This is a genomic window from Chryseobacterium piscicola, assembly GCF_900156685.1.
Classification (GTDB): Bacteria; Bacteroidota; Bacteroidia; order Flavobacteriales; family Weeksellaceae; genus Chryseobacterium; species Chryseobacterium piscicola.
This window is the reverse complement of the sequence record NZ_FTOJ01000001.1, coordinates 691,131-806,473: the sequence shown is the minus strand read 5'-3', so window position 1 is coordinate 806,473 and position 115,343 is coordinate 691,131. Positions and strand designations below refer to the sequence as shown.

The window sequence follows — 115,343 nt, the reverse complement described above, 5'->3', positions numbered from 1 at the left end:
TAATGCAACCACATAATTCATATCCAATCTTGTATGGCGCTTATGATTTATTGGCTTATCTATGATGATTTGAGTTTGATCTGAAAAATGCCCGACAGAGCAACCGGCAAATAATCCGTAAGGAGTGCATCTAGAAGACATTCTGGAAAGATATTTTAAAACACTATGTTTTAATTTTAGTTTTTTCTCATCATTTGTAATTTCATTATTCATCCATTTGTCTATTTGAGAAGAAAAAGATGGAGAAGCTAAAAATATCGCTTCACGAATAATTTCATTTTTGCAATAATCTATTAATTTCTGATCAGATATAAATTCAGTTGATGTTAAATCTTTATATGATTCTAAGGATAAAATCGGAGTTCTTAACACGAATTTTTCAAAAGGACTATAATATGTTTTCTTCATAACTTTCATTTAATCTATCAAAAAGATAGATTCCCATTTTATTGATACGTTTTCATTTAATAAACTATCAATCAAAAAAACACCTATTCCTGCGATACCATCTAAAAGTCCCAAAGTATTTTGATATTCTCCTGTTGCTGTTTTTTTCATATAACCAGCCAATCCATATCTTTTATTTGCAATTAACAATGTATCCTTAGTAAATTTTTTGTATAATTTTAAAAACTCAACATTGCTCGTTATTGAATACCACTTTTTATGATAATAAGCTACGCTTATCGTTCCGTGACAAAATCCTGCATCGCAGTTTTCTTCATTCAATAATGCTAACTGTAGAGATTCTCTTTTTAGTGTAGATAAAGCGATTTCTTCAGATAAAGCAATTAAGTTAATATCATTTAGAATTTTTCCTGCCTTATACAAACCGTAAGAAACTGATTGGTCTCCATAACACCATCCCAAATGAATATTATAATTCGCAGTATGTTTATTTACAGCGATACTTGGAAATTGGCAAAAACTATTTTCATCATCATTTCTAAACAACAAAACTGTTTTTACACTTGTTTTGATTCCTTCTCTGACAACCTGATTGTCAGGAACTAGCAATAAAAACTTTGAAAATAATAAAATGAATGAGATATGCCCGTGCGCCAATCCAATATTTGTTTTATGTGAATTTTGGTTAATTTCTGTATTATTTATAGATTCTAATGCTTTTTCATAATCCCATTTTACAATTTCAGAAAGCTTCTCAAATAATATAATAATTTTTCCAGAAAAAATTTCTTTTTTATTTCGTTCGAGAAAATAATGAGCTATCCCCGAAACTCCGTGCAGGAAATCTATATGCTCCATTTTGTCTTTACTGTCTATGTGGTCGATATAGGAAAGAAAATAATCTATAGTATCTAAAAGTATCTCATCAATGACTTCAAGTGCTTCTTTAAAATCAATGTTTTTCAGTTCGTCAGATTCTTCTAAAAAATTTAGCATATAACCGATCCCAGCAAGTCCAAGGCAATAAGTTTTTGGGATGTTTTCATCACTTTCATTTAATCTTTCAAAAATAAAATTAAGAATTATCTCAATTTTATCAAGATATTTTGATTCGTTAGTATATTGATAAAGCATATAATAAAAAATTGGCACTCCGCTGACTCCTGTAAACAATGAAAGGTCTGACACATATGGTTCTTTATTCCAAGTTTCTTTTATATAGCTCTCAATTTCATGTATTTTTTTTAGGGTATTCATATTGATATGTGATACAAGCCCTAATTAATTAGGGCTTGTTATTAAAATTATTGAGATAAACTTTTAAATTAACCCATATCTTTGGTTACACAATTATTTGTTTTTGATGGACCATCTCCTCCATTTGAACACCAACAGCAAGTGAAATCATTCCAAGAACTGCTTGCAGAAGCTTTCCCACCATTAATAGACGCAGATTGATCTCTTGTTAGTTTTACGATTTTTTCTTTGTTCAATGATAATTTTTTTGGTTTCATAATGATAAATATTTAATTGGTTTTAATTTTCTACTTGGTCACATCTGAAACATTCAGATTTGGCACACGTATTCCAAGAATCTTTCGTGCCATCACCACCAGTACACAAACCGCAGGTGAAATTATGACGAGTGCTCACTGCCAATCCGCCTTTAATTTGTGAAGATTGCAAATCAGTCAATTTGCTAATTTTTTCTTTGTTTAGACTTAGTTTTCGTTTCATAATATAAATTTTAAAATTGGTTTTTAATTTGAATAATTAATTATTCTGTCTTTTTCAATTGGGTTATTATACCTTTTAATAGACTTGCGTAAACTCTCGTTTATTTCTCTCCTATTTTTTGAATTCACGATAGTTCCATCATTTAAAAAAAAATCTTCATTTTTTGAATCTCCAAGTCCGTTTTTGATGAAATTTATAGGAGATTCATAAAATTTAATTTTGGTATTTTTATACTTTTCCCACGTTACTGGAACAGACATTTGTCTGGACATTTCAATGAATTGATTTTCGGACATTTTTGTTATATTTTCAGATTTTACTAATTCAAACCTGTAATTATTATTTTCATCATAGATTTCTACAATTAACCCAGGTAATCCGTGAAATTTATATGGTCCTTCCTGAAAGGGAATTTCAGATGTAAACCAAGCTATCCAGTTTCTTCCGCCCCAAGTTGCTACAGCCTTTTGTAGGGTTAAATTTTTTATTTGTTTTTTTTCATTTGTTAATTTCCAGTTTTGGAAATCTTTTGTTTGTAGTTTTAGAATCGTATTTTCCAATAAATCATATTCATCATAATTATCACTACTTGCTTTATGAGATACAATTGTAGATGTGTTCAGTTTCATATTTTTTGGAAAAGGAATATTGTTATTAATTAAAGAATCAGCAACAAAAAAATCTCTGGTATAATATAGAACTTCACTTTTCCGTATGTCGAGCAAATAATTTTCTTTTGTGGTAAGATTTGAAGTTGAATCTTTTTTATATTCTACGTCATAAATAAATCGGTGTATTTGAGACTTAGCAAGAAAACTAAATAAGAACACAAATAAAAAACTAATCTTTTTCATACGATTTTTCATCTATAAATTTTTGTTCTTCTTCGGATAGTAAAACGCTGTTGTTTTGGGTTTTCTCTTTAGAAATGTTTTCCCAAATTCTTTTTGTAAGATCAATTTTATTGGGAAGTTCAGAAATATTAGTTTCGCTGAATTTCTGAAAAATAATTTCCCTGCTAAAACTATTTTTTTGTTTTAATTCGTCATAAGTACAATAACTATATCCTTTCGTTCCAGAAAGAGAAGGAAGATATTTATCACCTTTTTTATAGAAATCATAGTAAGTGACTCCATTTCCCACTTTAAACTCATATTCCAATCCGTTTTTGTTTTTTACTTTATAGGAAGGATATTTGCTTTGATCATAGTTCAGTTCATAATGGATAATTGTTTTGTCAATTTTCTGATAAGTAATTGTGCCAGAAACATCTATTTCAGAAGTATTTATTTTAAAGACAATTGTTTGCTCATTATTTGAATCATTAACAATCTTGCCTGAATATTTTGCATCTTTTGTTTTGAAATAATAATTAACTCGTGCTAATTCATAGTTGAAAAATAGGTTTCCTATAAAATCCTTTGATCGATTCAAAGATTGGCCCTTACAAAAATCATTTTCAGAAATAGTAGATTTGAAATATTTTACAGAATCAACCTCCATTTGAATAAAATTATCGAATCTTTTATTAAAAGCATCTTTATAATTGTAGGTATTGGATTCTGTCCAAAGTTTACCATCAGCTATCAAAAGAAAACTTAAGATATCATCATCACTGTTTTTTTGTTTGTAAAGAATGTTATAAATAGACGGTTTGCTGTAATATCTCTTTTCGTAATTTTTCAAAACATCTGAAAAAAGCTTTTTTATATCAATATTGATAATTTTTACTTCATCAATTTCCTTATACAAGGGTTTTAGTTTTACGATTTTGTTGAAATGTGAAAATTTTTCTGTCTGGAAACCCAAGGCAGAAACTTCTATGTTTTTAGTAGTTTTGGGCAACAAAATAAAACCATCATCATTGCTATACATTATCATAGTTGCATCAATTATTCGCGCATTTGGAATTGGATCACCGTTTTCTGAATCAATAATTCTTAGTTTCAAATTTTGTGATTTGAAAATACCAATAATTGAAATAAAAAGTATTACAAAAATTCTTAACTGTATCATTTTTAAATATCTTTTACAAACTTATCGAGTTGTTGTATTTAATCAAAATATTTACTTTATAGATTTATAAATTCATAATTCAATATAATTATCAACTAACACATAACCAGAGTGTTATTTGAATAGTTGAAAATATCAATTGTCTTATAGATGAGATTATATTATGGATTGATCTGTTATGAATTAATATAACATTAGGGTTGAAAGGTTGATTTTTCTAGGTGTTCATTCAAGGAAAAGACACTAATTAAGCCCATCAGAATTTGTAATTTATAGATGAATAAATAATATTAAAATTCTCAATTTTAATATGTGAAAAAAATATCTTTTTATGAGACATTATTAATCCTCTGGCAACAAAATTGTCAAAAAAAGTATAAGGGAAACGTTGCATTGGCTAATCTTTTGGTTGGTAATCAGGATGTCCAAGTTGCCAAAAAGCGAATGCAAAAAGATCTCCGATATTGGCATATCTCTGTACTGCGGAATTACTAGTAGCATGGCCACCCTCATAATCAATTTTTAATAACACAGGATTAACTGAGGTATTATTTGCTAATAACTTTGCAGCAAATTTTGTAGAAATCCAAGGAGTAACGATAGGGTCGTTAATACCTACAGTAATTAAAGTCGCTGGATATTTTCCACCTTTTTCTATATGATGATAGGCATCCATTTCTTTTAAAGCCATAAATCCTTCCAAATCATTTACCGAACCATATTCTTGAACTGTGGTATTTCCAGTTCCTCCTGAAAATTCTTTTCTTAATGTATTTAGACTTCCAGATTCTATCATTATTGCAGCAAATAAATCAGGTCTTTCTGTCATTGCTCTGCCCATTAAAATTCCTCCGGCACTTCCTCCTAAAAGTGCTATTTTTTTTGGTGAAGTATAATGCTGAGCAATTAAAAATTCCGTACAAGCAATTAAATCTTTCCAAGAATTGGATTTTTTCAATTTTTGTCCGTCAATATGCCATTGTTCTCCTTTTTCTCCGCCACCTCTTACGTGCGGAACTACAACCATACCTCCTTGGTTAACCCATAATAAATAACTCAAAGAAAAATAGGGATAATAGGATTCTGCAAAAGCACCATAACCATTAATAAGTACAGGAGTATTACCATCTTTTTTAATGTTTTTATTATGAATTAAAGATAATGGGACTTCTACGCCATCATAAGATTTTATAGTAATTTCCTCAACAACAACATCTTTAAATTCTGGGTATTCAATAATTGGAGTAAGATTTTCAGAAATAAACGAATTGGTTTGTAAGTCATATTTGAATCGTTGTTCTTCATTTGCCCAACCTGAACAGCTAATCCAAATGTCTGAAAAATTTTTCCCTTTTGCTTCCAAATAAATATTTCCTGCTACAAAAGGGGTTTCTATATTAGTTTCTTTTCCATCTTTGTATAAATACAGTTTGGCTTCTACACCATTTTTTGTTCTTGTAAAGTAAACCCCATCTTTGGTTATTTTATAGCTTGTTATAACTTCATCTTGCTTTTCGGGAACCAATACTTCTGGATTTGTGAAATTAGGATTGTTCGTATTGGTTTTACACAATTTATAATTCAAAGAATTATATCCGGATAAAAAATAAATTTCATCATTTGCTAAGCTTATGTTTTGTACCTTATCTTCTTTTGTATATAATGGTTTCCAGTTTTTTTTGCCTTCTAAAAGATTTTTCTTGCTAATTATAAATGTGTTTCTAAAATCTTCAGAATCCACTAAAATCCCGATATAGTATTTGTCATCAAAATTAAATGCCAAAACAGCAGGAAACGCCGTTTTTTCTATTCCAAGATTGGGATTGTGCGGATTAGAGAATACTACATTTAATTTTTGAGGATTTTGCCCTATTTTGTATAAAACGGACTGTGTATTTTTTCCATATTCTTTAGAACTGCTGTCAATGGTGGGATATGAAATATAGAAAAAGCCAGAATTGTCTTCCAGCCATCTGATTCCTCCAATATTCGAAGGATCTGTATTTGTGATAATTTCAGGATGAATATATTTTTTTCCTACGTCCATTACAATGACTTCGGAAAATTCTTTACCATTTTCTGTTAAAGAAATTGCTAATTTGCTTCCATCCCAACTCGGACTCAATAGGTTGATTGTAAACTGATGTTTTAATTTTTCCGTTGTACTTTTAATTGAAGAACTAAAATCTGCTGGATCATAAAGTATTTCTTCTTTTCCATTAAATCCATTTCTGTAATATACTTTTGCCGACTTCTCACCGGCATTTCTTTTAAGATAAAAATATTTATCATTGCTTGTAATGTTTAAATCCGAAACGGCAAAACCTTGCCTTTTATCAAATTCCAATCTTTTGTTCAGATAAAATTTTTTATTTGGGATTTTATTGATAACTGAAATAGCATAATCTGTCTGAGATTTCATCCATTTAATGGTGGATAAATCTTTCAAGTTTTCTAAATTTCTGTATTCATCAACAATTTTATTACCAAAATATTCGTCTATAACTGGTAAAGATGGAGCGGGATTGCCTTTTTGAGCAACCATAAATTTAGCAAAAAGAAAAGCAATGATAAATATTATTTGTTTCATAAGAAACTACAATCTAATTGTATCGTCTGTTTTTTTACTTGCATTTTCAGGAAACATACAACCTGTTTTTTCCAAATCATCATCACCACCTTTTATAATCTGTAAATTAGTGATTTTCGAAATTTTCAATTTGTTTAATGAAAGTTTTTTTGCAGTCGCTTGCTTTTTCATATACTATATTATTTTATAAATTAGTTGTGCAAATAAAACCATATTTTTCAAAACTTCAATGAGTTGTATTTATAGATTTATAAATATATAACAATAAAAAAGTCTTTATTAAGCTTGTTTACAGGATATTACGCCGAATAGCTAAGATTGTTGATTCTTCTGAATATAGCTTATACATTCTGTGTAATTTTCCTATAATAAAATGGTATTTTTACAAATTATTACATTATGAAAAATATGAGATATTTTTTCCTTTTATTCATTGGATATTGCAATCTACTATATTCACAAAATAGTTTATTTGAAAACTTGAATAAATATTCCTACGAAGAATTAGAAGATAAATTTTATAGTTATAAGGATAATAATGAAAACGAAGAATCTCGAATAGTTGCAGAGTTTTATATTAAAAAAGCAAAAAAAGAAAATAAAGATAAAAAGTATATAGCCGAAGGATACGTACTGAATCATTACAATAAAGACTTACCGGTCGCATTAAAATATATAGATAGTTTAGAGATTGTTAGTAAAGATTTGCAGGACGATAGGTATCCTGGTCGCATTTATTTACTAAAAGGAGCGTTATATTATGCTATAGATAATTTAAAACTTGCATTAGACAATTATATTATTGCCCTAAAATATGCTACAAAAAAAGATAACAAAAGGCAAATTGCAATTGCAGAACTACAGATTGCATTTTTGAATGGTTATATAGGAAAGCATAAAGAAGCTGTAAGTGTTTTGGAATATTACAACCACCATACAGAATTTTTAACCCAAAATGATATAGAGTATATTCAAGTTAATTTAGCTGATTCTTATCTGGATGTTGGCGAATTAGAAAAAGCAAAAGAATTAATAAATGATGGTCTTAGTTATACTCTGAAAAATCGCGAATATGCAAGACATAACAGATATTTATCTTTATTGGGAGAATATTATTTATTAACCAAACAGTATCCTAAATCAATTGAAATATTAGAAAAGAGCAAAGCTTATTTTTTAAAAAATAATATTGAGTTGGATGCTAATTATGCAATGTTGTATTTAGGACAATCTTATGCTGAATCAAAAAACAAAGACAAAGCTGTAGAAAATTATATCAAAATTGACTCTATTGTTCAAAAAACAAATAATACTTTTCCGGAACTTCGGGATGTTTATAGTTATTTAATTGATTATTATAAAGAGAAAAAGGACAAAGAAAAACAACTTTATTATATTGATAGATTTCTCAAAATCAATTCTATTTTAGACACTCAGTTCAGATATATTTCTCGTGAACTTCCGAAAAAATATGATACACCAAAACTTTTATCTGAAAAGGAAGAGATTATAAAAGAATTAAAAAACAAAAAATATCTATCTAATACAACAATAGGAATATTATGCTTTCTACTGATATTCATTATGATTTTGTTCGTCAAGGCAAAAAGAAAAGAAAATGAATATAAAAAAATTGCGCAAGATCTCATAAAATCTGTTAGCGAGAAAAGTCATTCTCCTGAAAATAAAATTGAAAATGAAGTCATTGCGAATCAAGAAGTTTTTGATTCTGAGAAAAATAAATTACCCGATGAAATAGTAGAACATATTTTAAAGGAATTAAAAATTTTTGAAGAAAAAGAACAATACTTAAAAAAGGGTATCACAGTCGAGAATCTGGCAAAAAAATTTAACACCAATTCTACCTACCTATCCAAGGTAGTAAACATATACAAAGAAAAAAGTTTCCCCAGCTATTTAAATGATTTGCGCATTGATTATGCTTTAATCAGATTATTAAATGATAAAAAGTTTCGATCTTATAATTTTTCAGTTATTGCCAGTGAATTAGGTTATAATAATGAACAAGCATTTGCAAAAGCTTTCAAAAAAAGAACTGGAACAACTCTTACTACCTATCTGAAAGAGATTGACAAACCATCCTAACAATTTTTTAATTGATTACGCTATATATATAATTGATTTTCAATTTTTTATAAGGATTTTCATTTATAAATTTACAGTATAGATTATAAATGTAAAATTTCTTTATTTTTTCTATACTTACTATCCACATCACTTCTCATTACAACATTAATTAGGTAACCAAAGTGGTTATACCTATTCTATTACTTCTCCCTTATAGCTTCTGTAAAAATGCACCAATCAAAAATTACAAAAAAACATATCCTCAAATTTCAATTATTTGTTATGCTAAAAAGAACCCATCTTACTTCTCAAACCTATATAAATCAATCCTTACCCAAATCCGAAACCTCCGTAAAATAATCCCACCTTATTTCAAACACAGCGTAAAATAACTCCACCCTGCTCACAGAGCCTGCGTAAAAAAGACCCACCTGCAAAAATTCAATTTTGTTGCTTTTTTTCTTCAAAAGCAATGGCTCTAAAAAAACACTGATTATCAATGATATCCGAAATTTTCCAGATCTCTGAAAAATCAAAACTTTCATTTAGCAAGATGTGTCTTTGTACCCACAAATTTTCTGCAAAATTTTGGCTACAAAGACGCTCTTGCCTTTTTTGCAAAAAGGGGAAAAAACTACGGAACTTGTTTTTTTATTTTCGATGAAATTGAGTTTAGTATTCCAAACTCGCCCATTTTATTCTTTTTTAATCTTTTCAAAATCCAGAATCATCCAAACTCATCTTATTTAGCCCAACATCGATAAACACTATTGTTTTAATGGTTTTTCTGTTTCAATTTTGCAACAGAAATTTTAATTAAAAACAATAATAATTACTCGATGAAAAGAATAATTTACCTTTTACCGCTGGTTGTTAATATCCAGCTTCAAGCTCAGGTCGGAATCAACACCACATTTCCAAAAGCAACATTGGATGTAATGGTTAATACTAATGACACTTCAAAGGCAGATGGAATCATTGCTCCCAGAGTAAAAGGCTCAGATTTAAAACTTAAAGATGCGTTATATAATGCCGAGCAAAAAGGAACAATTGTTTTTGTAACAGAACCTTTGTTTATCTCCGAAACGTCATTTAAAACAACCAATATTACTGAAAGTGGATATTATTATTTTGATGGCTTAATCTGGAAATCTTTTGAAGATGACACTCTTGAAAATGTCGTGAAAAGAGGAAATTATTCCCCAAAATATATTTCTTTTATTGGAAGTACTGCAATTCCATTACGTGATGGCGCTTTAGGAATGAATGAACAAACCTATTCGATGTACTTTGGAAATATGAATCCCGACCAGACTGGAAATTATAATATTGGTTTCGGATATAATGCACTTGAGAAAATCACCACTTCCACTTATTCCACAGCAGTTGGCTCTTTCGCCGGTCGGAAAACAACCACTGGAAACGCAAACAGTTTCTTCGGTGATGAAGCCGGAGCCAATAATATCACGGGTCACAAAAACTCGATATTCGGAATGGCTGCAGCATATCACAACAGCACCGGCAGTTTTAATTCAATATTCGGATATAAAGCAGGGCAATTTAGAAGTTTAGGTAACTACAATATTCTTATTGGAAACAATGCAGGATCTTCCAATGGCAACGCTCCCGTAACAACTCTTGGAAGCAATAATGTTTTGATTGGTAGCGGAGCCGGGTTTTCTGATAGCAATATCAGCAACAAACTCATCATTCATTCAAACAATACACTTTCTATGGTTGATTATAATTCGATGACAAATGAAGGTGTTTTTAGTGACCCAAATAGGAGTTCACTGGCAAACGCATTGGTAACGGGCGACTTTGTTGAAAGATGGTTCAAATTAAATGGAAAATTGATTGTTAATCCTTCCTATTTAGGAAATGGGAACGAGTTCACAAAAATAATAGTTGCGAAAACTGATGGCACTTTCGGGTGGGAAGATAAGACCACGACACCATCAATCCCAATACCTCCCACAAATGGAAATTATATTTTAAAGTCGATAAACGGTACGATACAATGGATTACCAAATAAAAAAAGGTATTTGTAAAGGAAAAGAATCATATCGTGCTGAAAAGAATGACTGAAAAATCAGATATGATAAAATTTAGGATTGAGAAGAATAAAAAAGAAAACTGGAAAAAAATATGTTCCCAAAAAAAAATCTCTTTAACAAGTTTAATCATCGATTCTGTTGAAAACAGAATTTTGGATGACGAGAGGAGAAAAGTATTAGCGTTTATTGAAAAACAAGACAACATTTTTATAAAAATCGAGACCAACATCAATCAGTTGGCGAAAATCGTAAACAGTCAGAAATTCATTACCAAAAATGAAGCTGACGAGTTCCAAGACCAACTGAAAACGATCATCAAATTGAAAGAAAAGCAAAACGAAATGTTTGTAAAAATCTATTCTTTAATCGCCAATGATTGTTAAGATTTTAGGTTCGGCAAGTTCCAATTTTCACGGAGTACAATATAACGACAAGAAAGTGGAGAAAGGAACTGGAGAATTGATGCTGATGAAAAATTTTCCTTCTTTCATTAATGAAAACAGCAGTCAAGAACAGGTAAGAGATTATTTTAAATCTGTTTCAAAAAATGAAAAAGTAAAGAAACCACAATTTCACGCTGTGATTTCGACCAAATTTCGGGAACATTCCAAAGAAGAGTTGGCAAAAATTGCGGAAGATTTTATGCAGGAAATGAATTACGGAAACCAGCCATTCATCGTGGTTTTTCATAATGATACCGAAAATAATCACGTTCACATTGTTTCGACAAGAGTAGATAAAACGACCGGGAAAAAAATTAATGACAGCCATGAAAAGCTAAAAGCCCAAAAAGCATTAAGCCATGTTTTAGAAAAAAAACTCGGTGAAAATGTCGGAAAACGCATTGACGAACTTTTGGATTATAAAATTGGTTCGATAAATCAACTAGAACTTCTGATGCAAAGACAAGGTTTCCGAATCGTAAAAAACACAAATGATGAAAATTCTTTGGACATCCTTAAAAACGGAGTTCGGGAAAAAACGATCAACGGAAACCAAATTGTCTTTGAAAATCGAAAAAATGACAGCAGGTCAAAACAGCTCAAAGCGATTTTGAGCAAATACAAAAATCTGTGTTCTAACAAGGTTTTCAAAGTTGAAGACCGAAGACATTTAGAAAAAATGCTTCCCGAAGAAAAACAAAAAGAAGACTGGAAACCGAAGATTGAATTTGAAAGTGAACTTCAGAAAAAGCTGAGAGATATTTTCGGAATTGATGTGGTTTTTCACCATAAAGATGGGCGAAAACCTTTCGGTTATACGATGATTGACCACAACACAAGAACTGTTTTCAAAGGCAGCGAAATCATGAAAATGAATGATTTGTTCGAGTTCACTTCCGAAACAATGAACAAAAGACTTTTTGAACAATTGAAAGATTTTAATATTTCAGATGAAGCCTCAAAACAAGTATTAATACTGCATTTAAAGCGGAAAAACCATGAAAATGTCCCGAAAGATTTTATGCTTTTTGAAACCACAAAAAGAAAGGATAAACAAACTTTCATTTCCGTAAAAATTGAGGTGAAAGAATATCTCAAAACACAAAATAAAAATGATGTAAAGCTTATAAAATCTGAAGACGGAAAATATTATGCAATCCATTCAAAACTGCATTATGTAGGAGAATTGGAGAAATTAATAGGAGAAAAAGAATATCAAAAGTTTTTGAATCCAACACCAACGGAAACATCACAAGAAAATAAAAACCTTTCAAAAGAGCTCAATAGAAGCATTAACGATTTGATTTTCGAGTTCAGTAAATCTTCAGGTTCGGGAAAAGACCCTACTGAAGATGAACTCAGAAAGAAAAGAAAAAAGAAAAGCCGGTAGCACCGACACGCAATTATTAATAATATAAAACTAACAAAAAACCATCAACTAAAGACCATCAACCAACAACCAAACCCATGATTATCACATTTGCCACCCAAAAAGGCGGAACAGGAAAAACCACTCTTGCCATCGCATTTGCCAATTATTTGTCTGGAATTTCCTCAAGGAAAATCAAGGGATATGATTTTGATTATCAGAAGTCATTCTTCAATAAATGGCAAGAAGACGAAGAGTCGGAATTATCCAAGTTATACGATGTAGAAGTCGTTGGCGACGAAGAAGAACAACCTTTTGCCGATTTGGAAAAATTGATAGAATTGAAAGAAAACGAAGAAATTTGTCTGTTCGATTTAGCAGGAACGCTCGACCAAAAATATAGTGATCTGTTGATTTACAGTGATTTTATCATCATTCCTTTTGAATATTCAGATGTTTCGGTGAAATCTACTTTGGTGTTCAAGAATCTGCTTGGTTTGCTCGAAAGTGAAGCAGAAAGAATTTTTATCCGCTCGAAATATGACAAAGGATATAAATATCTCAATCAGCAGGAAATGGATAAAGAACTCGCAAAATATGGTGTATTGATTGAAAGTCCCGTATTCAAAAGAAACTGCTTACAGTCCATTGACACCAGAAAGTTGACTTACGAACAAAAAAATGCCGTGAAAAAAGCTTTCAATGAAATTATAGAATACATCAACAAAGAATTAAAAATTGTGATTTGAAGAGAAAAGAATAAAGAGCCAAGATTCAAGAACCAAGAGCCAAGAGCCAAGATTCAAGATTCAAGAGTCAAGAGTCAAGATTCAAATCCCTAATCCCTAATCCCTAAAGCCTAAGACCTAAAAACCTAACAAATGATAAAATACACATTAATCCTTTTAGTCGCTTATTTTCTGTATTACGCTGGAAATATCGTTTACGACCTTTTTCTGAAAAAAGGGAAACTTATAGAGATTGATATGACAGAAGAATTTTCACTCGGAGAATTTGCCCAAACGGACAATCAGCCAACCCATCAAGTTAGAATTGAAGATGTGGAAAATATTAAAATGCCACAATCATTTCTGATGAAAGAACTTCATCCCTCTCAAACACAAAAATCCCTTGAAGAAAATCCCAGTTTGGAAGAGTTAAGGAAAAGATTTGAAGCTGAGCATGATATCGACGAAATGATTCCAGTTGCGGAGCAAAATAAATCTGAAAACGAAAACGAAAAAGAAACCAAAAAAGAAGTTGAAAATCCGTCTGAAAAAGAAAATATTCCAAATCAAAATATAAACGAACCTGATGAAAATTCTAAAACAAAAGAATCCGACAACAAAAAAAACTATTGGAAAGAACTTTTGAATTTATCGGAAACCACTGTGAAAATGGTCGCCAATTATGAAGGTCAAAAAGTTTATCATTCAACAATCTAAACAATTTATCACTATTTATTTAACCTCAATTATTTTTTACAATGAATCTAAAAACACAAATGATGACAAAGAGAAATCTCTTAACAATGGCAATTTTGCTACTTGCTGCAACTCCCGCATTTGCACAAGGCGGAGCAACCGCAATCTCAAATGCAGCCCAAGACATTAAAGATTATTGGGATCCAATCAAACTCATTCTTAAAGCAGTCGGCGGATTGGTCGGTTTCATCGGAGGTCTGAGAGTTTACAACAAATGGACAAACGGTGACCAAGATGTCAACAAAGAAATCCTCGGTTACGGCGGAGCAATGATTTTCCTCATCGTAGTTCCGGAATTTGTAACAGCATTTTTTGCCTAAAATGGGATTTTATCTTTACAAGGGGCTTAAAAAACCCCTTGTTTTCTTCGGATTGAAAGGCAAATACATCATTTACGCCGTCATCGTTATCGCAGGTGGAGTCATTGCAGCCTTAATTTTATCCAAATTCGGATTATTAGGTTCTTTATTAGGACTTGCCGTAACAGCAGGATGCGTTTATCTCCTTTTCAAAAGGCAGGATAAATATGGATTGTATGACAAAACCAAAAACTTCAATCAGATTTTAATTTTCCCAAAAAGATTAAACCATAAAAAACTACTAAAAAATGGCAACCATAAAAAAACAAGCATTTGATATTCCCTACATCGGTTACGATTTTGGAAAAGATTTCAATTGGGATTTTGATGTTCTTTTTGGGCAGTACGGAAATACAATTCTCGGAATTAGAATAAAAAACAATGTCGAGCAATATTCGGCAGATCCTGATCAATATCTCAATTTTCATACGGTTTTAAATCAAGTCGTTTCCATTATAGGAGAAGGAAGAATTGTTCAAAAACTTGATCTATTTTCAAAAAAGAAATATTCCGCAGAACCATCTAATCAATTCCTTCAGCAGAAATATTCCGAACATTTTGATGGAAGATTGTTTAAAACCATTGAAACCATTTTGCTTTTTACAGATATTATTGATGATAAACTGAAAAAGAAAAATAAACCGTACAATTTCTCTGAAAAAAGCTACAAAGAACTTCGGGACAAATGTCAAAAAGTCTTTATGCTATTAAAACAAAACGATTGTGAACCTGAATTTTTATTTGAAAAAGATTTTGAATATTACATTTCCGGAGTTTTGTCGATGCAGTTTTCAAATGTACCCACTTTTGATAATATCAAAAGCACCAACGAGTATTTACAAATAGGAAACCGATTCGTTAAAAACATCTCTTATGTCGATGTCGAAAACATTGATTTACCCTCTGAAATAGAACCTTTTTCTGTCTTAGGCGGAAACGGAGCAGCTTCAGAAACAGCCGTTGATAATTTCACCTTCATCAATGAGCTAGAAGATTACGAAACCATTATTTACAATCAGGTGATTACCATTCCGCTGCAAGCACAGCAACAAAGAGAACTCGATAAGAAAAAGAAAAAGCATGAAGGAGCGGCAAACAATTCGCCATCCAATGCCATTATTGCAGAGGAAATTCAAACGCTTCTTCACAATATTGCGATTGATGGACAATTGGTTGTCAATGCTCATTTTTCAATTCTATTTTCCGCAGAAACCCTGGAAAAAATGGAAAATATTCAGTCGATGATAGAAAATAAATTGTTCACAAAAGGAATCATCGTTTCCAAAAATGCCTACAACCAGTTGGAACTCTTTCGGGCAGCACTTCCGGGCAATGCCACAGAACTTAGAGAATACGATTTATTTATGACGACAAGCGAAGCGGCCTTGTGTTTTTTTTTTAAAGAAAGTTACCCCGTAAACGAAGAATCCAACTTTTATCTAAGATTTACGGATAGACAGGGTGTTCCACTGAGAGTTGATCCAGCAGATTTACCCATGAAAACAGGAAGAATCAATAACAGAAATAAGTTTGTTCTTGGCCCTTCGGGTAGTGGAAAATCTTTCCTGATGAATAATATTATTGAGCAATATCTGACTTACAATTATGATGTAGTTATCGTTGATACAGGAGATTCCTATTCCGGAACCTGCAAATACAAAGGCGGAAGATACATTCAATACACCGAAGAAAAACCCATTACGATGAATCCTTTTTTAATGAATAAAAAGGAATTTAATATCGAGAAAATTGAATTTTTAACCAATCTGATTTTTTTGATTTGGCAAGGAGCAGATGGTGTAATGTCGGCAACTCAAAAATCCATTTTGGATAATGTGTTGATGTCGTATTATCATCAATATTTTAATAAAGGAACAGAATGGTATGAACACAAAAGTTCGGAAGATTTGATTCTTTATTTGGGTAAATATAACATTCACGAAGAAGATATATTTTCAGAATATGAAAATGAAATGAAGGAACAAAATACCTATTACGATATTTTGGGAATCGCTTTCGATGCCAAATCTGAAGAAATCAAAGAAGCAGGAAGAAAGCTTTTGAAATTTTATCATCCCGATAAAAATTTGAATAACCCCGATTATTACAGCGAAAAATTTTATAAGGTTTATGAAGCGTATGACACGTTGAATGATGAAGAACGGAGAAAAATCTACAACGAAACCCAATTGATTCTCATTAAATCCAATGAAATCATCAAAAAACCAGAATCAGTCAAAGATTGGAACGAATCGTTCAGAAAAGCCATTATCAAAAAAATTAAGCAACTCGAAGAAAAGTTAGAAGCCAAAGAACTTTCGTTTAATGGATTTTATGAGTATTGCGAAAGTTTTTTGCCGCTTTATTTGAATAATAAAAAGCATGCAATTAATGAAAGAGAGTTTAATTTCCGAACCTTTTTGTTTGTTCTGAAAGATTTTTACAAAGGCGGAAGATATGGAACAACATTGAACGAATCAGCCGATAATACGCTGTTTGACGAACCTTTTATCGTATTTGAAATTGACAATGTGAAAGATAATCCGAAATTATTCCCCATTGTAACGCTCATTATTATGGACACTTTTATCCAAAAAATGAGATTGAGAAAAGACCGCAGAAAAGCACTCATCATCGAGGAAGCGTGGAAAGCCATTGCGAGTAAACTGATGGGAGGATACATTTTATATCTCTACAAAACCGTAAGAAAATTTTGGGGAGAAGCGGTAGTGGTAACGCAAGAACTCGACGATATTATCGGAAATGCGGTGGTAAAAGATTCCATCATCAATAATTCCGATACGTTCATTTTGCTTGACCAAACCAAATTCAAAGATAATTTCGACCGAATTGCGGCATTACTTTCACTCAATAAAGTTGAGCAGAACAAGATTTTCACGATTAACAATCTCAACAATAAATTTGGGAGAAGTCGTTTCAAAGAATTTTATCTAAAACGAGGTTCCAAAGGCGAAGTTTATGGAAATGAAGTTTCTCTTGAGCAATACTTGACCTATACAACAGAAAAACCAGAAAAATCTGCTGTTGAATACTATGTTCAGAAATACGGCAATTACGACGAAGCACTGATAAAAATTGTATTCGATTTAAAAATTTTCGGAGACAGTCTGGAAAATTTAGTGACACTCGTCAATCTATATCAAAATCCATTAGATAAAAAAATAAATTCCTATTACAAGATGATGAAAAGAAAGTACAAAGGACAAAATGTTTTCAAGATCATTTCTCAGGAATTAGAAGACCGCAACATTAGTTTTTCAGAATTAATCAATCAACAGGAATATGAAAACGTATAAGACTCTTTTTATCCTTCTTTTTTCCCTTTGGGGAATAGTTGGCTTTGCCCAAAATACTTACATCGACCCCGTTGTAACGGCTGCAATGATTCTCTATTCGGAAAATCTGAAAGCCAAGCAAAATGATGTCATTGATGAAACTTCCAAATTGAAAGATGCTCAAACCTGGGTTGGAACACAGATGGTCGCTGCCAATGATATTCAAAATAAAATTTTAAAAGGGTTGAAAGAGGTTTCGGGTACACTACAAAATGGAATTCAGGTAAAAGAAATTTATTCTGAACTCAATAAATGTTACAATTATTCCTCTGATGTCGTTCAATTGGCATCTCAACATCCACAATATGCCATTTTCGGAGTAAAAGCATCACAAAAAACCTACGAACAAAGTTTAAAAATCGTAACCGATATTTCTGATATTCTCGCTTCTGGCGAACTGAATCTTGCCACTGCAGGAGACCGATATAAGATTTTACATAACATTTCAGGGAATGTAAAAAACCTGAAGTTGTGGCTTTTGGCCATTAAACTTCGGCTGGAAAAAGCCAACCGTTTAGGATTCTGGAATTCTATCAATCCATTTGCAGGATATATTAATACAGATAAAGCCATTGTGGAAACCATAATGAACCGATATAAACGAACTTTTTAATTCATACAAAATGAAGACTCAACAATTTCATGGAGGCAAAAAAGTTGTATTGACTTTGATTTTTTCTGCGCTATATCTTGTGATGACTTCTTCCGGCGGTGGTTCTACACCAGCTTGGCAACAGGAAAATGTTTCTTTTCCGATGATGGATATAGAAATTAATGCAGCGATGAAAGAACACGATCGGCAAAAAGAAATGAGACAAAAACAAACCCTCAATGCCACCGTAGAAACAGCTAACCAAACTCAATGGAAAAACTTTAATGAGAAGGTGACAAAAATTCAGGACAGATTGAGAATCGTTTCGTTTGCCATTCAAGCAGTACCGACGGGAATTGCAATGAGCAGGGAGATTAATAAAATCACGACCAATCAGACCGCTATTATCGAAGAAATTAGTTCTGCTCCTTATTCTATTATTACAGTTTTGCCTTCTCAAGTTCAGTTTGTAGATGATTTGCAGATGGTAACACGCTTAATTGCCGGAATTATTCTCTCTTACGGTGCTATTAATCAAATGGAAAAAGCGGAAAGAAAAGTTTTGCTCGATTATGCTTTAGGTGAAGTCAAAATATTAAGCAGGAATTCCACGCATATGCTTTTGAAAATTAGAGATATAAAGGCAAAGGTTTTACGAAATAAAAGAGCATTTCAATATTATGTAAACAGAGACCGACAGGTAGTTGCAGACATAATGAATAATATTAAATCCTTTTAAATATGAAGAAAATTTTGAGCTTCGTAGCACTTACAATTTTTGGGATTACGGTGAAAAGTCAGCAGGTTGTAATCAATGACAAACTATTGGTTCAGCTTACAAAAGACCACGCCGTTCGATTGGCTAGTGAGCAGGCTTTTCTCAATTCTTACGAAAAACAGAAAGAATTGTACGATGATATTAAGCAAAAAACCGCTCAAGTGATTGCCATTAAGGAATACATCTATCAGCAGTTGAAAAATGTGAATTCTGCTTTAACTCAAAGTAAAAAACTGATTTATCTCTATCAATATTTAGGAAAAATCGTAACCAATTCTAATAAAATGCTGGATTTATCGGCGCAACACCCAGAATACGCTGTATTGGTTTCAAAATATTACGCAGAAATCGGAAAACAAACAATGAAGCTAAAACAAGAAGTCACGCAGGATATTTTGAATGAAAACAAAGACTTTCTAATGGATGCATCGGACAGGGAAATGCTTATAGAAAAGGTTTTTACACGAGTAAGAAATATCAACGGAAATATTCTTTACATCAATTTGCGATTAGAAAACGCTAAGAATATTCCTTACCTGTATCAAGTTCCGGTGCTAAGAAATTACCTCAATATCGACAGAGCCATTGTTGGCGATATTATTATAAAATACAAATACATTTTTAATTGAAAAAGAAAATTACCTACAAATGAAAAATCTAAAAAAAATAAGCCTATTGCAGTTTTTGTTGATTGCAGTCACCCTATTTGGACAAGTCAGCGTAAAGAGATTAAATGACCCTTCCATCGTTGCCCAACATAAACGAATGACCTTTGAAAGTTGGGGCGATTGGCGACCTTATCCCAAATATTTTTTAGGTATTCAGACCAATTTTGCTTATGCTACGGTTTGGGGAATGTGGGCTCCGCAAATTAATCGGGATTATAAAAACGGCAACGACATCAGACCATTAAAACCAACAGGAGAACAAAATTTAAGACTTGCTGAAGTGAAATTTCAGGAAGAAGAAGCCAAAAAAATCAAAGCCACTTCCGATACCATTTACAAAAGAAGCGTTCAGGATTTTGCGTATTGGACTTCCGCAACTATCGATGCGGATCCTCTATGGATGCTCTATTACAAAAGAATGCTCAAACCCATTACCGAATTTCCTGACACGCCTCAAAATTTTATCGAATGGAAATTAAAAGATCAACAAACTTACGAAACCCTCAACACGATTGGAACATTAAAAAGATGGCAAGAAGAATTAAATCTCATCAAAGAAAAATATTCGATGTCCCGAAGTATGGATATGCCGAGAGGAAAACGATTTTTAATGTACCACGAAACCCTTATAAAATGGCGAAAATTTGCTCAGGAATTGAGGAAATACAATGATAAAACAACTCTTCTTTTGGATTACAAAAATATTCTGAAAAACCATTTATCTACGGCACTTCCACAAGGATTTATACCGGAAACAGATAAGCAAATAGTACAGAATATTATGCAACAATATCATCACAAATATTAAAAAATGAATAAAAATCTTACCCTATTTTGTTGCCTGTTGGCAATACTATTACCGACTTTGAGTTTTGCCCAAACCGATGGAGATTACAGCAATTTACTCCAATTTTTAAAAGGCGACGGTGCTTTTGAAAAATGGTTTATGGAAGTCTTTACCAAATTGGACACCAGCGTTCAGGACAGTGCAGCCGGTTCTGCGTTGGTTGGAAGAGCCATTGGCGGTTTGGGAGCGTTGATGTATCTCGGATATATGGGTTGGCAAATGATTGCTGGAGACCGTGAATGGGAAATCACACCCATGCTCAAACCGATTATCATAGGATTTACCCTTGTTTATTGGACAGGATTTGTCAATCTCATTCAAGCGCCTTTTGAAGCCATTGCCGAACCGGGAATGTCGATTTTTAGCGAGGTAGAATCCGAGGTTAATGATTTACGGGTTCAAAGGTTTAAAAAGCAGCAACAATTATTGGATGCAGTCATTAAACTTAATGCTGATGAAAAAGCCAAGCAAGAAGTGATTGATAACACCTCCAAAGATGCCGATGATTCTTGGTTTGACATCAGCGAAGGATTAGACAAATTGATTCAACCCATCAAAGAATGGCAAATCAGAATGGAATTTCAGCTGCAAAAATTAGTCGCCGAAGTTATTGAATTTGTTTGCCTTTCCATACTTAGAATTTGTGTGTATCTCATTTTCTTTATCCAAAAAATTTGGGCATATATTCTCATTATTTTGGGGCCGATTGCCGTTGGAATGGCTCTCATTCCTGGGTTTGAAAATTCGTTGTACAGTTGGGTTTCCAAATTTGTCAATATCAATTTGTACACTTTTGTCGCTTACACCATTATCAATATCGGTCAGCAACTGATTGCTTCGGGATATACGATGGAGATTGAAAGATACGATACGCTTTTAAACAACGGAACCATTACCAACTTAGATGCTTTGATGGTTTATGTGAGCAATTCGGGAATGATTTATAACCAACTTTTCACTTGTGTTGCCTATATCGTCACCGGAATCGGAGTATTAATGACTCCTACTATTGCTGACACGATTGTTACCGCAGGCGGAGCCGGAGCAATGACTAAAATGAAAAGTGCCGCAGCAAAAATGTCTGGAAGTGCAAAAACAACAATCTTGGCGGCTAAAACAGGAGGAACTTCCGCAGTTGCCAGTGCAGCAAAAACTGCAGCAGCAGGTTCTGCATCAGGTAGAGTAAGTAGTGCAATGAAAAACGGAAAATAAATGTATTACGAACTAATCAGAATTAAGAACCAAGAATAAAGAGCCAAACACCAAACTCAAAAAACCAACAACCAACAACTAAAAATATGCTTATTAAAAATATAGAACAGAAAATGAAGATCAACAAAGTGGTTTCATTAGGAGCAATTGCTTTTGCCGTAGTTATTGTCGTCGCTGGATTCTTTTTCGCTTATAAAATGATTCAGGATTCCCGAAAATCCATTTACATTTTGGATAATGGCGTTCCAGTTTTAGCGAAACAAACCGATGAACTCTTGAACAGACCTGTAGAATACAAAGCCCAGATTGAACTTTTTCACCGATTGTTTTTCACCCTCGCACCAGATGATAAATACATCAAAGAAAATATTCAAAAATCATTGTACATCATTGATGAAAGCGGAAAAAAAGAATACACCAACCTTAAAGAAAAAGGATTTTACAACCAAATTGTCGCTTCCAGTTCAATGGTCAGCATTCATTCAGATTCGATTAAACTCAATATGGATCAAAAAAAATTTCAGTTTTTCGGAAAACAAATGATTACAAGAAAATCATCGGTTATTACTCGAAAACTCATTACCGAAGGCTTCTTTGAAGACATCATCCGAAGTCCCAATAATCCGCACGGTGTCCTTCTTAAAAATTGGCGGATTCTTGATAATGAAGAACTCTCCAATCAAACTAAAAATTCTTATTAAATGAACATATTTTTAAACAAACTAATAGAACAAAAATGGATGAGTTGGGTAGTGAAAAACCCGAAAAAGTTCTACATCTATTCGATGGTATTTCTGTCAATATCTTTTGTAGGCTCTCTGATACAAGGAATTTTCTTTCCTTCCGATGCCACATTTAAAGTAAAGCCACCAACTCTTTATTCCAAAAGTTTAACGACTGAGAATAATTTTAAAAACAATGAAAAGGAAATGGCAAACATTGTAAATGAACTCAAAACCTTAAAAGTAAAAAGAGACCGAAATGCCCTTCAGAAAGAAGACAGTTTGAGAATAGAATACCTATATAACCAATACCAAAAACTAAAAAATGGACATTAAAAAAATCAATTTTAAAGAGAAAAAATATGTGCTTCCACTTTTGGCTTTGCCTTTTTTGTTTCTTTTCGTGTATGTAGGAGCGCAGTTCTCGAAAGAGGAAACTCCGAAAGAAACTCCGAAAGAACTTTCGCTTTCCTTAGGAGAAACACAGGATTCTATTTTGACTAAAAATGATGCCTACGATGCCTTGTTTCAAAAAGATGACAATCGAACAATGCTTGGTGGATTAGACAAAGAGCACGATAGTTTATTGAACTACGAAGACCAATTGTCATTGGCTCAAAAAAGAAAAATTGATTCTTTGAAAGATGCACAAGGAAGACAAAATAATTATCAAGCAAAAGGAAATCCATCTTCATATTATAATAAATCCAATAATCAAAATAGCGACAAAGACTACAAACGATCAGAAGATATTATCCGAATGTTGAACGACAAATCTTATGGAAAAACTGAAAACAATGATGCTTCAGTAAATCAAAAATCAACATCTCAAAATCAACAATCTGATCCGATGAAATTTCTGAAAGAACAAATGTTGGTTATGGATTCCTTAGAAAAAGCAAAAGACCCAGAATATCAAAGCAAACTCGCGACAGAAAAGAAACTCAAAACCAACAAAGAAAAAATGGATGCCTTTCTCAATTCAACTTTCAATGTTAGCAAATCAGGGATCAATAGTGCTTTCAATGCATTTTATAAAGAAAAAGAAAACAGTTTTATAAAAGCTGTGATTGATGAAAATAACAAAGGTTTTCTGGGAAGCAGAATCCGTTTTCGATTGTTGGAAGATATTTTCGTGGGTAATAAAAAAATTGACAAAGGTTCAATTCTTTACGGGCAAATCTCAGGTTTTTCGATGCAAAGAGTGGATTTGAAGATTGTATCAGTATTTACAAAAGGTGAAATTTTTCCTGTCAATCTATCCATTTATGACATTGATGGAATGAAAGGATTATATATTCCACAAAGTGTTTTCCGTGAAATGATGCGAGAAATGGGAAGTAATTCGGTTCAGGGAACGCAAATGGATATGGGGGGAGAAGGGTTTTTTACCAGTTTGGGTTCTAAACTATTTACATCTACTTCAAAATCCATCGCCAATCTGATTAAAGCCAACAAAGCAAAACTGAAATACAATTCCTACGTCTTTTTAATCGACGAAAAACAATTGAAAGAAGCAAAAAACAAATAAAAAATTTCAAAAAAATGAAGACAATATTTTATACATTTTTAGTATTGACCGCCCAATTTTTAACGGCTCAAACGGCAACAAAAGAACAAATCGTTTCCGATTTACCTGAATTGGAAATTACGGAAGGAATTAACCTGCATATTATTTCTCCCGAAACGATTCAGTATGTGGATTTGTCCACTCAAAAACTGACTGGAGATTTGCCGACAACCAACATTGCAAGAATAAAAATTACCGATGCTGAAGCTGACCAAAATGGAAAAACAAAAATCCCAGCACATTATTTTCCTGGAGAAAATATCGGAATTATTACCGTTGTCGGGCAATCGTTTATCGCCCAATACAAAGCTGTTTACAGAAATTCTGAAAACTTGAATACGATTACCAATATTAATATTCAAGCCGAAGATATGCAACCGATTGAGTTTAATAAAATGATTTTTTCCAACCTTGAACTTAGAAAATTTGCAATGGATATTATCCAAAAAAAGACGGATAAAAACCCAATTAGGGAGGAAAAAGATTTTAAACTTAATGTTCAACTCAATAATGTTTACGTGATGAGCGACTACATTTTTTTGGATATGACTTTTAAAAATAATTCCAATTTGAGCTATGATATTGAAGATTTAAAATTTTCCATTGAAGACAAAAAAATCTACAAAGCAACGAACAATCAAAGCATCGAAATGACTCCGATTTTCCAGTTGAATCCTCAAAAACACTTTAGAAAAAATTTCAGAAATATTTATGTCTTCAAAAAATTCACGTATCCAAATTCCAAAGTGATGATGATTCGATTAATTGAAGAACAACTCTCAGGAAGAACTATAGAAATGAAAGTCAACTATTCGGAGATTTTAAAAGCTGATACATTTTAATAAGAGCCAAGAACCAAGATTTTATAACCGAGACATAATATTGACTACGATCAACTGTCAACAAACAACCATCAACTAATATGCAAGAACAGCAACATCAAATAAAAATTTACGGATTTCTGCAAAAAGCGGTTTATGCAGTCGTAGCATTGGATTGTGCTTCACTTTTTTATCTAAATGCGGATATTCCAGTGCTTTCCAATTTGCTGAAAAATTTCACAAAGTTGAGTTTCATTTATCCACCCATCAATGCCAAATTTGCAACAATTATTCTGATTGGACTAGTTGCTATAGGAACAAAAGCGAAGAAAAAAAGAGAACTCAATATCGCTACCGAAATTGTGCTCCCAATGGCTTTTGGATTACTAATGATTTTTTCTTCGTTGGTTTGGCAGAAAGAAGCAAGTAATCTAACGCTACCAAAAATAGTTCCTAGTCTTAATTTATATCAAATTATTTATGCAGTCTTTTCCTTTTTGGGAGCGGTTATACTTCAAATGGGAGCCGATTCCATTTCAAAACTGATGCAACAAAAAATGGGCAAAGACCGATGGAATATTGAAGAAGAAAGTTTTGATCAAAACAAAGAATTGGTTAATACTGATACATCGATCAATATACCTTATTTGTTCCGATATAATGGAAAAAACAATAAAGGATGGATGAACATTAATCCATTTCGTGGAACAATGGTCATCGGAACTCCAGGATCGGGTAAATCATTTGGGGTGATTAACCCTGCAATTCGTCAAATGATTGCAAAAGGTTTCTGTTTGTGCATTTATGATTTTAAATTTCCCGATTTGGCACAAATTGCCTACTACCATTATTTGGTGAAAAAAAGCAAGGATTCCGATTATAACTATAATTTTCACGTCATCAATTTGAATGAAGTTGAAAAATCAAAAAGAGTAAATCCCTTCAAAAAAGAATATGTAAAAACCTTAGCCGAAGCACAGGAAATGGCAGAATCGATGGTTTCATCTTTACAAAAAGGCGGTTCTTCTGGAGGTGGTGGTTCTGATGCTTTTTTCACCCAATCGGCGATTAATTTTCTTTCATCCTGCATTTATTTTTTTGCAACCTACGAAAATGGGAAATATTCAGATTTGCCCCATATTCTTTCATTTATGAACAGAAGTTATAAAGAAATTTTCGATACGCTTTTTACCAATGAAGAAATTTTTTCTTTGCTTTCTCCTTTCAAATCTGCTTATGAGAATAAAGCGTTTGATCAGTTGGAAGGACAAGTTGGAACTTTGAAAATCTTCCTTTCCCGATTGGCAACGAAAGAAAGTTTCTGGGTGTTTTCGGGTGATGAAGTGGAATTGAAAATCACCGATAGAAAAAATCCGACCATCTTAATTCTGGCATCAGATCCCGGAACACAGGATATAAATTCGGCTCTTTATTCATCAGTTTTGAATAGGACTTTAAGACTAATTAATTCCAAACACAATTTACCCGGAGGAATTATCGCCGATGAGTTTCCTACGATTTACATTCACAAAATTGATAACATCGTTGCTACTGCAAGAAGCAATCGGGTTGCCGTTTTACTGGGGCTTCAGGAACTTCCTCAACTTCGGCAGTTTTACAAAAAAGAAGTGGCAGACACTATTTCTGCTATTGTTGGAAATATTCTTTCAGGTTCAGCAAGAGATAAAAACACCTTGGATTGGTTGGAGAAACTTTTTGGAAAAATCAAGCAAAAAACCTATTCGCAATCTATTTCGCAGCAAGGAACAACGACCAGTATCAACGAAAAAATGGACAATATGATTCCTGCCGGAAAAATTGCAGCTCTTAAAACAGGAGAAATGGTGGGAATGATTGCTCAAGGTGAAGAAGTTACTGAAGAATACAAAACTTCTGCGGTCAATGGAAAAATCAATTTGGATATGAAATCTATAAAAAAAGAAGAAAATAATTACCCAAAAATGCCTTCCTATTATTCATTTATAGACAAAGCCGGAAATGACCGAAAAGGAGAAGTTTTGATGACCAATTTCAGAAAAATAAACAAAGAAGTTGAATTGATTATTGGTGAACTCGTAAAATCATAAACCTATGAAAAAGCACTATAAAAAACTCATGATTTTAGGATTTTTTCTTTCTGCAATTTTTGCGTTTGGACAGTTTAACACACTAATGCCAACAGTACCAAAGAAAGCGATAAATCAGACAATTCAAGAAATTTTTAAAGAAGAAAAACCAAAAAAGGAGAAAAAATCTTGGAAAGTAATTTTCAAGATCACAACCAAATCGGATTTGAAAAATGAAACCGAAGGTTCGACGAAGCGGTTAAAGAGTCAAATTGATTCTTTAAAAATATTGATGAAAGAATATGCTTCTTCCAATAACCAAAAATGGGAGGTGCAACACTCAAAAGATTCTTTGTTTTTAAAAACTCAAGCAAAAGCATTCGAAAATAAAATTAATGCTTTTTTAAAATATGATTTTGTATCAGAACTTGACGATAATTTTTCAAAAATCGTCATGCCATTACATAATGAAATTCAGATTACATCGGGATTTGGAATCAGAACTCATCCCATTTTTGGAACTCAAAAAGTCCACAACGGAATTGATTTAAAAGCCAATTATGAGAATGTCTATGCGGTTTTAGACGGAATTGTTACTGCCTCGGGATGGGATCCAAAAGGCGGTGGAAATTACATCAAAGTCAATCATTTTAACCGTTTTGAAACTTCTTATCTCCATCTTTCCGAAATCTATTATCGGGTTGGAGAACAAGTAAATGCAGGATTTATCATTGCTAAAAGTGGAAATACAGGAAACTCAACCGGTCCGCATTTACATTTTTCAGTCAAAGAATTTGGACAAAATATTAATCCAGTTCATTTTTTAAACGACTTAATAAAAACAAACAATTTAATCGCAACATATTATGCAAAATGAAAATTTACCCACCGAAGATTTGAAAAAATTCGGAATTATTAATGAAGACTTATCATTTTCAAAAAAACTCAATGAAGATGATATTCAGAAATTTCTGAAAGGGTACACCATCGTTGCCGACAACGACAAAAACAGAGCGACTTTCCAACTTGTGGAAAATAATACCAAATTGAAAGTCATCTTTTTGGAAAGGGATAAAAATCTTTCCGAAATCCTTGAAAACAGCAAAAAGGAAATTCAGTATTCTGAAGCTTTTTCAAAATATGATGTGAACGATGAAAAAAAATCGGCACAACTCAACTGGTCAAAAACCGCTTTTATCGACGATAAAGAAAGAGGAAAAGTGATCGAATTTGATTTCATCAAAGATCGAACGGAACTCACGGCAATTATCGCAGATAAAAGAGATACCGTTGAAATGAATCGCTACAAAAATGAATTGTATAAGCTAAAAAATTTCCTGCAAGATAAAATCGACCAATATCCCGAAATCGCCAAAGAAATTACCAAAGATTTGAATATTGTTTCAAAAGAAATCAATACCGTAAACAGTATTTCTTCTGATGAAAGGCAAATTTCCAAAGGAAAAAATTCTGAAGTTTATTTGAATGTGAACGAGAAAGATTTGTATGAAGATGCAAACAGAATGCGTGATGAACAGAAAGAACAAGACGTAGAAATTCAAAAATCAAGAGGTTTCAAAAGATAATCCGACAACAATCAACCAAAAATATTATTAACAATCAAAATCCAAAAAAATGATGGAATCACAAAAAGAATTCGACCAAATAAAGTATCTGAAAGACCAATTAAAATACCTTGGTTTCGGAGAAAATGAAAAACTTCACAAAGATTTGGAAATAGGCATCAAGTCCAAAAACCAGCAATTTGAAATTAAAACCACTTCCGACAAAACTTTGCCGGGAAACAAAGCAGATTTCACTTTGAAATTCAACAAAACGGAAAACGGTGGAGTTTTTCTCAATTCGTACAATGCAAAACTCACGAATGAAAAAGCCGAAGAAATTTCTCACAATTTCTCGGTCAATCGCGAAAACACATTTACCGCAAAAGAAGCCGTAAACCTGATGGAGGGACGTAGCGTGAAAATTGAATTTCACAACCCGAAAAGCGACCAGCAGGAAACCGCTTTTGTTCAATTCAACTTTGAAGAGCCCAAAACAGAAAAAGGTAACTTTATGTTCCAAAATTTCTATGAAAATTATGGTGTGGATACCGACAAAATTGTGGAAAAATCCAACCTTATTTTCGATAAACCCGAATATCGTGAAAACACGATTAAATCTCTTGAAAAAGGAAATATCGTAAAAGTAAAATTTGATTTGAACGATAAAATAACGGAAGGAAAAGCCGTTTTGAATCCTCAATACAGAAATCTTAGTTTGTACGATAACGATATGAACCGAATCAATACCAATAAGCCTTTAGAAGGTCTTGAGCAAGACAATAAACACGAGAAATCTAATGTGAAAGAACAAAGCATTAAACGATAAAATTTCACTTGACCCATAATCCGAAAGCAGTAAGTCAGATGATGATTTGCCGCTTTTTTAAAATCTAACACAATGAAGAAAATCTTACTATTGCCTTTTTTGCTTTTGCTTCTCGTGAGCAACTCCTGTCATAAAGAAATCAAGTCTGAGAAAGGTGGAATTGACATTATTTCCAATGTTTATATCAATGCATCCAAAGATTTGAACCAGCTCCAAAGTTTTCATCTGTCTAAAATTAATTATTCGAGAGATACCATTATAGAACTAGTTCCTGATTTTACTTTCCCCGAAATCAATAAACAGGTGTATTTCATCAAAGATTCGTTGTGTTTTCCACTCGAAACAGAAAATAATACACTTATTTTTTCGGAAATTTCCAAAAAGCAAAAACCAAATTTAATTTGGAACAAAAAAGACGGAGCTATTTTTTCAAAAGATGAAATCCCGAATTACAGAAACCGAAGAAACCTTTCTGACACCGTTTTGTTTAAGAAAAAATTAAAACGATTTGAAATTAATTCACCTTGGAATTATACGAGATTTTACCTTTATCCGACCGATACCATTTTGCCGTATTCACTCTACAAACACGCTGAAAAAGACTATCACGGAAGATTAGAACGTATTGATTCTTACAATAAAAAGAATGATGTTTTTGTAACACTTCAATTATTACCGAGAAAAAATTGGGACGATTCGGCAAAAGAAATCTTTGATTTCAACCATTTTGTAAAAAACAGAAAAAGTGAGTAATCAAGCCGTTTTAGATTATTTTTCTGATGATATCTCAATTATAGAAGGGAATAAAGATGAACTCCTAGTTTTTATGAATAATGAGGACAAATTGTCATTTTTGGAACTTCTGAAATTGAACGATCAAACCAACAACAGAACGCTTATTAGTTTGAATTCTACCGAAAACATTAATAAATTTCTGACCCAATTTCAGAATGTTGATGGTAAAATTTTCCTATGCCTAAGTGGAAATCAAACCGGAAATTTAGCAACCCAAAAGATACTGTCGGAATTTCAAAATAAAAACATCAAAGACATCCGTTTGTTGTATGGTATTTCCGAAAATGGCACCCAAAATTTAAGTGAATATTTAAAAAATAAACTCAATCTTCAAGAGAAAAATACTAATTTCGTTGAAGCAAAAAATTCAGAAAATGGAAAGAATTTTATTAAATCAAACAGAGTTCCCAACACTCAGCACGTGGGATCCGAATTTTCTGAACGAAATTCTGGAAACACTTTCCAAAGAAGCCAATCCGAGCAAAACGGAAATCACCAAAGCGGACAAGCTTTGGGCAGCAACGATGCTGGAAATGGACTTGCAGACACAATCTGGAAGCATTTGGTCGGAGACAGAAAACCAGGAAGACCTATTGACGGATCACAACCGCAAAACGATGAGAAAAATGCGGGAAAAGAACATTCCGTGGGCGGAATCTTATCCGGGAGAACTCTATCCGATAGAACAGAACGAAAATTAGATTTATCTGCTCAAAACAATGAGGATGTAGAAGCTCTTATTTTAAAATATAAAGGTCAGAAAATGACCAACGAACAAGTTGCAGAAGTGGTTTCTGCAACTTGTTTTGTTTCCGATGACAAGCAAATTATTCTCAAAGAAAATCTTATCATTACCAATGACTTAAAAGATATTTGCAACCAATTCAAAAGCGGCGGAACTGCAAAAGAAGGTCGTGGAATCCTCGATGAATACTACACCGATTCAACAATTGTAAACGCCGTTCGCAATCTTATCAAAGACCAATTTAAAGGTAAAAAAGAAATTTCGGTTTTAGAACCCAGCGTTGGAACGGGAAATTTTCTTGATGCAGCGAAAGACTCGGGAATAAAAACAAAAATCACCGCTTTTGAAATCAACGAAACCACAGCAAAAATTGCAAAAATTCTTCATCCCGAAACCGAAATTAATCTTCGTTCTTTTGAAACTGAATTTATTAGTGAAAACGGGATAAAAACCAATCCCGAAGATTATAAAAACCAATACGATTTGGTTATCGGAAATCCACCTTATGGTGATCATCGTGGTTTTTATAAAGGTTTGGGAGAGGAACCAAAAATTTCCAAATATGAAGATTATTTCGTAAAACGAAGTTTAGATGTTCTAAAAGAGGGTGGAACTTTGGCAATGGTGCTTCCTTCGGGTTGGCTGAATCGACAGAACAACTTGAAAAATGCCGAAATTTCAGAAGCTTTTCGCCTGCCAAACGGCGCTTTTTCAGGAACGCAAATCGGAACAGATATTATCATTTTAAGAAAAAATCAGCAAAACATTTCCAAGGACATTTCCAAATATTTTGAAACTGATCCAAACAAAATTCTGGGTGAAATCAGAGAAAAAACAAATCGTTTCGGGCGTTTGGAAAATTATGTTCACGGAAATCTAGAAGAAGCTTTATTCAAAATAGAACAGCTTAAAAATAAAAAGGAAACCGAAAGGATTGGAAATCTTTTTGAGGATTTGTTTTTAGAAAATGAAGAATCAAAAACCGAAAAAACTTCACCTAAACTAGGAAATAATTCATTAGAAAATGTACGTGAAAATGAATCGGATAATGAATCAGAAAATTCTATTAATCAAGAAAAAATTGAGATAAATCTTACTGAAACGCAAGAGAAAATTGGAAAAGTTCTTTCGGCACTTGATGCTGTAAAATTCAAATCACCTGCTGTTATTAAAGAGATTGATAAATACACCAAACTTCAATCTCAAATATTGAATGAATTCCAACATTTTTCTCAAAACCAAATTGATGAAATTCATCAAAAAGCAGATAAAATCATTCAATCTCAAAGTGAAAAATATGTAGAATATAGGATTCAGACAAAACCCGAAATCAAAAAAGGAATTTTAAAATATCAATTTTCCAAAACGGATGAAATTGTCAATTCTTCACTTCAAAATAGTTCTGATATTTCTCTGGAAAAATTAGAAGCATTCCGAGATACCGCTTATGATGGAATGCTCAACAACTATGGAAAACATTACGAATTTGCCAATTTTATTGACGGAAAATGGATTCACGATTTTTATTATGCAGAAGGAAATATTTATGCAAAGCTTGAACAACTTGAAAAAGATTTCGTGGATAAAAATGCGGTTGGAGGAACGGGAAATCAGTATGAAAAACAAAAAGCATTATTGGAAAATGTTTTGCCAAAACCAAAAATATTAGATGAAATTTTCATTAGTCCAAATCATGAATTTGTACATCAATTTGATTTAGAAACCGTTGTGAAACCGTATTGGAATTCAGAAACAAGAGCAACTGAAGAAAAAGAATTTCAATATAATCTTGCGGAAAAGTTCAAAGATTTCGCAGGAACATTATCAAGTGAAGCTTTTGCGGGATCTTCAGCTTGGGAAGTGAGAAGTTTTGTAGATAACGAAACGGTAACAGGAAGTGATAAAGAGCGAAATGCATTAGTTCGGGAAAGGAGAAAAGCGGCGGCCAATGATTTGTTTTACAAATTTTTGAGAGAAGAATTACCTGATGATTTACGGAATCGATTTGTAAAAGTATTCAACAGAAATTACAACAATATCCACGTTCCTGATTATTCAAAATTTCCACTATTTTCAAAAATTCATCTGAATTTAAAAGGAATCCCATTGAATTTAACCGAAGTCCAAAAAGCAGGAATCGGAAGACAGATTACAAAAGGAGTTGGATTATTGGCTCATGAAGTAGGTTTTGGGAAAACATTGTCAGGAATCCTTTCAATGCACGAAGCAATGGAACGTGGAAATGCGAAAAGACCGTTGATTGCAGTTCCGAATGAAAGTATCCTCAAACAATGGGTTGATACGGTTTTTGAAACCATTCCGAATGCGAAAGTCAATGTTTTAGGGAATTTGGGTAAAGATTATGACCTTTCAAAATTCGATAATAAAGACGGTGAAATTACGCTGGTAACGTATGAGGGTTTTAATAATATAGGTTTTTCGGAAAAGATTACCCAAGACTTGGCTTCTAAATTTTCTTATATTTCAGAAAGTGAATTGAGAAGTGTAAATGCCATCAGCGAAAGAGATTTTCAGAAAGAATTAGAAAAAGAAAAGGAAATCGAGGGCAAAATGAAACGTGGAAAAATCTATAATTGGGAAGATTTTGGGTTCGATCATCTGACTTTTGATGAAGTCCACAACGCCAATCATATTGTAGGAAAAGTTCGTGTTGAAGACCGAAGATTTGCTTCTGATTTTAGAAGTCAAAACCAGCAAACCTCAAAATTGGGGATTAATACTTGGATGGCAGCGCAATATATCCAGGATAAAAATGATGGCAGAAATGTTACGCTTCTTTCAGCGACGCCTTTCACCAACAAACCTTTGGAATATTATTCGATTTTATCGCTGATTGCCAATAAACGTTTGGAAGAATCGGGATATTTCAATGTCAATACTTTCTTTGAAACCTTTATGGAGGCGGATAATGATATGGAAATTGATGCGAAAGGTGATGTGAAATTCAAAGCAAATGTCAGAAGATTTAAGAATAATTCTTTGTTTCAGCAGCTTTTATCGGAGTTTATTGATATTAAAGGCGAAGAAGATAATTTGGAACTGATTCGCCCCAATAAAGTCAACAAAGAATATAAAATTGAGCAAAACGACCTGACAAAAGAACAATATGATTTGTTGAATGAAAATTTCAGCGAAACTGAAAAAGGAGCGATTTTAACACATATTCTTAATGGGCGAAAGATCGCCATTTCTCCCTATTTATCTCCGTATTATGATGGTGAAAATCCGACAACAAAAGAGTTTGTGGAAAATTCACCGAAATTAAAGCAGATGATGGATTTAATTCGTCAGAACAAAAAAGATATTCCAGAATCGGGACAAATTATTTATTCTGAATTAGCGGTTGCAGAATTTCCGAAACTGAAAGAATGTTTGATTCATGAAGTTGGCTATAAACCCGAAGAAGTCGGAATTATTACTGGAGCGACGAGCAAGCCAAACCGTTTGAAAATTCAAGATGATTTTAATTCCGGGAAAATTAAAGTGGTGATTGGAAGTGAGGCGATTCAGGAAGGAATGAACCTTCAGGAAAATACGACGGATATTTACATGCTTTCTCTTCCTTATAATTTTACTTCGCTAAGACAGGTCGAAGGACGAGCGTGGCGACAAGGAAATAAAAACGAAAATGTACGGATCAATTTTATGCTCACCAAAGATAGTATTGATGTTTTTATGCTTCAAAAACTGCAATCCAAACAAGCGAGATATTTGGAAGCAATGAAAAAAGGAGCCGATGTTTTGGATATTTCGGATATTTCAACGCAAGAACTGAAAACCGCCATCATCACCAATCCCGAAACAAGAGCCAATATTGAAATTGAATTATTGAAAAAAAGATTGGAAAGTGAGAAAAATAAGCATCTCGCTGATAGTGCTTTTGTGTTGAGAAAACATGAAGATTTTCTGAAAGTTAAAGAAGAAGCTACCAAAGCTGAACATTCTTATAACAGAATTTTAGGGTACTCAAAAGAAGAAAGCGAAAACGGAGAATATTGGAGAAACCAACTTCCTTTCCATCAAAAATCCATTGATTTAGCCAAAGAAATGGTTGAAGAAAAGATTAAAGAACTTTCTGCAAAAGGAGTAAATGTAGCGGAAATTGAAAAACAAAGTAAAATGACCGAAGATAAAATTGCGGAACTAGATGGACAACTGGAAGGTCTGCAGGTCGTTAGAGAAAATTTGGTTAATCAATACAAAATTGAAAAAAAGGAGCAACTAAAAATGAATAAGGACAAAGATGTGTTGAAGGAAAGAGTCGAAGAAAATGTTTTTCTTTTTAAAGCATCTTCAATTATTGATCCTAAACAAAATTTAGAAATTGCTCATTTTGAGAAAAATATTTTTAATCTAAATTTGGAAGAAAGAGAATCTGTGGGAAGGAAAAGATAATAAAATGGTGCATTATAAAAATTTATTAGATTCTAATAATTAATTACAATTTTTCAAATCCTATTAACCATGTCTGTAATTCTTTTGCGACTAAGTTTTTGTTTGAGATGTATTAGCTGGAAAAAACACATCTATGAAATGATCTTAATACATTAAGGTAGTTGTAACATATATTGAAAATTTTTAAAGCTCTCAGTTTGAGGACTTTTTTAGTTGTGAATATTAGAAATAAACTTAAATTTGTTAGACTCACTGTTGTTACAAATAAAATATGGCTGATACTTCTACTAACTTTTCTGCAAAAGAACCATCATTAGGTTACATATATCAGATTAAATATGCTTTGCTATTGCTTTTGACAAATAGTCGAAATCTTGATAATCCTGTTTTAAGAATTGAATGTCTCGATGATATTGATATAACTGATGTTAATTCAACCAATCTTTATCAAACAAAACTTCACATTAAAAGCAAAGCAAATTTAACTGATTCTAGTGTTGACTTTTGGAAAACTATTAGAATTTGGTCGGAGTACATATTGAATGGAACCATAGACATTGATCAAACGGTTTTAAATTTAATAACAACCGAAAATATTCCAACAACAAGTATACTATACAAGTTAAGAGATAATATATTTAGTGATGCTGAATTACAGGATATAATAGATAAATTGGACTCTATTGCTATTTCTTCAACAAATGATACAACAAAAAAAGGAAGGGAAGAATATCAAAAATTAAGTATTGTAAATAAGAAAAAATTAATTCAGAGTATTAGAATTTTAGATAATTCTGTTGATATATCAGAAGTTGATGCAAAAATAAAAAAACAGCTTATCCTTTCCTCTTATCCCAATCATTTAGATGCATTTCTTGAACTTCTTGATGGTTGGTGGTTGGGAAAAACAATTGATAATTTAACTGGAAAATCGGATTCAATTAAGTTTGAGGAACTACAACTTAAAATATCCAACATAAGAGACTCCTTTCAAGCTGACAATTTACCAAATCACTTTCCAGAGCAAATGGAAATATCCGATGAAGAGGTAGAGAATTTAAAAGAAAAAAACTTTTTAAAACAGTTAGAGCTTATTTCAATTGGGATTAATTCAAGAACTGTTAAACGTGCAATTAGTGATTTTAGAAGAGCGTTCGAGCAAAGATCTAAATGGCTGAGATTACATCTTTTAAATCCTGAAGAGGAAGAAGAGTATGATAAAAAGCTCAGAGATTACTGGCAAAATATTTTTGAGATAATGAGTGATGAAGCAGATGGAAAAACGGATGATGACTTAAAAAAACTCGGAAAAGATTTCTACATAAATCAATTTGCCACTAGTTGTCCACAAATAAAAATAAGAGAAAAATTTAATGAAGATTATTTAACTAGAGGAAGCTATCAAATTTTATCAGACGAAAAAAAAATTGGCTGGCATCCAAACTTTGACAAGGAAATATGAGAACAAATTGGACAGATAGAAATACGATTGTAGCAAACTTATTTAATCCTGCATTTTGTGGTGAGATAATTAGGGTTGCGGCAATGGAATATAACAAACATGCTAATACTAAATTTCCATTTGCTTTTTCTTTTATTGTATTACCCATTTTACTACATAAGGAAACTAGAGAAAGATTACCTCGAAGTACAAGAACTTATTTTTTTGTTTGGGTGGAAAATAATGACAATCTATTTTTTGATTTTTCTAAAAGAGCTAAGAATTTGGTTAAATATACTAAAGAAGCACTTAGCTTTTCTATAGCCTACAATAAAATACAAATAAACGAAAAAGGCGAAATTGAAACTGATAAGACTAAAGTAAAAAAATTTAATGGAGATGAATATGATGAATATAACGACATTTTGAAGAAAGCCCAATCATTAGGGAAATGGCTTTCTTTTACTAGTGACGTAAAATCTATCTATTCCTTTCTTAGAATAACTCCTTAATTATGCAAATAAATAAAGTAATCCTATATAGTCTAAAAGGTGAAAAAAGAATATTGCCTTTCAACTTGGGTAAAGTAAATATTATAACAGGTGAATCTAAATCAGGAAAATCAGCATTAATTGAAATCGTTAATTACTGTTTAGCTTCATCAGGATGTGATATTCCGGAAGGTATTATTAGAGATACAGTTTCTTATTTTTCTGTAATTGTAACTTTTGAAGATAATGAATCTGTTTTCATCGCAAGAGAAAATCCAAATATTAAAGGAATAATTGCATCTACTACAGTTCAACTAACTCGTAATATTGGTGACGCAATTCCAGAGTTTGATGATATAAACTCAAATCTAAATATTGATACTCTCAAAGAATTTCTAACTAGAAAAATTGGCATTTCAGAAAATCTTCATATTCCAGATTCTTTAACAAGAGAACCATTGAAAGCAAATTTCAAACATTCTCGTTTTTACAGTTATCAACCTCAATATTTAGTAGCTGATCCACATCAGCTATTTTATAATCAAAATAAAGAATTTGTCCCTCAATCTATCAAGGATACACTACCTTATTTCCTAGGTGCGGTGAATGAAGATTCTCTTTTAATTGAAAGTGAGATTACACAATTAAAAAAACAATTAAATAGATTAAACAGGGAGCAAAGAGAAGCCGAAAAAATTAAATCAGAAGGGATAAGCCAAGCATATTCTCTAATTGAAGAGGCAAAAGAAATAGGGATTTTAGAAAAAACTGTTTCGCCAAAAAGTCAACCGGAAGCATATCAATATTTAGAACAGGTTTCAAAATGGGAATATCAACCTTTGCAAGTTAAAGGTGAAAATTCAGCATTAAAAGAACTAGTAGATAGACGAAGTGAACTAAAAATTGAATTAGGAAAAATATCCGATAATAGAAAAGCAGCCACTGATTATTTGAAAAATTCATTTGGGTATTCTACAGAAGCTAAACAACAAGAAATTAGACTAGAGTCTATAAAGTTATATTCAGAAAATTCAGAATTTAATCCAAACGCTTGCCCACTATGTGATAGTATTTTAGATGTTGCAATTCCTACAATTGTAAATATAAACCAATCATTAGATAATATAAAAAATGACTTGAAATTTACAAAGGCTGAAAGCCCTAGAATTCAAGCATATATTGAATCTGTAGAAGGAAGTTATCACGAAATTGAAAGTGAATTAAAGAAAATCGAAAAAAGCATTACTGCATTATACATTGAAGATGAGAAAGCAAGAACGTTAAGAGATTTAAATATCAGAAGAGGAAAAGTAATTGGGCGGGTTAGCTTATTTCTTGAGAGCATAGATACAGATATCGAAACTGAAAATATCGTTTCAAAAATAGACAACTTAAAATTTAGAATAAAAGAACTAGAGAATAAAGTTGATAGTGATAATGAAAAAGAGAAACTATTATCAATTTTAAACAAGATAAATCTCCAAATGAGCAAATGGGTTGAAAATCTTGATGTTGAATATCAAGATTCTCCAATAAGGTTTGATTTGGGTAAATTAACGATGTTTATTGATACTGAGACAAAACCAATTGCACTTCCGCAAATTGGTAGTGGAGCAAACTGGGTTGCCTACCACCTTCTGATAACATTAGCACTTCATCAACATTTCATCCAAAATAATAGACCAATACCTCGTTTTATAATTTTTGACCAACCGACTCAAGTTTATTATCCACCAGAAAAAACCGATGATTTGGTTGAAGTTAGTGCCGATGAATTAGCTGTAAATAAAATGTTTGATTTCATTTTTGATATAGTGGAATCACTGACACCTAATCTTCAAGTGATTATTACAGACCACGCATATTTAAATAATGATAGATTTAAGGATGCAGTAACTGAAATTTGGAGAGACGGATTGAAACTCATTCCTAATAATTGGGAAAAAATGTAAAAAATATGACTCATGATCAACCGTAAGTTAATCATCATACAACAATTAACTTTTTATTTAACTTATGTAAAACTTTAATCCGTACCTAATATTGAAGGTTTTAAAAGCCGTATAATAATAATAATAATAATAATAATAATAATAATAATAATAATAATAATAATAATAATAATAATAATAATAATAATAATAAATACAACAGTAAGGAAATATAAAAGGGAACAGTAATATAACACACTTATTCAAACCTAAAATTCAAATATATTTCAACTGGAATAGGTGTAGAAATGAGCAATTAAAAACATACAAATCAGAATGAAAATAATACAGAAGAACAATTGGTTTCTTTTATAAAGAAAAGTAGTTTTAATAAAAACAAAAGGGTTTCAACAGTTAAATTCTCAACGAAAAACATTTTGTATCTTTGCTAAAGTGCAAAGAAAAGGGAATCTTCACTTTTCAACGCTTTTTTAATTTGTTGCACTTATGTTGTACCAATGAAAGAAAAAAAGCCAAAGAATATAGTATTCAAAGGCTTTTTGAGTAGTTAACTTTAACTTTGTCAAGGTTATATTGATGGACTAAAAATAACGTTAAATATTGATTTCACCCCTTTGGGGCTCTTTAAATGACTACTTTAATCGTAATAGGGCTTCACCCTACGCTAATGATGTCGCCACTTCGTGGCTTTTTGAATCCTTCGTTGCACTTTCCATAGGGCTTTACCCTATGCTAATGATGTCGCCACTTCGTGGATTTTTGAATCCTTCGTTGCACTTTCCATAGGGCTTTACGCTATGCTAATGATGTCGCCACTTCGTGGATTTTTGAATTCTTCGCTGCACTTTCCATAGGGCTTCACCCTATGCTAATGATGTCGCCACTTTGTGGATTTTTGAATCCTTCGTTGTCCTTTCCATAGGGCTTCACACTATGCTAATGATGTCGCCACTTCGTGGCTTTTTGAATCCTTCGCTGCACTTACCATAGGGCTTCACTCTGTGCTAATGATGTCGCCACTTCGTGGATTTTTGAATCCTTCGCTGCTCTTTCCATAGGGCTTCACCCTGTGCTAATGATGTCGCCACTTTGTGGATTTTTGAATCCTTCGCTGCACTTTCCATAGGGCTTTACCCTATGCTAATGATGTCGTCACTTCGTGGATTTTTGTATCCTTCGATGCACTTTCCATAGGGCTTTACCCTATGCTGATGATGTCGCCACTTCGTGGCTTTTTGAATTCTTCGTTGCCCTTTACATAGGGCTTTACCCTATGATAATGATGTGTCTACTTCGTGGCTTTCCAATCGATAAATCTGTTTTTTCGAATCCCTCGCAGCCCGACCTGAGTGGAGCTCTTTTTGTGAGGAGGTACGACGAACAAAAAAGCGGGAACGGAGGGCGGATTAGCTGCCCATAAAATTGAATTTTAAAAACTGACAGCTAAAATCCGAGAATCAAAAATACTATCTTGGGAATGCATTGGCCATTCCGCCATCTACATTGATGATGTTTCCGGTTGTTTTATCTAAAATAGCTACACATGCGAATACTCCATTGGCGATGTCTTCGGGAAGGATAATTTCGTTTAATAAGTTTCTTTTTGCGTAAAATGCTGGCAATTCTTCTACAGAAATTCCGTTTGCTTTTGCGCGACCTTCTGCCCAAGAACCTTCCCAGATTTTGCTTCCAACGATCACGCCGTCCGGATTTACCACATTCACACGGATTTTATCAGCTGCCAATTCTGCTGCCAATAATCTTGTCATGTGCTGCTGTGCTGCTTTTGCAGTTCCGTAAGCTACGTTATTCGGTCCGGCAACCAAACCATTTTTACTTGCAATATTAACGATGTCTCCACCTAAATTTTGCTTTTTCAAAACCTCAGCACCGCTTTTCGCCATTAAGAATTGGCCTTTTACCAGAACATTTTCCAGTAAATCCCAGTCTTTTGTGGTGGTATCTTCCAAAGATTTAGAAATCGCCAAACCTGCAGAATGCACGATGATATCTACTCCACCGAACGCTAAAACAGCTTCTTTAAAAGCGTTGGCGATTGCCTCTTCGCTTGTCACATCACAATCAACAGCAATCGCTTGATCTTTGCTGTATTTTGCAGTTACAGATTTTACAGCTTCTTGATTAAGGTCAGTAAAAACGACTACAGCTCCTTCCTGAAGCATTTTATCCGCGATAGCCTGTCCTATTCCTCCACCTGCTCCGGTTACTATCGCAATTTTTCTAGACAATGGTTTTTCTTTGGGCATTCTTTGTAATTTAGCCTCTTCCAACAACCAGTATTCTATGTCGAAAGCTTCTTGTCTTGGTAAAGAAGTGTATTCGGAAATAGCTTCTGCACCACGCATTACATTGATTGCATTCACATAAAATTCGCTGGCTACACGAGTTGTTTGCTTATCTTTTGAAAAACTGAACATTCCCACTCCCGGATAAATGATGATTACCGGATTGGGATCACGCATTGCAGGGCTGTTCGGATGTTTACAGGTTTCGTAATAATCTTTGTATTCTTGTCTGTATTGTTCGAAAAGAGGATTTAGTTTGTCTAAAACCGCTTTGGAATTGCTTACATCTTCATTTTTATCTAAAGTCAACACCAAAGGTTGAATTTTTGTTCTCAGGAAGTGATCTGGGCAAGAAGTTCCAAGAGGAGCCAAACGCTCCAAATCATTACTGTTGATATATTGTAACACCACATCGTTGTCTGTAAAATGACCTATCATTCTGTTTTCTGAAGAAGCGAGACCTCTTAGTACAGGCATGATTTGTGCTGCTTTGTTTTTACGTTCATCAGCAGGAAGAGATTCTACTTTTTGTCCGCCAAAAACCTGTCCGTTTTCTGCAATTTTTTTAGCGATGTATTCAGAAGCCATTTCGATAACTTCTAAGCTGTTCATATACGATTCGTAAGAAGTATCTCCCCAGGTAAACAATCCGTGGCTACCTAAAACGATTCCTCTGATTCCTGGGTTATCCGCTAAACATTTTTCTAATTGTAAACCTAAATCAAAACCTGGACGCTGCCATGGCACCCATCCCATTGTATCACCCCAGATTTCTTTGGTAATTGCTTCGCTGTCTTTCGCTGCGGCAACTGCAATTAATGCATCTGGGTGAAGGTGATCTATATGTTTAAATGGAAGTAAACCATGAAGTGGCGTATCAATAGAAGGTGCTTTGCTTTCCAAATCGAAAATACAGTGATTGAATAAACCTACCATTCTGTCTTCGTCTGAAAGACCTTGGTAAACATTTTTAAGGTTTCTGAGTCTTTCAGTATATAATCCTGCGATACCTTTTCTTGTTAAAGTTCCGATGTCACCACCTGAACCTTTTACCCACATTACCTCAACTTCCTCATTAGTTAATGGGTCTTTTTCGATGGTTTTGCAACTTGTGTTACCTCCACCATAATTTGTAATTCTAAGATCAGCTCCTAATATGTTTGAACGGTATAAAAATAAAGCCACCTGGTCGTCGCCAAAAGATTCTGCTTTGTTTTCATCCCATAAATAATCTACGTATTTGAATGTTTTTACGTTTTCCATTTGTTTTCTTTTTGTTTCTGAATTTTACTCAAATTTAGATTGTAATCCTATTTACAGCATCCCGTACTATACTGCTGAATGCTTCTTTTTAAAATAATTAACATTTAATTTAAAATCAGATTAAATATTGATTACAATCTCATCGAGCTAGTGATTATTAGTATTTTGTGATTGATTGCGTATAAAGATTTAAACATTAAAAAAGCGTAGCCAAATAGAAGAAAACCAATTTGTTTTTACTTTTCTAATGTTTAAATAAAGTTTAAGTTTTATTTTGATTAATAACCTGGCAACTGCGTTAAGTTCGGATTATCAATTAAAGGGTGACCTGCAGAAGCTGCTGCAAATGGTAATAATTCAGTTTTATTCGGTACAAAACCGTAGAAAAGACCATCACCACCACCTTCAATCCAGTTCGGATAGGTTCCGCCATTTTCTGCTGAACCCGTAGGTTTAGTGTAGATGATAGCACCTACCTGAAGCGTATTAAATCCTGCTGTAAAACCAACTGCTTTTCTGGCATTTCCATTAAATGTACTGGTGTAAGCCTCAAACATTCTTGTAGGATACCATTTATCATCCGTAGTTGATGTCTGTCCGTTTGCCGATGCAATCGCTTTCAATGTATTTTGAAAAGCCGCATATCCAGAAGAAGCTGTAGGTAGTGCAGAAGCAGCTGCAATCTGCGCAGGATCAGTTAATTCTATATAGGTAACTGCCAAAAATGGATCTCCATATACCTGAGTGTTTTTATGAAATTTATACAAACGTAAGGTAGGAGTATTGGCGTAGGCACCTGTTTTGTTTGAAAGATTTTTCATTGCCTGTTTTGTGGCATTAATTTCTGCCTCAAGTTTATTCATCCTGATCAAATCTGTACGAAGCATAAATTCGTCTGAAAATTCCCACTTTCGTTCTTGCACAAGAGCAGATTCAAATGCCTGCTGAGCTGTTGGAATTGACATTGAACCAATACCAGCGCGGTTTCTTACCTGCTGTAAAGCTGCGATAGCTGCTGGAGTTGGTCCATTGTTTAAGTAATTTTGAGTTTCAGCATACATCAACAATACATCCGCATATCTGATGATAGGGATATTTAAATTTCTTGCGTCTGCCGCCTGTGGCTCTACACACCATGAAATTCTGAATTTCCCGGGCATAATACAAGAATAAGTAGTACCTACATCTACCCAAGTATCTGTTGCAGCGCCTCCATTTAAGAAATAGATACTATATGAAGTAGTTGCAACATCTCTGCGTTTATCTGCCGCATTGAAAGAAAGGTAATAACTTGGAAGTATAAATTGTAACGCTTTACGGGAACCATAAGTGCCCCCTCTTGAACCTGGGTGTGCGTATACACCAAAGGCGGAATTGGTATTCGGACCGTATTCTGCGATGTGCCAAAGCATTTCTTGATTAACGGCTGAGAAATTTCTTCTACAGAAATTGAACCATAAATTTTCAAAGCCGCTTTTTCCTCCACTAGACTGAACCAAACTATTAGTTCCCCCATTAACTACCGAAGCTGCTGCAGCATCTGCAATCTGATACAATTGCTGAATTCTGGCATTATCCGGACGACGGGACATGGTACCCGCCGCCCCTGTGTTTAGATCCCAACGTAAAGAATATCCTGCAGCATATAATGCTATCCTTGCCAAAAGAGCATTGGCTGATTGTCTGTTTAATCTTTCCGGAGAAGTATTAGACAGAGGCATATTGCTGATAGACTCTTGAATATCAGCAATCACCTTATCGTAGATTACATCACGTGAAGTTCTTTTTGGATACAATGTAGCTGGGTCATTAGGATCTGCTTCTTCAAGCGGTATCCAAATTGCTGGTACATCACCATACACCCTTATCAGATTATAATAACAGAAAGCACGGATTGCTTTTGCTTCCGCCAAAAGTGCATCACGCTTTGCTGTAGCAGGCATATCTGGCAGTCTGTCTATTGCAATATTGGTTCTTTCAATCACCGCATACATTGCAGCGTAGATTCCTGTAATAGTATTGGGCGTTTTTGAATCATACTGATAATTACAGATATTGTATTTTGAATTATTGGTAGACCCGTCTTCTGCTGAATGGGTTACTGTATCACCTGCACCCAGCTGGTAATACATTTCTGTTGGAACAAGACCTCTATACAGACCCTGAACAAATGCATCAGCAGTTTCTATATTTTTGAAAACCGATTCTGTATCTGAAGAATTATAGGCAGGCTGATCTAAAAAATCATCACTACACGAGTTGATACCCAACCCTGCAACTAAAATTGTAGGAACGATGATGAGTTTTTTTAATAAATTATGTTTAGTAAAAATATTTTTCATGATGTAGACATTTGAATATTAAAAAGTAAGATTAATTCCCAAAACGTAGCTTCTTGATCTTGGGAAAGAAGAATTATCATATCCTGGTGTAACTGTAACACCACTAGCAGCTGAAACCTCAGGGTCAAAACCTGAATATCCGGTAATGGTCGCCAGGTTATTAATTGTTGCGTAAATACGCGCATTAGTCAGTTTAACTGTACTTAGAAATTCTTTAGGAAAAGAATATCCTAAAGTTACCATAGAAATCCTCAAATAAGAACCATCCTCTACATAATATGATGAAGGATAGGTAATGTAGCTGGAATTAGTTGTTCCCAAACTCCACAGTCTGTCTGCTTCATTAGGGTTTAATTCTTTTAATCTTGCTAAAGTGGTTGCTGCCTGCCCTGTATTGGGATCTACTACTCTGTAATAATTATCTCCGAATTCTGAAGGCACATTCTGATACAAAGCGTAAGGACTTAAACTGTGTTTTGTGGCATTGTAAATATCACCTCCTACACTGAATTTCATAAAGACTGCAAGATCAAAACCTTTATAAGAAAAGTTATTACTGAGGCCTCCTATAAAATCTGGTGTCCCATTTCCTATTTTTACTAATTTTCTGGTAAACTGATCTCCTTTCTCATTATCTGCTGCAAATTTTATATCACCAGGCTTTGGCGTTCCTGAAGCGGGTTTCACAACTCCTGGGTTCAAAGTGAGCACTCCATTAGGTGCCTGGGTAAAATCATCAGTGGTGTAAATTCCCTGATAAACATAGCCATACATGTCTCCCAATTCTTCACCTACTGTTGCATAATATGTTACCATACCTGCTCTATTACTTCCTACACTGAAGTTTCTGAAACTACGTCCTTCATCAAGAGATAAAACTTTAGATTTATTAAAACCAATATTGGCATCAGTAGACCATCTGAAATTTTCAGATTTTAAGTTAATTGAGTTCATAGTAAATTCCATACCCGTATTCTTCATTGAACCAATGTTTTTAAATGTTGTAGAATATCCCGTGGATGCTGGAAGTACTGTTTGCAGCAACATACTGTAAACATTGTTATTATACCATTCGGAAGTTAATTTTACTCTATTGTTGAATAATGCCAAATCTACTCCGATGTTCGTTGATCTCATTTCTTCCCACTGCACCATTCGGTTACCCAAAACACTGCTTGTTACCAGTGCAAGGTTCCCAATTGTATTATTCAAGGGATAATCTGTTCCTACAACATTGGTTCTGAATACGTTGTTTGGTATGCTGTTATTCCCTACAATTCCATATTCTAATCTAAATTTTAAATCATTAACGTAATCTTCAATTTTAGAATCTTTCCAAAAGTTTTCTTGGGAAGTTCTCCATGCTAAAGCAGCAGACGGAAATAGCCCATATTGATTTTCAGGACCAAATTTTGAAGATCCGTCATACCGCAGCGTACCTGTGAATAAATAACGGTTGTCATAGCTGTAATTCACCCGCCCAAAATACGAAAGTAAACTAAACGAAGATTTGTCTGCATCTTTATCAGCCACTGTAGCATTTGTAATATCATCCAGACCGTAATTTAAGATCGTAGGGAATCTGATCAGTCGCATGCTGTTACTCTCACTTTCCTGATAGATAATTTCGTTACCTAACAGAGCAGTCAGTCTGTGATTTTCACCAAATGTTTTATTGTAGGTTAAAGTATTTGTAATTTGATATCTGTAAGATTCTGAATTGCCAATACTTCCGTTAATCCCGGTATTTACAGGATCTGTAAGAAAAGCACGGGAATTTCTATCAGAAAAAGAGGTCGACTTACTGTTAGTCCAGTTATAAGATCCTGCAGTTCTGAAAGTTATATTTTTCAATAAGTCAAATTCTAAACCAACATTGGCCAAGAATGTTCTCGCGCGTCTGTTAGAAGTTGATGCAGCGGTTTCTATGTATGGATTTTCCGTATCAAAACCTGAATCTAAAGCAGAATAATCTGGAAATGTTTGGGTATTAAACAGTTGGTCTTGTGTAAATAATGTACCCCCTGTAATTGGCTGGAGTAGAATTTTTTTCATACCTGAATATGCTCCTCCCCCATTTACAGAGTTTGAAGTAAACATTGAGCTGAAATCTAATCTTACGCCTTTAAAAAGTTCAGAATTTACATTGGCACGTAATGAATTTCTTGTATCGCTGGCGTTTTGAAGAAGCCCCTGTTGTTTGTTATAATTGTAGCTCACAAAAACCTGAGTTTTCTCTGTACCCGCAGATACATTAACGTTGTGGTTTTGAGTGAGGCCCGTACCGCCAAGCATTTTTTCTTGCCAGTCTAATGCGGGAGCTGATGCATAACGATTGCTGATCCTATTGAAAACCCCAGTGTAAAATCCGGGAGAGTCTATACCTAAGCTATTATCAAAAACATTACTCCACTGCGTAGTTTTACCCTGCAATTGTGCCATCTCGTACTGATATTTCACAAACTGCTCGGAGTTTGAAATCATATCTATCTTTTTGGATAACACGTCAAACGCCATAAATGAATTATACTGAATGGTAGTACGTCCTTTTTTGCCGGTTTTCGTTTTAATTACAATAATACCGTTGGAACCACGCGCACCATAGATGGCAATTGCCGACGCACCTTTCAATACATCAATACTTTCGATATCATTAGGATTAATAATATTTAACGCATTATCAAACTGAAAACCATCAACAATATAAAGAGGCTCTGTACCTTGTGTAATTGATGCACCACCACGAATCGTAACATTGGCACCCGCCCCCGGAGCACCTCCCGCCGTAACGATATTTAACCCCGCTGCTCTACCCTGCAAAGCTTGCAGTGCATTCATAGATGGGGTTGCTGCAAGGTCTTTGGCAGAAACCGAAGACACCGACCCTGTAAGATCAGATTTTTTCACCTTGCCATATCCAATAACCACAACTTCTTCGATGTCTTTAGTATTGTCTTTTTGCAGAGTATCATTTACTGCCTGCTGACCGAACATTAAACCAGATGCCAGCAAAAATAGCGGCGCCATGAGTGGTTTAAAATTCTTGTGTTTAACTTTGATAGACATATATTAATTTTTATTTATCTTAAATTATTTTGTGAAAAGTACATTGTTACAAATGTTTTAGCATCCTGCCATATCCTGCATTGTGAAATTCATAATTTATCTTAATAATTTATATTTTTTAATAGTAAAAATTGAATATATTATCATTTATACTATAAAATAAGACAAATTAAATGAATTATTTAAGTGATAGAATGAAGTTACATTTTTCCTATTTTGGTGTAGGAGATTTTCCTATTTTGGCTCGAAACCTCAAAAAAAAGACGACTGAAAATAAATCAGTCGCCCTCAGTAGCTAAATTGAACTCTAATAATATGTTAACTGAATATGAAATTTCTTTATCTTAATTTGAAATTATTTTAAATGAAAAACTTCATGTAAAGAAATGCTTATTGGTGAATTATCTTCATTGGTCTGCATAAGATCTTTCATATAATCCCACCATTTTTGCATGATGGGTTGAAGCGGAATATTTTGATATTTAACTTCATCATAACAATCTAAAACACCGAATAAAACACTTGTTTCTTCATCTAAAAATATAGAATAATTGGCAACCCCCGAATTCTTCAAAAGGTCTTTAATTTCAGGCCAAGCTTTCTCATGACGTTTTTTATATTCTGCTTCATACCCTTTGTGGAGAAACATTTTAAAAGCTATTCTTTCCATGATTATCTTAATGAATTTCCGTACCCAACAATTAAAATTGAGATTAATAAAACAAACATTCCTGCTGAAATAGTGGCGATTGTTTTTTTGGAAACACCTTTCCATTCTTTGATAATTACACCCCAAAGGTTGGCTATTAAAATAATAAAAGCCATATGCAAAATCCACGAGCTGGCACCGTTACCCATTTTGCTTTCGCCCATTCCGTAGAAGAAAAACTGCAGATACCACATTGTTCCTGCCATTGCACAAAAGATAATGTTTTTGATAACAGGTACGTTTCTTTTGCTATAATCGGTATATGATTTATTTTTAAAAGCTAAATACAGACAGCCGATCAGGTTGGCTGCCATCCCGCCCCAAAGAACCACAATATACGTCACGTTATTTTGAAATAGAAATTCTCCTTGATTAGGATTTGCTAGCTTCCAAGCTTCGTTTGCTATGTTTGCCATTGGTTTCCCTGCTTCTAAGCCAAAATTGAAACAGGCGCTCAAAACTCCTGATACAATTGCTACCGTTAAGCCTAATCCGAATTTATACTCAGTTTTCACACTTACTCCGTGTGGATCTGTGGATTCGCTTTGCAATTCTCTTTCCTTCATCACTCCTGCTTTTCCGCTGATAATGATCCCGATAATGCAAACAAAAAGTCCCAGTAGAACAGCCTTTCCCCAAGAACTAGACATCATAAGCCCGATATTGTCTTTTCCTAATTGAGGAGAAAATTCATAATAAATAGAGGGTACTAATGACCCAAAAACCATACAAAGTCCTAAAATAATACTGCTTCCCAAGGCAACACCCAAATAACGAACACCTAAACCATACGTAAAACCACCGATTCCCCATAAAGCCCCGAAAAAAAATGTCAAACTTAGTATAGAAGAGCTTTCATTCTGAATGATTTCCCAGAAATTTGGGATCGTAAGAAATGCAGCCAATGGTGGAACAATGATCCAAGAGAAAACGCCTCCTATTAACCAAAACGTTTCCCAAGACCAGCCTTTCACTTTTTTATAAGGTAAATAAAAACTTCCCGAAGAAAAACCGCCTAAGAAATGAAATAAAACTCCTAATAATGCATTCATAATGATTGTATTGCTTGAATTTGAAAATTAACAAGATGTAATCGATTGCGCATCTTGTAGTGTCATGCTTTAAGTTGTGAAAAATAAGATTTTTTTTATTGTTTTACCTCTATTTTTTAACTTATTAATAATCTTACAGTTATATACATCCTATATCAACAGCGGTTTTACATAATATCCCGATAAAACAAAGCTGAATATCTATTCGCTTCAATTTTCTATAAAAAAAGACTAGATACAATATTGGATACAACAAAAAAGACTTGACAATATTCATGATCAAGTCTTTACTTTGTTATTAAAAAACTGAAAATTTATTTCAATTTATAAACCTCACTTCCCGCCAGCAACAGACAACCTAGACCATAGTCTTCAAAGTCTGGTTCTTTGCTTGCAGAAAGTGGTTGACCGTCTTTAGGCTCTTTTCCTGTTCCTTGTACCCAGCCTAAAAATCCGTTTGGCTGAACAGAATCTTTTACAATCGCGTTCCAAGCTTTAACTAAAACAGGTAAATAAGTTTTCTTATCAATTAATTCATTATTAATACCATACGCCATTCCGTAAACGAAAAGAGCGGTTCCTGTCATTTCTTTCCCTCCAAAATTCGTGGGGTCATGTAAACTAACATTCCAAAACCCATCTTCTCTTTGAACAGGAAGTAATGCCGCCAACAAATCTTGGTAATCTTGAAGATATTCTTGATAATGAGGATCTGATTTTGGTGTATCTTCCAAGGTTTTCGCCAAAGCAGCCACTACCCAACCGTTTCCTCTGCTCCAGTAGCAATCTTCACCATTCGGTTCTTTGTATGGTGGCACAAAACTTTTATCTCTCCACCAGATTTTGTCTGTCTGATTGTACAAGCCATTTCCGCCGTGTTTGTATTTTGTGTAGGCATACATTTCGTAATTTTTATCAAAGTACTTTTGCTCACCTGTGATTCTTCCGAGCTTTGTAAAAATTGGCATACTCATTTGAAGCGCATCAATCCACCACCAGTCATCTACTTTATTGGTTACAATCATACTGTCCATTGCTGCTTTCACGTTTTTGATTCTCTCAGGGTGTTTTCTTCCGTCGATTTCGTAGAGGTCTAGGTAAGTTTGTCCGCAAGCTTGGTGATCTGCATTTCGGGTGTATGTTCCACGCTGTAAATCCCAGTTGTGATTGTTTGCCCACGACATTGCATAATCGTAATATTCTTTCTTTGGGTCAACTTTGTAAAGCGCCATCAATCCTTCATAGTAAACAGCTCTGGTCCAGAGATTACTTGGCCAAACTTTTTTGCCCACAATATCCTTTTTGGTATCCGGCCACTTGTTCATAAAGTATTGATTGGCTCTTCTGGAAACTTCCAGCACTTCTTTCTTGTTTGGAAGTGCTACTGTCTTTGCAGAACCAGGACTCTGTACCGAGCAAGATATCGTTCCTCCTATGATCAGTGCAAAAAAACTTGCTGTTAGTAGTTTTTTCATAATATTTATTTTATATAATTTCTAAGTTGACAATCCTTTAAATTTTTAATTCCTTTTATCACCAATTCTGCATTAAGATTTGCACCTGCTTCATTGGTATGGGTATGGTCTTTCGGAAAAAAAGCTTTCACCTTTTCAGAACCCATATTTTGATATTCTTTGATGACTAATTGGTTTAAATTAATAAAGTAGGCGCTGGTTTGTTGGGCCACTTCTTCTGACCAAATGCCGTATTGGTCTTTTTCTATTTTTCCTTTATCATCAAATTTATTTCTGGGAACTGGCGAAACAATAATGGGAATTGCGCCTTTAGATTTAGCATCATTCGCATATTTTCTCATATAATAACCGTAAGTATAAACTGTTTCATTTACTTTACGGATTGGGTTGTAGATATCTTTTGATTCTTCTCCTATTCCTTTAATTGTGCCCCTTGCTCTTAAAGTATCAGCAAGTTCACCGCCATCATTATGACCGAATTGTATCAAAATATAATCGCCTTTTTTAATGGTTTTCATAATAGAATCCCAACGGCCATCCGTAAGAAAAGTTCTGCTGCTTCTGCCACCTTTTGCGTGATTTTGAATATCAATTTCTGTTTTATTAAAAAAAACATTGATAAAACTTCCCCAACCCCAAAGAGAGTCTGAACCATTTCCAGAACCATTTTGCACGGTAGAATCTCCTATAATATAAAGTACAGGCCTATCTTGAAGTTTTTGAAATGATACACCAACAAGGATGACCAAAGCAACAATTGGAATGATGAATTTGATTTTCATTACTGTTTTATTTTTTTAGATTTTTGGTAATAATATTCGGTTTTGGCATTTCTTTCAACGATTCGTCCAGATAATAATCTGTATGGGGCGGCTGATTGTAACCTACATTTTGCCAAACGATGCTTAATCTATATTGCGGGTTGTGCATAAAAGTGTACAATCTATTGTTTGTAGGAATTGTTGATGAGAAAACCCTCAATTCCTTGTTATCAGCCGTTCTGTAGATTACTTCTTCACGCCAGTCTCCGAACAAATCAACCACTAAAGCCGGATTTTTCTTGGTGCCGTTATTCGATTCACACTGAAAATTTTTAGCATCAAAAATTAAATTTGATTTTTCCTTCATCCAATCCCATTTTGAAACGTTGGTACCATCCAAAATTTCACTCAGAAAATCGCCGTCCCAATAAATTCCCATATTGGCAGATGGATTTTTCTCACTGATTTTCTTTCCTTTTGTATTGTAAGTTCCTTTCAAGCCTGCACCAGCTGCCCAAGACTCTGAACCTTCATAGCGAGGATCAATATTTAAAGACAATCCTCTCCCCGGACCCTGAAATTTGTTTGCTTCACTATAAACCAAAGACGGTAATTTCCATACAACCTTTCCTGTTTTTCCGTCTCTGAAATGCGCTCCTGCATCATCAAATCTTTCCTGAATATCAAAAATTTCCAATCCCGGATTGGAAGGGTCTAAATCTCCAACGTGCAAAGCATCTCCGTGACCATAGCCTGTACTGTTCAACACTACTCCGTTGTCATCAACCGTCATAGCTCCGAAAACGATTTCATCTTTTCCGTCGTTATCTACATCTGCAATACTTACATTATGATTTCCCTGTCCGCGGTATTGCTTATTTTCTTCCGAACTTTCTGTATCAAACAGCCATCGTAAACTGAGTTTTTTATTTTTAAAATCCCATGCTGCAATCGCCGTTCTGGTGTAATATCCTCTGGACATAATGACGCTCGGTGTTTTGCCATCCAGATAGGCGACTGCTCCTAAAAACCTATCCAGTCGGTTTCCTTTGGCGTCGCCCCAAGTTTCGGTCATTTCTTCATTGGTTGGATTTAAACTGTCTGCAAATCTTGGAACTTGGTAATTCACAGTATGAATTTCAGCGCCGGTTTGTCCGTCAAAAACGGTCAGATATTCCGGTCCGGAAAGAATCATTCCGTTTTCGTTGATGTAATTTTTTGTTGAGTCACCAATGAATTTCCCCTTCCCGTCTTTGCTTCCGTCGGCAGTTTTCATTACAATTTCAGCTTTTCCGTCTTGGTCTAAATCGTAAACTAAAAACTGTGTGTAATGTGCTCCTTCTCTGATATTTTTGCCTAAATTGATTTCCCATAAAAGTTTGCCATCCAATTGATAAGCCTGAATAATTGGCGGATCTGTCTCTCCTTTTTGGCTGTTGTCTTTTGATCTTCCCGTTTGATGGAGAATGATTTCATACTCACCATCTCCATCCAAATCTGCTACAGAAGCATCATTGGGAGTGTATTCTGCGGGTGTTTTTAAGGGAATTAAAAAATAAGGTTTTTGATTGGCGACATATTTTGCAGAATCAATGTCAACCGATTGATCATGCGTATTTGATTTGACGTAATACGTGTAATTCTTTGCTTTGTCTGCCGTTTTATCTAAAAAATTCGTTTCTTTTGAAAGTGGTTGTTCATTCAGTTTTTTGGTTACATTATTTCCGGTTCTGTACAAATCAAAATGCGTATCCTGAGGTTCTGTACCGAGCAAACGCCAACTCACAAAAACGCCAGAGTCTGAAGATATGGCAACGATTCCTCGTTTCAGATATTCCATTTGCCTTTGCGCAGGCACGAGTTCTGAAAAAAGCAATGCGACTAAAATAAATTTGAATTTCACATTCATACTTCTGATTTTGTAAGTTTTAACTAAAGCCTATTTCCTAACCTATTTTAAGATGTTTATTAATTGATGTCGCCCTTTCAGGGCTGGTTCACATTTATCGTTTTTGTCATTGGGCTGCACCCGATGCTATTGCCATAGCGCTTTCAGGGTTTTTTGAAATTTTAAACACATTCTAAAGCGTTGAATCTATGTATTCTTAAAAAGGATTTTACCGTTGAATCTCTTACTTTCTATTTTCAGTTTGAATCGATGAATCTTGTTCCTCTACTTTTCGCAGCCCGACTTGAGCGGAAATCCTTTTTTGCTAAGACTTCAAGCTTTATTTAAACTGAAATTGTTTGCAAAAAAGATTGGGAGCGGAAGGCGGATTAAGCTGCCCAAATAAATCTTTTAAAAAATTTCAACCGATTGCACTTTTGTTATTGTTTTTTTAGAAGTTTGGTTCAATAGCCACTTCACCCATTCTTCGGTTGCCTGAAAATTGGTAAAATCTGCGGGTAACTTTTTCCCGTCGATATACTCGTTGTAGCACCACGGGTCGCCCAATGCGAAAACCGTCCCTTTGCCGAATTTTGCAATCGCTCCGATGTTTTTCCCTTCTGCCATCAAAATGGGTTTGGCAGGAGATATCACGTTGATGGAACTTACTTCTTTCATATATAATTTTTGTTCAGAAAACACTTCATTTCCTGCAGGAATCATCACTCTACCTTGCTCAAATTCTCTTTTTTGTACGCGGTTGTAACTGTCTTCATTGAAATGAATTCCAAACTCTTGTGCCAGTTTATTGAAATTTTCAAACTCAGAATTGCCTTTATCGTTGCTCATCAAAACCAAAACACCGCCTTTTTTCACCCATTCTGTAAGGTTTTTGATGCTTGTCGGGTCAATCAGATTAGCCTTTCCGCCGTACGCTTCTTTGTCAATATCTGGATCTACGATGATGTAAATATTGGTGTTACTTAATTTTTTTTTGGTAGGAGCGGTAGTAAGTGTTGTGATTTGTGCGCCTTGTTTTGTGAAGATTTCGCCCAATAAAGAAAAGCCGCCATTGCTGGTGTCGTTCCACGTATAATGCCAAGGTTCAAGAACTTTTGTCTCTTTGTTTTCCTTTTTTTCGTTGTTGAAAAAATTGTCTAACACGACTTTAGGTTTCTGCTGAGCATTGGAAAAACTGAATATGAGCAAAGTTCCTAATGCGAATATTTTTATGCTATTTTTTGTCATATTAAATTTTTATTTTGCAAAATGTATTGGAATTAATTGAATCTCGCCATCCAAACCAGAAGGTTGTATTTTCCAGTGGGATGCGTCAAAAGGCTTGTAGTTTATATTCACAAAATTGATTTCTTGGTAATTTCGCCACTGGATTTTTTTTTGATCCATCTCTCGGATTCTGTTCGCCATTAGGTTACAAACTTCTATTTGAATGGTATTTTTACCTTTCTTAAGATATTTCCCGATGTTGATTTCGTACGGAATACTCCAAACAATTCCGGCATTCTGACCATTTACAATTACTTTTGCACTTTCATAGAGTTTATCGAATTTCAAGAGATAATCGTCTGCATTTTTCTTTTTCAATTTTAAAGTGGTTGTGTAAACTCCGGTTCCAGAAAAACTCTGCGTTGAAGCATCTTGTGTGAAGTTGGTCCAAGGTTCCAGTTTCTTCAAAGTTTTTGTTTTCGGAAGTTCGGGACCACCTTCTTTGAAAGAGAGTTGCCAAGGTTGGTCTAAAGTGATCGGCATATCGGTTTTTTCAGCGTAATACCAATTGGGAATCGAGGTGTAAATATCTTCGGTATTTTTTATGATTAAGGATTCTCCTGATTTTAACTGAACTCTCACTGAATTATTCTGAGTCTCGGCTAGTCCGTAATCTCCATTTTCTGGATTCATCAAAGTGACTTGCTTTCCTGTAAAATTTAACGGAATATTTTGATTGATTTGCTTGGACGTGTGATTGACGATGTAGTAATATTTTCCTCCGTCAAATTGTCTTCTCACAAATTTCAATCCCGTGTCTGTTAGTTTTTCTCTTTCAATTTTTAAATATTCTAAAGCTTTCGCCACATCCGAGCTTACAACAATTTTACCTTTTCCGAAGCTTGCCATTTTCAAATTTCCAGTCTGATTTTGAAACTGAATCTGATTCCAAAGAGACTTTAATTCAGTTCTTCTTCTATCAAGTTCAAAATTTCCATTGACCTCTTTCGGTTCATTTTGAAAAATAATGGATGCCCCGTTTTGAGCCAAATCTATTAGGTTTTTCAAGGTAGATTCCGGCAAATACGTCAGTTCAGGGACTATTAAAACCTGATAAGCTGAACCATCTTTCGAAACCTGAATTTTTTGATTTTCCAGCTTGGATTCGCCAATCATTTTATCAGAAATCATATCAAGAGAATAGCCCATTTTACTGAGTTTATTCAGATTTTCATACATCGGCGTGGGCACTAACCATTTTTCAACATTATGAACTTTGAACGTCACATCCTTTCCTTTCGGACTCGCCCATTGGTCGTAAATTGGCCAGTACATCAGCAGTTCATTATCCGATTTTCCGTTTTGCAAAACAGATTGCGTCCGTTCGATATAAGAATTTAATCCTTTCAAATGAGGCCACAAACTGTTCTCTGGTACAAAATTCGTGGAGGCATAAAACAACCATCCTGGAAACTTAACATCAGCCGGTGTATAGGTAGTTCCGTGGTAAAAAATGTGGTTGATTCCTGATAAAAAAACCTGTTCCAATTCTGGTTTTGCCTGTGACCAAGCGGTTTTGAAATGCTCTGTAAGCCAGGTAAAAGTTTCGTTGGAAGTTAATTTCTTGCCAGTTACGTTCGCTGCCGAAGAGGCAAATTTCAACATAATAAAATCCGGCCTATCTGATTTTTGAATATCCGCAGTATCTCTTTTTAAGCCTGGAATATCAAAAACAGAGCTTCCGAAAGTTTCAGATTCAGGAATATCTACTGCAGCATATAAATCCAGCAAATTCCCTGGTGAACCATGAGCTTGGTTGGTATTTTTTGAGTTTTTGGAATGCGCCCAGTTGGTGAAGTCTTTTGTGAAATTGTTTAAAATCAACTCATTTAAAGTTTCTCTGTAATCGGATTTTACTCTTCCTGCGATTTCATTTTCCTCATTTCCAACTAAATATTTAATGTAAAGACCTAAATCGTAATTTCGTCTTTTTTTGAATTCATTTAAAAAATCCGGCGTCCAATCGGCATTATAAACCTCATAACTGTCATTAAAAAAAGAACGGATTCCGTAGTTTGAATTTCCAAAAGCATTATCAAAAGTTTTCAGATAATCTTTCGTTGCGTAAGGCGAAAAATGGTCTAAAGTATAGCCTTCGCCACCCGGAGCTGCACGTTTTACTTTTTGCAAAGTTTTGCCAGCGAAAACTGCGTAGATCATCCACTTTCCTGAAGTTGGTTTCCAGGTTAAAGAGCCATCAGCATTTACTTTATCGGTTAAAACTACTGCTTCATTTTTTTCATTGTAGGCGGTTACAACATCTAGTTTTATGGTTTTCAAATTCTTCTGTTTTTCATCTTTCAGAACAATTTTATCTGAAAATATTTCACCTGATGAAATCTTGTAGGTCTGAACAATCATTTTCGTTGCAGCATTTTGGTCATCAACTTGTGGACCACCAATTGGCCAGCCAGTTCCGACTGCCATATCAACGCCCATATTGAGGCTTTTAGCTTTATTGGTAGTGAACTGAAGCATTTTCATCCATTCTGGGGAAAGATAATTGAGGTATCGATTTTCAAAACCTTTTGCGCCGTAGATCGGAACGATTTCTACGCCTCCAAAACCTGCATTATTCAAAGCTGTCAATTGTTTGTCCAATCCTTTTTCATCAACAGCGCTTCCCATCCACCACCAGCGGGTCCAGGGTTTTGCAGTCTCGTTGGTTTTTGGCCAAGGATTTTGTGCGGAGAGATTTTGTGCGGATAGATTTCCGAAGGCAAAACAGATGACACTGAGTTTTATGATATTCTTGAAATTCATTTTTACTTTTTAATTTAACCACAATGACTTTTAAATTAACCACAAAAGTCACAAAAATTTTGGGACACATTAGTTATTTTTAAGTGAGTGATTCGGCTTTTGAGATGAACACATTAGTTTTAAAAATCAAAGATTTTTTTTCGAAAACCTTTTCTGATCTCGCCCTTCAGGGCTCGTTTACAATTACTTTCATTTTTATCATTACGCTTCACCCAATGCTTTTGATAACGTCTTTTCAGGACTTCATTTTTCGTTTATAAATTTAATTCCCATCAGGTTTTAAAGATTCCATAAAGATAGATTCTGGCCAGTGAAATTTTTCTACGTCATCGGGTTTATTGGGATTAAAACTTTTATAACTTTTTGAAATATATTTCTTTAACGGTAAATTTTGGTCAACAATAGATTTTACGACACATTGTGCCAATTCGTAGGCTCCATACGTGTTGAAGTGTGTGTCATCAGCCAAAGAATTAGGTTGATTGGGATATGAGTTTGCAGGATAATGCACAAATGCTTTCTTCGCTGCCTCCGGTCCCATCGCTTCAAACAAGGTTTTGCTCAAAGCATTCAAATCGATTAAATCAACGTTTTCTTCTTTCGCAATTTCACGCATTGCATCTGGAAAATCATCTAATGTATTCAGGATTTTACTATTCCCATCAAAAACTCTTCGGTTCATTGATGTAATTAAAATTAGAGTTGCTCCCAATTCTTTGGCCTTCAAAATCCAATCTTTTAATCTTTTTCTGTAACCGGACTTCGTACTGTTGCCTGCTTTTTGGTCGTTGTGCCCAAACTGCACGAACAGATAATCTCCAGGTTTTATCTTGTTCCAAATTTTATCAATCCTGTGGCGATCTTCAAAGGCTTTCAGCGTTTCTCCACTTTCGGCATAATTGGCAATCACCACTTCATTTGGAACAAAAAAATAGGGCAACATTTGTCCCCAAGATGCCCAAGGTTCATACTGTGCATCTACAACTGTGGAATCTCCTGTGATATAGATAGTTTTAGCCTTTTTATTAGGCTGAATGATAACCGAGCAAACTTTTGGAGCTTTGCCATTAAATTCAATCGTCAGCAGGTTGTCCCAGTGCAAATATTTCCTTTCTCTAGGTTTCAATTTTACAATTCCAATTTGAGTACCTTCCTGATTTCGAATAATGCTGTCTTTCAGGTGAACGCTAATCTGTTTTTCAAAGATTTCTCCTTTTTTAGTTTTGACGTTATTGAGCATCATACGCCGGTTTTCTACACGCACTGTTGTTTCCGAAGTTCCCTTTGTATCGCCAAGATTTAATTGAATATCATAATTACCTTCGGGAATTGCCACTGAAAAATAAAATGGTTTGTTGCTGGTAATAAAATCTCCCGTCAAAGCATTCCCACCGTTTTCAACAGATTTCAAATCGGAAATATCCATAAACCCGTAACCTACTTTTTTATCAAATTTTGAGATTGATGTGATGGTAATAAAACCGCTTTCATTTCTATCGCCACCAAAATCAAACTTGAAAGTCGTCTGTTGTGCAAATAGAAACGAACCTAAAAAAATCGTTAAAAATATAATCCAATTCTGCATTTTAATCAGTTAAAATATTTTCTTTGGGCATTGTAAACTGCTTATTTTCATTCTCAAAATCTGGCAAACCAAAGTAAAAGTATAAAGTTCTTTTAAAAGTTCCGTTCAAATGATTGGGCTCACTTTCAGGACCTAAAGTTGAGGTTTCATTATTAATATTAAAAGCTAAAACAGTTCCCAATGGCGGAATCGCATCTAAAAACGAAATATTTCCCGCTGGCAATTTCGGAAAACCTTCAGCACCGTAGATTCCATAAAAATCAAAAAGTCTCACGAACATTTTTTCTTCTTTTGTACCAACGGTGATTTTTCCTTCTGCGGTATTCAGTTGCAACCAAGAAACATTATCAAAATAACCTTTAAATTCAGGATAAATCAAAGGCGAAACGCCAGTTCGGGTTGAGTTTCTCAAATTTTGCCATACATTATAAGTTTGTCCTTGAGTTCTGTTTTTCCAAACGTGATATGGACCTTTGCCCAACCATTTTGCGCTGATAACATAATTTTCGGGATAATCAAAACTAACGCCTGCGAACTGATAATTTCCAGATAACGAATATTCATAATTTAGTTCTAAAATTCCATTTGGATTGAGTTTCCAAATAATTTTATTTCCGTCTTTATATTTTACCTCAATCAATTGATTTTGTGCTTCTGTAAAAGATTTGATGGATGACAACTCCATTTTTCCGTTCACGAAAACTGGTCCATTTCTGAACGTCATTTTTTTGCTTTTTTTGTCTAAAATGACTGTCTTTAATAATCCGTCTTTTTTCCCGAAAGAAAATTCTTTCTCGTCTGATTTTAAGATGAATAATGAATCTTTTTCTATAACTGAGACAGAAAATTCTTTGATTAACCCTTTTCTAAACTGTTTTGAAATATCATCATTAGACTGAATCTTCCAAGTCCAGGTATAAATTTCTTTACCGAATTTGTCAGTTGCAGTTAATAATAAACCTTCATTTTCTTTCCAGTTCGCAGGAAGATTGAGGTTGATATTTCCTTTTTCTGTTGGTTTAATATTCGGAGATTCTGCTTTTCCTTTTTGAATCAAATCAAAACCAGATTCTGATGAAAAAGGCGTTTTAAACTTTACCAATTTCCATTCAAACTTACATTCATTTAAATTGGTAAAATGATAGCGGTTTTCAACAGGAATGATTTCGTTAAAATCATTCGGTACTATTTTTAAATCAACTTTTACCGGACTGTAAATTTCTCGGATGGCATAGAAACTTCCTTCTTTCTCACGATGAGGTCCCACAACTCCGTCCGGAGCGTTAATCGCGTTTACATCGATTTGATTATTAAAATCGGTTCGTGCCAAACCTTCATCTGCAAACGCCCAAAGAAAGCCACCTGCGCCATTTTTGGATTTCCAGTGAAGTTCCCAATAATCTGCCAAAGATGTTCCGCCACCGCCATCATCCTGGGCGTGGAGAAATTCGGTCGGCATATAAATATTTTCACCTTCAAAGATTTTTTTTGTACTGTAATAGTCTTCGTAGTGGTTGCAGTCGATACCGTTGAAAGCATTTCCAGGTTTGTGATGTGCGTGAATGACAGGACGGTTTGACAAGTCGTATTTTGCATATTCTTTATCTAAATCAAAATTATGCCCGCCTTCGTTTCCGTTGCTCCAGAAAATGATGGAAGGATGATTGGCATCTCTCGTAACCATTTCTTTCACGAGTTTTTTGCCAACTTCGGTGCTGTATTTTTTTTGCCAACCTGCCAATTCATCCAAAACATACAAACCTAAAGAATCACAAATCTGAAGGAAGGATTTATTGGGTGGATAATGCGAACAGCGAACGGCATTCATATTCATTTCCTTGATGAGCTGAACGTCCATCAAATCGATGTTTTTATTGACCGTTCTTCCAGTTTCTGGCCACCAAGCGTGTCGGTTGATGCCTTTTATTTTGATTTTGGTTCCGTTGACGTAAATTCCGTCACCTTTTCGGATTTCAATCGTGCGGAAACCGAATTTTTCTTCGCTATAGAAGATGTTTTTTTTGTTTTTATTTAAACTGAATTTAGCTTTGTACAAATTGGGTGTTTCAGCTGTCCACAGTTTTGGATTGTTAACCGAAAACTGAATCTGTTTTAAAGTATCTCCTTTATGAATTTGAATCTGAGATTCTCCTACTAAATTATTTTTAGAATCAAAAATTTCAACCTTTAAATTATTGACCGATTGGATTGCTTTTAAATGAATATTCGAACGGAAACTGCCGTCTGCTTTGGCATCAATTGATGTTGATGAAATGTTCTCATTTGGATTTGCTTCTAGATAAACCGGTCTGAAAATTCCACCTAAAATCCAATAATCAGCCAAACGTTCTGCATTGTTGACTGATTTATCAGCAGACATTTTTGAAACTTTAATTTCGAGAATATTGTCTTTTCCGAATAGGATTTTATCAGAAATATCATATTTAAATTCATAAAAAGCGCCTTGATGAATTGCTCCTGCCAATTTACCGTTGATTTTCACTTCGGTGTCCGTCATTGAACCTTCAAAAACGATATTCACCGATTTTCCTTTCCAAGATTTAGGAACCGAAAATTGGTGTTTGTAGAGGCCTACTTCATCATTGAATTTAAAATTCTTTCCGTAGGTTACATAATCTCGTCCGTAATTATACGAGCCAAATCCCTGCTGTTCCCATTGTGAAGGCACCCTAATTTTATCCCAACTTCCAGATTTTCTTCCGCCAGTGATCCAAAAATCCCATTCTTTGGTATGCTCAGAATCTGTACCGCTCAGGAATTGAATTTCCTTAGATTGAGAATGCAGAAACTGAGAGCAAAAGCATAAGAAGACGAATATTTTGGAAAAGCAACTCATTTTGTGGCAATATCTGAATCGTCTTTTTTATCGTAAGATTGCGTAAGAGAAGCGACTTGGGTTATATTACTGTTTTTTTGCTTTAAATTTTGAATGTTGATCAGGTTTTCCATTTCAGGTTTTAAAGCTTTGATTTTTAAATTTTCAAAAGTAAAATCTTTAAGGTCAAACAAATCTGATTTTTCAATAGAAAATGCTGTTTCGCAACTGATGTCGATATTTTTCAACGTGATGTTGTTTACCAATCCTTTTTTTGGTTTTTCTTCACCTTTTAAATCAAAAAACTGATTCCAGCCTTTTGCATAGAGGAAAGTTTTTACATTTCCGGTAATGTTTTCCACGGTAAGATATTCGTAATGCTGAGGCGTATCTGGACGCATTTTCAAGTGTAATAATCTTGATGCATCTTTCACTTTAGAATTACGAAGAATCACGTTATAATTGTGTATAGATTCGCTTCCGCAAGTTAAAACGCTGTGGCAAAATCCGAAACTATTGTCTTCGATGATGATGTTTCTATTTTCTCCATTATTTGAGTCTTTATCGGCTTTCGGACCTTTTCCGCCTTTCAGAGCAATTGCGTCATCGTTAACTGACATGTAGCAATTTTTAATCAAGAAATTGGTGCAGGCATCGATATCAACCGCATCTGTACTTGGCGCTTTTACGGGTTCTTTGGGAGCGATAATGGTAAGGTTTAATAGTTTTACAAAATCGCTTTTATAGTAATGCGTGCTCCAGAATGGTGAATTTTTAATTGTAATGCCTTCAATTTGGATATTTTTTGAGTTTGAAACATAAATAATTCTAGGTCGCATTTCGTCCATATTGGTACATTTAGGATTCCATTCGCGTCTTTTCCAGAAAGATTTCCAGAAACGAAGTCCGTTTCCGTCCAAAGTTCCTTTACCGGAAATCGTAAACCCGTTTAATCCATCAGCATTAATTAAAGCCGGAAAATATTTTACGGTCTGGCCTTCTATTCTAGTGTTTACTACCGGAAAATCATTAATATCATCGCTTCCTTTTAATTTTGCGCCATTTTCTAAATGCAAATGTGTTCCCTGCTTGAAGAAAAGCGAACTGATAAGAAAAGTTCCTTTTGGAACAACAATTACTCCACCACCGTTTTTCGCAGCCAAATCAATGATTGCCTGAATTTCTTTGGTTTGAAGAATTGTACTGTCATTCTTCACGCCGTTGGCTGTAACGCTGTATTTCTTGCCTAATTTGTTGATTTCTGTTGGTTTGTTTTCTTTAAACCATTTTGGGATTGGTGTTCCGTCTGGAAATTTGTCTTGGCTTTTCATAGCAGGAGACAACAGAAGTGTAGTTAATAGAAAAAAAAGATGGATACTTTTATTTTTTAAAATCATGATCAATTTGCTGTATTTTTTTTATTTTCTGAGTATTAAAGCTAGTAAATAAAAATATACATTTTGGAATGATGCAGTATCCTGCTCTTTCATGTCAATAACAAACGTAAAGTGAAAAATTAAAAAAAATAAGTATAAAAACAAAAAAACCCCTTAATAAAAGGGGTTTTTGTAGCGAAGACGGGAATTGAACCCGTGACCTCAGGGTTATGAATCCTGCGCTCTAACCAACTGAGCTACCTCGCCGTTTTGGTGGTGCAAATATAGAAAATATTTACATATCTCCAAAATTATTTTAACTTAAAATATTCTAAAACATCACCTACATGGTCTGGCTTATTGATAATCTTGTTATTAGCATCCAAAATAAAATAGGTAGGAGTTGCATGGATGTTGTATTTTTCTGTAAAACTGCTATTCCATCCTTTTAATTCTGAATCGTTGATCCAAGGAAATGCTGCAATTTTTTTAGAGTAAGCTTCTTTGTCTGTGTCCAAAGAAAAAGCAACGACTTCTATATTTTTCGTTTTCATATCCTTGTATTTTGCTAGCAGCTGCGGAAGTTCATTCTCGCAATGCGAACATGTAGAAGACCAAAAAACGATTACTTTATTATTCGCTTTTACATCTGCTAAAGATTTAGATTGTGTATTCACCGCAGAATGAAAGTTGTAGTTTGGAAATGTGGCACCAATCTCTACATCGGCATTGGTTTTTATTGTTTTAGCCAATCTGTCTGTAATTGTACATTTCAAATTTTTAGCCTGAGTAAGGTATTTATTTTTAAACTCCTTCATATCATAGGCATCAAAAATATCTATAATTTCAGATAAAACTGTTTGTCCTCGTGGTGTTTCTACTTTTAGTGTTTCTAATAGTTTATCTACAGATACTGTGACATTATTATTACCTCCAACATTTAGATAGGAAACTAAAATAGGTCTTAGCAGTGAAGACGTTTCTAACATATCATTTGACTTATCGATAAAGTTGATGATATCATCTTGCTTAACGTTTTTAGAATTATCCGCAACCAAAAATTTGTTGTAGTTGGTGTTGTAATAGTTAATAAAGGGATGATTTGAAAAATCAGCATCATATTTATTAGTAAGCTTAGAAATTTCAGCATCTAGAGCCTTTCCGAAATCACTTATGCCTTTATAATATTCTTTAATCTGAATCAATGCCGGAAGAATTATTTCTTTTTTTTGAGAGCCTTCCTGAATAGAATTCATCACAGAATTGGCCTCATCCAAATAAATAATATTTTTGACTTTGTCTCCGTTGGTTTCGAGGTTTATTTCTACATTTTTATTTTCAGAAATAAAATTGAAACTGTTATTGGTATTTGGTAAGACAACTTTCATCATACCGACATAGTTTTTCGGAAACTTGAAAATCCAAGTATTCTTTTTTATAGTTTCTTTTGTGAATATGATATCTTTAGAACCATTCAAACTATATAAAATTGCTTCTTGCTCTTTAAAATTATCAGGTGCTTTAATGGTTACTGAAAATTGAGCATTAATACCCAAAGCGACAAACAAAGTTGCTGATGCGAAAATCTTTTTCATAATGTAAAAATAAAAAAACTCTCTGAAAAAATCAGAGAGTTAAGTATATTTTAATATAATTTTATATTTTTTGAGATTTATATTTTTTAGTAAAAAATACAATCATTGTAATTGCTACAATAGCAAGTACGTAAGTATACATATCAACTGGTATAGATTGTGCTCCTGGGGTTGTACCTCCTGGTGCTCCACCTCCTGGTGTACCTGGAGGACTTATAGGTCCTTGAGCAAGTATACTTACAAAAGATGTTATTGTTAATACGAATAAGAATAGTTTATTAGTGATTTTCATAGTGTTTATTTTAATATCTTAGTTGCTACCTTTTCACCATTATCTGAAAGAATATTTACGATGTATCCATTTTTAATGTTGTCATCTAAATCGATAACAAAATCTTTATCTGTTTTTACATCTTTTTTAGTTAATACCAATTTACCACTCATGTCGTAAACTGTAATATCAGCTTTCTTCCAGTTTGGATCAAATCTTACTATGTAATCATTAATATCTGGTACGAAAATAACCATTGTTCTAGATGGTTTTTTAGTATCATTTGTACCTAAAACAACACTACTAGGAGCGCCGTAGTACAAATCTGAGAATTGTTGACTTGCAGCAACCGTATTACCTTGTTTAGCTTCTTGCAAAGCTCCGTTATCTGGTCTAAAATAGAATCCTATCCCTGATGAAAGCGTATGTGTGTTATCTGCAATTAAAACTCCGTTTTCTTTTACTTCAAATTTATATGAAACAACATCAGCACTGTATTTCGCTAATTTCACATTTTTACCTGTAAAGTTAGATTCATTTGCTTCGTTGATGTACAACCAATAGTTATTCCAAACATTTGTATCATAACCTCCTGCTGGATCTTCTTCATATGTTCCTACTACGTTGGTTGAAAATGCAGTTACCTGCATTCTTGAGTTAGAAGAATTACCTGTTGCAGCTTCTGGAGAAACTACATAATAGGTTCTACCAAGCTCTTCTCCTGCTGCATTAAGACCAATAACTGTAAGCTGTTTTGTTGTAGAAGCAGCACCATTTTTTGCGGCAGTTACAGTGTATGGAGTAGCAGTTGCTCTAGGCAGATAATTAAATCTTCTTAGATTTTGAAAATTTAGGGTATGCTGAGCAGGATTTACTGTACCATTATTTTGAAATTTCAAAACGAAGGTACCCATTGGTCTTACATTAAGAAAATATACATCTCCTATAGTAAGCTTGCCAGACCCTGAGTCTCTTGTAACATACTTGTAACTAGCTGTATTACCTCCTACTGCAGTTGAGTAAGTAACACCTGAAACCTCAAGTCTTACACCGTAAAAATTATTCAGCTGGTTTCCATCTCCATCTGAATCTGGTCCACCAACATTTTCAAATCCCAAACCTGACAAATCAAGATTGGTCATAAATGGGTTTGAATACTGATAGATGTTTTTACCGTAATTCCCAGTCCAAGCTGTATTACCTGTTGTTGCTAGATGAAATCCATCTTGCAGGTATGTGTAATATTTTTCGTTATACTGATTATAACCTCCACCTCCTGTTCCAAACGTCACATTGGCACCAGCATTTTGCATCAATTGGCTAGCTGCAGATTCTTCAGCAACCGGTCTTCCTTTAAATGTTTTTGTTCCGGTTTGGAAATTAAGACCACCTCCAGTTCCTAAAATAACATAGGTTTTAGGATTGATCATTGTGTTTGATAAATTCGTGACATGATCAAAAACCACGTTTGGATTGTTCCAAGTAAGAACATCATTCTGACTTCCCCTTGCTGTAGTGAAAGTTTTTCCTAATTCTGTACTTAAAGTAGAATATGCTTTATTAAAGAATGGCATACCAATTTGTTGATAAGCGCCATGATTAAGCTGCCTATATTCCTGATCTACATAACCCTGAAGTCCATTTTGAGTTATACCACTAACAAACAACTGCCCGTAAGTGTACCTTTGGGACTCGTCTTCGGCAGTTACAGGAAAATCAGGAACATTGGGTAAACCAAAGTTCGTGGGCTCATTTAATTTGTTAATAAAATTGGGAGTTGCTCCTGGTGCATAAATACCAGTAGTAAGATCTGCGTCAGGTGTTTTTGCAACACCAGTACTCGTAACCGTTGTAAAAGTATCTGAACTAGTACCTACAACCATCACATTACCGTGATTTTCTACCTGACCACTACCTACGAACCTTACACTTCCGCCATTGTATACTAAAGTGTTTTTGCTAATGTAGAATTTAGCTGTGTTTCCTACATTTAGGACTGTACTCTGCGCCTGAACAGAATAAGCTAAAGCTAAAAGTCCTATAGTTAATAAATTTTTTTTCATTGTATAATATATTATGTGTTAATACAATATTCAAATGCAAAGATATAATAATTTTAGTTTAAAAAAAATAATATCAGGTATTTAAGAAAAATTTTATCTTAAGTTAATATTATTTCTTCTTGCTCTCCTACACTAAACATATAATCTTCAAGCACTTTTTCTGTGGTACCACGAAGACCTCTAGCACCCAGACCTTTCTCCATTGTATCGTCTACAATTTTTTCGATTGCTGCATCAGTAAATTCGAGTTTGGTACCATCCATCTTGAAAAGCTCAACAAATTGATTGACAATAGAATTTTTTGGTTCCCTCATAATCTGAATCATGGTTTCTTTGGTTAATTTTTCTAGATAAGTGATGATAGGAAATCTCCCCAAAAGCTCTGGAATAAGCCCAAAAGTACGAAGATCAATAGCATTTATGCTTCTCAAAATATATTCTTCTTCATCTACTTTATTAATTTTTTCTGCACTGAAACCAATCGCCTGCTTATTCATTCTTCTTTCAATGATCTCTTTGATGCCGTCAAATGCTCCACCGGCAATAAATAAGATATTTTGAGTATTTACCTGAATATATTTTTGATCCGGATGCTTTCTTCCTCCCTGAGGCGGAACGTTTACAATACTTCCTTCCAAAAGTTTCAGCAAACCTTGTTGCACTCCTTCACCAGAAACATCTCTTGTAATACTTGGATTGTCTGATTTTCTTGCAATTTTGTCGATTTCGTCGATGAACACGATTCCTTTTTCCGCTTTTTCAACATCGTAATCTGCTACCATCAAAAGTCTAGAAAGAATACTTTCAACATCTTCACCCACATACCCAGCCTCAGTTAAAATTGTAGCATCAACAATGCAAAATGGCACATTCAGCTCTTTAGCAATAGTTTTAGCCAAGAGTGTCTTCCCCGTACCGGTTTCACCAATCATAATGATGTTTGATTTTTCCAACTCTACCTCTCGGTTTTCCACTTGAGCATGCAGCAGTCTTTTATAATGATTATAAACCGCTATCGCAAGTTGTTTTTTTGCTTGATCTTGCCCTATAACATATTGATTAAGAAATTCTTTAATCTGTTTGGGTTTTTTCAAATCTTCCATATTGGCTGCCGGTGACAAAGCAGAATCTGTTGACGCAGTATCTTTCACTATAGAGTGTGCCTGCTCTATACAGCTTTCGCAGATAAAACCATTTTGCCCTGAAACCAGCATCTGTACTTCACTTCTCTTTCTTCCACAGAAAGAACATTGGTTTGGATTCATTTTATTTAGATATATAAGGAAAGAAAATCGTAAAAAATTTCTTTTTTACGACCTTCCATGTTTGTTAAGAATTAATAATTGAATTTTGAATTTCGATGTATTCTCCGGGAGTGAGTTTGAGTCTTTCGTTTTTGAAATTCATATCCTCAACCTGATTGAGCGGAATGAGATGAATGTGCGCGTGTGGTACTTCAAGCCCCACAACTGCTACACCAACCCTCACACACGGAACTGCACTTTTTACTTTTTTTGCTACCTTTTGAGCAAATGACCATAGATTTTTGTATTCTTCACTATCAAGATCAAATATCAAATCGACCTCTTTTTTCGGAATAACCAATGTATGACCTTTTACCAAAGGCATTGCATCCAAAAAAGCCAAGAAATTTTCATCTTCAGCGATTTTGTAAGCAGGAATTTCTCCGTTGACGATTGTTGTAAATATTGTGCTCATTGTAACGAAATCTATTTTTTTTTTACAAAGTAATTTCTAAAACCTCAAAAGAAAGTTTATTTCCGTTTGGCAATACAATCTCTGCTGTTTCGCCAATAACTTTCCCCAATAAACCTTTAGCAATGGGTGTATTCACAGATATTTTACCCGATTTCAAATCACTTTCGTTATCCGGAACCAATTTGAAAACTTGTTCTTTCTTTGTATCATTATTCATCAATCTTACCGTGGTTAAGATTGAAACTTTTGATGTATCTAGCTGAGTCTCGTCGATCACTTTAGAAGTTGTAACCACGTCTTTCAGTTTAGAAATCCTCATCTCGAGCATTCCCTGAGCTTCTTTTGCTGCGTCGTACTCTGCGTTTTCAGACAAATCTCCTTTATCTCTTGCTTCTGCAATCTGTTGGGTAATTTTAGGTCTTTCAATTTTTTCCAATTGCTCAAGCTCGGCTTTCATTTTATCCAATCCTTCCTTTGTTACATAGCTTGCCATAATTTTAAAATTTTGTTTTAGTATAAAAAAATAATCCGACATTTGTCGGACAATGTTTTTGCTTGTTAATCGTTATTGTTTTACAAATATATAAAAATTTCAATTCAAATGAAAAAAACTTTTTCTCTCATCATATTTTCAATAATTCTGATTTTCAGCAATTTAACACTGAATTCTTGCAGAAACACTAACGATACAGTAAATTGTTTCCCCAATGCTCCCATCAATGTTTCTTTAAACCTAAATCTTCCTAATTACTTTGAACTCACACAGCCACAAGGCTGGAAGTACATCAACGAACAACAATCTGGCACACGCGGTTTAATCATTGTAAGAGGTTCCGGAAACACCTTTAAAGTATACGACAGAAATGCACCTCATCTCTGCCCCGACACCAACACCACACTAGAAGTAAAAGACAACATCAGCATTGTTTGCCCTAAAGATAATGCCACTTGGATTTTACTTACAGGAAACCCCACCTCAGGAACCTCGCTCCCTCCAAAAACCTATCTTTATAATTATGATGCTTCCACCAATACCTTAAATGTTTATTTCTAAATGAGAGTAGTTATTCAAAGAGTTTCTGAGGCCAGCGTAAAAGTGGATGGAAAAATCGCAGGAGAAATAAAAAAAGGATTGATGCTCCTCATTGGCATTGATGAACAAGACGAAAAAACCGATGCTGACTGGTTGATTCAAAAAATCATAAATCTCAGAATATTTTCTGATTCTGATGGCAAAATGAATTTATCTGTAAAAGATATTTTCGGTGAAATTCTATGCATCAGCCAATTTACCCTCGTTGCCGATTACAAAAAAGGCAACAGACCTTCTTTTATCAAAGCTGCTAAGCCTGATAAAGCCATTCCTCTATTCGATTATTTCAAAGAAGAAATCTCAAAATCTGGATTAAAAACCGAATGCGGCATCTTCGGAGCAGACATGAAAGTATCACTATTAAACGATGGTCCTGTTACTATTTTAATGGATTCAAAAACAAAAACTTAACTCCTACTTCCTATTTTAGTGATTTTATTGTTGTAAAATCACTCCGAAATCTTATTAAATCCACATTTAATAAAAGTAACCTTTATTAGTTACAAATACAAACGATTGCAAAATACACATACGTAATAGATTATTTTATATTAATTTACAATACAACCGTATAATTATTATAATTATTCTATTAAATTTTCTTAAATTAACATCACCTAAAAACTTAATATTATGAAAAAATGTTACATTTTGTTCACTGCTCTTCTATGCAGCTACAGCATCAATGCCCAAGTAGGCATTAATACAGATGATCCCAAAGCAACACTAGATGTTTCCAAAGGTACAGATGCAAGCAAACCACAAGGAATTATTCCACCCCGAGTGACTGGTGACGAGCTGAGAGCTAATGCTGCGCTTTACGGATCTGCTCAAAATGGCACAATAGTTTATGTAACCGCACCTGGTACTATAACCACAGAACCCAAAACTTCAGGCATTACTAGTCGCGGATTATTCATCTATGATGCAGATGAGTCTAATGGCACAGGAACAGGTTTATGGCAAATTTTACCAGACGGTCTCGCAACACCATCTTCAAATGGAACCGGTGATGGTGCATACGCAGCAAAACTTAACGGAAACATTAATCTTTTAAGTTTGAGTGCAGGATTATTTGCAAGCGACTTTTATTACCTGCCATTAAGCACTACAACATCGGTAATTGAAAATCAAATGGGTTCTTCTCTGATTACAAATGATGAATACATTGTTCCATCAACAGGTCTTTATCAAATTAATTACAGCTATAGAACAGGAAGCGGATTAACTGCAGAGCTTCTATCTGGCGGTACTCCAGGTGTAGCCATTTTAAAAACATCTACTACTGGCACACGCACTCGGTTAGACTACAGACAGTTTGGCGGAGTAAATCTTCTTAATATTACTGTTGCACTCATCCCTATAGTGGTAAGCGTCTCTTTAACACAAGGTCAAATCAGTCATATTTATCAATTTCAGGCTGGCGAATCTCTCAGATTTGGAATTGTAAAAGGTGGTGTTAACTTAAGCCTACTCGATAATCGATCTGCAGAAATATCGATTTTTAGAATCAAATAAAATGTGTTCCTTGTTTTTTAATGCTTTCTCGAAATAGGGAAAGCATTTTTATTTAAGAACCTGTTTAGGTTAGGAGAAAAGAAAATAGTCTTGAAAATTTTCTTTTTTAATTATTTTTAAACAGACTCTAAGTATGAATTAATTTATTTCCCACAATATTCATTAGTTTTGTAATCTTAAATTTTAGAATAGATATAAAAAATGAAAAAACATACTATTGCATTGCTTTCCTTAGCAATATTCAGCATTTCTTGTGCTCAGAAAAACGACAAGCAAGCAACTGAACAAAAATCTACAGACAAATACACTGATGACCAAAAAGCATCTTATTATATTGGGCTAAACATTGCCCAAAACATGAAGAAAGAAGGTTTTAAAGTAGATGCAGACCTTTTGGCCCAAGCCATCAAAGAAGACTTGGAAGGAAAAACAAAGTTATTCCCGGAAGCTGACATGAATACTTTTATGCAAGGTTTCATGCAGAAGCAGGAAGAAAAAAAGCATGCAGAATCTACTGCCAAAGCAGGCGAAAATAAGAAAAAAGGCCTTGAATTTCTTGCTAAAAACAAACAAAATCCAAAAGTGAAAACTACTGCATCTGGTCTACAGTACGAAGTTTTGCAGGAAGGTGACGGTAAGACAAAACCTACAGCTACAGGGATGGTTCAGGTAAAATATACAGGAAAATTGCTTGACGGAACTGTTTTTGACTCTACAGATAAAAATGGAGGCGCTCCTATTGATTTAAATCTTGGCAGCGTAATCAGAGGATGGACTGAAGGAATACAACTGATGAGCAAAGGCGCGAAATACAGATTCTATATTCCTGCAGATTTGGCTTACGGAGATCAGGGTGCAGGAGGTGCTATTCCACCGGGAGCTACAATCATTTTTGATGTTGAGCTGGTAGACGTTAAATAAACTTTATTCCTATTTACAAAAAATGTCTTTCAAAACAATTTGAAAGACATTTTTTTATTTCGCTGTTGTTATCTTACAGGTACGCTGCTGAAATTTAAAGCAACTTTCAGGTTCATATCAGAAGAAGTTTGATTTTTTAGTTCATAAACCGTTCTTACAGTAACTCCCGAACTTTTCACCACAGAATCTAAAAATCCTGTTTCGTTATTCAAATCCAGATTAAGGCCTGATGATGTTGTAGATATATTTGATCTTGAAGCGACTAGTTTTTCGCTGGTTCCGTCTGATGAAATATAAATTTTTATAGATTTTAGAGCACTCAAACTTCCTCCGCTGGGTGAAGTTACCGAAATCTTGGCATCAGAGATTCTTACATCTTTTATCTGCGCATTGTTGTTTCCTCCAAACCATGTTTGTACATTGGTGGCTGTTGACGTTGATGAAACTTCTTTGTCTGCAGGCACTCCTGTAGAGACTAGAACACTTGTAGTATAAGGAAATGTATTTTGTACAATAGACTGCACGGCACCACAGCTCATTAAAACGAGAGATGCGAATATGGATGTTGCTACTATTTTTTTCATTTTAAATCTTTTTTTATTTGGGGAACAGAAATTATACCAATTACTCTACTGTTACAGAAAAATCTCCACTAGTATTTCCATCTGCCATATTGTTTTTGCCAATAATAAGCCATACTTCGCCCTTCCCTTCTACATCATATTTCAATTCTTTACTAAAAGGACCATACATAGCTCCGCTTGGCATTTTTATTTGGTTAAATCTTATGTTTTGATTTTTATCTTTCACTTTTATGGTTGCAGAAATAGTAGGTTTATTAAAATTTGTAATTTTAAGAATCAATTTATCATGAGCTTCTGTAAATTTTTCTCCTATTGTAAACGGAAGACGTTCCCCGTCTGCAATTCTTATAATAACTCTATCATTCTCTTCTCTCATTACCCCTTTTTCTAAAACCTCTTTGGTTTTAGGGGCATTGTTGATGACAGAATCTTTCATACTAACTGCTACTGTTTCGCCCAAAGCTTGGTTTTCTTTTTGCTCATTAACGAGTACTGAATCATTATTTTGATTTTTTACTTCTGTTTTTTCTTTTTGGCATGAATGTAAAAATAAGATGGCGATGACTATTGTGGCGTATTTCATATTACTTAATGTTAATCGTTTCATAAAACAAATTTCTAGAAAGAAACCTTGTCTTTTGCTTCTCTTCAATTTTAGAAATAACTTCTTTTAAAAGCTGTTCATTGTTTTTTTCTTTGGCATGTTTCAGCAATTGTTTTTCACTAAAACTTATAGATTGCAGATGAAAATTAGTAGCAAAATCACTTCTTTTACTGTTTTGCATGGTAATAAATCCGCCCCAATTGATGAAAGAGCAAGCTAAAACCGTTCCATAAAAAGCCCAAACCATAGAGTTGAAAAGATAGGCATTGGTTTTCTTTTTCTGAATTTTAATAAAAGTAACAATCAAACCTATAGCAGAAAGCAATAAGAAAGCATACACTCCCAATTTTTTATACGTAAACGCATGTAGAATGAGATATTCTGTATTTTTGGCTGCCGTTACAATAAGTAAAACAAGATTTAGAAAAATCCACAATTTAGCCAAAACTTTGAGCCAATAAGCTTTTGGATCAAAATTGAAATAGGATTTGAAATAAAACATAATCACCAAAATCGCCATGATGATTGATCCAATTACAGCTTCTACTCTGTTGTGAGTTTCTTCCGACATATAATCCGGAGATTTTTCTATTTGATAAAACTGCTCATGAGTGTAAGTTCCAATGAAAAACAGCAACATTATATTAAGAACCGCTAATGAAACGACTCCGCTTGTTCTTTCAGAATTAAAATCTAGAAATGAAAAAGTTGGCTGAAGTGCAATTCTCTTCTTAGAAAATTCGTTATCCAATGAATGGTTGTTTTTAAAAATGATTCTCTCTACTGCAAAATTCCAGAAGTTGAAAGCGATGAAAAGTCCTAAAACCGACAAACAGAAAATCTTCCAGAGATTGATGTCTATATTAAAATCATCAAAAACTGCAGCAAAAGAATCACTTCCCGCCGAGTAAATGATGAAAAATACAATTGCAAAAAGCAAAGGAATGAGCACAAACGCCAAAGTTTTCTGCCATAAACCTGAAACATTCCGTTTCGGCAACCAGTCTTTGAACATAAAGAACTTGTAAATAGAAGTGAAAATACTGGTCATGAAAACCGGCAAAATCATAAAAGTTTTCAATCTGGTAGGTTTAGATTTGAATGACAAAAGTAAAAGTGAAGAAACTTCTGCTACAAAAGAAATTGCGTCTCCATAATAGGCAAAAGCTATTGAAGATAAAACACTCGTTGCAAAAGAGAGATAAAAAATTCGGTTTTTGAGGATAATCGGAGTTTTAAACAAGGATAAAACCGCATAAGAGATGCCAAGAACTCCCAAATTGAGACCGATTTCTTCATTATAAAAAAGAATAACAAAAAATAAAGCTGAGATGAATATACAGTGATGTGTTTTCATTAGAGTGAGTTTAAGGCTTAGACTGAAAATAAAATATGATTAAAATAAAACCGGAGTTTCTTTTTGTTTGATAAAATCTTTTAGACTGTCGAAATTTTGCCATAAAAGTTCTTCGAAATTCCAATGATGGAAGATTTTCATTTGTTGACCTTTTTTGAAAGCCTTTATATACGTTTTAAAATATTCGGGGAAAACGATTGTTCCCAACGCAAGAACACCTAGGAGATAAGCGCTGCGTTTACCGTTACCGAAAAGCAGATATTGCATAGCAATTTCGTCCTGAACATTGGTACTGCAATCTGTAATCAAGTGATAAACATCGTGATTTTCCATCTTGGGGATCATTCTGAAACCGTGATTATGATAGAATTCGCCCAGCGTTCTTCCCAAAGAATCTTCATGAAAGCTCAGCAATTGTTTTTCATTAAACTGCCACTGTCTTTTTTTCTTTTTAAAATATTTTCTGTACTGTTTTTGCGAGTTTTCGTACATGAAAATGATAAATTTTGTGCGTAGTTTTTTCATAATTTATGTATTTTGATATTAAATAATTATCCGGAATTAAAAATCCATTAGAAACATTCCTAAATAAAAATATAGAATTGCAATCGGAATATTAAAGCAGATAATTAATGATGCTTTGATACAATCTTTTAAATATGACTGATGAATTATTCCGTAAATAATTAATATAATAATCACTACCAAATTAACAGGAGTAGCAAACAGCAACAGAACAAATCCATAGTAAGCAAGAGCCTCAATTTTAGCAATCATATATCCGATAAGGCAAATATTTCCGAGAATTAAAAAAGTGAGAAAAGTAAATTTTCCAATGTTCATAATATCTTTATTTTTCATCTTTAAATTTTTAATCTAGAGTTAAAGTAAAAACTGTAATTTCCGGCCTTACCATAAACCTTACTTGAAAAGAATGCCCAATGGCTCGATTGATGTACAACATTCTACCATCTTCCAAATCAATTTCACCAGAGATGTATTTTTTGTTTTCCACGGGAAGAATCGGCGTAATCACTCCTGGTATTCTACATTGTCCACCATGCGTATGACCGCTCAAAACCCAGCCTTGGTAACCATTCCAGACATCTTTGTCGCAAACATCAGGATTATGACAAAGAACCAAATTGGCTTTTGAGGCATCATAATCTTTCATCACTTTCATCGGATCGAAATTGGGTGACCACAAATCATCTAAACCAATAATATTCAGCCCGTTGCATTCTTTTTGTTGGTTACGAAGCATTGTTACACCAGAATCTTGAAGAATTTTACAAATAGTTTCCGAAGAACCCAAGTCTTTCCATTGATCACCATAATCATGATTTCCCAAGATTCCAAATGTTCCTAAACCACCATAGACTGCATTTTCCATTACTTTTCTTAAATTTTTATGATCTTCTGAAGTTCCGTGATTCACGTAATCTCCTGTGTAGACCACAAAATCGGGATTGAAATGTTTGGTTTTTTGGAAAGATTCAATCAAAAAATTCCAATCAAAACGGTTTCCTACGTGCAAATCTGAAATCTGCATTAGAATTTTTCCTTCAAGATGTTCAGGAAGATTCTTAACTGGAAGTTTTCTTTCTACAAATTCTACCCAAAAAGGTTCTATCTGCCATGAATAAAGAAAAGGCAAAGCTCCGACTGCAGAAAGCTGCAAAAGTTTTTTTAGAAAATGTTTTCTTGTCATTACTTTTAAAAATGAAAATTAAGTTCCGGCAAAAGGTGTCCCGAAAAAACCAACCGCTAGCTCTACCCAAATGAGAATCATCACAAATAAAACTGCAATGAATAAGAGGAATTTGTAGGTTCTGTTCTTAACAATTCGGTGAATAGTGTCGATAATAAGAGCTGTACCTAATAAAATAGTTCCTGCAATAAGAAAATCAGAGGAAGACCAGTTGAACTCTTTAGAAAATAGATTTCCGAGCACCGCAACTCCCATTAATAGGGCGACAACAGAATAAATTATTATTGTTTTTTGTTTTTGTATCATCATTAATTTTATTTATTAAAAGTACTTTGTATTTCAAAGTTAATTTTCAAAAAAATATAGTGTTTATCTCTTTATTAATTTTTCTAAGGCATCTAAATGTTCAGTAAAAGCAATTCTTCCGTTTTGAGTTACACGGTATGAAGTTTTTGGTTTTTTACCGACAAATTCTTTCTTTACTTCAATGTAATTGGCTTTTTCCAACGCATTGCTGTGACTTGCCATATTTCCGTCTGTAATTTCCAATAAACTTTTCATCTCAGAAAAATCAACCCAGTCGTTAACCATCAGAACGGACATGATGCCCAATCTTACACGGCTTTCGAATTCTTTGTTGAGTTTTGAAATGTTGATCATTATTTTTTTTTATGCTTTAATCTTTAATTTGTCGGTGTTCTAATTTCGTGGCTTTATTGTCTGCATCATAATAAATATCTAAGTAATGATCTACAAAACCGAAACCTCCACCTGTTCCTGCTTCATAAGTCCATTTATTATTTTCTTTATCTCTCCAATCAGGTTCTCCTAAGATTTGCCTTACCTGTAAACTATCTTTTTTGATCAAAAATTTGCTATCAATTAAATCATCAATCATTTCAAATCTGCTTAATCTTTTATTAATATCTTCACCCACAAGAATCCATCTTTCTCTTTCAAATTCTCGATGCTTTTCTGTCGTTAAAGCGTAAATAAAAGCACCTACAAATACCATATATAAAATGATACCAATAAAACATGACAAGCTAATTCCTACTATTATTCTATAATTTTTATTTTTTATTCGTTTCTTTAAATAATTGTAAAATATTGCATAGATAATTATGGATAAAATTACAATAATGATAAAAACCTCCATAACAATTACTTATACTTTCGATGCATAATCAGCCCATAAACTATATGCAGCACCCCAAAACCAATTGTCCATGCAACCAATCCCCAACCTAAAAACAGGAAGGAAAGCAATCCTAAAACAATCTGGCAATATCCTAAATACTTAATATCTGTCAAAGTATATCTTTCTGCGCTTACCAAAGCCAATCCGTAGAAAATCAATGTTGCCGGAGCTACCAAGACAAATAAATGATGATACAGAAGCACCAGACAAAATAACCCACCCGTAACTAAAGGAACAGCAAATGTCACCAAAAGCCTTCTTGTGGTTGCATCCCAGATTTTTAATCCTTTCTTTTTGCTTTTATTAGCTGTGAAGATATATCCGCACGAAACGGCAACAACCAGAATGACTGCACCAATGACAACAAGCTCCTTTACCAATTCTTTTCCAAAAATATTCCTATCGCCGTCAAAGTAATCAATTCCTTCTCTTTGGAAAACAAAATATACATAAGCCGCCCCAATGATCGCTGCCAAACCGGCAACTACTCCAGATAAACCGCTTAACGAAATAAAACGTGACGACCGCTCCATCATAGAACGGATGTGTGATAAGTCTTCGTGATAGTTTTTTGACTCCATATAAAAGAACTTTGAATTGCAAAGTTATATTTTATTTTTAAACAGCAAAACTTTTATTCAAATATTTTATACAAATTCTTAACTTTAAAAAAATGTTTTGTATGGACAAAGAAACTTTGCGATCAGAAATTTTCAGACATTTGGATGGAGTTGTAAGTGCGCCTGTAGTTGCTTCACTCATGAAAAAAGAAATCATTGCTTTCATTATTGACCGACAAAAATTGTCTTTGAATGATCTTGTTCAAGAGTTCAAAGCCAACGAAGGATATCTGAATGTAGCAATTCGGGCAATGGCATCTCAAGGTTTTTTGGATTATGATGTTGACAATGAAAATGACAATATTTCGATTTCCGTAAATCCTACAACTCAATTTCTTCAAAAATATAGCTTACTTTATCTAAAAGTGATTCCTTTTTTGAAGCTTTCTACCAATATTAAAGACCAAATCAACGAAAATTCATTTATTGAAGAGTTTACACAATTGAGTGATGCTGTTAAAAATAATTTCGGGATTCAGCTTTCTGATGATGCAGAAGAAAAAAATATTCAGGAGCAAATTTTAAAACACATCGAAGGATGCATCATCGGTCCGGTGATCGTTTATCTCGGAATGACAGGGATGTTCCATAAATATTTTATGGAAACCTCATTTCAAGCGGCAGAATTTCATAAAAACGCTGATAATTTTGAGGTGATTTTAGATTTTCTGACCTATTTAGGATGGTTTAAAAAAACTGTCGACAATTATAAATTTACCGAAACCGGAATTTACTTTGCCAAAAGAGCTGCATCGTATGGCGTTACAGTTTCTTATCTTCCTTTGCTCAATAAAATGGATGATCTTCTGTTTGGAGACGCATCCAAAATAAGAGAAATCTCCGAAGGCGAAGATGAAATTCATGTAGACCGAGCGATGAATGTTTGGGGAAGCGGCGGTTCGCATTCCAATTATTTTAAAGTGGCGAATGATTTTATTATTCAGATTTTCAATCAACCTATTCATCTGCAGCCGAAAGGTGTATTGGATATGGGTTGCGGAAACGGCGCATTTATTCAGCACATTTTTGAAACGATTGAAAGATACACGCTTCGTGGGAAAATGCTGGAAGAACACCCTTTGTTTTTGGTAGGGGCAGATTATAATCAGGCTGCATTGAAGGTAACTAGGGCAAACCTCATCAACAATGATATTTGGGCAAAAGTAATCTGGGGCGACATCGGAAATCCGAAACAGTTGGCTGAGGATTTAAAAGAAAATTACGAGATTGAGCTTTCAGATTTACTAAATATTAGAACGTTTCTAGATCACAATAGAGTTTGGAAAGCTCCAGAAAACAAAAAGCCTGAGAGAATAAGTACTTCCAGCGGAGCATTTGCACATCGTGGCAAAAGATTACCTAACAATTTAGTTGAAGAAAGTTTAAAAGAACATCTTGAACTTTGGCTTCCTTATATCCGCAAAAACGGACTTCTTATCATCGAACTTCATGCTTTAGATTCGAAACTGACGGCAGAGAATTTAGGGAAAACTCCGGCAACAGCTTACGAAGCAACTCATGGTTTTTCAGACCAATATATTTTGGAAGTAGATGTTTTTAAGAAAATATGTTTAGAAACGGGATTGCAGATTGATAGAGAATTATTCAGAAAATTTCCAAATTCTGAGTTGGCAACGGTTTCTATTAATTTGTTGAAGAGTTAATAAAATAGGTGTTGTTAGGATTTCAAGTCCTAACAACACGTTTAATTATTTCGTTCTCAATCTTTCTTTTATTGCTTCAATATTTTTCTTTGCAGAATCCTCAAGAATCAAACTTGCACTCATGTGAATTCTTGCAGGCATCAATTCATTAAAATGCTCTGTGCCTTCCCAAGATACTTTTTTGATTAAAGCTAAAGCGTCTTCACTTCTTGAAGCCAAAGTATTTAAAAACTTATCAAGTTTGGAATCCATCTCAGCAATGTTTTCTGATACTGAATGGTAAATATTGTGCTGCACCGCCCATTCTGCCGACCTAAAATCTGCATCAATTGCCATGGCAGAAAACTGAGATTTTCCTATTTTTCTTTCTACATAAGGGCCAATTACGAAAGGTCCAATTCCTAAGTTGATCTCCGTTAAAGCTAAAGCAGAGTCTTTGGTTGCAAAACAATAATCTGCACCACAAGCTAATCCTACTCCACCACCGGTTGTTTTCCCTTGAACTCTTGCTACAACAATTTTACCACAATTTTTCATGGCATTCAAAACTTTTGCAAAACCTCCAAAGAATTTTGTAGATGCCTCTAATTCGTCGATGGCCAATAGTTCGTCGAAGCTGGCTCCTGCACAAAAAGCTTTTTCACCTACGCTTTTAACCAGAATTGCTTTTACTTCTTTTTTTGCTCCTTCTGAAAGAATGGTTTCTGCTAATTTTTCTAGAATTGCACCCGGTAGAGCGTTGCTTTTTTCCGTTCCGAATGTAATTTCTGCAATATTATTTTTAATTTCTGATGCTACAAATGGTTCCATTAATTATTTTTTATTTTCTTTTAATTTTAAAATTTTCATGCAAATTCACATGGATGAATTATGGGCAATTTCCGTGTTTTATCTGTGTAGAAAATAATGTGTGCGAAATGGGGCATTAATATTTATTTCTACACAGATTACATTACTAAGGAACGATTTCATTTCATTTAAAATAATTTTCCTTAAAACAATACAATCAAATTAGATTAATTGTGAATGCTGTGAAAACTATCTCATTATCGTATTGTTACTATAATCCAAACTGTTCAAAATGATGTGTGAAATGTTTTCTTTGGAAAAGCTCCATCATTTCTTTATTCAAATTCCCGAATCTTGGATTGTAATGTTCTGCAAAAGGATTTTCTTTGAAATAAACCGTAAATTCTTTCAAGGTTTCAATTAATTTCGATTTAGCTTCATCCAGATTTTTATTTTTATTCTGAGGAACTTCGCCTTCTTTCCATAAAGGATATTGCGCTCCCGGACGGATTTTCTGATCTGTATACAACCAGTCCTGAAGTTTTTCTAATTTCTCAGCAGGAATTTCCGGGAAATCTTCAGGTTTCAAATCACCGAAGCCGTTTCTGAGAACTTCTTCCAAATGCTCAACCATTAATTGCGGAGTCATATTTCCAAATAATTTCTCTGAATTTTCAGTCAAACCATTCAATTTTTTCTGAATATTCTGAACTTTAAAATCAATAAATGGAGAATGTTTTGCCACTAAAGTTAAAATCGTCGCTACACAGACTACCTCTTCTCTTTGGTTCACTACCTCAACCAGCCATTTCACTACCCCCGAAGGAATGTTTCTTCCTTTTACTCCTCTGTTGATTTTTTCTTTTGCTGTTAAATAAACCGTAATCGTATCTCCTGCATAAACGGGTTTGAAGAACGAACAGTTTTCCAGTCCGTAATTTGCAATAACAGGACCTTTTTTACCTGAAACAAACAAACCTGCCGCTGCAGAAAGAATAAAATATCCGTGAGCAACGGTTTTATCGAAGATAGTTCCCGACAAACTCGTTGCGTCCGTATGAGCGTAAAAATGATCCCAAGAAACATTGGAGAAGTTCACAATGTCTGCATCAGTAACCGTTCTACCGGCTGTTTCCAGAGAATCTCCCACCTCAACTTCCTCAAAATATTTTTGGAAAGGATGTTTATCTGAATATTTTTTCTCTGCACCTTGCTGGTAAACTTTGGTAATAGCGGTCAAAATATCAGGCGAACCTTGAATTGCTGTTTTCTGAAGGAAGAAATGAAGACCATTCAATCCACCCATTTCCTCACCGCCTCCTGCTCTACCAGGACCTCCATGCATCAATGTCGGAAGTGGCGAACCGTGACCTGTACTTTCTTTCGCATTATCTCTGTTTAAAACGAAAATTCTACCGTGCTGAGAAGCCATTTTCCAAGAAGTCTCTGCTACAAATTTCTCATCGTGAGAAACAATTGAGCCCACCAAACTTCCTTTTCCTCTTTTCGCCAAGGCTGCAGCTTCTTCCGCATCTTTGTAAGGCATCAAGGTAGAAACCGGACCGAAAGCTTCGACATCGTGAGAGATATTTTTAGTAAATGGAGAATCATTTAAGAACAATTTTGGTGACATAAATGCACCATTTTCGTAATCTGCATCTACAAGCTCGTGCTTTCCGTCGTAAATCAATTCGTTTTCAGTTTTCAGAATGTCTACTTTTCTTAAAACTTCGTCGTACTGCTGTTTTCCAACCAAAGAACCCATTCTTGTTTCTTTGCTTAACGGATTTCCTATTTTAGTTTGATCTAAAGCCTTAGACAAGGCATTTTGAACATCACCAATTAAGTTTTCAGGAACGATAATTCTTCTGATTGCTGTACATTTTTGTCCGGCTTTCGTAGTCATTTCGGTACGAACTTCTTTGATGAATAGATCAAATTCCGGAGTTCCAGGTTTTGCATCCAAACCAAGGATTGAACAGTTCAGAGAATCGGCTTCCATATTAAAACGCACCGAATTTCCTGAAACTGATGGCAAAGATTTTAATTTTCTACCTGTCGTTGCAGAACCTGTGAAGAGAACAGAATCTCCATCCTGAACGTAATCTAAAATATTTCCCGGTTCACCACAAACCAATTGAAGCGCACCTTCGGGAAGAACACCGCTTTCAATCATGTCCTGAAAAACTGCGTTCGTCAAATAAGAACCATAAGGCGAAGGTTTCACAATTGAAGGAACACCTGCCAATAATGAAGTTGAGAGTTTTTCCAACATTCCCCAAACCGGAAAGTTGTATGCATTAATTTGTACAGAAACACCTTCACTTGGTGTTAAAATATGAGTTCCTAAGAAAGTTCCGTTGGCAGAAATTTTCTGAGTTTCGCCATCTACCCAAAAAGGAGTGTTCGGAAGCATTCTTTTTGCCAACCCTGAATACGTGAAGAATGTACCGAAACCTCCTTCAATATCTACCCAAGAATCTGCGTGTGTTGCACCTGTTTTATAAGATAAATCATAATATTTTTTCTTTCTTTCCAGAAGATAAAGCGCTACTTTTTTTAACATTTCTCCACGATCATAGAAAGTCATTGACGACAGATTTTTGTAGCCTACCGTTCTTCCGAAATCGAGGGCTTGTTCGAAATTCAATCCTTCTGTATCAGAAATAGCAACTTGCTCTCCTGTCACGGCATTGTACAAAGGAATTCCGTTTCCGGTACCTTCTACCCATTCGCCGTGAATATAGTTTTTTAATTTTTGCATATCGTATTTAATTTAGCAATGTACCAATTTAACAGTTTACCGATAATTGATGCATTTTTAGATTTTTTATTTTTAAATATTAATTTTCTGAAGTTTTTATAAATTCTAAGGTTTCATCAAATCTTTTACTCCAAGGGAAAAAATATTGTACAACCATCGGAATATGTTTTTTATTAATGAAAACAGGTTTTACGTTGGGTTGAAAAGGACGAAGAGCTTCCAAAAAATTTTCATTGGCAACTTTGATCGATGGATAGGTTTTTTCACCAACATAAATTAAAAAAGGCGGTGTCTTTTCGTTGATAAAATAGATTGGTGACGCCTCTTTCCATTTCTGTGGATCTTTACTCCATGTAACATCATAATTACTTTCTGAAGTTGGTGGATTTTTCTCCAGATAATTTTTCATATCAATTCCTGCAGCATCAATTAAAATAATCCCTGAAACTGTATTTTCCGGAATCTGATATTTTGGATTCATTGTCGCAGAAGCTGCCAACTGTCCACCAGCCGAATGTCCTGAAACGAATATTTTTTGAGAATCTCCACTGTATTTCTCAGCATTTTCTTTTGTAAATTTAATTGCTGCTGCAATTTCCTTTGTCATCTGATCAACATCAGCATTCGGGCTCAATGTATAATCCGGAATAACCGCAACGATATTTTTGCGGGCAAAGTTTTTACCCATCAGATTATAGGTTTTTTTATTTCCTGTATTCCAGTTTCCGCCGTGTACAAAAATCAAAACAGGATATTTTCTATCAGTCTTTTTAGGCGTGAAAATATTTAGTTTAATTTCTTTTCCTGCATTGTTTTTTGTGAAGGAAACATCTTTATAAACAGCTGTTGGTTTACAGCCAATTAAAACAATTCCAATGATCAAAAAAATACTGAAACTAAATTTCATTTTATAAATATTATTTAGGTTGAAAATATTATTTAGGTTCTTGATAAGGAAACAATTTCACTAAACCTTCATATAAACTTCTGTGAAGAATCGTAGCATGATTGTCTAAATCCATCATTTTATATTCTACCGTCCAGTTTTTCTTCTTTGATTTCTGAAGAATATTATAGAAATCTTCTGCATCTTTAATCATCACTTTATGTTCACCTTTCCCGACAGAAACGTAAACAAATTTCTTGGTATCGGAAGATTTAGATAACAGCTGATTGGCATTTTTCAACAGACTTTCATCATCCCACCACAAACTCGGACTGATAATAAAATAGTTATTAAACAGTTCAGGTTTTTTCAACAATATTTCTGTCGCTAAAAGTCCGCCCAGAGATTGACCGAACAAATAAGTATCAGTCGTTTTAAACTGACTTTGGATGTAGGGTTTTAATTCCTTTTCAAGAAAACTGATGAATTTTTCCGAGTGTCCTGTCGTTGGATAATCTTTTTGTAAATCTTTTACATCTGTATGAAAAGTGAAGTCTCTTTTTCTGTCAACATTGGCAATTCCGACAACAATTGTTTCCGGCATTGCATACATTAAGTTGAAAAACTGCACCAATCCAGAAACATGGATAAAGTCTTCATTCATGCTTCCATCCAACAAATAGATAATCGGATATGATTTTGTTTTATCAAAATTCTGTGGAAGATAGATGTTTAAGTTTCTTTCCTCTTTTAAAATTTCTGATTTTAGCGTTCTGATTTCCCCAATCGTCAATGGTTTTACATTTCCATTCTGGGCAAAAACCATGAATTGAAATGCAAAGAGAATACAGAAAAGGAAAAGTTTTTTAATCATATTAAATCTTGAAATTTAATTATTTCACATCATCCCAAATACTGTAATCAACAACCTTTGTAGGAATCTGCTGAACAAATTCTGTAAACGGTTCACACAATTGGATCGCATCTTTCCCTTCTCTCGCCAGTTCCTGATAGAGTTTCGTTCCTTCAGTTTTCCATTTAATCATTTCATCAGAAACATCACGAATGATTTTTGCAGGACTTCCGACAATCAATTTTCTCGCATCACATTTGAAATTTGCAGGAACAAAAGCCAATGCTCCGATGATACACTCGTCACCGATAACGGCTTTGTCCATGACAACCGCATTCATTCCAACCAAACAATTTTTACCAATGTGTCCGGAATGGATAATTGCTCCGTGACCAATGTGGGCAGATTCTTCCAAAATGGTTTCAATACCCGGAAAAACGTGAAGCGTGCAGTTTTCCTGAACATTTGCGCCGTCTTTGATGATAATTTTACCCCAATCTCCACGAATAACAGCGTTTGGTCCGATATAAACTTCCTCACCTATTTCTACATTTCCGATTATTACCGCTTGAGGATGAACGTAAGCAGAAGGTTTAATGATGGGACGAATGCCGTGATATGAGTAAATATTCATAGTTTTAATTTGAAAATTTGAGAATGAGTTAGTTTGAAAATTATTTTTAACGCAAGGTTCGCAAAGCTTTTTTTTAATTTTCCTATCTATTAACTCAGCAAACACTAAAACATTAAATTTAATGAGATAATTTGAAAATTGATTATGCGTCTTGATAGCATTTTCAAATTCTAAAATTAGCACATTTTCAAATTAAACTCTTTCAATAACCATTGCATAGCCTTGACCAACACCGATACAAAGCGTACACAACGCATATTTTTTATTTTGTTTTTGAAGTTCTAAAGCAGCAGAACCAATAATTCTCGCTCCCGAAACTCCAAGTGGATGACCGATTGCAATAGCTCCACCGTTTGGATTAATTCTTGAGTCATTATCTTGCAAACCTAAGCTTCTCGTTACGGCTAAAGATTGAGCTGCAAACGCTTCGTTCAGTTCGATAATATCCATATCTTCTAATGAAAGATTCAGTCTTTTTAATAATTTCTGAGTCGCTTCAACTGGTCCTATTCCCATAATTCTTGGTTCAACACCTGCAACAGATGAACCCAAGATTTTAGCTTTTGGTTTTAAACCATATTTTTTCACAGCTTCTTCACTTGCTAAAATAAGAGCAGCAGCACCGTCGTTCATTCCTGAAGCATTTCCAGCCGTAACTGTTCCACCTTCCTTTTTGAAAGCAGGGCGAAGTTTTCCTAAACCTTCCATTGAAGATGTTGGCTTGATAAATTCGTCTTTATCGAAAATTTTCGGTTCGCCTTTTCTTTGTGGAATTTCAACTTGTACAATTTCTTCCGCCAATCTTCCGCTTTCCTGAGCTTTTGTGGCTTTTTGTTGAGACCACAAAGCGAATTTATCCTGATCTTCACGGCTGATATTGTGCATTTCTGCTAAGTTTTCAGCGGTGTCGCCCATCGCATCAACACCGTACATTTCTTTCATTTTAGGATTTACAAATCTCCATCCGAAAGTGGTATCAAACATCTGGCTGTCTCTACCGAAAGCTGTGCTTGGTTTTGACATAACATAAGGCGAACGCGTCATTTGCTCTACTCCACCAGCGATGTAAATTTCACCTTCGCCTGAAGCAATTGAACGGAAAGCATTGGCAACCGCCGACATTCCTGAAGCACAAAGCCTGTTTACTGTTTCGCCTCCTATTTTGTACGGAAGTCCAGCCAATAAAAGTCCCATTCTTGCAACGTTTCTGTTATCTTCACCTGCTTGATTTGCGCATCCGAAAATAACGTCCTCAATTTCCTCAACAGGAACTTCAGGGTTTCTTGCAACAATTTCTTTTAAAACAATTGCCGCCAAATCATCGGCTCTCACTTCTGATAAACCTCCACTTAGTTTTGAAATGGGAGTTCTTATGTAATCTATGATGTATACGTTGTTCATAATTTTAATTTGAAAATGTGTTAATTTGAAAATTTGAAAATGAAATAAAGACATTTAAAATAATTTTCGAATTGCCTCATTTCCAAATTTTCAAATTTATAGTTCTGTTACTTTTTTTCCTATTTTATATACTGTCCCGACGAATTTGGCAATCAGTTCATTGTTTTGATTGGTAATTTTAATGTCGTAAACAGCTGTTTTTCTGGTGTCGTTTACTAAAATGCTTTCTGCTCTGAAAACATCGCCTTCTTTACCGGCTTTCGTGAAATTGATGATACAGTTGAGAGCAACCGCTGCATCTCCGGAATTGTTGGACGAAAATGCCAACGCAGAATCTGCAAAAGCAAACGTAACGCCTCCGTGAACCGTTTTAAGCCCATTAATCATTTCTTTTTTAATAGGCATTTCTATTAAACAATAATTTTCCTTTACTTCAATCATTTTGATATTCATCCATTGGGAAAAATAATCCTGATCAAACATATATTCTGCAACTTGTCTTGGGTTCATTTTTATTTTTTTATTTTTTTAAATGTTAAAACATCTTTCCAGGTGTAATCTCTGCCATCTAAAATAAAGTACATTAAAAATATTAAGATAAAATAAATGATAAAACCAGAAACATCAAAATTATCTTTCTCTTCCCAACCGAAATAATAGAAAACAAGTTTCAATAAGTAGAAAAAAACTAAAAAAATTGTAGCTCTTGCTAATGAACTCAAAAAATTTTTTAAAGTGAAAATTCTTCTAAGCATTTAGATTAAATTAAAGTTATTTTTTCTTTACAAAAAGGTTTTTAAAAAACTGCATCATTTGATTCATAAAAAGATGAGCTATAAACATCCCTACAAAATAAATCAATACAAATCCCCAACTGAACATTTTATCTTCATCGGAGGCACTAAAACGATTATCTGTTAAATAAAAAATACCTCCAACAAAAATCGCTGAAAATAATGCCATTACTAAAGACGAAATTATATTTTTCTGTGTCATAATTTTAATTTGAAAATTAATTCAATTTGAAAATGAGAAAATTAATTTTCAAATTAGCACATTTTCAAATTAACTAATTTAATTTGCGCAGCAAAGGGCTTTGTCTGTATCTATCTTCCTGATATTCTTCGTAAAGACTTTGAAGGGTTTCAGAGATTTTTGTATAACCTATTTCTTTTCCCCAAGCCAATAATCCTTTTGGATAATTCACACCTTTCTGCATGGCTAATTCTAAATCTTCGTCATTAGCAATGCCTAATCTTTTTGCTTCAACTGCTTCATTGATGAGCATTGAAATAATTCTTAAAAAGATCTGCTGATAAAGGGCATCATCTTTTACTGGTTCTGGTTTTTTTGCATCATCAGCATAATCATAAAAACCTTTTCCTGTTTTTCTGCCGTGAAGTTTGGCTTCAGACATTCTTTGCTGAAGAAGAGATGGTTTATATTTCGAATCGTAGAAATATTCTTTGTAAACCGTTGTTGTTACAGAGAAATTCACATCAACACCAATGAGATCCATTAATTCAAAAGGGCCCATTTTGAAGTTTCCGATGGTTTTCATAGCATCATCAACCTGTTCTACTGTCGCGATGTTTTCTTCAACGAGTCTCAAGCCTTCTCCATAATAAGGACGGGCGATTCTGTTGACAATAAATCCAGGAATATCTTTAGCAATCACAGGAACTTTACCCCAATCTTTCATGAGGCTGTACATTTTTTCGGCTAAAGATTTTTCTGTGAGTAAAGACGGAATAATTTCGACCAAAGGCATCAAAGGAGCTGGATTGAAAAAGTGAATTCCGATAAAACGTTCTGGTTTTTGTAGTTCTGCACCAAGAGAGGTGATAGAAATAGATGATGTATTGGAAGCAATAACACAGTTTTCAGAAACATGATTTTCTAGTTCTGTAAAAACTTTGGTTTTGATTTCTTTATTTTCGATGATAGCTTCTATGATCAATTCACAATCTTTGAAATCTTTCAGCTCGGTAGCAATAGAAATATTAGATAAAATCTCCACCATTTTTTCAGAAGAAATTTTTTGTTTATCAACCAATTTGGTCAATGTTTTTTCTAAACCTACAGTTGCCGTTTCTACTTGTTTTGCGTTGGCATCATATACCCAAACTTTGCATCCGTTGGTTGCGGCTACTTGTGCGATGCCAATCCCCATAGTTCCGGCACCGATAATTCCTATATTCATATATTTAATTTGAAAATTTGAAAATGGGCTAATTTGAAAATTATTTTAGCTTCGAACTTGAAATGATTTTTGAAAGAATCAATATAATTTCTTTTAAATCTGAGATTAATTTTTCGTTTGGAGATTTGAAAAATGGAGATTTCAAACACAGCAGAAGCCAATATTCTGTTTCATCAGCTTCTTTGGCAGCAATCTTTAATTTATGAATAAAATCTGCTTTGCCTTCTGCGTTTTGAGCCTCTCTAACATTTGCTCCAATTGAAGTTCCTGATTTGAAAATTTGATTTGCCAAAGGAAATCTTTTAGCTTCATACAAATCTTGCGAAAATTCTATAATATCCAAAGCAAAATCGAAAGTCTTGGTTACAATAATATTTTCCTTGTCATTTCTCATTTTCAAATTATACTTTAAAGTCAAAAACAATTTTCAAATTCTCAAATTAATTCATTTTCAAATTGATTATTTTCCCTTATATTCAGGTTTTCTTTTTTCTAAAAATGCACTTACACCTTCTTTAAAATCTTCTGTTTCTGCTGCTTCCTGTTGCAAATCACCTTCTAATTCCAATTGTTGTTTCAAAGTATTGTTATAAGAGTTTGCGAAGGCTTTTTTAGTTAATTTTAAACCAACAGTAGGCATATTTGAAACTTTTTCTAAAATTTCCAATGATTTTGAATTGAATTCTTCTTCAGTGAAAACCTCAGCCACCAAACCATAAGATTTAGATTCTTCAGCCGATAATTTTTTGCCTGTAAATGCTAAATAATTCGCCAATTGTCTTCCTAATAGTTTGGGCAAGAAATAAGTTCCACCCGTATCAGGAATCAACCCTATATTGGAGAATACCTGAGCAAAATATGCTTTTTCATTCGCTAAAACGAAATCACAAATCAAAGCCAACATTGCACCAGCACCAACTGCAGGACCGTTTACCAAAGCAACAACAGGCTTTTTGCAACGGGTAATTTCCAACACCAAAGGATTGTAATAATCGGTTACAATTTTTCTGATAATGTCATTATCATGATGTTCGTTACCCTGAACGAAAGCATCATCTAGGTTTTGACCAGAACAGAAAGCTCTTCCTCTTCCTGAGATCGCCACACATCTTACTGTAGGATCATCGCTGCATTCTTTAATAAAATCTTTTAAATCTCCCAAAGACGGCTTTGTAAGCGCATTCATAGTATCAGGCTGATTGAGGTAAGCGATTTTTAGTTTACCGTCAAAATGCGATTCAATATTGAGTTGTGTGTACATAGTTTTAATTTTTTAATTTGAAAATTCGGTAATTTGAAAATTTTTAATTCACTACTAATTTACTCATTTTCAAATTAGCACATTTTCAAATTGTTTAATGATATTTAAAATAATAAAAAAGGAAAATTCAGTAGTTTAAAAATTTTGATTTCACTACTAATTTACTCATTTTCAAATTAGCACATTTTCAAATTGTTTAATGATATTTAAAATAATAAAAAAGGAAAATTCAGTAGTTTAAAAATTTTGATTTCACTACTAATTTACTCATTTTCAAATTAGCACATTTTCAAATTGTTTAATGATATTTAAAATAATAAAAAAGGAAAATTCAGTAGTTTAAAAATTTTGATTTCACTACTAATTTACTCATTTTCAAATTAGCACATTTTCAAATTGTTTAATGACATTTAAAATAATAAAAAAGGAAAATTCAGTAGTTTAAAAATTTTGATTTCACTACTAGTTTACTCATTTTCAAATTAGCACATTTTCAAATTGTTTAATGACATTTAAAATAATCAAACGGCTCTAAACAATCTAAGCATTGATAAGAGGCCTTACACAATGTAGATCCGAATCTGCTGATTTGTTTGGAGTGCATCGATCCGCAACGTGGACATTTTTTCGGTTTCCCGATGTGATGTTCGTCGGCTCCTTTTTCGGGAGGTGAAATTCCGTAGACACGTAGTTTTTCTCTCGCATCATCAGTTATCCAATCTGTTGTCCATATCGGAAACATTTTGGTTACTACTTTTGCATCCCAACCGTTTTCTTTCATGATCTTGATGATATCTTCCTCAATGGTAAACATGGCGGGACAGGCAGAATAAGTCGGCGTAATCGTTATTTCACAAGAATTCTCACTCGTAACTTTCGCTTCTCTTACAATACCCAATTCCACAATATTGATTACCGGAATTTCCGGATCGGGAACTAATTCTAATATTTCTAAAGGATTTTTCATAATTAATTTGAAAATTTGAAAATTTGGGTAATTTGAAAATTTAATGCAGTCCACCATTTTCAAATTAACACATTTTCAAACTAACGCATTGAAATTTTTACCAAGTACAACCAGGATACGCTCTCTGCATATACTGTAACTCACAAAGGATAAATCCGAAATATTCTGTATGATAACCTGTTCTTGATTTTGGCTGCATGAAAGGATTTGTTGGATATTCTAGACCGAAATCTGCAAAATCTTTGGTTGTAATCGATACGAAATCCTCGTACAAAGCATCACTATTCGGAGCAACGTTTAAAGCAATTAAATCATCTTCACCTTCCGTTTTTGCGAATAAACCTTTCGTGTATTCCCAGATATTTTCGATTGATCTTTCAAGACGCATTTTGCTTTCTTCTGTTCCCTGTCCGAAAATTTTCATCCACGAGGCGGCGTGAGTGTAATGGTATCTTACTTCTTTTAAAGATTTTTGAGCGATGGCAGAAAGTTCTTCGTCTGTTGAATTTGACAGAGCTTCGTACATCAATTTCTGATATACAGCGAAAACATAGACTTTAAGAATCGTTTGTGCATAATCTTCATTCGGCAGTTCCGGCAAGTGTGCATTTACATATTCATGTTCGTATCTTAAAAACGCCAAATCATCTTCACTTTTGCCGTTATCTGCAACTCTTGAAGCGTAAACATAGAAGTTATTCGCCTGACCTAATTGATCTAATGCAATATTGGTTAAAGCAATATCTTCTTCCAGATAAGGACCTTCACCGCACCACGCAGACAATCGCTGTCCCATAATGAAACTGTCGTCTGCTAGTTTTAATAAATAATTATATAATGGGTTCATTATTTTTAAATTTGAGAATTTGAAAATTAGTTAATTTGAAAATTGAGTGACTGCTTTAGTTGAAATTTTAGATTAATTAACGTCGTTAAGGTCATTTCCAAATTTTCAAATTAGCACATTTTCAAATTATTAATCTACATATTTTTCACATCGTTAGGAATATCGTAGAACGTTGGGTGACGGTACAATTTGTCATCAGCTGGATCAAAGAATGCTTCTTTATCAATTCCTTCTGAAGTCACAATATATTTACTTGGAACTACCCAAACAGAAGTTCCCTCTTTTCTTCTTGTATAAACGTCTCTTGCGTTCTGCAAAGCCATTTCTGCTGTTGGCGCCTGTACAATTCCAACGTGTTTGTGAGATAATCCCGGTTTAGTCTGAATAAACACTTCCCACACATCTAAATTTGCCATAATTCAATTTGAAAATTTGAAAATTAGTTAATTTGAAAATTTGAGAATTAGGCAATTTGAAAATTAAAACACAATGATGGTATTTTCAAATTAGCACATTTTCAAATTAGCACATTATTTATATTACTTCTTTTTGTTGTTTTTCTGCAAAAGCAATCGCCGCTTCTTTTACCCAAAGGTTTTCCTGTTGCGCTTTTACTTTTGTCTGTAATCTTTTTTTGTTACAAGGACCGTTTCCTTTTAAGATTTCCATGAATTCATCCCAAGGAAGCTCTCCGAAATCGTAGTGTTGTCTTTCCTCATTCCATTTAAGATCTTTATCAGGAACCGTTAATCCTAAGAATTCAGCCTGAGAAACCGTAACGTCGATAAACCGCTGACGAAGACTGTCGTTACTTTCTCTTTTTACTCTGTAATTCATAGAGATTTTAGAGTTGGGTGAACTGTCGTCATTTGGACCAAACATCATCAAAGCCGGCCACCAAAAACGGTTTAGTGAAGCTTGAGCCATTTCTTTCTGTTGTTTTGTACCACGGCAAAGTGCCATTAAAATCTCATAACCCTGTCTTTGGTGGAAAGATTCTTCTTTACAGATTTTCACCATCGCTCTCGAATAAGGACCATAAGAATTTCCCATCAACATTACCTGATTCATAATTGCAGCTCCATCAACCAACCAACCGATGGCACCAATATCTGCCCAGCTCAAGGTAGGATAATTGAAAATACTTGAATATTTCGCTTTTCCTTCCAACATATCTTCGTAGGTAGCATCTCTGTCGGCTCTGATAGTTCCGTTTCCTAAAGTTTCGGTAGCAGAATACAGGTATAAACCGTGGCCTGCTTCATCCTGAACTTTAGCTAAAAGCGCCATTTTTCTTCTTAATGAAGGCGCTCTGGAAACCCAGTTAGCTTCTGGCAACATCCCGACAATTTCAGAATGTGCGTGCTGTGAAATCTGACGAACCAATAATTTTCTGTAATCATCGGGCATCACATCTTTTGGTTCAACTTTATTTTCGTCGTGTACGTATTGTACGAATTTTTCTAAGTCCATCTTTTTTGAATTTGAAAATTAAATAATTTGAGAATTTGAGAATTTGGCAATTTGAAAATTAAAACACGATAATGGCATTTTCAAATTAGCACATTTTCTCATTTTCAAATTGTCTTAAACATCATAATTTAACATCACCACATTCGTTGTCGGGTGACACTGGCAAGTCAGAACAAAACCTCTGGCTACTTCGTCTTCGGTAAGTGCGAAATTTTTCTCCATGAAAACTTCTCCTTCGAGAACTTCCGCTTTACACGTACAACAAACTCCTCCTTTGCAAGCGAAAGGTACAGGGAGATTGTCTTTCAATGCTTTATCTAAGATACTCTCTTTTTTTGAATTAAGGTGGAACGAATATTCATCATCATCAATAATGACCGTAACCATACTCTCGATATTGGCAATTGCTTTGAATTCATCGCTCATTTCTGCAGAATCTTCTTCGTCGGGCGCTGAAAAATATTCAAACAAAACCTGAATCGCAGGAACTTTCTTCTCTTTTTTCAAATAATCAGAAATCCCTTTGATCATATCAGAAGGTCCGCAAATAAAATAAGTGGCTTCCTTAACGTCTATGTCTGTATATCTTTCAAATAAATGATCTAATTTTTCAGGGGAAATTCTTCCTTCAAAAATCGGGTCTTCGTGTTTTTCACGGCTTACCAGATAAACCACTTTCAGTCTTCCGTTGAACTGCTCTACCAATTGATCGATTTCAGCTTTTTTCATCACATGATTCATGCTTCTGTTGCTGTAAAAAAGATAGGCGTTTGAATTCGGTTCCTGATAAAGACTTTCCTTCAGATTAGAAAGAATCGGGCTGATTCCGCTTCCTGCTGCTAATCCCACATACGTTTTTGTATTGCTTGGATGATAAGAAGTATTAAAACCACCCATCGGAGGCATAACTTCCAACAACTCATCCATGTGTAGATGCTCATTGAAGTAGCCGGAAACTTTTCCGTTTTCTAAAAGCTTTACCAAAACTTCCAGCGTATTGCTTTTTTCGCTTGGTGCATTGCAAATCGAGTATGAACGGCGCTCTTCGTTTCCGTTTACCATTAATCTAAAATTCAGATACTGCCCTTGCTTGAATCTGAATTTATCTTTCAGCTCCTCAGGAATTTCTAATGCTACATTCACTGCATCATTGGTATCTTTCTGAACTTTTACAGTTTTTAATTTATAAAATGAATTCATTTTGTCTTTAATATTCTATTAATTTTTCCGCCTTCGCACTTCGGCAAACTGTTTTGAGTATGAATTTTCACTTTCGTAGTAATTCCCACTCGTTTTTTTATTTCGTTTTCGATGTTTTTACCAAAATTTCCTACGAAATTAAGATATTCATCCGAATTTTTATTTAAATTTTCTGAAGCCACCAATTCATCATCAATTTCTACGTCAATATCAAGCGCCACACACATCTGTTCCTTCTGGATTGGGGTAAGATAATAATTCGGAACGACACCTTTTATATGAGAAAAAGCTTCCTCAATCTGACTCGGATATACATTGACACCTCTCACAATAAGCATATCATCTGCTCTGCCCAAAATCGGTTTCATTTTAACCATCGTTCTTTTGGCATTTTCGTCGTAATATAAACTTGTAATATCATTGGTCCAATAACGAAGGAGAGGCATTGCTTTTTTTGTTAAAGTGGTAATCACCAAAACACCTTCTTCACCGTAAGGAAGCGGTTCTTTGGTAATTGGGTCTAAAATTTCAGGATAGAAATGATCTTCCCAAATGTAAGCGCCACCTTTTTCCTCAAAATCTTCCATCGAAACTCCAGGACCGATAATTTCACTTAAGCCATAAATATTGGTTGCGTGAACGCCCAATCTTTCTTCTACATGAAGTCTGATCAATTCCGTCCAAGGTTCTGAGCCTAAAACGGCATATTTTAAACTGATTTCGTCTGCCGAGATTCCTCTTTTAGCAAATTCATCAGCGATTGTTAAAGCATAAGACGGTGAGCAACAGATAACTTCCGGTTTAAAATCCATGATTAAATCTACTTGTCTTGCAGTCATCCCTCCAGAAATAGGGAGAACACTCATTCCTAGTTTTTCTGCTCCGTAATGAAGACCAAGTCCGCCCGTGAAAATTCCGTAACCATAAGCATTATGCAGCTGCATACCTGGTTTTGCTCCCGCTGCATTCAAAGATCTTGCTACTACTTCACTGAATAAATCAACATCTTCTTTTGTATATCCTACTACTGTTGGTTTCCCTGTTGTACCGCTTGAACAGTGAATTCTCTGCAATTCATTCTTCGGAACCGTAAATAATCCAAAAGGATAATTATCTCTTAAGTCTTGTTTGTAGGTAATAGGAAGTTTTGAAATATCTTCAATGGAAGAAATACTTTTGGAAGAAACACCATATTCTCGAAATTTACTCTTATAAAATTCTGACTTATCTTCTAGATAAATCATTAAATCGTTCAATCTCCTAGATTGCAAATCTCGTAATTCACTCAATTTCAAGTATTCAACACCAAACTCCATTACTAACTAACATTTGTTAGGTAAAATTAAAAAGAAATTTTCAGCTGACAAAAAAATTAATGATTTTTATCATATTTTGAATGGTTCTAAATAGCTTTCAATTATTATTCATTTTAAAAAACTATAAACGTGATTTGCATACGACAATCGTGATTTTGCAAACATCCGCTTGTTTATTTCTGCCGAATTTTGCTTCATTAAAATCTACAATATGAAACTCAATCATGTGAAATTAGGAAATCAAGGTCTCATCATTCCGAATATCGGTTTGTGATGTATGGGAATGACTGGTTTTGGCAATGCAGATGTGTATGGCAAAATAGACGAACAGGAAGCTATTGCCACTATTTAGCGTTCTTTGGAATTGGGTGGTAATTTTCTCGACACGGCAGATGTATACGAACCTTTCACTAATGAACGATTAACAACCAAAGCTATTGAAGGCAAACGTAACCACTACATCTTAGCTACGAAATTCGGTTGTAAAACTGATGACAACGAGCAGGTTACCTGGAAAATCAATATCAGTTATTGGTGAAATTTGAGAAGTTTGTGAATGAATATTTTGATAAAAATTCGTCTGAAAAAAGACTTTCAACTGTTCATCAAATTGCTGAAGCGATGAGTTTTTCGCCCAATTATTTAAGTGATCTTTTGAGAATTCACACGGGACAGAATACGCAACAGCATATCCACGAGAAGCTTATCATAAAAGCAAAAGAGAAGCTTTCTGCTACAGATTTTCACAGATGATTGCGCTTAAAAATCTATAAACGAAAATTATGTTTTGTCTAAAGCCAAGTTTGCTCATCTAAAAGAAGCGGACTAAAGCCCGCTCCTATTGCTATAATTATTTGTTTATAATTTATTCTTGAACTTCAAAAAGCAAACGCTCTCCGAATTTTTTTTCATTCAAATTTCCGTTATCATAAACTAGATTTCCGTTGACGAAAGTGTGGGTTACTTTAGAATGAAATACGGTTCCTTCTAGTGGACTCCATCCACATTTATACAATATATTTTCTTTTGCAACCGTCCATTTTTCATTTAAATCTACCAAAACCAAATCGGCTTTGTATCCTTCTCTCACAAAACCTCTTTTTTCTACTCTGAAAAGAACAGCAGGATTGTGGCACATTTTTTCCACGATTTTTTCTAAGCTAATTTTTCCTTTTCTAAAATTCTCCAGCATCACCACCAAAGAATGTTGTACCAAAGGCGCACCAGAAGGGCATTTTGTGTAAACATTTTGTTTTTCTTCCCAAGTGTGAGGCGCGTGGTCTGTGGCAATCACATCAATTCTGTCATCCAGCAAAGCTTCCCAAAGTCCGTCTTTATCTTTTTGCGTCTTTACCGCAGGATTCCACTTGATTAATCCTCCTTTTGTATCGTAATCTTCATTGGTGAAAGTTAAATGATGAACACAAACTTCTGCCGTTATTTTTTTATCTTTTAAAGGAATATCATTTCGGAAGAGTTCCATCTCCTTCGCTGTAGAAAGATGGAAAACGTGTAGTCTGGCTCCTGTTTTTTTTGCTAACTCAACTGCTTTTGAAGAAGATGTAAAACAAGCTTCCTCACTTCTTATTAAATGATGAAATTTCACCGGAATATCTTCACCATATTCATCCAGATATTTTTGCGTATTTTCTCTAATTGTAGCTTCATCTTCGCAGTGTACAGCAATGAGCATTTTTGTATTACTGAAAATATTTTCCAGCGTTCCAGGATTATCAACCAACATATTTCCTGTAGATGAGCCTAAAAACAACTTGATTCCGGGAACATTTCTAGGGTTTGTTTTTAAAATCTCTTCTAAATTATCATTGGTTCCGCCCATCATAAATCCGTAATTGGCGTATGCTTTCTGAGAACCAATTTCATATTTTTGAGCCAATAATTCCTGAGTTACAGCATTAGGAACGGTGTTGGGTTGGTCTATAAAACTTGTAATTCCTCCCGCAATAGCAGCTTTTGATTCGGATTCAATATTGCCTTTATGAGTTAATCCCGGTTCGCGGAAATGGACTTGATCATCAATCACTCCAGGCAAAAGATACTTTCCGGCGGCATCGATGATTTGGTCAACATTCTCTTCAGAAATATTTTTTGAAATGATTGAAATCAAATCATTTTCAATCAGAATATCACTTTGGAAAACCAAATTTTCATTAACTATTTGGGCGTTTTTTATTAGAATTTTCATTTTTACTTTTTATATATGAGATTGAGATTGCGCAAATTTAATATTTTCAAAAGTGATTTTTAGATATCAATAAGAAAATTATGATTTCTAATATTTACATTTGCATTTTAAAAACCAGAATTTGTATAAAAAATTATTTGGACAAACCGCTGTATACGGTCTGAGTTCAGTTTTAGTAAGGATTTTCCCTTTCCTGATTGCGCCCATCGTAACCAATGCATTTGGGCCGTCAGCATCATCACCTTTCGTAGATTGGTATTCGATTGCCGGTGTGATTACAGTTTTCCTTACACACGGGATGGAAACGTCATTTTTCAGGTTTGCCCAGGAAAAAGAAATTGATAAGAAAACGCTGGTTTCCACCTGCTCACTTAGCATTTTGACGACAGGGTTTATTTATTTAATACTTGGATATGTTTTCAGACAAGATTTAGCTAATGCTTTTGAAACTCCGGATCAGGTTAATTATCTTGTGATGTTTCTTTTCATCTTGTCTTTTGATGCGTTTTCTACAATTCCTTCGGCCGTTTTGAGACTAGAAGGAAAACCGGTGCTGTATACACTTTCAAAAGTTGTTGGAGCTGTAGTTTATTACCTCTTGGTGTTTTTCTTTATAGAAATTCTTCCTGAGTATCCTGGTGGTATTTTAGGTTTAAAGTATGATCCCGAAATTGGCGTGGGCTATGTATTCATTGCTAATCTTGTTCAAAGCATCATCACTTTAACCATTGTTTCTAAGGAATTTGTGAATTTCAGTTTCAGAAAATTCAATTTTACTCTTTGGAAAAGAATTATGAATTACTCATGGCCTGTAATGATTGCAGGATTAGCTGGAGTTGTAAACCAAACTTTAGACCGACAGTTTCTGAAATTTCTTCTTCCCAACGATCAAGCAAAGCATCAAATTGGTGTGTATGGAGGTGCTTATAAAATCGCAACTTTTATTACAGTCTTCAGGCAAGCCTATCAATTAGGAATAGAACCTTACTTTTTCTCTAGTTTTAAAGATAAAAACAATCACAAAACCTATGCTTTGTTGATGGATGTTTTTGTAATATGCAATTGCCTTATTTTTACAGGATTAATGGTCAACCTGCAGTGGATTTCAGAAAAATACCTTAAGAATCCGCTGTATTTTGAAGGGATTGAAATTATTCCATTCGTAATGCTAGGAGCTTTGTTTTTAGGGATTTATCTTAATCTTTCAATTTGGTACAAATTATCTGATCAAACGAGAGTGGGGCTGTATATCTCTTTAATAGGGGCCGCAATTACTATTCTCATCAACTTTTTATTCATTCCAAAATTTGGTTATTGGGCAAGTGCCATTGCAGCTCTCACTACATATGGAAGTATGATGGTAATTTCTTACATTTGGGGCAGAATTCAATATCCTATACATTATAATATTAAAAAAATCGTGCTTTACATTACGTTTTCTATAATCATTTCAATGCTTTCGTTTTATCAATTTAGAGAAAACTATATTATCGGAAACGCATTTCTTTTATCCCTAATTGCAATCATAGGATATACAGAACGATTTACCTTAAAGAAAATTATCAGAAAAAATTAAAATATAATACAAACAGAAACATGAAAATAATAGTTCCTATGGCTGGTCGTGGATCAAGACTTCGCCCACATACCTTAACTGTTCCTAAACCTTTAATTCCTATTGCAGGAAAACCTATAGTACAAAGATTAGTAGAAGACATCGCTAAAGTTGCCGGTGAGAAAATAGAAGAAGTAGCCTTCATTATAGGAGACTTTGGTGCTGAAATTGAAAAATCTCTTTTAGAAATTGCAGAGAAATTGGGTGCAAAAGGAAGTATATACCATCAATTGGAACCGCTCGGGACTGCTCATTCACTAAAATGTGCAGAAGCATCAATGGAAGGAAATGTTGTGATTGCTTATGCAGATACATTATTCCGTGCAGATTTTATTTTAGATAAAAATGCCGACGGTGTGATTTGGGTAAAAAGTGTAGAAGATCCTTCTGCCTTTGGTGTGGTAAAATTAGATAACTACGGTTTTATTACAGATTTTGTAGAAAAACCAACAGAATTTGTGTCTGATCTTGCAATTATTGGTATCTACTATTTCAATTCTGCAGAAAAATTGATGGAAGAGATCAATTACATCATGGATAATAATATTAAAAATGGTGGAGAATATCAACTAACCACAGCTTTGGAAAACCTTAGAGCAAAAGGCGGAAAATTCAGTTTAGGAAAAGTAAACGATTGGATGGATTGCGGAAACAAAAACGCAACAGTAGAAACAAATTCGAAAATTCTTGAATACGAAAGAGAAGCCATGTCTCACTTTCCCGCTTCTGCTAAAATTGAAAATTCTTTGATTATTCAACCATGCTTTATTGGTGAAAATGTAAAAATTTCAAACTCAAAAATCGGGCCTGGTGTTTCATTGGGAAATAATACCGAAGTTGTGAATTCAAATATTGAAAATTCTTTAATTCAAGAAAATACCAAAATAAACCATGGTAATCTTTCTAATTCTATGATTGGCAATTCTGCACAATATTTTGGGGTAGCAAGAGAAATATCTTTGGGAGATTTTTCAGTTTTAGATTTTTCTCCTAGTAAGTCATTTTAAATTATTATCTTTAAATAAATAATCAACGAACCACACAAAAGATCTTGTGTGGTTTGGCGTTAATATTGCAAAGTTTTAGCAAATTTCAATATGAAAAAGTGGATTCCTTTAATCATTCTTACCCTCTTAGTTCTCAGCTGTAAATCCAGAAAAGCATCTGGAAATGATGAGCAGAGCGCAGATAGCCTTGTTGTGAGAAACAGCGACTCAAACGAGCCAATTGATACAGGTAAAAATGTAGCAGACAGACTCAATTTTTATGAAAAAATCTATTTACATGAAAATTTTGAGTTTCTAAAAATTTACAGCAAAATTACTGCCGATAATATACGCGTGAGCCCATTAGATGCCATTATTTATATTGAAACTGATAAAAAAATATGGTCTAAAATTGATTTTATAGTTTTTAACGCTGCTCGAGCTTTAATCTCGCCAGACGGAATCAAAGCAATGGATAAATACAATAAAAACTATATCGATTCTGATTTTGAATATCTAAATAATCTTCTCAATGTTCATTTTTTTGATTACAAAAATCTCGAAAAACTTTTGGTTGGCCGTACGTTTTTTACACTCAGCAACAAAAATGCAAAAATCACCAAAAACATGGAAGGTTACCAAATGGAATCTATTTCAAACCTGAAATTTACAACAGAAAATGGAGAACGAGAATACAAACTAAACCTTCAGTATTCTGAAGATTATAATTTAGAAGATTTAAAATTAAAAGATGTGAAATCCGATGATGCGATAGAAATCGTATATTCTAATTGGGAAACACAACCCAACAATGTAAAACTTCCAAAGAATGTTAAAATAATTATAAAAGGAAGCAAAAACAGCCAGATTTTGATAGAAAATACGAATTTTGTTTTTTCTAGGATGGATACTCCATATTCAGTACCATCTAGTTATAAGAAAATTGAAATCAAATGATTAAAAGAATCAGCCTTATACTGAGCATCTTACTCTTCGGATTAGGAAATGCCCAGAAAAACAAAGAGCAATTGCAGAAAGAAAATGCAGAATTAAAAAAACAGATTGCTCAAATTAATTCAGATTTGGCAAAAACCAGAAATGAGTCTAAATTATCAGTATCTTATCTTACCAATGTAAACCAAAAATTAGCTCTCAGAGAGAAAGTTTTTAATAATACTCAAAAAGAAAAAAGATTTATAGACAACGAAATTTATCTACGTCAGCTAGAAATCAACAGACAAAACAAGGAACTTTCAGTTTTAAGAAAAAATTATTCTGAAGTTTTAGTGAATGCATACAAGAACAAAGGTGTTCAAAATAAAGTTACTTTTATTCTTTCATCAAAAAATCTTGGACAAGCTTTACGAAGAATTCAATATATAAAGCAGTATGGCGACTATCAAGATAAAAAGGCAGCAGAAATTACCAATGCCGCAGTAGAATTAAAAAAATCTGTAGAGTACAAAAAAAGATCTGCTACTGCAAAAGAAAATCTTTTGGTTAATCAGAAAAAAGACCTTCTTACAATAGACGTTGAAAGAAAACAAAAAGAGCAATTGGTTGCCGAATTTAAGAAAAATGAAGGAAAACTGAGCGCAGATTTAAAACAAAAACAAGTTCGCTCAAAAGCACTCGAAGGACAAATAAGAGCTATTATTGCTGAAGAAATACGAATTGCCAAAGCTGAGGAAGAATCTCGTAAAAAAGCAGAAGCAGAGAAGATACGTTTAGCAAAATTAGCAGCAGAAAGAGAAAAACTAAGAATTGACGCTGAAAACAAAGCGCGAGCGGACGCTTTGGAAAAGGAAAGAAAAATTGCCGAAGCCGAAGTTAAAAAAGCCGCTGAACTTTCTGCAAAACGTGCAGAGGAAGACAGAAAACGTACTGCTGATGCAGCAAAAGCAGAAGCGAGCGCAAGAGATGAAGAAAGAAGATTAGCTGCTAAAAAAGCCTTAGACGAAGCAAACGAAAATGCAAGAGAAGCTGCTAACAAACTGAAAGCTGCTCGTGATGCCGAAAGTGCTTTAGCAAAGAAAACAGACAATGAAAAAAAGGCGGCTGAAACAAAAGCATATACCAACTTTGGTGTTTCATCAGGCCTTGCAGGAAATAATTTTGCTGAAAACAGAGGTAAAATGGGATTTCCGGTTGATAAAGGACAAGTGACTCACAAATTCGGAACATGGCCACATCCTGTTTTCAAAAATATAAAAGAAGAAAATAGCGGAATAAAAATTTCTGTACCTGCAGGTTCAAGAGCTAAAGCTGTCTTCCCTGGAAGTGTAAATTCTGTAATTGCCAATAACGACGGTACTAAAACAGTGATTGTAAAGCACGGTGCTTACTTTACAATTTATTCAAATCTTTCAAGTGTGAGTGTTTCAAAAGGTCAGCAGGTATCTGCGGGATCTTCGGTAGGAGCAGTTGGTCAGGATTTTGATGGTGCTTATACACTTGACTTTCAGGTTTGGAACGGTACGACACCGGTAGATCCATTAGGTTGGATTTCGTATTAAAAAATAATTTAACTTTGTAAAAAATATAGTAATGAATACTTTAACAATATTACAGCTTTCATGGCCGCATATCCTTATAGTTGCTGTCATTCTACTCCTTTTGTTCGGAGGTAAGAAAATTCCTGAATTGATGAGAGGTTTCGGATCCGGAATCAAAGAATTCAAAGATGCAGTAAAGGAAGAGGATAAAACAACTGAGGTCAAAAAAGAAAATCCTACTACTAACAGCAGTAATACTACTGTTAACTAAATAGCGTTTTCCACATGAATTTTACCGAGACGGCTTGGGTAGTCTTCAATAAAAGTATTGAAGACTATCATGTATTAGATAGTGTAGATGCAGCAATCATTAATCCTTACGAACTCAACAGTTTGGAACGAATTTTGTATGCAAAGAATTGGATTGACACCGTTCAATGGCATTTGGAAGACATTATCAGAGATGAAAATATTGATCCTGCTGAAGCTTTAAAACTCAAAAGACGAATCGATGCTTCAAACCAGCAACGTACTGATCTTGTAGAGTTTATAGACAGTTGGTTTTTAGATAAATACAAAGAAATCACTCCAAAAACGGATGCAAAGATTAATACTGAAACTTTGGCTTGGGCTGTAGACAGATTATCTATTTTATCATTAAAAGTTTATCACATGGCTTTGGAAGCAAACAGAAATTCTGCTTCTGAAGAGCACAGAGCAAACTGCCAGATAAAGCTAGATGTACTTCTTACCCAAAAGATAGATCTTTCAGTTTCAATAGATCAGCTTCTTTTAGATATTGAGAACGGCGATGTTAAGATCAAAGTGTACAAACAAATGAAAATGTACAACGATGAAAGCCTTAACCCAATCCTTTATCAAAAGGAGCAAAAATGAAAAAAACTTTTCTATCTGTATTAATAATTTGTGTTTTTTGGTCTTGTGCTACAGAAAAAGGCAATACTTCCCCGGTCACTATTGGAAATAGCAGTATTGAAAAAAAACCTGATGAGTCGGAAAATATTTCAATAAAAATTCTCGAAAACGCAAATGCAGCAGAAATTAGCAATCTATTGTCAACATTTCCTGTGTTTTCTAAAAAAGAGATTAATACCGAAATTTCTATCTTGAAATTTAGCCTTCAAAATTATCTCTATGCAATTAATGCCGGCGATATGAAAGCGAAAGACAGCCAATTGAAGGGTATGCAAAGATCTTATAGAAAGATTCAAAAAATCAGAAAACACCTTAGTATAGACGAAAACGATATTCTTAACAGATATTTAGTACGCATCAAGACCAATATTGCCGTCATAGAAAACTCTTTAAATGGCAACAAAAATTAAAATATTTTTATAAATGATAAAAATTCAGGCGGAAGCTAATGTTCCTACGGAGCACGGAAATTTCCGGATGATTGCATTTGCAGAAAATGCTCAAGACTGGATGCCTCACATGGCGATTGTTGCTGAAAACACAGATTTTACCCAACCCGTAAACGTGAGATTTCATTCAGAATGTATTACAGGAGAAGTTTTTCATTCTCAGAAATGCGAATGCGGACAGCAATTGGATGCAGCTATGAAATACATGCACGAAAATGGCGGAATGGTGATTTACCTTCGCCAGGAAGGAAGAAATATAGGAATCATCAACAAGCTTCGTGCTTATTCACTACAAGAAAAAGGTTTAGATACGGTACAGGCAAACTTAGAATTAGGACTTCCTGCGGACGACAGAAACTTTGGTATTGCTATTGATATTCTCAATAATCTTGGAGTTGAAAAGATTAATTTATTAACCAACAATCCGGAAAAAGTGAGATTTGTAGAAGAAAGCAATATTGAACTGAATTCTAGAATCCCGCTCCAGATTCCTGCTAATGAAAACAGTAGAGGATATTTGCAGACAAAAAAAGACTTCTTTGGTCATCTCTTAGATGATAATAATGAATAAAAGAAAAGCTTCAGGAAATTTCCCGAAGCTTTTTTAATTATAAAAAATTGAAAAGATATTTCTTATTTCTGAATCTTAGACTCGTCTAATTTGTAGTATTTTACCACTGCATTGTAATCATTAAAATCAACCTTTGGAGCAGAATTCTTTGCAGGATCAGCCGGAATTATAACAATTCTAAAACTTTGATTTGTTTTAAACTCTGCAGCTTCAGCAGCTGTCATAGTTGCCTGATCAAAGTTGGCTTCAGAATAAATCTCTACATTTTTAGGATCAAACAAGAAGTTAAAGTCTAATTCTCTACCTCCACTTAGATAATATGTTTTTGGTAAAAGTTGCCAAACTGGAGATCCAGTAGAATTAGAATTAAAATTTCTGTATACTAAAACAACATCAGTACTTAAAATATTAATGCCTGTATTGATAGAATAAGAGTTTGCTGCAGTTAATGTACCAGATACATCACGCATTTTTGCAGAAGCAACATTCTCTTGAACTACTACTTCATCGTTGTTGCTATCGCAGCTTACTACGAAAATGCTTAACATCGCGAATATAAAAATTGGGAATAATTTTCTCATTGTAAAAATTTTATATATTAAATCGTTATTGCCAAATCAAATCATATACCAAAAATATCAAAAACTTAGTTAAGCTTATATTTTAGTTGTATTTTTGTCTATATTCAATTTTATATATGAAAAAATTATCAAACGTTTTTCTTATCGTTTTCTTAATTTTAAATTTAAAAGTCAACGCACAATACCAGCCTAGAAACTGGTCGAAAACCGATATTAAAAAAGCTGAAAAATGGGTAGACGACAAATATAATTCTCTCTCCCAAAGCGAAAGACTTGGGCAATTGTTTATTATTGCTTTGTATACCAACAAAGGTGATCATCATATAGATGAAATCAGAAATATCGTTAACAAAGAACAGATTGGCGGACTTATTCTGATGCAGGATGATGCAGCTAGAGAAATTAATCTTGTAAACGAATTTCAGCAGAAGTCTAAAACCCCAATGATGATTGGTATGGATGCAGAATGGGGATTGTACCAAAGAATCGCCACGGCTCACAAATATCCTTGGGCAATGACGCTCGGTGCGATACAGGATAAAGACCTTATCGAAAAAATGTCTGCCAAAATAGCAGAAGATTGCCACAGAATGGGGATCAACTGGGACTTTGCACCGGTAGTAGACGTTAATACCAACCCAAATAATCCTATAATCGGGAACAGAAGTTTTGGGTCTGAAGTAAAGAATGTCACAAAATCTGCCCTCGCCTACTCCAACGGCTTACAGAATAACAATATTTTAGCCGCCATCAAACATTTCCCAGGTCATGGCGATACCAGTACAGATTCCCATTTGGATTTGCCTGTAGTTTCTCATAAAATCGACAGATTGAATGAAGTTGAAATTGCTCCTTTTAAAGCATTAATGAACAAAAACATCGGTGGCGTAATGGTAGCTCACTTGTATGTTCCTGCTTTAGAGCCTGCGAAAGGAATTCCCGCTTCCGTTTCTAAAAATATTGTAACTGGGCTGCTTAAAGAGAAATTGGGCTATAAAGGTTTAATCATCACTGATGCATTAAACATGGGTGCTGTTGCAAATAAATACAAACCGGGCGAGCTAGACGCTTTAGCTTTTAAAGCCGGAAACGACATTATGCTCTTTTCACAAGGAGTTGCAGAAGGTAAAAGATTAATTCAGAAAGCAATTGACAACGGCGAAATTCCGCAGGCGAGAGTGGAAGAAAGTGTAAAGAAAATTCTGTTGACCAAATATTTTTTAGGTTTAAACCAATACACTCCTAAAAATCCGCAAAACATCAATTCAGATCTGAACAACGCCTCACATACTGCAATAGTTCAGGAAATGTATGCCAATGCTTTAACCTTAATTAAAGATGAAAAGAAACTTTTACCTTTAAAGGAAAACACATATTACATTCCACTAGAAGAAGCTTCTTATCAAACTTTTGCTTACCAAATGGGAAGTTTGGTCACTGTAAAAAAATTGAATGAGATTAAAACTATTCCTGCCGGATCAACGGTTTTAGTAGGTTTTCATAAAGACAATTCTACAGCGTATAAACCTTTCAAAATTTCGGCTGAATCTAAAAAAATTCTAGCTGAGCTTGCCAAAAAACATAATATAATACTAAACGTTTTCGGAAGTCCTTATGCATTGAAAGACATCGACTTATCTAAAATCTCCACAGTTTTGGTTTCCTACGAAAACAATGAAGATTCTATGACCGCAACAGCAAATGCTTTAAAAGGAAATACTAAAATTCATGGCAAGCTACCGGTTTTAGTTAATGAAAATCTGAAGCCTGGAATGGGAATTGACATGAAAACAAAATAAAATTAAGTTATCTACACTATAAATCAATAAGTAAATATGAAAATAGGCATACTTTGCTATCCTACCTACGGAGGAAGCGGAATTGTAGCAACAGAGCTTGGGATGTCTCTCGCCAATAAAGGCTATGAGGTACATTTCATCAGTTCTGCACTGCCAGCAAGATTAGATATTACCAATCCCAATATATTCTTTCACAAAGTTAATGTGCAAACTTATCCGCTCTTTCAGTATCAGCCTTATGACATTGCGTTGAGCTCAATGATTTACCGAGTTGTGAATCTGTACAAACTAGATCTGCTTCACGCCCATTATGCAATTCCTTATGCTTACGCAGCGTTTACGGCAAAGCAAATGCTGAAGGAAGACAACAACGATATTCCTTTGGTAACCACACTACACGGCACCGATATTACTTTGGTAGGTCAGCACCCGAGTTACAAACATGCTGTTGAGTTTTCTATAAATCAATCAGATGCCATTACTTCAGTGTCTGAGAGTTTAAAGAAAGATACTTTGCAGTTTTTTAGAATTAAAAAAGAAATTCAGGTGATTACCAATTTCATTGATAATTCTGAATTTGATGAATGCAATGAGTGCCAGCGTACGCAATTTGCCAATCCTGATGAGAAAATTTTAATTCATGTTTCCAATTTAAGACCAGTAAAACGTGTTGAGGAAGTTTTGCAAATCTTCAAAAATGTTGAGAAAAAAGTGAAATCAAAACTCATCATCATCGGCGAAGGTCCAGAAATGGAAAAGGTAAACCAGTTTTTGGAAAATAATCCTGAACTTATTTCTAAGATCCGTCTTTTGGGTAAAGTGAATGATTTGTATAAAATCCTTCAGCTTTCCGATGTGTTTCTTCTTCCTTCTGAACAGGAAAGTTTTGGTCTTGCCGCTCTAGAAGCAATGGCTGCCAACACTCCCGTTATCAGTTCCAACGCCGGAGGAATTCCCGAGGTGAATATTCAGGGCGAAACAGGTTTCCTTGCAGAAATAGGTAACGTAGAAGCAATGAGCAACTATTGCATAAAACTGCTGAGCAACGAGGAACTTTTAGCACAAATGAAAATCAATGCCAAGCAACAGGCAATAAAATTTGATCTAAAAAACGTTCTCCCTGTTTACGAGGAAATGTATAAAACGACGATTGAGAATTTTAAAGGTAAACTGACAAAAGTGTAAAATACTTTTTTGGTGAAAAAAAATAAAATCAGAGTTTTCGACTCTGATTTTTTTATGTGTTTAAATTTTCTTTTTTTGAGTTGCCAGCTCTTCCAATTCTCCCAACTTTGGAATTTTATTTTTACTTCAACAAATTTTCTACCATTACAGTGTATTCAGCAAAAAATTATTTTCATTACTAGAAAAAACATTTTCATTTCATCGAAATTCTGTACATTTATTCCACACAAATACACAGACGATGAACGAAAAACTGCTTCAATATCTTTGGAACTTCAGGGTTTTTACCAATTTTAATTTTAAAGACACCGAAGGAAATTCTGTAGAAATAATCGATTTCGGACGATGGAATACAGATTCCGGGCCCGATTTTCTCATGGCTCAGATTAAAATCAATAACGTCACCCTAGCCGGAAACATTGAGCTGCACGTAAGATCATCCGACTGGATTTTTCATCAACACACCAAAAATCCCAACTACGACAATATCATTTTACACGTTGTATTTCAAAATGATACCGATATTGATGAATTTAAACTGAAAAATATTCCCACACTGGAACTGATTCATCATATCGATCAAAATGTCTTCGGAAAATATGAAAAACTGTTACAAGAAAGCCAGTTTATTGCTTGTGAAGATTTGTTTGATGCTAAAAAAATTCCCGTTCATTTCTTCGAAGAAAGTTTATTGAAAAAGCTGGAAGAAAAATCTCTTGAAATTGAAAAGGATTTGTTGCGGTTTAAAAATAATTACGAAGCCATTCTTTTTCACAGTCTCTCCTACTCTTTCGGATTAAAAGTGAATGCACAGATCTTCAAACAGATTGCAGAAAGCATTGATTTTACGGTTTTCAATAAAATCAGACAAAACAAAACCCAACTTGAAGCCTTGCTTTTCGGAATATCTGGCTGGCTAGAAAAACCAGAAGACCCACAAATGCAAATATGGAAAAGAGAATTTGATTTTCTGAAAGCTAAATTTGAATTACCTACCGTCATTATTCGTCCGAAATTTCTAAGATTACGCCCACCGAATTTCCCCACTTTGCGTTTGTCTCAGCTCGCAGACCTTTACCATCAACAGCAAAATCTTTTTTCAAAAATAATGGAAGCCAAAAATACAGATGATTTCTTTTTTATTTTTAAAGATGTTAAAGCTTCAGAATATTGGGACAATCATTTTAATTTTGGTAAAATATCTACTGTTGACCAGACTAAAGTTCTAACTAAAGATTTCATTGAACTGATTATCTTAAATACCATTTTACCCATAAAATACACATACCACAAATACCAAAACGAAGAAATTGCTGATGAAATACTCGACTTTTATAAAGAACTCCATTCAGAAAAGAATGCAATTCTAGAAGGTTGGAAAAATTTATCCTTAAAAACAAAAAATGCAATGCAGTCTCAGAGCCTTATTTATCACTACAAAAACTATTGTACTCAGAAAAATTGCTTAAATTGCAGCATCGGATTTAAAATTTTAAAAGAAAGCAATCATGTTTGACAACCTTCGTCACAAAATGGAAAGAGAATGGTTTGGAGTACTCACAAGAATGGGCGCCAAGCTGGGAATTCCTGTCTCTAAACTGAGGGTTTTCTTCATCTACTCTACTTTTGCTACAGCAGGTTTCTTTTTTTTAATTTATCTAGGGTTGGCTTTTACACTTTGGGTAAAAGATATTTTTATCACTCGCAGACCGAGTGTTTTTGATCTATAAAAATGGAATTTAATCAGATTACTTCACAAGATGACTACAGAATTGAACAGATTTACAATTCTTACATAACCTCTTTCCCAGAAGACGAAAGGAGGGATTGGGCGAAGTTTGTACAACTTTTTGCGCATTCTAATGTGAAATTTTTCTCTGTTTCTAATGAGCGTGAAAACGTTGGCTACATTACCCTCTGGGAACTATCAACGTTCACTTTTGTAGAACATTTTGAAGTTTTTATTGAATTCAGAAATCAACAACTTGGATCAAAAATCATCAATCATTTAAAGGAAAATTACACTAAAATCATTTTGGAAATTGAACCCGAGCACCTCAATGAAGATGCTAAACGAAGATTTTCATTTTATCAGAAAAACGGATTCTGTTTAATTGATGATATGTACATACAGCCTAGTTACGGTGAAGGAAAAAATAAACTTGAACTCTGGCTTTTAGCTAATTTTCAGCCTTTAAATATAAATGAAGCTAAAGATGAAATATACGATATTGTTTACCACTAAATCACAATTCTAGATTATTCGTCTTTTTATATTCGCCGAAAGCAGACATCAAATCATTTGAAATCTTAACTTTATCAAAATCTTTTCTATATTTTGTAGAGAGCATAAAAATATCTTCAGCATACAACAAAAATCGGTCTATTCCTTCCTCACTCATCCCGAATTTTTTGAAATGATTGAGATCTATTTCTGCTTTTAATCTGGAAATAAAATCACGTGTTTCATAATAATTAGCTTTTGTGATTTTGGGTTTCGACGCTTTATTGATAAGCTTACCAATTAACCCTGCCACTGCAATAAGATTCACTTGCCCTTCAGTAAAATCGTGAGTTTTAAAAGATTTTGGCGTAGAATTTTCGGGCATAGCTTCGGTGAGGGGAGATTTCATATACTCATCCATTGAAGAATTAAGAGCCGAAACCCGTTTAGAAACACCCACATTTTTAGCATCTTTTTCAAGATTTCCGGTCGGCTGGAATTGGAGTTCCACCTCAGGAATCAGAATTTCAATCTGTTTGATATTTACCGTATTAATTCCTGATAAAGCTTTTTCAGTTACCTGTATTTGAGATCTGTAGAAACCATCTTTTACAAAACGAATCTCGTCGCCTATGTCAGCTGTAACCGCAAAGTTACCTTTCACATCTGAAAACACAGATTGATTTTTCGTACTATTGAGCACCAAAACCTGTCCCTGTTTACTTCCGTTTTCATCTGAAACATTTCCGGAAAATGTATTTTGGCCAAATGAAGAGACGGAAAAAATAAGAAAGAAAAAAAAAAAATTTAATTTCACTATCATTGGGGTGCTTTGTAGGAAGAAATTCTCTGCAATACGGCATTATTGAATCTGTTAAGGTCTGCCTCACTTACATAGCCATATTTTAGTATCGTCTTGCGTTCAAAACCACTTGCAAAAACATAATAAATAAAATGTTGTACTTGGGATGGTTCAATTTTCAGTTCTATAAAATATTCTGTACCTAAAGACTTTATGAGATAATTCATCAAATCTACATCATCCCATTTATTTTTAATTTTTCCAAAGCTGAAAGTTCCTTTTGTTACAGGCTGTACAAACTCGCCTGGTTTTGGTGCCATTATTTTAGGATCAGATTTCTGGGATAAATATTTTGACATATCCGCCCGGAGTTTCTGTACTTTAGTAGTAGGATTGTAGATTTTGGTATCTATTTTCAAATCACCAGTAAGCCTTTTCTTTAGCACCACTTCTTCAATTGCCAATACATTCCTTTTAAGCGTAACATTTACAGGAGATTTTAAAGTTTCAGCTGTTATTTTGGTCTGAAAACGTTCGTAGCCTAATGTAATAAACCGCAACTCATCACCTTGCCTTGCCAAAATCATAAAGTGGCCATCTGAATTGGTAATCACTCTTTCATCAGTACGCAGATTGATTACAGTAACATTGGGCATTTCTGCATTTTCTTCAGAAACAGTTTTCCCAAAAATATATTCCTGAGCATAGAAATTGAGCGAGAGCAGGAAAGAAAAAATAAAAAGTAATTTACATTTCACGAGCTATTGTTTTATTGAGCAAATCTAAAATATATTTAGGTTTAAAAAATAAATTTTAACCAGCATTAACACGTTTTATAAAATCTTATCAATTTTTGCTTGAAAATTGTTAAAATACCTCTTCTTACTGTTAAAAACCAAGCAGAAAATTGGTTATCTTGCAGTTTCAATTTGTTTCAAAAAATGCAAAATTCATACACGGTAATCAATGCCTCCGCAGGTTCGGGGAAAACTTATGCCCTTGTACAGAGGCTTCTGATGATTTGTCTTCGCTATCCCAATCAACAACAATCAATCAGGAATATTCTGGCTCTTACCTTTACTAACAAGGCTGCCAACGAGATGAAAGAAAGAATTCTCTCTTGGCTAGGAAGGTTTACCGAAGACAGTTATGCTGAAAATTCAGATTTAAAAAATATTCAAATTGCTTTTGAAGCCGAAGGTGTGAAAATAGACATTCTCGAACTTCATTACCGTTCAAAAAAACTTTTAGATTACGTTCTTCATAATTATTCTACATTAAACATCGGAACAATTGACCGTTTTAATTCGCGTCTTGTTCGTAGTTTTTCTTATGAATTGGGTTTAGCAAAAAACTTTAATCTTGAAATCGATCCTGAACCATTTCTAATTGAAGCCGTAGACAAAATGCTCGATCAGATTGGCGAAAATGATGTGATTTCTAATTCCTTTATGGATTATGTAGATTACAGTCTTGAAAACAATGAGCGGATTAATCTCAATAAAAATCTCTACGATTCGGCAAAAGAATTTGTGAAAGATATTCATTATGAAAACCTTCAGAAAAATAAAGATTTTGATAATGAAAAATATGAAGACATTAAAAATACGCTTCGAAAAGAAATTTCTGCCAACAAAAAAAAGTCGCTAGAGCTGACTCTAAATTCAATACAGCTTTTCAAAGACAGAGCAATTGAGGTTGAAGATTTTGCTCAGGGCAAAAATGGTTTAGGTGGTTTTTTTGTAAAAGTTGCAGATTATTATCAGAAAGACAGAAAAGATTTCCCTTTCCCTACCAATGAAGAATCTGCCAGAAATAATTTTCAAAAAATCTGTTCGGCAAAATCTAAACATAA

106 protein-coding genes and 1 tRNA gene (2 of these 107 cut by a window edge) are annotated in these 115,343 nt (G+C 34.1%); 48 read left to right on the top strand and 59 right to left on the bottom strand.

Annotation, left to right across the window (positions count from 1 at the left end):
- From BW939_RS03800 to BW939_RS15805, 8 genes are all read right to left on the bottom strand, one after another.
- Positions 1–408 carry the beginning of a lantibiotic dehydratase family protein gene (locus tag BW939_RS03800; RefSeq protein WP_159439251.1) on the bottom strand. 1,821 nt of this gene lie to the left of the window's left edge, so only the first 408 of its 2,229 coding nucleotides appear in the window; it begins with the start codon at positions 406–408; its stop codon lies beyond the left edge, outside the window.
- 9 nt (positions 409–417) lie between these two features.
- Positions 418–1,665, bottom strand: a complete 1,248-nt coding sequence (locus BW939_RS03795) for a lanthionine synthetase LanC family protein (protein WP_076449938.1) — start codon at positions 1,663–1,665, stop codon at positions 418–420.
- A gap of 68 nt (positions 1,666–1,733) precedes the next feature.
- Positions 1,734–1,922, bottom strand: coding sequence for a class I lanthipeptide (locus tag BW939_RS03790; protein ID WP_076449925.1), 189 nt, complete (start codon positions 1,920–1,922; stop codon positions 1,734–1,736).
- Positions 1,923–1,944: 22 nt separating this feature from the next.
- A complete protein-coding gene (locus BW939_RS03785) occupies positions 1,945–2,145 on the bottom strand; it encodes a class I lanthipeptide (protein ID WP_076449923.1) in 201 nt (66 codons plus the stop codon).
- A gap of 23 nt (positions 2,146–2,168) precedes the next feature.
- The gene (locus BW939_RS03780) at positions 2,169–2,999 is read right to left on the bottom strand and encodes a GLPGLI family protein (protein WP_076450163.1); all 831 of its coding nucleotides are present in this window, start codon (positions 2,997–2,999) and stop codon (positions 2,169–2,171) included.
- Positions 2,986–4,161, bottom strand: coding sequence for a carboxypeptidase-like regulatory domain-containing protein (locus BW939_RS03775; RefSeq protein ID WP_084566581.1), 1,176 nt, complete (start codon positions 4,159–4,161; stop codon positions 2,986–2,988). Before BW939_RS03775 ends, BW939_RS03780 begins: the two co-directional genes overlap by 14 nt.
- Positions 4,162–4,558: 397 nt before the next feature.
- A complete protein-coding gene (locus tag BW939_RS03770) occupies positions 4,559–6,751 on the bottom strand; it encodes a prolyl oligopeptidase family serine peptidase (protein ID WP_076449920.1) in 2,193 nt (730 codons plus the stop codon).
- A 6-nt stretch (positions 6,752–6,757) separates the two neighbouring features.
- Positions 6,758–6,922, bottom strand: coding sequence for a hypothetical protein (locus tag BW939_RS15805; protein ID WP_159439250.1), 165 nt, complete (start codon positions 6,920–6,922; stop codon positions 6,758–6,760).
- Between the two features lie 228 nt (positions 6,923–7,150).
- Between BW939_RS15805 and BW939_RS03765 the strand changes: the two genes are divergently transcribed.
- The 27 genes from BW939_RS03765 (at position 7,151) to BW939_RS03630 (ending at position 39,415) form a co-directional block, all read left to right on the top strand.
- Complete coding sequence (locus BW939_RS03765; protein ID WP_076449917.1) at positions 7,151–8,857, top strand: response regulator transcription factor; 1,707 nt, start codon at positions 7,151–7,153, stop codon at positions 8,855–8,857.
- 821 nt (positions 8,858–9,678) lie between these two features.
- Positions 9,679–10,875: a hypothetical protein gene (locus tag BW939_RS03755; protein ID WP_076449911.1), complete on the top strand. Its 1,197-nt coding sequence runs from the start codon at positions 9,679–9,681 to the stop codon at positions 10,873–10,875.
- A gap of 45 nt (positions 10,876–10,920) precedes the next feature.
- On the top strand, positions 10,921–11,280 hold the full coding sequence (locus BW939_RS03750; protein ID WP_076449909.1) for a hypothetical protein: 360 nt from the start codon (positions 10,921–10,923) through the stop codon (positions 11,278–11,280).
- On the top strand, positions 11,270–12,730 hold the full coding sequence (locus tag BW939_RS03745; RefSeq protein ID WP_076449907.1) for a relaxase/mobilization nuclease domain-containing protein: 1,461 nt from the start codon (positions 11,270–11,272) through the stop codon (positions 12,728–12,730). Before BW939_RS03750 ends, BW939_RS03745 begins: the two co-directional genes overlap by 11 nt.
- Before the next feature lie 77 nt (positions 12,731–12,807).
- Positions 12,808–13,458, top strand: a complete 651-nt coding sequence (locus BW939_RS03740; RefSeq protein WP_076449905.1) for a ParA family protein — start codon at positions 12,808–12,810, stop codon at positions 13,456–13,458.
- 132 nt (positions 13,459–13,590) lie between these two features.
- A complete protein-coding gene (locus BW939_RS03735) occupies positions 13,591–14,154 on the top strand; it encodes a hypothetical protein (RefSeq protein WP_123891549.1) in 564 nt (187 codons plus the stop codon).
- 62 nt (positions 14,155–14,216) lie between these two features.
- Positions 14,217–14,513, top strand: coding sequence for a DUF4134 domain-containing protein (locus BW939_RS03730; RefSeq protein WP_228417115.1), 297 nt, complete (start codon positions 14,217–14,219; stop codon positions 14,511–14,513).
- 1 nt (position 14,514) lies between these two features.
- Positions 14,515–14,829: a DUF4133 domain-containing protein gene (locus BW939_RS03725; RefSeq protein WP_076449897.1), complete on the top strand. Its 315-nt coding sequence runs from the start codon at positions 14,515–14,517 to the stop codon at positions 14,827–14,829.
- The gene (locus tag BW939_RS03720; RefSeq protein WP_185115843.1) at positions 14,801–17,869 is read left to right on the top strand and encodes a TraG family conjugative transposon ATPase; all 3,069 of its coding nucleotides are present in this window, start codon (positions 14,801–14,803) and stop codon (positions 17,867–17,869) included. Before BW939_RS03725 ends, BW939_RS03720 begins: the two co-directional genes overlap by 29 nt.
- Positions 17,856–18,521, top strand: a complete 666-nt coding sequence (locus BW939_RS03715; RefSeq protein ID WP_076449895.1) for a hypothetical protein — start codon at positions 17,856–17,858, stop codon at positions 18,519–18,521. The genes BW939_RS03720 and BW939_RS03715 overlap by 14 nt, the downstream gene beginning before the upstream one ends.
- Before the next feature lie 10 nt (positions 18,522–18,531).
- Positions 18,532–19,239, top strand: a complete 708-nt coding sequence (locus tag BW939_RS03710; RefSeq protein WP_228417104.1) for a hypothetical protein — start codon at positions 18,532–18,534, stop codon at positions 19,237–19,239.
- Positions 19,240–19,241: 2 nt separating this feature from the next.
- A complete protein-coding gene (locus BW939_RS03705; RefSeq protein WP_076449893.1) occupies positions 19,242–19,907 on the top strand; it encodes a hypothetical protein in 666 nt (221 codons plus the stop codon).
- Positions 19,908–19,926: 19 nt separating this feature from the next.
- The gene (locus BW939_RS03700) at positions 19,927–20,754 is read left to right on the top strand and encodes a hypothetical protein (protein ID WP_076449891.1); all 828 of its coding nucleotides are present in this window, start codon (positions 19,927–19,929) and stop codon (positions 20,752–20,754) included.
- Positions 20,755–20,757: 3 nt separating this feature from the next.
- The gene (locus BW939_RS03695) at positions 20,758–22,005 is read left to right on the top strand and encodes a hypothetical protein (protein ID WP_076449889.1); all 1,248 of its coding nucleotides are present in this window, start codon (positions 20,758–20,760) and stop codon (positions 22,003–22,005) included.
- An 86-nt stretch (positions 22,006–22,091) separates the two neighbouring features.
- Positions 22,092–22,706, top strand: coding sequence for a conjugative transposon protein TraK (traK, locus tag BW939_RS03690; RefSeq protein WP_076449887.1), 615 nt, complete (start codon positions 22,092–22,094; stop codon positions 22,704–22,706).
- A complete protein-coding gene (locus BW939_RS03685) occupies positions 22,707–23,063 on the top strand; it encodes a hypothetical protein (RefSeq protein WP_084566580.1) in 357 nt (118 codons plus the stop codon). It abuts the gene before it with no gap.
- Entirely contained in the window at positions 23,059–24,258 is a 1,200-nt protein-coding gene (gene traM / locus BW939_RS03680; protein WP_076450145.1) for a conjugative transposon protein TraM, read from the top strand. Before BW939_RS03685 ends, traM begins: the two co-directional genes overlap by 5 nt.
- Positions 24,259–24,272: 14 nt before the next feature.
- Positions 24,273–25,139 (top strand): conjugative transposon protein TraN, encoded by an 867-nt coding sequence (gene traN, locus BW939_RS03675; protein ID WP_076449885.1) that lies wholly within the window; start codon positions 24,273–24,275, stop codon positions 25,137–25,139.
- A gap of 80 nt (positions 25,140–25,219) precedes the next feature.
- Positions 25,220–27,205: a type IV secretion system DNA-binding domain-containing protein gene (locus BW939_RS03670; protein ID WP_076449883.1), complete on the top strand. Its 1,986-nt coding sequence runs from the start codon at positions 25,220–25,222 to the stop codon at positions 27,203–27,205.
- A gap of 4 nt (positions 27,206–27,209) precedes the next feature.
- A complete protein-coding gene (locus BW939_RS03665; protein WP_076449881.1) occupies positions 27,210–28,061 on the top strand; it encodes a M23 family metallopeptidase in 852 nt (283 codons plus the stop codon).
- Positions 28,051–28,770 (top strand): hypothetical protein, encoded by a 720-nt coding sequence (locus BW939_RS03660; protein ID WP_076449879.1) that lies wholly within the window; start codon positions 28,051–28,053, stop codon positions 28,768–28,770. Before BW939_RS03665 ends, BW939_RS03660 begins: the two co-directional genes overlap by 11 nt.
- 49 nt (positions 28,771–28,819) lie before the next feature.
- The gene (locus BW939_RS03655) at positions 28,820–29,575 is read left to right on the top strand and encodes a hypothetical protein (protein ID WP_228417102.1); all 756 of its coding nucleotides are present in this window, start codon (positions 28,820–28,822) and stop codon (positions 29,573–29,575) included.
- Between the two features lie 72 nt (positions 29,576–29,647).
- Entirely contained in the window at positions 29,648–30,328 is a 681-nt protein-coding gene (locus BW939_RS03650; RefSeq protein WP_076449877.1) for a hypothetical protein, read from the top strand.
- A complete protein-coding gene (locus BW939_RS03645) occupies positions 30,321–35,531 on the top strand; it encodes a helicase-related protein (protein ID WP_076449875.1) in 5,211 nt (1,736 codons plus the stop codon). The genes BW939_RS03650 and BW939_RS03645 overlap by 8 nt, the downstream gene beginning before the upstream one ends.
- A 271-nt stretch (positions 35,532–35,802) precedes the next feature.
- Positions 35,803–36,993, top strand: a complete 1,191-nt coding sequence (locus tag BW939_RS03640; RefSeq protein WP_076449873.1) for an ABC-three component system protein — start codon at positions 35,803–35,805, stop codon at positions 36,991–36,993.
- Entirely contained in the window at positions 36,990–37,484 is a 495-nt protein-coding gene (locus BW939_RS03635; RefSeq protein WP_076449871.1) for a three component ABC system middle component, read from the top strand. The genes BW939_RS03640 and BW939_RS03635 overlap by 4 nt, the downstream gene beginning before the upstream one ends.
- 2 nt (positions 37,485–37,486) lie before the next feature.
- Complete coding sequence (locus tag BW939_RS03630; protein ID WP_076449869.1) at positions 37,487–39,415, top strand: DUF3732 domain-containing protein; 1,929 nt, start codon at positions 37,487–37,489, stop codon at positions 39,413–39,415.
- Between the two features lie 1,466 nt (positions 39,416–40,881).
- Here the strand turns inward: BW939_RS03630 and BW939_RS03625 are convergent.
- The 20 genes from BW939_RS03625 to greA form a co-directional block, all read right to left on the bottom strand.
- Complete coding sequence (locus BW939_RS03625; RefSeq protein WP_076449867.1) at positions 40,882–42,984, bottom strand: bifunctional aldolase/short-chain dehydrogenase; 2,103 nt, start codon at positions 42,982–42,984, stop codon at positions 40,882–40,884.
- A 278-nt stretch (positions 42,985–43,262) separates the two neighbouring features.
- The gene (locus tag BW939_RS03620) at positions 43,263–45,326 is read right to left on the bottom strand and encodes a RagB/SusD family nutrient uptake outer membrane protein (RefSeq protein WP_105170206.1); all 2,064 of its coding nucleotides are present in this window, start codon (positions 45,324–45,326) and stop codon (positions 43,263–43,265) included.
- Between the two features lie 18 nt (positions 45,327–45,344).
- Complete coding sequence (locus tag BW939_RS03615; RefSeq protein WP_076449863.1) at positions 45,345–48,392, bottom strand: SusC/RagA family TonB-linked outer membrane protein; 3,048 nt, start codon at positions 48,390–48,392, stop codon at positions 45,345–45,347.
- Positions 48,393–48,747: 355 nt separating this feature from the next.
- Positions 48,748–49,062: an L-rhamnose mutarotase gene (gene rhaM, locus BW939_RS03610; RefSeq protein ID WP_076449861.1), complete on the bottom strand. Its 315-nt coding sequence runs from the start codon at positions 49,060–49,062 to the stop codon at positions 48,748–48,750.
- A 2-nt stretch (positions 49,063–49,064) separates the two neighbouring features.
- Complete coding sequence (rhaT, locus tag BW939_RS03605; protein WP_076449859.1) at positions 49,065–50,153, bottom strand: L-rhamnose/proton symporter RhaT; 1,089 nt, start codon at positions 50,151–50,153, stop codon at positions 49,065–49,067.
- 314 nt (positions 50,154–50,467) lie between these two features.
- Entirely contained in the window at positions 50,468–51,628 is a 1,161-nt protein-coding gene (locus BW939_RS03600) for a glycoside hydrolase family 88/105 protein (RefSeq protein ID WP_076449857.1), read from the bottom strand.
- 5 nt (positions 51,629–51,633) lie between these two features.
- Positions 51,634–52,410: a rhamnogalacturonan acetylesterase gene (locus tag BW939_RS03595; RefSeq protein ID WP_076449855.1), complete on the bottom strand. Its 777-nt coding sequence runs from the start codon at positions 52,408–52,410 to the stop codon at positions 51,634–51,636.
- Positions 52,411–52,417: 7 nt separating this feature from the next.
- Positions 52,418–54,298, bottom strand: a complete 1,881-nt coding sequence (locus BW939_RS03590; RefSeq protein ID WP_076449853.1) for a rhamnogalacturonan lyase — start codon at positions 54,296–54,298, stop codon at positions 52,418–52,420.
- A 390-nt stretch (positions 54,299–54,688) separates the two neighbouring features.
- Complete coding sequence (locus BW939_RS03585; protein ID WP_076449851.1) at positions 54,689–55,525, bottom strand: DUF4350 domain-containing protein; 837 nt, start codon at positions 55,523–55,525, stop codon at positions 54,689–54,691.
- Between the two features lie 9 nt (positions 55,526–55,534).
- Positions 55,535–58,327 carry a glycosyl hydrolase gene (locus tag BW939_RS03580; RefSeq protein WP_076449849.1) on the bottom strand — a complete coding sequence of 931 codons (2,793 nt, stop codon included), beginning with the start codon at positions 58,325–58,327 and terminating at the stop codon, positions 55,535–55,537.
- A 262-nt stretch (positions 58,328–58,589) separates the two neighbouring features.
- Positions 58,590–59,912: a rhamnogalacturonan acetylesterase gene (locus BW939_RS03575; RefSeq protein WP_076449847.1), complete on the bottom strand. Its 1,323-nt coding sequence runs from the start codon at positions 59,910–59,912 to the stop codon at positions 58,590–58,592.
- 1 nt (position 59,913) lies between these two features.
- Positions 59,914–62,769: a glycoside hydrolase family 2 protein gene (locus tag BW939_RS03570; RefSeq protein ID WP_076449845.1), complete on the bottom strand. Its 2,856-nt coding sequence runs from the start codon at positions 62,767–62,769 to the stop codon at positions 59,914–59,916.
- Positions 62,766–64,145 carry a rhamnogalacturonidase gene (locus BW939_RS03565; RefSeq protein ID WP_084566579.1) on the bottom strand — a complete coding sequence of 460 codons (1,380 nt, stop codon included), beginning with the start codon at positions 64,143–64,145 and terminating at the stop codon, positions 62,766–62,768. The genes BW939_RS03570 and BW939_RS03565 overlap by 4 nt, the downstream gene beginning before the upstream one ends.
- A 172-nt stretch (positions 64,146–64,317) precedes the next feature.
- Positions 64,318–64,391: transfer RNA gene (locus BW939_RS03560), tRNA-Met, on the bottom strand.
- A 44-nt stretch (positions 64,392–64,435) separates the two neighbouring features.
- Positions 64,436–65,719: a TlpA family protein disulfide reductase gene (locus tag BW939_RS03555; RefSeq protein WP_076449841.1), complete on the bottom strand. Its 1,284-nt coding sequence runs from the start codon at positions 65,717–65,719 to the stop codon at positions 64,436–64,438.
- 61 nt (positions 65,720–65,780) lie between these two features.
- Positions 65,781–66,011, bottom strand: coding sequence for a hypothetical protein (locus BW939_RS03550; RefSeq protein WP_076449839.1), 231 nt, complete (start codon positions 66,009–66,011; stop codon positions 65,781–65,783).
- 5 nt (positions 66,012–66,016) lie between these two features.
- On the bottom strand, positions 66,017–68,053 hold the full coding sequence (locus BW939_RS03545) for a T9SS type A sorting domain-containing protein (RefSeq protein ID WP_084566578.1): 2,037 nt from the start codon (positions 68,051–68,053) through the stop codon (positions 66,017–66,019).
- A gap of 98 nt (positions 68,054–68,151) precedes the next feature.
- Positions 68,152–69,318 carry an ATP-dependent Clp protease ATP-binding subunit ClpX gene (gene clpX, locus BW939_RS03540; RefSeq protein WP_076449837.1) on the bottom strand — a complete coding sequence of 389 codons (1,167 nt, stop codon included), beginning with the start codon at positions 69,316–69,318 and terminating at the stop codon, positions 68,152–68,154.
- Between the two features lie 64 nt (positions 69,319–69,382).
- Positions 69,383–69,772: an HIT family protein gene (locus tag BW939_RS03535; RefSeq protein WP_076449835.1), complete on the bottom strand. Its 390-nt coding sequence runs from the start codon at positions 69,770–69,772 to the stop codon at positions 69,383–69,385.
- 22 nt (positions 69,773–69,794) lie between these two features.
- Complete coding sequence (gene greA, locus BW939_RS03530; protein ID WP_076449833.1) at positions 69,795–70,265, bottom strand: transcription elongation factor GreA; 471 nt, start codon at positions 70,263–70,265, stop codon at positions 69,795–69,797.
- Positions 70,266–70,373: 108 nt separating this feature from the next.
- On the opposite strand from greA, the gene BW939_RS03525 reads away from it, so the two are divergent.
- The 4 genes from BW939_RS03525 to BW939_RS03510 all read left to right on the top strand — a co-directional run bounded on the left by BW939_RS03525 (position 70,374) and on the right by BW939_RS03510 (position 73,304).
- A complete protein-coding gene (locus tag BW939_RS03525) occupies positions 70,374–70,826 on the top strand; it encodes a hypothetical protein (RefSeq protein ID WP_076449831.1) in 453 nt (150 codons plus the stop codon).
- Complete coding sequence (gene dtd, locus BW939_RS03520) at positions 70,827–71,276, top strand: D-aminoacyl-tRNA deacylase (protein WP_076449829.1); 450 nt, start codon at positions 70,827–70,829, stop codon at positions 71,274–71,276. It abuts the gene before it with no gap.
- A 222-nt stretch (positions 71,277–71,498) separates the two neighbouring features.
- A complete protein-coding gene (locus tag BW939_RS03515; RefSeq protein ID WP_076449827.1) occupies positions 71,499–72,383 on the top strand; it encodes a hypothetical protein in 885 nt (294 codons plus the stop codon).
- A gap of 201 nt (positions 72,384–72,584) precedes the next feature.
- Positions 72,585–73,304: an FKBP-type peptidyl-prolyl cis-trans isomerase gene (locus BW939_RS03510; RefSeq protein WP_076449825.1), complete on the top strand. Its 720-nt coding sequence runs from the start codon at positions 72,585–72,587 to the stop codon at positions 73,302–73,304.
- Between the two features lie 68 nt (positions 73,305–73,372).
- On the opposite strand, the gene BW939_RS03505 is transcribed toward BW939_RS03510, so the two are convergent.
- The 10 genes from BW939_RS03505 to BW939_RS03460 form a co-directional block, all read right to left on the bottom strand.
- Positions 73,373–73,888 (bottom strand): hypothetical protein, encoded by a 516-nt coding sequence (locus BW939_RS03505; protein ID WP_076449823.1) that lies wholly within the window; start codon positions 73,886–73,888, stop codon positions 73,373–73,375.
- 40 nt (positions 73,889–73,928) lie between these two features.
- A complete protein-coding gene (locus BW939_RS03500) occupies positions 73,929–74,495 on the bottom strand; it encodes a hypothetical protein (protein ID WP_228417098.1) in 567 nt (188 codons plus the stop codon).
- Positions 74,473–75,849 carry a DUF4153 domain-containing protein gene (locus tag BW939_RS03495; protein ID WP_076449819.1) on the bottom strand — a complete coding sequence of 459 codons (1,377 nt, stop codon included), beginning with the start codon at positions 75,847–75,849 and terminating at the stop codon, positions 74,473–74,475. Before BW939_RS03495 ends, BW939_RS03500 begins: the two co-directional genes overlap by 23 nt.
- A gap of 39 nt (positions 75,850–75,888) precedes the next feature.
- Positions 75,889–76,374, bottom strand: coding sequence for a Coq4 family protein (locus BW939_RS03490; protein WP_076449817.1), 486 nt, complete (start codon positions 76,372–76,374; stop codon positions 75,889–75,891).
- A 36-nt stretch (positions 76,375–76,410) separates the two neighbouring features.
- Positions 76,411–76,710: a hypothetical protein gene (locus tag BW939_RS03485; RefSeq protein WP_076449815.1), complete on the bottom strand. Its 300-nt coding sequence runs from the start codon at positions 76,708–76,710 to the stop codon at positions 76,411–76,413.
- Positions 76,711–76,720: 10 nt separating this feature from the next.
- Positions 76,721–77,560, bottom strand: coding sequence for a metallophosphoesterase (locus tag BW939_RS03480; protein WP_076449813.1), 840 nt, complete (start codon positions 77,558–77,560; stop codon positions 76,721–76,723).
- 18 nt (positions 77,561–77,578) lie between these two features.
- On the bottom strand, positions 77,579–77,869 hold the full coding sequence (locus BW939_RS03475) for a hypothetical protein (protein WP_228417096.1): 291 nt from the start codon (positions 77,867–77,869) through the stop codon (positions 77,579–77,581).
- Positions 77,870–77,929: 60 nt separating this feature from the next.
- Positions 77,930–78,220: a winged helix-turn-helix domain-containing protein gene (locus tag BW939_RS03470; protein ID WP_076449811.1), complete on the bottom strand. Its 291-nt coding sequence runs from the start codon at positions 78,218–78,220 to the stop codon at positions 77,930–77,932.
- 16 nt (positions 78,221–78,236) lie between these two features.
- On the bottom strand, positions 78,237–78,575 hold the full coding sequence (locus tag BW939_RS03465) for a hypothetical protein (protein ID WP_076449809.1): 339 nt from the start codon (positions 78,573–78,575) through the stop codon (positions 78,237–78,239).
- Between the two features lie 149 nt (positions 78,576–78,724).
- A complete protein-coding gene (locus BW939_RS03460) occupies positions 78,725–79,342 on the bottom strand; it encodes a hypothetical protein (RefSeq protein ID WP_076449807.1) in 618 nt (205 codons plus the stop codon).
- A 101-nt stretch (positions 79,343–79,443) separates the two neighbouring features.
- On the opposite strand from BW939_RS03460, the gene BW939_RS03455 reads away from it, so the two are divergent.
- Positions 79,444–81,045: a class I SAM-dependent methyltransferase gene (locus BW939_RS03455; protein WP_076449804.1), complete on the top strand. Its 1,602-nt coding sequence runs from the start codon at positions 79,444–79,446 to the stop codon at positions 81,043–81,045.
- Positions 81,046–81,090: 45 nt separating this feature from the next.
- On the opposite strand, the gene BW939_RS03450 is transcribed toward BW939_RS03455, so the two are convergent.
- The 17 genes from BW939_RS03450 to BW939_RS03365 form a co-directional block, all read right to left on the bottom strand.
- Positions 81,091–81,855 (bottom strand): enoyl-CoA hydratase/isomerase family protein, encoded by a 765-nt coding sequence (locus BW939_RS03450; RefSeq protein WP_076449801.1) that lies wholly within the window; start codon positions 81,853–81,855, stop codon positions 81,091–81,093.
- A 250-nt stretch (positions 81,856–82,105) separates the two neighbouring features.
- The gene (paaZ, locus tag BW939_RS03445; RefSeq protein WP_076449798.1) at positions 82,106–84,598 is read right to left on the bottom strand and encodes a phenylacetic acid degradation bifunctional protein PaaZ; all 2,493 of its coding nucleotides are present in this window, start codon (positions 84,596–84,598) and stop codon (positions 82,106–82,108) included.
- Positions 84,599–84,677: 79 nt separating this feature from the next.
- On the bottom strand, positions 84,678–85,505 hold the full coding sequence (locus BW939_RS03440) for an alpha/beta hydrolase (RefSeq protein WP_076449796.1): 828 nt from the start codon (positions 85,503–85,505) through the stop codon (positions 84,678–84,680).
- Positions 85,506–85,533: 28 nt separating this feature from the next.
- On the bottom strand, positions 85,534–86,358 hold the full coding sequence (locus BW939_RS03435) for an alpha/beta hydrolase (RefSeq protein ID WP_076449794.1): 825 nt from the start codon (positions 86,356–86,358) through the stop codon (positions 85,534–85,536).
- A gap of 19 nt (positions 86,359–86,377) precedes the next feature.
- Positions 86,378–86,971, bottom strand: a complete 594-nt coding sequence (locus tag BW939_RS03430) for an acyltransferase (RefSeq protein WP_076450139.1) — start codon at positions 86,969–86,971, stop codon at positions 86,378–86,380.
- Between the two features lie 192 nt (positions 86,972–87,163).
- Entirely contained in the window at positions 87,164–88,372 is a 1,209-nt protein-coding gene (pcaF, locus tag BW939_RS03425) for a 3-oxoadipyl-CoA thiolase (protein WP_076450137.1), read from the bottom strand.
- A 96-nt stretch (positions 88,373–88,468) separates the two neighbouring features.
- Positions 88,469–88,882 (bottom strand): PaaI family thioesterase, encoded by a 414-nt coding sequence (locus tag BW939_RS03420; protein WP_076449792.1) that lies wholly within the window; start codon positions 88,880–88,882, stop codon positions 88,469–88,471.
- A 261-nt stretch (positions 88,883–89,143) separates the two neighbouring features.
- Positions 89,144–89,368, bottom strand: a complete 225-nt coding sequence (locus tag BW939_RS03410) for a hypothetical protein (protein WP_076449771.1) — start codon at positions 89,366–89,368, stop codon at positions 89,144–89,146.
- A gap of 73 nt (positions 89,369–89,441) precedes the next feature.
- A complete protein-coding gene (locus BW939_RS03405; protein ID WP_076449768.1) occupies positions 89,442–90,575 on the bottom strand; it encodes a 3-hydroxyacyl-CoA dehydrogenase NAD-binding domain-containing protein in 1,134 nt (377 codons plus the stop codon).
- Positions 90,576–90,615: 40 nt separating this feature from the next.
- Entirely contained in the window at positions 90,616–90,969 is a 354-nt protein-coding gene (locus BW939_RS03400; RefSeq protein ID WP_076449765.1) for a four helix bundle protein, read from the bottom strand.
- Positions 90,970–91,035: 66 nt separating this feature from the next.
- Positions 91,036–91,836 (bottom strand): enoyl-CoA hydratase/isomerase family protein, encoded by an 801-nt coding sequence (locus BW939_RS03395; RefSeq protein WP_076449764.1) that lies wholly within the window; start codon positions 91,834–91,836, stop codon positions 91,036–91,038.
- Positions 91,837–92,338: 502 nt separating this feature from the next.
- A complete protein-coding gene (paaD, locus tag BW939_RS03390) occupies positions 92,339–92,803 on the bottom strand; it encodes a 1,2-phenylacetyl-CoA epoxidase subunit PaaD (protein ID WP_076450135.1) in 465 nt (154 codons plus the stop codon).
- Between the two features lie 97 nt (positions 92,804–92,900).
- Entirely contained in the window at positions 92,901–93,650 is a 750-nt protein-coding gene (gene paaC / locus BW939_RS03385; protein ID WP_076449763.1) for a 1,2-phenylacetyl-CoA epoxidase subunit PaaC, read from the bottom strand.
- A gap of 134 nt (positions 93,651–93,784) precedes the next feature.
- Positions 93,785–94,066: a 1,2-phenylacetyl-CoA epoxidase subunit PaaB gene (gene paaB, locus BW939_RS03380; protein ID WP_076449762.1), complete on the bottom strand. Its 282-nt coding sequence runs from the start codon at positions 94,064–94,066 to the stop codon at positions 93,785–93,787.
- Positions 94,067–94,184: 118 nt separating this feature from the next.
- Positions 94,185–95,123, bottom strand: coding sequence for a 1,2-phenylacetyl-CoA epoxidase subunit PaaA (gene paaA, locus BW939_RS03375; protein ID WP_076449761.1), 939 nt, complete (start codon positions 95,121–95,123; stop codon positions 94,185–94,187).
- 114 nt (positions 95,124–95,237) lie between these two features.
- Entirely contained in the window at positions 95,238–96,323 is a 1,086-nt protein-coding gene (locus BW939_RS03370) for a 2Fe-2S iron-sulfur cluster-binding protein (RefSeq protein ID WP_076449760.1), read from the bottom strand.
- A complete protein-coding gene (locus tag BW939_RS03365; RefSeq protein WP_076449759.1) occupies positions 96,320–97,639 on the bottom strand; it encodes a phenylacetate--CoA ligase family protein in 1,320 nt (439 codons plus the stop codon). Before BW939_RS03365 ends, BW939_RS03370 begins: the two co-directional genes overlap by 4 nt.
- A gap of 358 nt (positions 97,640–97,997) precedes the next feature.
- On the opposite strand from BW939_RS03365, the gene BW939_RS15690 reads away from it, so the two are divergent.
- Positions 97,998–98,177 (top strand): aldo/keto reductase, encoded by a 180-nt coding sequence (locus BW939_RS15690; RefSeq protein WP_076449757.1) that lies wholly within the window; start codon positions 97,998–98,000, stop codon positions 98,175–98,177.
- Positions 98,174–98,392 (top strand): hypothetical protein, encoded by a 219-nt coding sequence (locus BW939_RS03355; RefSeq protein WP_228417094.1) that lies wholly within the window; start codon positions 98,174–98,176, stop codon positions 98,390–98,392. The genes BW939_RS15690 and BW939_RS03355 overlap by 4 nt, the downstream gene beginning before the upstream one ends.
- 112 nt (positions 98,393–98,504) lie before the next feature.
- Here BW939_RS03355 and BW939_RS03350 read toward each other — a convergent pair whose 3' ends face one another.
- Positions 98,505–99,845, bottom strand: coding sequence for a dihydroorotase (locus tag BW939_RS03350; RefSeq protein ID WP_076449753.1), 1,341 nt, complete (start codon positions 99,843–99,845; stop codon positions 98,505–98,507).
- A 121-nt stretch (positions 99,846–99,966) separates the two neighbouring features.
- On the opposite strand from BW939_RS03350, the gene BW939_RS03345 reads away from it, so the two are divergent.
- The 8 genes from BW939_RS03345 (at position 99,967) to ribA (ending at position 106,897) form a co-directional block, all read left to right on the top strand.
- Entirely contained in the window at positions 99,967–101,421 is a 1,455-nt protein-coding gene (locus tag BW939_RS03345; protein ID WP_076449751.1) for a lipopolysaccharide biosynthesis protein, read from the top strand.
- 20 nt (positions 101,422–101,441) lie between these two features.
- Positions 101,442–102,467 (top strand): sugar phosphate nucleotidyltransferase, encoded by a 1,026-nt coding sequence (locus BW939_RS03340; protein WP_076449749.1) that lies wholly within the window; start codon positions 101,442–101,444, stop codon positions 102,465–102,467.
- Positions 102,468–102,557: 90 nt separating this feature from the next.
- On the top strand, positions 102,558–103,403 hold the full coding sequence (locus BW939_RS03335; RefSeq protein ID WP_076449747.1) for a lipoprotein insertase outer membrane protein LolB1: 846 nt from the start codon (positions 102,558–102,560) through the stop codon (positions 103,401–103,403).
- Positions 103,400–104,962, top strand: coding sequence for a murein hydrolase activator EnvC family protein (locus BW939_RS03330; protein ID WP_076449745.1), 1,563 nt, complete (start codon positions 103,400–103,402; stop codon positions 104,960–104,962). The genes BW939_RS03335 and BW939_RS03330 overlap by 4 nt, the downstream gene beginning before the upstream one ends.
- Before the next feature lie 31 nt (positions 104,963–104,993).
- Positions 104,994–105,212 carry a twin-arginine translocase TatA/TatE family subunit gene (locus BW939_RS03325; protein ID WP_076449743.1) on the top strand — a complete coding sequence of 73 codons (219 nt, stop codon included), beginning with the start codon at positions 104,994–104,996 and terminating at the stop codon, positions 105,210–105,212.
- Positions 105,213–105,226: 14 nt separating this feature from the next.
- Positions 105,227–105,838, top strand: coding sequence for a DUF4254 domain-containing protein (locus tag BW939_RS03320; protein WP_076449741.1), 612 nt, complete (start codon positions 105,227–105,229; stop codon positions 105,836–105,838).
- On the top strand, positions 105,835–106,287 hold the full coding sequence (locus BW939_RS03315) for a hypothetical protein (protein WP_076449739.1): 453 nt from the start codon (positions 105,835–105,837) through the stop codon (positions 106,285–106,287). Before BW939_RS03320 ends, BW939_RS03315 begins: the two co-directional genes overlap by 4 nt.
- 13 nt (positions 106,288–106,300) lie before the next feature.
- Positions 106,301–106,897, top strand: a complete 597-nt coding sequence (ribA, locus tag BW939_RS03310) for a GTP cyclohydrolase II (protein ID WP_076449736.1) — start codon at positions 106,301–106,303, stop codon at positions 106,895–106,897.
- 62 nt (positions 106,898–106,959) lie between these two features.
- Here the strand turns inward: ribA and BW939_RS03305 are convergent, their stop codons facing one another.
- Positions 106,960–107,478: a hypothetical protein gene (locus BW939_RS03305; protein WP_123891537.1), complete on the bottom strand. Its 519-nt coding sequence runs from the start codon at positions 107,476–107,478 to the stop codon at positions 106,960–106,962.
- A gap of 116 nt (positions 107,479–107,594) precedes the next feature.
- Here BW939_RS03305 and BW939_RS03300 point away from each other — a divergent pair, with 116 nt between their 5' ends.
- The 5 genes from BW939_RS03300 to BW939_RS03280 all read left to right on the top strand — a co-directional run bounded on the left by BW939_RS03300 (position 107,595) and on the right by BW939_RS03280 (position 112,707).
- Positions 107,595–109,277, top strand: coding sequence for a glycoside hydrolase family 3 protein (locus BW939_RS03300; RefSeq protein WP_076449732.1), 1,683 nt, complete (start codon positions 107,595–107,597; stop codon positions 109,275–109,277).
- A gap of 36 nt (positions 109,278–109,313) precedes the next feature.
- Entirely contained in the window at positions 109,314–110,462 is a 1,149-nt protein-coding gene (gene bshA / locus BW939_RS03295) for an N-acetyl-alpha-D-glucosaminyl L-malate synthase BshA (RefSeq protein ID WP_076449729.1), read from the top strand.
- A 241-nt stretch (positions 110,463–110,703) separates the two neighbouring features.
- Positions 110,704–111,978 (top strand): DUF2851 family protein, encoded by a 1,275-nt coding sequence (locus BW939_RS03290; RefSeq protein ID WP_076449727.1) that lies wholly within the window; start codon positions 110,704–110,706, stop codon positions 111,976–111,978.
- Positions 111,971–112,192: a PspC family transcriptional regulator gene (locus BW939_RS03285; protein WP_076449725.1), complete on the top strand. Its 222-nt coding sequence runs from the start codon at positions 111,971–111,973 to the stop codon at positions 112,190–112,192. Before BW939_RS03290 ends, BW939_RS03285 begins: the two co-directional genes overlap by 8 nt.
- 2 nt (positions 112,193–112,194) lie before the next feature.
- Positions 112,195–112,707: a GNAT family N-acetyltransferase gene (locus tag BW939_RS03280; protein WP_076449723.1), complete on the top strand. Its 513-nt coding sequence runs from the start codon at positions 112,195–112,197 to the stop codon at positions 112,705–112,707.
- Position 112,708: 1 nt separating this feature from the next.
- Here the strand turns inward: BW939_RS03280 and BW939_RS03275 are convergent, their stop codons facing one another.
- A complete protein-coding gene (locus BW939_RS03275; RefSeq protein WP_076449721.1) occupies positions 112,709–113,509 on the bottom strand; it encodes a hypothetical protein in 801 nt (266 codons plus the stop codon).
- Entirely contained in the window at positions 113,506–114,246 is a 741-nt protein-coding gene (locus tag BW939_RS03270; protein WP_076449719.1) for a carboxypeptidase-like regulatory domain-containing protein, read from the bottom strand. Before BW939_RS03270 ends, BW939_RS03275 begins: the two co-directional genes overlap by 4 nt.
- A 183-nt stretch (positions 114,247–114,429) precedes the next feature.
- Between BW939_RS03270 and BW939_RS03265 the strand changes: the two genes are divergently transcribed.
- Positions 114,430–115,343, top strand: partial view of a UvrD-helicase domain-containing protein gene (locus tag BW939_RS03265; RefSeq protein WP_076450133.1) — the 5' end (the start) only. The gene runs 2,224 nt beyond the window's last position; the window shows 914 of its 3,138 coding nt (coding positions 1–914); its start codon is at positions 114,430–114,432; its stop codon lies beyond the right edge, outside the window.

Coding starts and splice junctions, on each gene's coding strand:
- BW939_RS03410 (WP_076449771.1), bottom strand. CDS start 89,368: ATGACACAGAAAAATATAATTTCGTCTTTAGTAATGGCATTATTTTCA.
- BW939_RS03720 (WP_185115843.1), top strand. CDS start 14,801: ATGGCAACCATAAAAAAACAAGCATTTGATATTCCCTACATCGGTTAC.
- BW939_RS03590 (WP_076449853.1), bottom strand. CDS start 54,298: ATGAATGTGAAATTCAAATTTATTTTAGTCGCATTGCTTTTTTCAGAA.
- BW939_RS03350 (WP_076449753.1), bottom strand. CDS start 99,845: ATGAAAATTCTAATAAAAAACGCCCAAATAGTTAATGAAAATTTGGTT.
- BW939_RS03740 (WP_076449905.1), top strand. CDS start 12,808: ATGATTATCACATTTGCCACCCAAAAAGGCGGAACAGGAAAAACCACT.
- BW939_RS03500 (WP_228417098.1), bottom strand. CDS start 74,495: ATGAAACGATTAACATTAAGTAATATGAAATACGCCACAATAGTCATC.
- BW939_RS03515 (WP_076449827.1), top strand. CDS start 71,499: ATGAAAAAATGTTACATTTTGTTCACTGCTCTTCTATGCAGCTACAGC.
- paaZ (WP_076449798.1), bottom strand. CDS start 84,598: ATGCAAAAATTAAAAAACTATATTCACGGCGAATGGGTAGAAGGTACC.
- BW939_RS03685 (WP_084566580.1), top strand. CDS start 22,707: ATGAACATATTTTTAAACAAACTAATAGAACAAAAATGGATGAGTTGG.
- BW939_RS03305 (WP_123891537.1), bottom strand. CDS start 107,478: ATGAGAAAATTATTCCCAATTTTTATATTCGCGATGTTAAGCATTTTC.
- BW939_RS03440 (WP_076449796.1), bottom strand. CDS start 85,505: ATGAAATTTAGTTTCAGTATTTTTTTGATCATTGGAATTGTTTTAATT.
- BW939_RS03700 (WP_076449891.1), top strand. CDS start 19,927: ATGAAAAATCTAAAAAAAATAAGCCTATTGCAGTTTTTGTTGATTGCA.
- BW939_RS03505 (WP_076449823.1), bottom strand. CDS start 73,888: ATGAAAAAAATAGTAGCAACATCCATATTCGCATCTCTCGTTTTAATG.
- BW939_RS03790 (WP_076449925.1), bottom strand. CDS start 1,922: ATGAAACCAAAAAAATTATCATTGAACAAAGAAAAAATCGTAAAACTA.
- BW939_RS03650 (WP_076449877.1), top strand. CDS start 29,648: ATGAAGAAAATCTTACTATTGCCTTTTTTGCTTTTGCTTCTCGTGAGC.
- BW939_RS03640 (WP_076449873.1), top strand. CDS start 35,803: ATGGCTGATACTTCTACTAACTTTTCTGCAAAAGAACCATCATTAGGT.
- BW939_RS03545 (WP_084566578.1), bottom strand. CDS start 68,053: ATGAAAAAAAATTTATTAACTATAGGACTTTTAGCTTTAGCTTATTCT.
- BW939_RS03625 (WP_076449867.1), bottom strand. CDS start 42,984: ATGGAAAACGTAAAAACATTCAAATACGTAGATTATTTATGGGATGAA.
- greA (WP_076449833.1), bottom strand. CDS start 70,265: ATGGCAAGCTATGTAACAAAGGAAGGATTGGATAAAATGAAAGCCGAG.
- paaC (WP_076449763.1), bottom strand. CDS start 93,650: ATGAACCCATTATATAATTATTTATTAAAACTAGCAGACGACAGTTTC.
- BW939_RS03635 (WP_076449871.1), top strand. CDS start 36,990: ATGAGAACAAATTGGACAGATAGAAATACGATTGTAGCAAACTTATTT.
- BW939_RS03280 (WP_076449723.1), top strand. CDS start 112,195: ATGGAATTTAATCAGATTACTTCACAAGATGACTACAGAATTGAACAG.
- BW939_RS03630 (WP_076449869.1), top strand. CDS start 37,487: ATGCAAATAAATAAAGTAATCCTATATAGTCTAAAAGGTGAAAAAAGA.
- BW939_RS03370 (WP_076449760.1), bottom strand. CDS start 96,323: ATGAATTCATTTTATAAATTAAAAACTGTAAAAGTTCAGAAAGATACC.
- BW939_RS03325 (WP_076449743.1), top strand. CDS start 104,994: ATGAATACTTTAACAATATTACAGCTTTCATGGCCGCATATCCTTATA.
- BW939_RS03670 (WP_076449883.1), top strand. CDS start 25,220: ATGCAAGAACAGCAACATCAAATAAAAATTTACGGATTTCTGCAAAAA.
- paaD (WP_076450135.1), bottom strand. CDS start 92,803: ATGAAAAATCCTTTAGAAATATTAGAATTAGTTCCCGATCCGGAAATT.
- BW939_RS03595 (WP_076449855.1), bottom strand. CDS start 52,410: ATGAAAATCAAATTCATCATTCCAATTGTTGCTTTGGTCATCCTTGTT.
- BW939_RS03430 (WP_076450139.1), bottom strand. CDS start 86,971: ATGAATATTTACTCATATCACGGCATTCGTCCCATCATTAAACCTTCT.
- BW939_RS03300 (WP_076449732.1), top strand. CDS start 107,595: ATGAAAAAATTATCAAACGTTTTTCTTATCGTTTTCTTAATTTTAAAT.
- BW939_RS03555 (WP_076449841.1), bottom strand. CDS start 65,719: ATGAAAAAGATTTTCGCATCAGCAACTTTGTTTGTCGCTTTGGGTATT.
- BW939_RS03710 (WP_228417104.1), top strand. CDS start 18,532: ATGAAGACTCAACAATTTCATGGAGGCAAAAAAGTTGTATTGACTTTG.
- BW939_RS03535 (WP_076449835.1), bottom strand. CDS start 69,772: ATGAGCACAATATTTACAACAATCGTCAACGGAGAAATTCCTGCTTAC.
- BW939_RS15805 (WP_159439250.1), bottom strand. CDS start 6,922: ATGAAAAAGCAAGCGACTGCAAAAAAACTTTCATTAAACAAATTGAAA.
- BW939_RS03285 (WP_076449725.1), top strand. CDS start 111,971: ATGTTTGACAACCTTCGTCACAAAATGGAAAGAGAATGGTTTGGAGTA.
- bshA (WP_076449729.1), top strand. CDS start 109,314: ATGAAAATAGGCATACTTTGCTATCCTACCTACGGAGGAAGCGGAATT.
- BW939_RS03750 (WP_076449909.1), top strand. CDS start 10,921: ATGACTGAAAAATCAGATATGATAAAATTTAGGATTGAGAAGAATAAA.
- BW939_RS03775 (WP_084566581.1), bottom strand. CDS start 4,161: ATGATACAGTTAAGAATTTTTGTAATACTTTTTATTTCAATTATTGGT.
- BW939_RS03275 (WP_076449721.1), bottom strand. CDS start 113,509: ATGATAGTGAAATTAAATTTTTTTTTTTTCTTTCTTATTTTTTCCGTC.
- BW939_RS03550 (WP_076449839.1), bottom strand. CDS start 66,011: ATGAAAATCACTAATAAACTATTCTTATTCGTATTAACAATAACATCT.
- BW939_RS03290 (WP_076449727.1), top strand. CDS start 110,704: ATGAACGAAAAACTGCTTCAATATCTTTGGAACTTCAGGGTTTTTACC.
- BW939_RS03510 (WP_076449825.1), top strand. CDS start 72,585: ATGAAAAAACATACTATTGCATTGCTTTCCTTAGCAATATTCAGCATT.
- BW939_RS03765 (WP_076449917.1), top strand. CDS start 7,151: ATGAAAAATATGAGATATTTTTTCCTTTTATTCATTGGATATTGCAAT.
- BW939_RS03745 (WP_076449907.1), top strand. CDS start 11,270: ATGATTGTTAAGATTTTAGGTTCGGCAAGTTCCAATTTTCACGGAGTA.
- BW939_RS03620 (WP_105170206.1), bottom strand. CDS start 45,326: ATGAAAAATATTTTTACTAAACATAATTTATTAAAAAAACTCATCATC.
- BW939_RS03735 (WP_123891549.1), top strand. CDS start 13,591: ATGATAAAATACACATTAATCCTTTTAGTCGCTTATTTTCTGTATTAC.
- BW939_RS03600 (WP_076449857.1), bottom strand. CDS start 51,628: ATGAAAAAACTACTAACAGCAAGTTTTTTTGCACTGATCATAGGAGGA.
- BW939_RS03585 (WP_076449851.1), bottom strand. CDS start 55,525: ATGACAAAAAATAGCATAAAAATATTCGCATTAGGAACTTTGCTCATA.
- BW939_RS03780 (WP_076450163.1), bottom strand. CDS start 2,999: ATGAAAAAGATTAGTTTTTTATTTGTGTTCTTATTTAGTTTTCTTGCT.
- BW939_RS03580 (WP_076449849.1), bottom strand. CDS start 58,327: ATGAATTTCAAGAATATCATAAAACTCAGTGTCATCTGTTTTGCCTTC.
- BW939_RS03395 (WP_076449764.1), bottom strand. CDS start 91,836: ATGTACACACAACTCAATATTGAATCGCATTTTGACGGTAAACTAAAA.
- BW939_RS03570 (WP_076449845.1), bottom strand. CDS start 62,769: ATGAGTTGCTTTTCCAAAATATTCGTCTTCTTATGCTTTTGCTCTCAG.
- BW939_RS03340 (WP_076449749.1), top strand. CDS start 101,442: ATGAAAATAATAGTTCCTATGGCTGGTCGTGGATCAAGACTTCGCCCA.
- BW939_RS03660 (WP_076449879.1), top strand. CDS start 28,051: ATGCAAAATGAAAATTTACCCACCGAAGATTTGAAAAAATTCGGAATT.
- clpX (WP_076449837.1), bottom strand. CDS start 69,318: ATGAATCCAAACCAATGTTCTTTCTGTGGAAGAAAGAGAAGTGAAGTA.
- BW939_RS03785 (WP_076449923.1), bottom strand. CDS start 2,145: ATGAAACGAAAACTAAGTCTAAACAAAGAAAAAATTAGCAAATTGACT.
- BW939_RS03470 (WP_076449811.1), bottom strand. CDS start 78,220: ATGATCAACATTTCAAAACTCAACAAAGAATTCGAAAGCCGTGTAAGA.
- BW939_RS03475 (WP_228417096.1), bottom strand. CDS start 77,869: ATGATGATACAAAAACAAAAAACAATAATAATTTATTCTGTTGTCGCC.
- BW939_RS03665 (WP_076449881.1), top strand. CDS start 27,210: ATGAAAAAGCACTATAAAAAACTCATGATTTTAGGATTTTTTCTTTCT.
- ribA (WP_076449736.1), top strand. CDS start 106,301: ATGATAAAAATTCAGGCGGAAGCTAATGTTCCTACGGAGCACGGAAAT.
- BW939_RS03615 (WP_076449863.1), bottom strand. CDS start 48,392: ATGTCTATCAAAGTTAAACACAAGAATTTTAAACCACTCATGGCGCCG.
- BW939_RS03485 (WP_076449815.1), bottom strand. CDS start 76,710: ATGAAAAATAAAGATATTATGAACATTGGAAAATTTACTTTTCTCACT.
- BW939_RS03320 (WP_076449741.1), top strand. CDS start 105,227: ATGAATTTTACCGAGACGGCTTGGGTAGTCTTCAATAAAAGTATTGAA.
- BW939_RS03435 (WP_076449794.1), bottom strand. CDS start 86,358: ATGATTAAAAAACTTTTCCTTTTCTGTATTCTCTTTGCATTTCAATTC.
- BW939_RS03400 (WP_076449765.1), bottom strand. CDS start 90,969: ATGAGAAATGACAAGGAAAATATTATTGTAACCAAGACTTTCGATTTT.
- BW939_RS03725 (WP_076449897.1), top strand. CDS start 14,515: ATGGGATTTTATCTTTACAAGGGGCTTAAAAAACCCCTTGTTTTCTTC.
- BW939_RS03365 (WP_076449759.1), bottom strand. CDS start 97,639: ATGGAGTTTGGTGTTGAATACTTGAAATTGAGTGAATTACGAGATTTG.
- BW939_RS03715 (WP_076449895.1), top strand. CDS start 17,856: ATGAAAACGTATAAGACTCTTTTTATCCTTCTTTTTTCCCTTTGGGGA.
- BW939_RS03455 (WP_076449804.1), top strand. CDS start 79,444: ATGGACAAAGAAACTTTGCGATCAGAAATTTTCAGACATTTGGATGGA.
- rhaT (WP_076449859.1), bottom strand. CDS start 50,153: ATGAATGCATTATTAGGAGTTTTATTTCATTTCTTAGGCGGTTTTTCT.
- BW939_RS03770 (WP_076449920.1), bottom strand. CDS start 6,751: ATGAAACAAATAATATTTATCATTGCTTTTCTTTTTGCTAAATTTATG.
- BW939_RS03420 (WP_076449792.1), bottom strand. CDS start 88,882: ATGAACCCAAGACAAGTTGCAGAATATATGTTTGATCAGGATTATTTT.
- BW939_RS03795 (WP_076449938.1), bottom strand. CDS start 1,665: ATGAATACCCTAAAAAAAATACATGAAATTGAGAGCTATATAAAAGAA.
- BW939_RS03575 (WP_076449847.1), bottom strand. CDS start 59,912: ATGCAGAATTGGATTATATTTTTAACGATTTTTTTAGGTTCGTTTCTA.
- BW939_RS03655 (WP_228417102.1), top strand. CDS start 28,820: ATGATGGAATCACAAAAAGAATTCGACCAAATAAAGTATCTGAAAGAC.
- traK (WP_076449887.1), top strand. CDS start 22,092: ATGCTTATTAAAAATATAGAACAGAAAATGAAGATCAACAAAGTGGTT.
- BW939_RS03565 (WP_084566579.1), bottom strand. CDS start 64,145: ATGATTTTAAAAAATAAAAGTATCCATCTTTTTTTTCTATTAACTACA.
- BW939_RS03490 (WP_076449817.1), bottom strand. CDS start 76,374: ATGAAAAAACTACGCACAAAATTTATCATTTTCATGTACGAAAACTCG.
- BW939_RS03460 (WP_076449807.1), bottom strand. CDS start 79,342: ATGGAGTCAAAAAACTATCACGAAGACTTATCACACATCCGTTCTATG.
- BW939_RS03450 (WP_076449801.1), bottom strand. CDS start 81,855: ATGGAACCATTTGTAGCATCAGAAATTAAAAATAATATTGCAGAAATT.
- dtd (WP_076449829.1), top strand. CDS start 70,827: ATGAGAGTAGTTATTCAAAGAGTTTCTGAGGCCAGCGTAAAAGTGGAT.
- rhaM (WP_076449861.1), bottom strand. CDS start 49,062: ATGGAAAGAATAGCTTTTAAAATGTTTCTCCACAAAGGGTATGAAGCA.
- BW939_RS03695 (WP_076449889.1), top strand. CDS start 20,758: ATGAATAAAAATCTTACCCTATTTTGTTGCCTGTTGGCAATACTATTA.
- BW939_RS03405 (WP_076449768.1), bottom strand. CDS start 90,575: ATGAATATAGGAATTATCGGTGCCGGAACTATGGGGATTGGCATCGCA.
- BW939_RS03480 (WP_076449813.1), bottom strand. CDS start 77,560: ATGACAAGAAAACATTTTCTAAAAAAACTTTTGCAGCTTTCTGCAGTC.
- BW939_RS03335 (WP_076449747.1), top strand. CDS start 102,558: ATGAAAAAGTGGATTCCTTTAATCATTCTTACCCTCTTAGTTCTCAGC.
- BW939_RS03705 (WP_076449893.1), top strand. CDS start 19,242: ATGAAGAAAATTTTGAGCTTCGTAGCACTTACAATTTTTGGGATTACG.
- BW939_RS03315 (WP_076449739.1), top strand. CDS start 105,835: ATGAAAAAAACTTTTCTATCTGTATTAATAATTTGTGTTTTTTGGTCT.
- paaB (WP_076449762.1), bottom strand. CDS start 94,066: ATGGCAAATTTAGATGTGTGGGAAGTGTTTATTCAGACTAAACCGGGA.
- BW939_RS03755 (WP_076449911.1), top strand. CDS start 9,679: ATGAAAAGAATAATTTACCTTTTACCGCTGGTTGTTAATATCCAGCTT.
- BW939_RS03330 (WP_076449745.1), top strand. CDS start 103,400: ATGATTAAAAGAATCAGCCTTATACTGAGCATCTTACTCTTCGGATTA.
- pcaF (WP_076450137.1), bottom strand. CDS start 88,372: ATGAACAACGTATACATCATAGATTACATAAGAACTCCCATTTCAAAA.
- BW939_RS03525 (WP_076449831.1), top strand. CDS start 70,374: ATGAAAAAAACTTTTTCTCTCATCATATTTTCAATAATTCTGATTTTC.
- traN (WP_076449885.1), top strand. CDS start 24,273: ATGAAGACAATATTTTATACATTTTTAGTATTGACCGCCCAATTTTTA.
- BW939_RS03495 (WP_076449819.1), bottom strand. CDS start 75,849: ATGAAAACACATCACTGTATATTCATCTCAGCTTTATTTTTTGTTATT.
- paaA (WP_076449761.1), bottom strand. CDS start 95,123: ATGGACTTAGAAAAATTCGTACAATACGTACACGACGAAAATAAAGTT.
- BW939_RS03465 (WP_076449809.1), bottom strand. CDS start 78,575: ATGGTATTTGTAGGTGCTTTTATTTACGCTTTAACGACAGAAAAGCAT.
- BW939_RS03730 (WP_228417115.1), top strand. CDS start 14,217: ATGACAAAGAGAAATCTCTTAACAATGGCAATTTTGCTACTTGCTGCA.